102 protein-coding genes and 1 pseudogene (2 of these 103 running past the window's edge) are annotated in these 112,620 nt (G+C 74.4%); 39 read left to right on the plus strand and 64 right to left on the minus strand.

What is annotated here, in order from left to right:
• The 5 genes from IRY44_RS18995 to IRY44_RS19015 all read right to left on the minus strand — a co-directional run.
• Positions 1–483, minus strand: the 5' portion of a protein-coding gene (locus tag IRY44_RS18995) for a winged helix-turn-helix domain-containing protein (RefSeq protein ID WP_194801630.1). The gene continues 129 nt to the left of window position 1, outside the view; the window shows 483 of its 612 coding nt (coding positions 1–483); its start codon is at positions 481–483; its stop codon lies off the left edge, out of view.
• A 292-nt stretch (positions 484–775) separates the two neighbouring features.
• Positions 776–1,348, minus strand: coding sequence for a winged helix-turn-helix domain-containing protein (locus IRY44_RS19000; protein WP_194801631.1), 573 nt, complete (start codon positions 1,346–1,348; stop codon positions 776–778).
• Positions 1,349–1,400: 52 nt separating this feature from the next.
• Complete coding sequence (locus IRY44_RS19005; protein ID WP_194801632.1) at positions 1,401–1,892, minus strand: rhodanese-like domain-containing protein; 492 nt, start codon at positions 1,890–1,892, stop codon at positions 1,401–1,403.
• Between the two features lie 38 nt (positions 1,893–1,930).
• On the minus strand, positions 1,931–2,383 hold the full coding sequence (locus IRY44_RS19010; protein WP_194801633.1) for a cysteine dioxygenase family protein: 453 nt from the start codon (positions 2,381–2,383) through the stop codon (positions 1,931–1,933).
• 105 nt (positions 2,384–2,488) lie between these two features.
• Positions 2,489–2,866 (minus strand): signal peptidase I, encoded by a 378-nt coding sequence (locus IRY44_RS19015; RefSeq protein WP_194801634.1) that lies wholly within the window; start codon positions 2,864–2,866, stop codon positions 2,489–2,491.
• Between the two features lie 70 nt (positions 2,867–2,936).
• On the opposite strand from IRY44_RS19015, the gene IRY44_RS19020 reads away from it, so the two are divergent.
• Both IRY44_RS19020 and IRY44_RS19025 read left to right on the plus strand, forming a co-directional pair.
• The gene (locus IRY44_RS19020; RefSeq protein WP_194801635.1) at positions 2,937–3,329 is read left to right on the plus strand and encodes an ankyrin repeat domain-containing protein; all 393 of its coding nucleotides are present in this window, start codon (positions 2,937–2,939) and stop codon (positions 3,327–3,329) included.
• Between the two features lie 23 nt (positions 3,330–3,352).
• A complete protein-coding gene (locus IRY44_RS19025) occupies positions 3,353–4,333 on the plus strand; it encodes a DUF3500 domain-containing protein (protein WP_194801636.1) in 981 nt (326 codons plus the stop codon).
• Here IRY44_RS19025 and IRY44_RS19030 read toward each other — a convergent pair.
• From IRY44_RS19030 to IRY44_RS19055, 6 genes are all read right to left on the minus strand, one after another.
• A complete protein-coding gene (locus tag IRY44_RS19030; RefSeq protein WP_194801637.1) occupies positions 4,311–5,063 on the minus strand; it encodes a class I SAM-dependent methyltransferase in 753 nt (250 codons plus the stop codon). The two genes, IRY44_RS19025 and IRY44_RS19030, sit on opposite strands and share 23 nt — an antisense overlap.
• Before the next feature lie 52 nt (positions 5,064–5,115).
• Positions 5,116–5,619: a DUF2231 domain-containing protein gene (locus IRY44_RS19035; RefSeq protein WP_194801638.1), complete on the minus strand. Its 504-nt coding sequence runs from the start codon at positions 5,617–5,619 to the stop codon at positions 5,116–5,118.
• Positions 5,620–5,695: 76 nt separating this feature from the next.
• Entirely contained in the window at positions 5,696–6,412 is a 717-nt protein-coding gene (locus IRY44_RS19040) for a GAF and ANTAR domain-containing protein (RefSeq protein WP_228532436.1), read from the minus strand.
• Between the two features lie 203 nt (positions 6,413–6,615).
• Positions 6,616–8,910 (minus strand): accessory Sec system translocase SecA2, encoded by a 2,295-nt coding sequence (gene secA2 / locus IRY44_RS19045; RefSeq protein WP_194801640.1) that lies wholly within the window; start codon positions 8,908–8,910, stop codon positions 6,616–6,618.
• A 156-nt stretch (positions 8,911–9,066) separates the two neighbouring features.
• Entirely contained in the window at positions 9,067–10,155 is a 1,089-nt protein-coding gene (locus IRY44_RS19050; RefSeq protein ID WP_194801641.1) for a zinc-binding alcohol dehydrogenase, read from the minus strand.
• On the minus strand, positions 10,148–11,170 hold the full coding sequence (locus IRY44_RS19055) for a Gfo/Idh/MocA family protein (RefSeq protein WP_194801642.1): 1,023 nt from the start codon (positions 11,168–11,170) through the stop codon (positions 10,148–10,150). The genes IRY44_RS19050 and IRY44_RS19055 overlap by 8 nt, the downstream gene beginning before the upstream one ends.
• A 248-nt stretch (positions 11,171–11,418) precedes the next feature.
• On the opposite strand from IRY44_RS19055, the gene IRY44_RS19060 reads away from it, so the two are divergent.
• From IRY44_RS19060 to ctaD, 5 genes are all read left to right on the plus strand, one after another.
• Positions 11,419–12,402, plus strand: a complete 984-nt coding sequence (locus IRY44_RS19060; protein WP_269698087.1) for a glucosyl-3-phosphoglycerate synthase — start codon at positions 11,419–11,421, stop codon at positions 12,400–12,402.
• A gap of 28 nt (positions 12,403–12,430) precedes the next feature.
• Entirely contained in the window at positions 12,431–13,585 is a 1,155-nt protein-coding gene (locus IRY44_RS19065; RefSeq protein ID WP_194801644.1) for a glycosyltransferase, read from the plus strand.
• 120 nt (positions 13,586–13,705) lie between these two features.
• A complete protein-coding gene (locus tag IRY44_RS19070; protein ID WP_228532438.1) occupies positions 13,706–14,158 on the plus strand; it encodes a DUF4383 domain-containing protein in 453 nt (150 codons plus the stop codon).
• 153 nt (positions 14,159–14,311) lie between these two features.
• Positions 14,312–15,043, plus strand: a complete 732-nt coding sequence (locus IRY44_RS19075) for an ATP-binding protein (protein ID WP_194801646.1) — start codon at positions 14,312–14,314, stop codon at positions 15,041–15,043.
• 87 nt (positions 15,044–15,130) lie between these two features.
• Positions 15,131–17,134, plus strand: coding sequence for a cytochrome c oxidase subunit I (gene ctaD / locus IRY44_RS19080; RefSeq protein WP_194801647.1), 2,004 nt, complete (start codon positions 15,131–15,133; stop codon positions 17,132–17,134).
• A 100-nt stretch (positions 17,135–17,234) separates the two neighbouring features.
• Here the strand turns inward: ctaD and IRY44_RS19085 are convergent, their stop codons facing one another.
• Positions 17,235–18,368 (minus strand): SigB/SigF/SigG family RNA polymerase sigma factor, encoded by a 1,134-nt coding sequence (locus tag IRY44_RS19085; protein ID WP_194801648.1) that lies wholly within the window; start codon positions 18,366–18,368, stop codon positions 17,235–17,237.
• Between the two features lie 243 nt (positions 18,369–18,611).
• Positions 18,612–20,021, minus strand: a complete 1,410-nt coding sequence (locus IRY44_RS19090; RefSeq protein WP_194801649.1) for a hypothetical protein — start codon at positions 20,019–20,021, stop codon at positions 18,612–18,614.
• Positions 20,022–20,191: 170 nt separating this feature from the next.
• Between IRY44_RS19090 and IRY44_RS19095 the strand changes: the two genes are divergently transcribed.
• On the plus strand, positions 20,192–20,416 hold the full coding sequence (locus IRY44_RS19095; RefSeq protein WP_194801650.1) for a CDGSH iron-sulfur domain-containing protein: 225 nt from the start codon (positions 20,192–20,194) through the stop codon (positions 20,414–20,416).
• A gap of 110 nt (positions 20,417–20,526) precedes the next feature.
• On the opposite strand, the gene IRY44_RS19100 is transcribed toward IRY44_RS19095, so the two are convergent.
• The 3 genes from IRY44_RS19100 to IRY44_RS19110 are packed head-to-tail and all read right to left on the minus strand — an operon-like array spanning position 20,527 to position 24,491.
• The gene (locus tag IRY44_RS19100; RefSeq protein ID WP_194801651.1) at positions 20,527–21,573 is read right to left on the minus strand and encodes an iron-containing redox enzyme family protein; all 1,047 of its coding nucleotides are present in this window, start codon (positions 21,571–21,573) and stop codon (positions 20,527–20,529) included.
• A gap of 52 nt (positions 21,574–21,625) precedes the next feature.
• Positions 21,626–23,374: a thiamine pyrophosphate-binding protein gene (locus IRY44_RS19105; protein WP_194801652.1), complete on the minus strand. Its 1,749-nt coding sequence runs from the start codon at positions 23,372–23,374 to the stop codon at positions 21,626–21,628.
• The gene (locus tag IRY44_RS19110; RefSeq protein ID WP_135239893.1) at positions 23,367–24,491 is read right to left on the minus strand and encodes a Vms1/Ankzf1 family peptidyl-tRNA hydrolase; all 1,125 of its coding nucleotides are present in this window, start codon (positions 24,489–24,491) and stop codon (positions 23,367–23,369) included. The genes IRY44_RS19105 and IRY44_RS19110 overlap by 8 nt, the downstream gene beginning before the upstream one ends.
• A gap of 151 nt (positions 24,492–24,642) precedes the next feature.
• On the opposite strand from IRY44_RS19110, the gene IRY44_RS19115 reads away from it, so the two are divergent.
• Positions 24,643–25,182, plus strand: a complete 540-nt coding sequence (locus tag IRY44_RS19115) for a hypothetical protein (RefSeq protein WP_228532397.1) — start codon at positions 24,643–24,645, stop codon at positions 25,180–25,182.
• Positions 25,183–25,218: 36 nt separating this feature from the next.
• Complete coding sequence (locus tag IRY44_RS19120; RefSeq protein ID WP_194801654.1) at positions 25,219–26,109, plus strand: alpha/beta fold hydrolase; 891 nt, start codon at positions 25,219–25,221, stop codon at positions 26,107–26,109.
• Here IRY44_RS19120 and IRY44_RS19125 read toward each other — a convergent pair.
• On the minus strand, positions 26,090–26,431 hold the full coding sequence (locus IRY44_RS19125; RefSeq protein ID WP_194801655.1) for a DUF3817 domain-containing protein: 342 nt from the start codon (positions 26,429–26,431) through the stop codon (positions 26,090–26,092). The two genes, IRY44_RS19120 and IRY44_RS19125, sit on opposite strands and share 20 nt — an antisense overlap.
• A gap of 187 nt (positions 26,432–26,618) precedes the next feature.
• Here IRY44_RS19125 and IRY44_RS19130 point away from each other — a divergent pair, with 187 nt between their 5' ends.
• Complete coding sequence (locus IRY44_RS19130; RefSeq protein WP_194801656.1) at positions 26,619–28,097, plus strand: glutamate--cysteine ligase; 1,479 nt, start codon at positions 26,619–26,621, stop codon at positions 28,095–28,097.
• 13 nt (positions 28,098–28,110) lie between these two features.
• Here the strand turns inward: IRY44_RS19130 and bla are convergent, their stop codons facing one another.
• From bla to IRY44_RS19145, 3 genes are all read right to left on the minus strand, one after another.
• Positions 28,111–29,049: a class A beta-lactamase gene (gene bla / locus IRY44_RS19135; RefSeq protein WP_194801657.1), complete on the minus strand. Its 939-nt coding sequence runs from the start codon at positions 29,047–29,049 to the stop codon at positions 28,111–28,113.
• A 157-nt stretch (positions 29,050–29,206) separates the two neighbouring features.
• Positions 29,207–29,815, minus strand: coding sequence for a DUF6518 family protein (locus IRY44_RS19140; protein WP_194801658.1), 609 nt, complete (start codon positions 29,813–29,815; stop codon positions 29,207–29,209).
• 48 nt (positions 29,816–29,863) lie between these two features.
• A complete protein-coding gene (locus IRY44_RS19145) occupies positions 29,864–30,154 on the minus strand; it encodes a helix-turn-helix domain-containing protein (RefSeq protein WP_194801659.1) in 291 nt (96 codons plus the stop codon).
• A 66-nt stretch (positions 30,155–30,220) separates the two neighbouring features.
• Here IRY44_RS19145 and map point away from each other — a divergent pair, with 66 nt between their 5' ends.
• Entirely contained in the window at positions 30,221–30,994 is a 774-nt protein-coding gene (gene map, locus IRY44_RS19150; RefSeq protein ID WP_194801660.1) for a type I methionyl aminopeptidase, read from the plus strand.
• 30 nt (positions 30,995–31,024) lie between these two features.
• Here the strand turns inward: map and IRY44_RS19155 are convergent, their stop codons facing one another.
• Positions 31,025–31,672: a maleylpyruvate isomerase family mycothiol-dependent enzyme gene (locus IRY44_RS19155; protein WP_194801661.1), complete on the minus strand. Its 648-nt coding sequence runs from the start codon at positions 31,670–31,672 to the stop codon at positions 31,025–31,027.
• A 235-nt stretch (positions 31,673–31,907) separates the two neighbouring features.
• On the opposite strand from IRY44_RS19155, the gene IRY44_RS19160 reads away from it, so the two are divergent.
• Together IRY44_RS19160 and IRY44_RS19165 are read left to right on the plus strand one after the other, a co-directional pair.
• Positions 31,908–32,522, plus strand: a complete 615-nt coding sequence (locus tag IRY44_RS19160) for a calcium-binding protein (protein ID WP_194801662.1) — start codon at positions 31,908–31,910, stop codon at positions 32,520–32,522.
• 121 nt (positions 32,523–32,643) lie between these two features.
• On the plus strand, positions 32,644–35,472 hold the full coding sequence (locus tag IRY44_RS19165) for a BTAD domain-containing putative transcriptional regulator (RefSeq protein ID WP_194801663.1): 2,829 nt from the start codon (positions 32,644–32,646) through the stop codon (positions 35,470–35,472).
• A gap of 4 nt (positions 35,473–35,476) precedes the next feature.
• Here the strand turns inward: IRY44_RS19165 and treZ are convergent, their stop codons facing one another.
• From treZ to glgX, 3 genes are read right to left on the minus strand one after another with little or no spacing between them, the layout of a single operon-like run.
• Complete coding sequence (treZ, locus tag IRY44_RS19170; protein WP_194801664.1) at positions 35,477–37,210, minus strand: malto-oligosyltrehalose trehalohydrolase; 1,734 nt, start codon at positions 37,208–37,210, stop codon at positions 35,477–35,479.
• Positions 37,207–39,507, minus strand: coding sequence for a malto-oligosyltrehalose synthase (treY, locus tag IRY44_RS19175; protein WP_194801665.1), 2,301 nt, complete (start codon positions 39,505–39,507; stop codon positions 37,207–37,209). The genes treZ and treY overlap by 4 nt, the downstream gene beginning before the upstream one ends.
• A gap of 3 nt (positions 39,508–39,510) precedes the next feature.
• Positions 39,511–41,631 carry a glycogen debranching protein GlgX gene (gene glgX / locus IRY44_RS19180; RefSeq protein ID WP_194801666.1) on the minus strand — a complete coding sequence of 707 codons (2,121 nt, stop codon included), beginning with the start codon at positions 41,629–41,631 and terminating at the stop codon, positions 39,511–39,513.
• 320 nt (positions 41,632–41,951) lie between these two features.
• Between glgX and IRY44_RS19185 the strand changes: the two genes are divergently transcribed.
• Positions 41,952–43,349 (plus strand): glycosyltransferase family 4 protein, encoded by a 1,398-nt coding sequence (locus tag IRY44_RS19185; protein WP_194801667.1) that lies wholly within the window; start codon positions 41,952–41,954, stop codon positions 43,347–43,349.
• 178 nt (positions 43,350–43,527) lie between these two features.
• Here IRY44_RS19185 and IRY44_RS19190 read toward each other — a convergent pair whose 3' ends face one another.
• From IRY44_RS19190 to IRY44_RS19205, 4 genes are all read right to left on the minus strand, one after another.
• On the minus strand, positions 43,528–44,811 hold the full coding sequence (locus IRY44_RS19190; protein ID WP_194801668.1) for a citrate synthase: 1,284 nt from the start codon (positions 44,809–44,811) through the stop codon (positions 43,528–43,530).
• A gap of 176 nt (positions 44,812–44,987) precedes the next feature.
• On the minus strand, positions 44,988–47,033 hold the full coding sequence (locus IRY44_RS19195; RefSeq protein ID WP_194801669.1) for a sulfatase-like hydrolase/transferase: 2,046 nt from the start codon (positions 47,031–47,033) through the stop codon (positions 44,988–44,990).
• The gene (locus IRY44_RS19200; protein ID WP_194801670.1) at positions 47,026–48,441 is read right to left on the minus strand and encodes a methyltransferase domain-containing protein; all 1,416 of its coding nucleotides are present in this window, start codon (positions 48,439–48,441) and stop codon (positions 47,026–47,028) included. The genes IRY44_RS19195 and IRY44_RS19200 overlap by 8 nt, the downstream gene beginning before the upstream one ends.
• A complete protein-coding gene (locus IRY44_RS19205) occupies positions 48,438–48,596 on the minus strand; it encodes a hypothetical protein (protein ID WP_013286005.1) in 159 nt (52 codons plus the stop codon). Before IRY44_RS19205 ends, IRY44_RS19200 begins: the two co-directional genes overlap by 4 nt.
• Positions 48,597–48,777: 181 nt before the next feature.
• On the opposite strand from IRY44_RS19205, the gene IRY44_RS19210 reads away from it, so the two are divergent.
• Positions 48,778–49,179: a VOC family protein gene (locus tag IRY44_RS19210; protein WP_194801671.1), complete on the plus strand. Its 402-nt coding sequence runs from the start codon at positions 48,778–48,780 to the stop codon at positions 49,177–49,179.
• Between the two features lie 64 nt (positions 49,180–49,243).
• Here the strand turns inward: IRY44_RS19210 and IRY44_RS19215 are convergent, their stop codons facing one another.
• From IRY44_RS19215 to IRY44_RS19235, 5 genes are all read right to left on the minus strand, one after another.
• The gene (locus IRY44_RS19215) at positions 49,244–49,975 is read right to left on the minus strand and encodes a helix-turn-helix domain-containing protein (protein WP_194801672.1); all 732 of its coding nucleotides are present in this window, start codon (positions 49,973–49,975) and stop codon (positions 49,244–49,246) included.
• 107 nt (positions 49,976–50,082) lie between these two features.
• Positions 50,083–51,306 (minus strand): dolichyl-phosphate beta-glucosyltransferase, encoded by a 1,224-nt coding sequence (locus IRY44_RS19220; protein ID WP_194801673.1) that lies wholly within the window; start codon positions 51,304–51,306, stop codon positions 50,083–50,085.
• Between the two features lie 3 nt (positions 51,307–51,309).
• Complete coding sequence (locus tag IRY44_RS19225) at positions 51,310–53,622, minus strand: glycosyltransferase family 39 protein (RefSeq protein ID WP_194801674.1); 2,313 nt, start codon at positions 53,620–53,622, stop codon at positions 51,310–51,312.
• A 45-nt stretch (positions 53,623–53,667) separates the two neighbouring features.
• On the minus strand, positions 53,668–55,200 hold the full coding sequence (locus tag IRY44_RS19230; protein WP_194801675.1) for a cell wall metabolism sensor histidine kinase WalK: 1,533 nt from the start codon (positions 55,198–55,200) through the stop codon (positions 53,668–53,670).
• Complete coding sequence (locus IRY44_RS19235) at positions 55,178–55,924, minus strand: response regulator transcription factor (RefSeq protein WP_370584969.1); 747 nt, start codon at positions 55,922–55,924, stop codon at positions 55,178–55,180. Before IRY44_RS19235 ends, IRY44_RS19230 begins: the two co-directional genes overlap by 23 nt.
• Positions 55,925–56,060: 136 nt before the next feature.
• Between IRY44_RS19235 and IRY44_RS19240 the strand changes: the two genes are divergently transcribed.
• Complete coding sequence (locus IRY44_RS19240) at positions 56,061–56,954, plus strand: SDR family oxidoreductase (RefSeq protein ID WP_194801676.1); 894 nt, start codon at positions 56,061–56,063, stop codon at positions 56,952–56,954.
• Positions 56,951–57,748 carry an alpha/beta fold hydrolase gene (locus IRY44_RS19245; protein ID WP_194801677.1) on the plus strand — a complete coding sequence of 266 codons (798 nt, stop codon included), beginning with the start codon at positions 56,951–56,953 and terminating at the stop codon, positions 57,746–57,748. Before IRY44_RS19240 ends, IRY44_RS19245 begins: the two co-directional genes overlap by 4 nt.
• 27 nt (positions 57,749–57,775) lie before the next feature.
• Here IRY44_RS19245 and IRY44_RS19250 read toward each other — a convergent pair whose 3' ends face one another.
• A complete protein-coding gene (locus IRY44_RS19250; protein WP_370584970.1) occupies positions 57,776–57,991 on the minus strand; it encodes a hypothetical protein in 216 nt (71 codons plus the stop codon).
• A gap of 137 nt (positions 57,992–58,128) precedes the next feature.
• On the opposite strand from IRY44_RS19250, the gene IRY44_RS19255 reads away from it, so the two are divergent.
• Positions 58,129–59,076 (plus strand): serine/threonine-protein kinase, encoded by a 948-nt coding sequence (locus IRY44_RS19255; protein WP_194801679.1) that lies wholly within the window; start codon positions 58,129–58,131, stop codon positions 59,074–59,076.
• Between the two features lie 80 nt (positions 59,077–59,156).
• Positions 59,157–59,585: an OsmC family protein gene (locus tag IRY44_RS19260; RefSeq protein WP_013285994.1), complete on the plus strand. Its 429-nt coding sequence runs from the start codon at positions 59,157–59,159 to the stop codon at positions 59,583–59,585.
• 4 nt (positions 59,586–59,589) lie between these two features.
• Here the strand turns inward: IRY44_RS19260 and IRY44_RS19265 are convergent, their stop codons facing one another.
• The gene (locus IRY44_RS19265; protein ID WP_262015519.1) at positions 59,590–60,528 is read right to left on the minus strand and encodes an endonuclease/exonuclease/phosphatase family protein; all 939 of its coding nucleotides are present in this window, start codon (positions 60,526–60,528) and stop codon (positions 59,590–59,592) included.
• A 363-nt stretch (positions 60,529–60,891) separates the two neighbouring features.
• On the opposite strand from IRY44_RS19265, the gene IRY44_RS19270 reads away from it, so the two are divergent.
• Positions 60,892–61,725, plus strand: coding sequence for a hypothetical protein (locus IRY44_RS19270; protein ID WP_194801680.1), 834 nt, complete (start codon positions 60,892–60,894; stop codon positions 61,723–61,725).
• 10 nt (positions 61,726–61,735) lie between these two features.
• Here the strand turns inward: IRY44_RS19270 and IRY44_RS19275 are convergent, their stop codons facing one another.
• From IRY44_RS19275 to IRY44_RS19295, 5 genes are all read right to left on the minus strand, one after another.
• Positions 61,736–62,221, minus strand: coding sequence for an ATPase (locus IRY44_RS19275; RefSeq protein ID WP_194801681.1), 486 nt, complete (start codon positions 62,219–62,221; stop codon positions 61,736–61,738).
• Between the two features lie 118 nt (positions 62,222–62,339).
• Positions 62,340–62,786 carry a response regulator gene (locus tag IRY44_RS19280; protein WP_120570165.1) on the minus strand — a complete coding sequence of 149 codons (447 nt, stop codon included), beginning with the start codon at positions 62,784–62,786 and terminating at the stop codon, positions 62,340–62,342.
• A 71-nt stretch (positions 62,787–62,857) separates the two neighbouring features.
• Entirely contained in the window at positions 62,858–63,205 is a 348-nt protein-coding gene (locus IRY44_RS19285; RefSeq protein ID WP_194801682.1) for an STAS domain-containing protein, read from the minus strand.
• Between the two features lie 75 nt (positions 63,206–63,280).
• Positions 63,281–64,327, minus strand: coding sequence for a B12-binding domain-containing protein (locus tag IRY44_RS19290; RefSeq protein WP_194801683.1), 1,047 nt, complete (start codon positions 64,325–64,327; stop codon positions 63,281–63,283).
• A complete protein-coding gene (locus IRY44_RS19295) occupies positions 64,324–66,084 on the minus strand; it encodes a PP2C family protein-serine/threonine phosphatase (RefSeq protein ID WP_194801684.1) in 1,761 nt (586 codons plus the stop codon). Before IRY44_RS19295 ends, IRY44_RS19290 begins: the two co-directional genes overlap by 4 nt.
• A 255-nt stretch (positions 66,085–66,339) precedes the next feature.
• Between IRY44_RS19295 and IRY44_RS19300 the strand changes: the two genes are divergently transcribed.
• A complete protein-coding gene (locus IRY44_RS19300; protein ID WP_194801685.1) occupies positions 66,340–66,684 on the plus strand; it encodes an STAS domain-containing protein in 345 nt (114 codons plus the stop codon).
• A gap of 43 nt (positions 66,685–66,727) precedes the next feature.
• The gene (locus IRY44_RS19305) at positions 66,728–67,075 is read left to right on the plus strand and encodes an STAS domain-containing protein (RefSeq protein ID WP_269696850.1); all 348 of its coding nucleotides are present in this window, start codon (positions 66,728–66,730) and stop codon (positions 67,073–67,075) included.
• A 95-nt stretch (positions 67,076–67,170) separates the two neighbouring features.
• Here the strand turns inward: IRY44_RS19305 and IRY44_RS19310 are convergent, their stop codons facing one another.
• On the minus strand, positions 67,171–67,485 hold the full coding sequence (locus IRY44_RS19310; protein ID WP_194801686.1) for a hypothetical protein: 315 nt from the start codon (positions 67,483–67,485) through the stop codon (positions 67,171–67,173).
• Between the two features lie 184 nt (positions 67,486–67,669).
• Between IRY44_RS19310 and IRY44_RS19315 the strand changes: the two genes are divergently transcribed.
• The 3 genes from IRY44_RS19315 to IRY44_RS19325 all read left to right on the plus strand — a co-directional run bounded on the left by IRY44_RS19315 (position 67,670) and on the right by IRY44_RS19325 (position 70,679).
• Positions 67,670–68,641 (plus strand): DUF2267 domain-containing protein, encoded by a 972-nt coding sequence (locus IRY44_RS19315; RefSeq protein ID WP_194801687.1) that lies wholly within the window; start codon positions 67,670–67,672, stop codon positions 68,639–68,641.
• Between the two features lie 71 nt (positions 68,642–68,712).
• On the plus strand, positions 68,713–69,501 hold the full coding sequence (locus IRY44_RS19320) for a spermidine synthase (protein ID WP_194801688.1): 789 nt from the start codon (positions 68,713–68,715) through the stop codon (positions 69,499–69,501).
• 38 nt (positions 69,502–69,539) lie between these two features.
• Positions 69,540–70,679, plus strand: coding sequence for an AI-2E family transporter (locus tag IRY44_RS19325; protein ID WP_194801689.1), 1,140 nt, complete (start codon positions 69,540–69,542; stop codon positions 70,677–70,679).
• 27 nt (positions 70,680–70,706) lie between these two features.
• On the opposite strand, the gene IRY44_RS19330 is transcribed toward IRY44_RS19325, so the two are convergent.
• Positions 70,707–72,005 carry an NAD(P)/FAD-dependent oxidoreductase gene (locus IRY44_RS19330; RefSeq protein ID WP_194801690.1) on the minus strand — a complete coding sequence of 433 codons (1,299 nt, stop codon included), beginning with the start codon at positions 72,003–72,005 and terminating at the stop codon, positions 70,707–70,709.
• A 100-nt stretch (positions 72,006–72,105) separates the two neighbouring features.
• Between IRY44_RS19330 and IRY44_RS19335 the strand changes: the two genes are divergently transcribed.
• Complete coding sequence (locus tag IRY44_RS19335) at positions 72,106–73,551, plus strand: M28 family metallopeptidase (RefSeq protein ID WP_194801691.1); 1,446 nt, start codon at positions 72,106–72,108, stop codon at positions 73,549–73,551.
• A 10-nt stretch (positions 73,552–73,561) separates the two neighbouring features.
• On the opposite strand, the gene IRY44_RS19340 is transcribed toward IRY44_RS19335, so the two are convergent.
• Positions 73,562–74,107: a GNAT family N-acetyltransferase gene (locus IRY44_RS19340; protein ID WP_269696845.1), complete on the minus strand. Its 546-nt coding sequence runs from the start codon at positions 74,105–74,107 to the stop codon at positions 73,562–73,564.
• 724 nt (positions 74,108–74,831) lie between these two features.
• On the opposite strand from IRY44_RS19340, the gene IRY44_RS19345 reads away from it, so the two are divergent.
• Positions 74,832–75,479, plus strand: a complete 648-nt coding sequence (locus IRY44_RS19345) for a C39 family peptidase (RefSeq protein WP_194801693.1) — start codon at positions 74,832–74,834, stop codon at positions 75,477–75,479.
• 170 nt (positions 75,480–75,649) lie between these two features.
• On the plus strand, positions 75,650–77,434 hold the full coding sequence (locus IRY44_RS19350) for a glycosyltransferase family 2 protein (protein ID WP_194801694.1): 1,785 nt from the start codon (positions 75,650–75,652) through the stop codon (positions 77,432–77,434).
• On the opposite strand, the pseudogene IRY44_RS31315 reads toward IRY44_RS19350, so the two are convergent.
• The 4 genes and pseudogenes from IRY44_RS31315 to IRY44_RS19365 all read right to left on the minus strand — a co-directional run.
• A pseudogene (locus IRY44_RS31315) lies at positions 77,360–77,560 on the minus strand (DUF6510 family protein); the annotation flags it as partial. The gene IRY44_RS19350 and the pseudogene IRY44_RS31315 sit on opposite strands and share 75 nt — an antisense overlap.
• Positions 77,561–77,576: 16 nt before the next feature.
• On the minus strand, positions 77,577–78,296 hold the full coding sequence (locus tag IRY44_RS19355; RefSeq protein WP_194801793.1) for a ferredoxin reductase: 720 nt from the start codon (positions 78,294–78,296) through the stop codon (positions 77,577–77,579).
• A gap of 40 nt (positions 78,297–78,336) precedes the next feature.
• Positions 78,337–78,936 (minus strand): sulfite oxidase-like oxidoreductase, encoded by a 600-nt coding sequence (locus IRY44_RS19360; protein WP_194801695.1) that lies wholly within the window; start codon positions 78,934–78,936, stop codon positions 78,337–78,339.
• Between the two features lie 50 nt (positions 78,937–78,986).
• Positions 78,987–80,021, minus strand: coding sequence for a TerC/Alx family metal homeostasis membrane protein (locus IRY44_RS19365; protein WP_194801696.1), 1,035 nt, complete (start codon positions 80,019–80,021; stop codon positions 78,987–78,989).
• A 241-nt stretch (positions 80,022–80,262) separates the two neighbouring features.
• On the opposite strand from IRY44_RS19365, the gene IRY44_RS19370 reads away from it, so the two are divergent.
• Positions 80,263–81,435: a CaiB/BaiF CoA-transferase family protein gene (locus tag IRY44_RS19370; RefSeq protein WP_194801697.1), complete on the plus strand. Its 1,173-nt coding sequence runs from the start codon at positions 80,263–80,265 to the stop codon at positions 81,433–81,435.
• A gap of 12 nt (positions 81,436–81,447) precedes the next feature.
• Here the strand turns inward: IRY44_RS19370 and IRY44_RS19375 are convergent, their stop codons facing one another.
• Positions 81,448–81,852 (minus strand): DUF2267 domain-containing protein, encoded by a 405-nt coding sequence (locus IRY44_RS19375; protein ID WP_194801698.1) that lies wholly within the window; start codon positions 81,850–81,852, stop codon positions 81,448–81,450.
• A gap of 177 nt (positions 81,853–82,029) precedes the next feature.
• On the opposite strand from IRY44_RS19375, the gene IRY44_RS19380 reads away from it, so the two are divergent.
• A complete protein-coding gene (locus IRY44_RS19380) occupies positions 82,030–82,299 on the plus strand; it encodes a DUF2795 domain-containing protein (protein WP_194801699.1) in 270 nt (89 codons plus the stop codon).
• A 318-nt stretch (positions 82,300–82,617) separates the two neighbouring features.
• Here IRY44_RS19380 and IRY44_RS19385 read toward each other — a convergent pair whose 3' ends face one another.
• The 4 genes from IRY44_RS19385 to IRY44_RS19400 are packed head-to-tail and all read right to left on the minus strand — an operon-like array spanning position 82,618 to position 85,526.
• A complete protein-coding gene (locus tag IRY44_RS19385) occupies positions 82,618–83,286 on the minus strand; it encodes a hypothetical protein (protein WP_194801700.1) in 669 nt (222 codons plus the stop codon).
• Positions 83,287–83,332: 46 nt separating this feature from the next.
• The gene (locus IRY44_RS19390) at positions 83,333–84,304 is read right to left on the minus strand and encodes a pirin family protein (protein ID WP_030269116.1); all 972 of its coding nucleotides are present in this window, start codon (positions 84,302–84,304) and stop codon (positions 83,333–83,335) included.
• A gap of 16 nt (positions 84,305–84,320) precedes the next feature.
• Positions 84,321–85,154 carry a hypothetical protein gene (locus IRY44_RS19395; RefSeq protein ID WP_194801701.1) on the minus strand — a complete coding sequence of 278 codons (834 nt, stop codon included), beginning with the start codon at positions 85,152–85,154 and terminating at the stop codon, positions 84,321–84,323.
• Positions 85,155–85,184: 30 nt separating this feature from the next.
• On the minus strand, positions 85,185–85,526 hold the full coding sequence (locus IRY44_RS19400) for a MazG-like family protein (RefSeq protein WP_194801702.1): 342 nt from the start codon (positions 85,524–85,526) through the stop codon (positions 85,185–85,187).
• 92 nt (positions 85,527–85,618) lie between these two features.
• Here IRY44_RS19400 and gdhA point away from each other — a divergent pair, with 92 nt between their 5' ends.
• Together gdhA and IRY44_RS19410 are read left to right on the plus strand one after the other, a co-directional pair.
• Positions 85,619–86,950, plus strand: a complete 1,332-nt coding sequence (gene gdhA / locus IRY44_RS19405; protein ID WP_194801703.1) for an NADP-specific glutamate dehydrogenase — start codon at positions 85,619–85,621, stop codon at positions 86,948–86,950.
• Positions 86,951–87,102: 152 nt separating this feature from the next.
• Complete coding sequence (locus tag IRY44_RS19410) at positions 87,103–88,461, plus strand: S9 family peptidase (RefSeq protein ID WP_194801704.1); 1,359 nt, start codon at positions 87,103–87,105, stop codon at positions 88,459–88,461.
• Positions 88,462–88,468: 7 nt separating this feature from the next.
• On the opposite strand, the gene IRY44_RS19415 is transcribed toward IRY44_RS19410, so the two are convergent.
• Positions 88,469–89,242 (minus strand): DedA family protein, encoded by a 774-nt coding sequence (locus tag IRY44_RS19415; RefSeq protein ID WP_194801705.1) that lies wholly within the window; start codon positions 89,240–89,242, stop codon positions 88,469–88,471.
• 66 nt (positions 89,243–89,308) lie between these two features.
• On the opposite strand from IRY44_RS19415, the gene IRY44_RS19420 reads away from it, so the two are divergent.
• Both IRY44_RS19420 and IRY44_RS19425 read left to right on the plus strand, forming a co-directional pair.
• On the plus strand, positions 89,309–90,001 hold the full coding sequence (locus tag IRY44_RS19420) for a carbon-nitrogen hydrolase family protein (RefSeq protein ID WP_194801706.1): 693 nt from the start codon (positions 89,309–89,311) through the stop codon (positions 89,999–90,001).
• 25 nt (positions 90,002–90,026) lie between these two features.
• Entirely contained in the window at positions 90,027–90,770 is a 744-nt protein-coding gene (locus tag IRY44_RS19425) for a phosphotransferase (protein WP_194801707.1), read from the plus strand.
• On the opposite strand, the gene IRY44_RS19430 is transcribed toward IRY44_RS19425, so the two are convergent.
• The 4 genes from IRY44_RS19430 to IRY44_RS19445 form a co-directional block, all read right to left on the minus strand.
• The gene (locus IRY44_RS19430) at positions 90,734–92,176 is read right to left on the minus strand and encodes a serine/threonine-protein kinase (RefSeq protein ID WP_194801708.1); all 1,443 of its coding nucleotides are present in this window, start codon (positions 92,174–92,176) and stop codon (positions 90,734–90,736) included. The two genes, IRY44_RS19425 and IRY44_RS19430, sit on opposite strands and share 37 nt — an antisense overlap.
• A gap of 62 nt (positions 92,177–92,238) precedes the next feature.
• Positions 92,239–93,075 carry an SAM-dependent methyltransferase gene (locus IRY44_RS19435; RefSeq protein ID WP_135239838.1) on the minus strand — a complete coding sequence of 279 codons (837 nt, stop codon included), beginning with the start codon at positions 93,073–93,075 and terminating at the stop codon, positions 92,239–92,241.
• 76 nt (positions 93,076–93,151) lie between these two features.
• Complete coding sequence (locus IRY44_RS19440; protein ID WP_194801709.1) at positions 93,152–94,039, minus strand: helix-turn-helix transcriptional regulator; 888 nt, start codon at positions 94,037–94,039, stop codon at positions 93,152–93,154.
• 105 nt (positions 94,040–94,144) lie between these two features.
• The gene (locus IRY44_RS19445) at positions 94,145–94,402 is read right to left on the minus strand and encodes a DUF397 domain-containing protein (protein WP_194801710.1); all 258 of its coding nucleotides are present in this window, start codon (positions 94,400–94,402) and stop codon (positions 94,145–94,147) included.
• A gap of 225 nt (positions 94,403–94,627) precedes the next feature.
• Between IRY44_RS19445 and IRY44_RS19450 the strand changes: the two genes are divergently transcribed.
• Positions 94,628–95,263, plus strand: coding sequence for a GGDEF domain-containing protein (locus tag IRY44_RS19450; RefSeq protein WP_194801711.1), 636 nt, complete (start codon positions 94,628–94,630; stop codon positions 95,261–95,263).
• A gap of 54 nt (positions 95,264–95,317) precedes the next feature.
• Here the strand turns inward: IRY44_RS19450 and IRY44_RS19455 are convergent, their stop codons facing one another.
• Positions 95,318–95,812, minus strand: coding sequence for a type II toxin-antitoxin system PemK/MazF family toxin (locus IRY44_RS19455; protein WP_194801712.1), 495 nt, complete (start codon positions 95,810–95,812; stop codon positions 95,318–95,320).
• A gap of 77 nt (positions 95,813–95,889) precedes the next feature.
• Here IRY44_RS19455 and IRY44_RS19460 point away from each other — a divergent pair, with 77 nt between their 5' ends.
• The 3 genes from IRY44_RS19460 (at position 95,890) to IRY44_RS19470 (ending at position 98,191) form a co-directional block, all read left to right on the plus strand.
• The gene (locus tag IRY44_RS19460) at positions 95,890–96,333 is read left to right on the plus strand and encodes a DUF4291 domain-containing protein (RefSeq protein ID WP_194801713.1); all 444 of its coding nucleotides are present in this window, start codon (positions 95,890–95,892) and stop codon (positions 96,331–96,333) included.
• 99 nt (positions 96,334–96,432) lie between these two features.
• Positions 96,433–96,945, plus strand: a complete 513-nt coding sequence (locus tag IRY44_RS19465) for an NUDIX hydrolase (protein WP_194801714.1) — start codon at positions 96,433–96,435, stop codon at positions 96,943–96,945.
• 31 nt (positions 96,946–96,976) lie between these two features.
• On the plus strand, positions 96,977–98,191 hold the full coding sequence (locus IRY44_RS19470) for a hypothetical protein (protein ID WP_194801715.1): 1,215 nt from the start codon (positions 96,977–96,979) through the stop codon (positions 98,189–98,191).
• Here the strand turns inward: IRY44_RS19470 and IRY44_RS19475 are convergent.
• From IRY44_RS19475 to IRY44_RS19500, 6 genes are all read right to left on the minus strand, one after another.
• Positions 98,137–99,783: a DUF885 domain-containing protein gene (locus IRY44_RS19475; protein WP_194801716.1), complete on the minus strand. Its 1,647-nt coding sequence runs from the start codon at positions 99,781–99,783 to the stop codon at positions 98,137–98,139. The two genes, IRY44_RS19470 and IRY44_RS19475, sit on opposite strands and share 55 nt — an antisense overlap.
• Before the next feature lie 96 nt (positions 99,784–99,879).
• On the minus strand, positions 99,880–105,366 hold the full coding sequence (locus tag IRY44_RS19480; protein WP_194801717.1) for a non-ribosomal peptide synthetase/MFS transporter: 5,487 nt from the start codon (positions 105,364–105,366) through the stop codon (positions 99,880–99,882).
• Entirely contained in the window at positions 105,366–108,491 is a 3,126-nt protein-coding gene (locus IRY44_RS19485; protein ID WP_194801718.1) for a non-ribosomal peptide synthetase, read from the minus strand. Before IRY44_RS19485 ends, IRY44_RS19480 begins: the two co-directional genes overlap by 1 nt.
• Complete coding sequence (locus tag IRY44_RS19490) at positions 108,488–108,676, minus strand: MbtH family protein (RefSeq protein WP_135239827.1); 189 nt, start codon at positions 108,674–108,676, stop codon at positions 108,488–108,490. The genes IRY44_RS19485 and IRY44_RS19490 overlap by 4 nt, the downstream gene beginning before the upstream one ends.
• Position 108,677: 1 nt before the next feature.
• Positions 108,678–109,631, minus strand: coding sequence for a TauD/TfdA family dioxygenase (locus IRY44_RS19495; RefSeq protein ID WP_194801719.1), 954 nt, complete (start codon positions 109,629–109,631; stop codon positions 108,678–108,680).
• A gap of 33 nt (positions 109,632–109,664) precedes the next feature.
• A protein-coding gene (locus tag IRY44_RS19500) for a type I polyketide synthase (protein ID WP_194801720.1) crosses the window boundary here: on the minus strand, positions 109,665–112,620 show its 3' portion. 2,495 nt of this gene lie beyond the right edge of the window; only the last 2,956 of its 5,451 coding nucleotides appear in the window; its start codon lies off the right edge, out of view — the gene reads right to left on this strand; its stop codon occupies positions 109,665–109,667.

A 112,620-nucleotide genomic window follows, 5' to 3' on the forward strand; every position in this document is an offset into this window, starting at 1 on the left:
GCGGACGCCGGCGTGCTCGTACCCCCAGACCGCGTTGAGCAGTTGCAGCCGGGTGAACACCCGGCGCGGGTGGGCGACCAGGTGCAGCAGCAGGTCGAACTCCAGGCGGGTCAGCGGCAGCGGCTCGCCGTCGCGCAGCACCGACCGGGACGACGCGAGGATGTGCAGGATGGGGATGGTCGGAGCGAGCGGGCGGGCCGGAGCGCGGCCGCCCGGCACGGCGTCGGGCCGGCGCTCGGCCGGGACCGTGCCCGCGCTGACCACCGCGTCGCCGCGTTCGAGCATCTCGCGGGCGGCGTCGAGCAGCCGGCGGGCGGCCGGGGTCAGCGACTCCTCGCAGGCCAGGGGAATGGTGAGGGTGACGGTGAGCATGGGCGCGGCGGCCGTGTTCGCGGGACGACGCTGGCCGCCCGGGGGGCGACCGGGGACCGCGGGTTGGGACGTATGCCATCCGGCGCGCGACGAGGCGGGGCTGACCGACATGGTCCTCCTTGGGCTGGTCCGGGTATCTCCCCACGGCCCGGGACGCCGCTTCATCGATGCTTCCCGGCGTCTCTGCGAGGGTCAAGGGGCGGCCGCGTTGCATGAATGTGACATTTGACGAACACATCGCAGCCGTGCGCTCGCTCTGCGTGCGAGGCCCGTTGATTACAGCAGAGCACCGATTCGCGGTGGTACGGGGGGTCTCCCCGGGCGTTCACAATGGCGGATCAGCGGCGAACGTGAACGCGGCGCACCCGATCCCGGGGTGCGCCGCGTGCCGGCCGGGCCGGGGTCAGGCGTCGCGGTCCACGAGGATCGCGGCGTCGTCGGCGAGGCGGTAGCCCACGCCGTACACGGTGGTCACCAGCGGCGTGTCCGGCCCGAACTTGGCCCGCAGCCGGCGCACGTGCACGTCGACGGTGCGCGCCACGGCGTGCTCGTAGCCCCAGACGTTCGCGAGAAGTTGCAGGCGGGTGAACACGCGGCGGGGATGTTCGGCGAGGAACAGCAGCAGGTCGTACTCGATGCGGGTCAGCGGGATCTCGGCGCCGCCGTGCCGGACCCGCCGGGTGCCGGTGAGGATGCGCACGCCGCCGGGGACGGGCGCCGCCGGGGCGGCGGCGTCGCCGCGGCGCAGGTCGAGCACGGTACGGGCGGGTGGCCCCTCGCCGGAGGCGGCCAGTCCCTCGCCGGACGCGGCCAGTTCGTCGAGCAGGTCGACCAGGCGTGCGAGGCCCGGCGTCAGCGGCCCGGCGCCCAGGTCGAGCGTGATGGTGAGCGTCGGTGCGGTACGCGGCCGGGGCGGCACGGCCCGGTCGGGGCGGCCCGGGCGGGCCGGACGGGTGGTGAGGGCGACGACGGACATGGGAGCCTCCTGTGCGGGCTGTCGCCCCGCCCAGCCGGGTGCGGCGGGACGGTCAGCGGAGCGCCCCGGCGGCGGTGACCGGGGGCGCGGCGGACGAGGGTCGGGTCGGCGGGGTGGGACCGAGGGTGGGCAGGCCGGCGATCTGCCAGGCGGCGAAGCCGCCGACGACGTCGGTGGCCCGGTGCAGGCCGAGGTCCTGGAGCGCGGCGGCGGCCAGCGACGAGGTGTAGCCCTCCTGGCAGAGCACGATCACCGGGACGTCGTAGCCGGTCGCCTGCGGCAGCCGGGCCGCGCAGCGCGGGTCGAAGCGCCACTCCAGCACGTTGCGTTCGACCACGAGGGAGCCGGGCACTGTGCCCTGCGCGGCACGCTGGGCGGCCGGGCGGATGTCCACCAGCAGCGCGCCGCCCCGGCACGCCAGGTGGGCCTGCTCCGGGTCGAGCCGGCGCAGGCGGGCGCGGGCGGCCGCGAGGATCTCGTCGATGCCCCGCGAGCCGGGCGGCGGGACCGGACAGCGCTCGGTGCGGGTGGGGGTCTGCGCCATCGTGGCGTCCTTCCGTTCGTCGGGGTTGCGAGGGCGGCTCACCAGGCCACACCGGCTCGGGCCACCTCGGCGACCCGGAGCCGGCCGGCGACGAGGTGGTAGCGGGTCATCCGGGTCAGCGCCGGCCGGTACACGTGCACGCTGACGGCGGGCTCGTCGCCGTGGTTGGTGACCTGGTGCACGTGCCGGGCGCCGAAGCGCCGACCGGCTCCGGCGGCGAGCCGGTGCGGGCGCAGCCGCCCGCCGCTCACCGTCTCCTCGGTGAGCACGCCGGCCACGACCAGGAACGCACCGGCCGAGCCGCCGTGGTCGTGCAGGCCGGTGCCCTGTCCGGGCAGCCAGCTCAGCGCCCACACCTCGTGTGCGTCGCCGGCGTCCAGCCGGGCGTACCAGCGCTCGGGCGCCTCGAATCGCAGCGGCACCGGCCAGCCGTCCGGGTCGGCCCAGCGGGCGGCGACGGCGAGCAGGTCGGCGGGAACGGTGCTGGTCATCGGCGGTGCGTCCTCACGGTGCGGAGCGGATGTGCTCCCACAGCTTAGACGGTAAAGCCTATCGGTTTAGTAGGTAATACCGAATACTGGGACGCCGGGCGCGGCTCAGCGGAGGACCGGCGGGCCCACCTGGTAACCCGGCACCGACGGCCAGCGGACGGTGAGCACCGTGGACTCGCGCTCGGCGTACCAGGAGTGGTCCACACCCCGGCCCCACACCACGTAGTCACCGGGCGCGCGCAGCACCACCGTCCGGTCCGGCAGCTCGATCCGGAACGCGCCGCTGATCAGCACCAGCAGGGCGGTACGCCGCTCACCGGTGGCCCACCGGGACCGGGTCTCCCCCGCCGGGTGCACGCCCCACTTCACCTCCACGTCGGTGCTGTGCCGCACGTCCCCGGCCGGCTTGAAGTGGCCCAGCAGCCAGCCCGCGTCGGTCGCGCCGTCCACCGCCGCGTTGCCCACGTACACCCGATCGTCCATGTGCGCGCCTCCCGTGCCCGGCTGCGCAAGGTACCAGGCGCGTCCGGCCGCGACGCCATAGCCTGGGCGGATGCCCGACGAACTCGACGACGAGACCATCGCCTTCGCCCACCGGATGTTCGACCTGGCGCGGGCCGGCGCCACCGAGGAACTTGCCGCCAACGTGGACGCCGGGCTGCCGGTCAACCTCACCAACGCCAAGGGCGACACGCTGCTGATCCTCGCCGCGTACCACGCCCACCCGGAGACGGTGGCCGCGCTGCTGGCGCGGGGCGCCGACCCGGCCCGGGTGAACGACAGGGGGCAGACCGCGCTCGCCGCGGCGGTGTTCCGGCGCCAGGAGGCCGCCGTCCGCGCGCTGCTCGACGCCGGCGCCGACCCGGACCACGGCGGACCGTCCGCGGTGGAGACCGCCCGGTTCTTCGAGCTGCCCGACATGCTGACGCTGCTCGGCCGCGCGTGACCGGCGGGCGGTATACAGGGACGGTGGAGGATCCCGTACCCGAGCAGATGCGCACGGCCGCCGCGGCGTTCCTGGCCGCGCTGGACGAGCCGGCCCGCGGCGCCGCCCGGCACGCCTTCGATGACGAGCCGGCCCGGCGGTGGCTGGAGTACCGGCCGCGGCCCCGGCCCGGCGTCGCGCTCGCCGGCCTGGACGTCGACGCCCACAAGGCCGCCCACCGGCTGCTCGCCACCGCGCTCAGCCCGGCCGCGTACGCCCAGGCCATGACCGTGATGGCGCTGGAGGAGGTGCTGGACCGGGCCGAGGACTGGCGGCGCGGCCGGCACAGCGGCGACTACTGGGTGGCCGTCTTCGGCGACCCGGCCCGCGACGACGACTGGGCCTGGCGGTTCGAGGGACACCACCTGTCGGTGAGCATGACGGTCGCCGACGACCGGGTCTCACCCGCGCCGGTCTTCCTCGGCGCCAACCCGGCCACCGTCCGGCACGCCGGCCGCCCGGTCTCCCGGCCCCTGGGCCCCGAGGAGGACCTGGCCCGCGAGCTGCTCGACGCGCTCGGACCGGCCGGCCGCTCCGCCGCGATCATCGCCGACGAGGCGCCCGCCGACATCATCAGCGCCACCCGGGCCACCGCGCCGGGACGGCTCGACCCGCTCGGCGTACCCCGGGGGCGGCTGCGGCCCACCGGCCGGGCGCTGCTCGACCGGCTGGTCGCGCTCTACCTGGACCGGCTCCCGCCGGAGCTGGCGGCCCGGGAGGCCGACCGGCTCGACGGCGGCGAGCTGCACTTCGCCTGGGCCGGCCCGGTCGAGCCGGGCCGGCGGCACTACTACCGGGTGCAGGGCGACGACCTGCTGATCGAGTACGACAACACCACCGACGACGGCAACCACGCGCACACCGTGCTGCGCCGCCCGGCCGGTGACTTCGGCGCCGACGTGCTGGCCGCGCACCACGCCGCCGCCCACCGGCCCGGCCCGCTCAGTCCCGGCGCGCCTCGATGAGGAAACGGCGGGCGTACGCGACGAACGGTCCCTCGGCGCGGATCCGCTCGTCCAGGCGGCGCAGCTCGTCGGTGTAGCGGCCGACGGTGAAGCCGGGCACCGTCCAGACCACCTTGCGCAGGAACCAGACCACCGCGCCGATGTCATGGAAGACGGCACGCAGCGTGGCCTCACGCAGGTCGACCACCGTCAGCCCGGCGGCCCGCGCTTCGGCGACCGCCGCCTCCGGATGGCGGTGCTCCGGCGGCGGCAGCGGCCCGAGGACGGCCTCGCTGAGCTCCCGCATCGTGCCGGGGCCGATCTGCTGGGACAGGTAGGCGCCGCCGGGTCGCAGCACCCGGGCCACCTCGCCCCACCAGGTGTGCACCGGATGACGGCTCACGACCAGATCGAAGGCGGCGTCCCGGAACGGCAGCGGCGGGCGGTCGCCCACCCGCACCACGGACGCGCCGAGCGGGCGCAGGTGGCGCCGGGCCACCGGCACGTTCGGCGGCCACGCCTCGGTGGCGACCAGCAGCGGCGGCGGCGCGGGCACCTCGGCCAGCACCTCTCCCCCGCCGGTGTCGATGTCCAGCGCCGCGTTCACGGCGGCCATCCGTTCGCCGACCAGGCGCGCGTACCCCCAGGGCGGGCGCTCCTCGGTGGCGCGGCCGCGCAGCCAGTCGAAGCCCCAGCCCTCGACCGGCGCCGCCTCGGCTTCGGCTACCAGTTCCTCGAACGTGCCGACCATGCCCGTGAGCCTGCCGCCCGGCGGTGGCTGCGGCAACGCATTTCCGCAGGGGTCAGAACGGGCGCGGGCGGGCGATCTCGACTGTGGACCCGGCGGGCACGTCGCCGAACGTCTCGAAGCCGCTCGGCTCGGCGGCCCGGTCGAACTGCTGCATCAGCCGCGCGCCCAGGGCCACCCCGACCGCGCCGACGGCGAGCGCAACGAGTTCGGCGGCGAGCAGGGCGCCGTTCGCGCCCCGCTGCGGCGCGTTCGCCCGGATCAGGCAGGACAGCAGGAAGAGCGCCGCCATGACGGCGTTGACCAGGTTGAACGTCAGCACGGTCCGGCTGGTGCGCCCGGCGCGGACGTCCCACAGGTCGACCAGGCCGGCGACTGTGGTGAGCCCGGCGGCGACGAGCGCGGCCACGGCGGTCCAGTAGCCCACCTCGCCGAGGAACGCCGGGCCGCCGGCCACGTCGGCCAGGTCGAAGACCGCGGCGCAGACGAACAGGCCGAACGGGAACGTGACAAGCATCGGTTGAATGGGATGCCCCTGCACCCGCAGTCGGCTCTGCATCGCTTCCTCCCCAGGTCGGCGCAGCTCACCAGTCCAGAGTGCTACCCGAGGTGCCGCGGGGTGAAACGACTGTCGCTCAGTTGTCCCGGGGCCGGGAGACGGTCAGCACGAGCCTCTCGGCCACCTCGCGCAGCGGGATGTCCAGCGAGGACGCGGCGCTGCGCAGCACCCGCAGGGCCTCCGGGGCGGGACAGCCACGCTGCGTCATGATCACGCCGACGGCCTGCCCGACCACGCCCTCGGCCAGCAGCGAGTCGTCGATCTCACCGGCCCGGGAGGCGGCCCGCTCGCGGTCACGCGCGGCGGCCAGCAGCAGACCGGCGTGCTCGGCGAGCAGCATCGCGGTGAGCTGGTGCCGGGGGGTGAGCGCGTCGGGCGCCTCCGCGTACAGGTTGATCGCGCCGATCACCTGCTCGTCCACGTCGACCGGGGCGGAGATCACCCCGTGCACGCCCAGCGCGCGGGCCCGCTCGCTCCAGGCCGGCCAGCGCGTCTCGTCGGGCAACCCGCCCGCGATGATCATCTCCCGGCGGCGGATCGCCGTCATCGCCGGTGTGTCCGGGCCGTGCCGCAGGTCGTCCAGCTCGGCCCGGTCCGGGTCGGAGGCGGCCACCCCGGCGGGCTCACCGGCGCGCAGCGCGGTGAAGCCGCAGCAGTCCACGCCCGGCACGGCGTCGCGGGCGATCCGGACCAGGCGGTCAAGCGCCTCGTCGAACCCGGCCGCACCGATCAGGCCGGCGGTCAGCTCGCGCAGCAGCGCGGCCGTCTCCAGCACACCGAGGTTGTCGATCATGGGTTGGCGCGTGTCGAGGTTCACCGGGCCGGGGCCTCCACCGTCCCCGCGTGCGTCCGCGCGGTCTCCCCGTCCGGCACCGTTGCCTGTCCCATGTCCGTCCCTCCTGTGGCCGGGCCCCGGCCTACTACCCTCGCAGACCGCAGGCGAAACCGCGCAAAAAGGCCCCTCCCGGTCGCACCGGAAGGGGCCTTCGGCGCGGGTCAGCGCGACCCGGAGATGAGCCGCCGACCCACCGAGGCGATCAGCCGGTCCAGCTCCGAGCCGAACGGGTTGTCGTGCACGAGGTAGGTCCAGGTGGCGGTCGGGCGCACCAGCTTCGACGAGTCCGGCTCCCAGCCCTCGTCGAACTCGGTCTCCTCGAACGTGGCCACGGTCCGCGTCTCGATCTCGGGCACCAGCGCGTTGAACGCCGGCACCGCGCTGCGGTGGAACTCGTCGAGCGGGTCGAGCCGGCCCAGCGCCCGCAGGTGCACGCCCTCGCGTACCTCGGACAGCTCGGCCAGGTGGTCGGCCCAGAGCCGGTCCAGGTGGTAGAGGGCGATCTTGCGGGCCACGTCGGCGAGCAGGTCCTCGTCCATGTCGCCGGCCTTCTCCGGCACCCGCTCCAGCAGCATCAGCGCGGCGATGTCGCTGGTCAGCAGCCGCTCCCGGCGCTCGGCCAGCGCCTTGCGCTGCTGCTCGATCACCTGGCTGTAGCGCCACGTGTTGCGGTGGATCTCGTGGTTGACGCCCTCGGCGACCCGCTGGGCGTGCTCCACCGCGTAGTCGACCTGCGGGTCGGTGACCAGACCGTCGGCGTTCATCCGGGGCGAGGCCGGCACGGTGTCGCCGGCGTGCCGGACCACCAGGTCGTCCTCCAGGCTGACGAAGAACACCGACCCGCCCGGGTCGCCCTGCCGGCCGGCCCGGCCGCGGAGCTGGTCGTCGACCCGGCGGCTGTCGTGCCGGCCGCTGCCGATCACGTACAGGCCGCCCAGCTCCGCCACCCGGTCCCGGTCGGCCTGGTCGCTGCCGCCCAGCCGGATGTCGACGCCCCGGCCGGCCATCTGGGTGGAGACCGTCACCGCGCCGTACGCGCCGGCCTCCGCGATGATGCCGGCCTCCTCGTCGTCGTTCTTGGCGTTGAGCACCACGCACGACACGCCGGCGGCGTTGAGCGCGGCGGCCAGCCCCTCGGACTCCTTGACGTCGAGCGTGCCGACCAGCACCGGCCGCCCCGCCTCGTGGCAGCGCGTGATCTCGTCGACCAGCGCCTCCTCCTTCTCGGCGCGGGTGGCGTAGATCCGGTCCGGCTCGTCCTCGCGGACGCAGGGGGTGTTCGGCGGGATCACCGCGACCTCGAGGCCGAAGAACTCGCGGAGCTGGTCGCCGACGAGCACCGCGGTCGCGGTCATGCCGCAGACCGTCGGGTAGAGCGCGATGTACGCCTGCACGGTGATCGTGCCCAGCACCTCGCCCTCGGCGGTGGCGTCCAGGCCCTCCTTCGCCTCGACCGCGGCCTGCAGCCCGTCCGGCCAGCGGCGGCGCTGCGCGACCCGGCCGCGCATCTCGTCGATCAGCTCGACCGAGTCGTCCCGGACGATGTAGTCCACGTCGCGGTGCAGCAGGGCGTGCGCGTGCAGCGCCACGTTCACCGCGGAGAGCTGCCCGACGTGCTCCTCGTCGTACAGGTCGATGCCACCGAGCTTGGCCTCGACGGTGGCCAGGCCGACCGAGGTGAAGGCGACGCTGCGGCCGTCCTCGGCGATCGTGTAGTGCTTGCCCTTGCGCAGGCCGCGCACCAGCGCGGCGGCCGCGTGCACCGGATCCTGCTCGCCGCCGACCGCGCCGGCCAGCACCATCGGCACCCGGGCCTCGTCGATCAGGATCGAGTCGGCCTCGTCCACGATCGCGGTCTTCAGCGCCGGCTGCACCCGGTCGGCCAGGTCGGTGACGAGCTGGTCGCGCAGGAAGTCGAAGCCGGCCTCGCTGACCGAAACGTAGGTGACGTCGCAGCCGTACGCGGCACGCCGCTCGTCGGGCGTGGACGCCTCGTTGACCCAGCCGACGGTCAGGCCGAGCAGGTCGTAGACGGGCGTCATCCACTCGGCGTCGCGGCGGGCCAGGTAGTCGTTGACGGTGAGCACATGCACCGGGCCGTTGCCCAGCCGCACGTGGCCGTACGCGGCGACCGTGGCGGTGAGCGTCTTGCCCTCACCGGTGGCCATCTCGGCGACCTTGCCGGACAGCAGCGCCATCGCGCCGAGCAGCTGTACGTCGTAGGGGCGCTGGTCGAGCCCGCGCCGGGCCGCCTCGCGGCCGATCGCGCAGATCTCCTCGTACCCCGTGGCCCGGCCGGCGGCCTCGGTCAGCTCGGCGTCGGAGAGCTGCTCCAGGTCCGCCTCGCGCGCCTCGATCGCCGGCAGCAGCTTCTCCAGCGGCGCCAGGTCGACTGTCGTCCCCGGGCGCTGGAGGAACCGGCGGAACCTGGTCTTCAACCGTTGCGACACACCCATGAGCGGCAACGGTACGCGAACCGGAGCCGATTGTGACCCCCGCCCACCGCGCGTCTCCCGCCCACCGTCCGCCCGCTTCCGTCGATCATGAGGTTGACGGCATGTCGTGTCCGTTTTGTCGCCGTCAACCTCATGATCGACGCCCTGGGAGGGGGGTCAGGGGGTGAGGACCACCTGGAGTTCGGTGCGGCGGCGGTCGGCGAGGTCGGTCAGCAGGGTGGGGGCCTCGTCCAGGGGGACCACCGCCGAGATCAGGTGCTTGCGGATCACGTCGCCGTACTGGCGCAGCAGCTCCACCGTCTCCGCCGACAGCCGCTCCCGGTCCCAGGTGGGGGCCAGTCCGCGCGGCACCCGGCCGATCTGCGCGCAGCGCAGCGACAGCCCGTTGTGGTGGAACTCCTCGCCGAGCCGGACCGCGTCCGCACCGGCCTGGTAGAACGCCAGGTCGATCACCGTGCCCTGCGGGCGCAGCAGGCGCAGCGCGAGCTGCAACGCCCAGTCCTGCCCCCGGCACTGGAAGACCACGTCGGCACCCCGGTCCCCGGCCGCGTGGTTCCACCGCGTCTTGAGCACCACCGCCGGGTCGTCCGCGTCCGGGTCGAGCGTGTCCAGACCGAGCGCCTCGGCGACCTGCCGCCGGGCCGGTGTCGGGTCGACCACCACCACCGAGGCGGCGCCGTGCCGGCGGGCGAACAACGCGGTCAGCAGCGCCACCACGCCGCCGCCGACCACCGCCACCCGGCGTCCGCGTACGCCGTCACCGAGCGTGCGCACGTCGGTGCCGCACAGGTCGGCGGCGGCGTGCAGCAGCCCGTTGGCGCAGATCGGGCCCATGTGCGCGACGTACACGCCGAGCAGCGGATCCAGGTCGTCGGGCAGCGGCACGAACCGTTCGGTGAGCGGGTCGGCCACCCAGCCGCTGCGGTGCCCGTACGTCATGGCGCCGACCTCGCCCACCGCGACGGCCGGGGTACGGCTGGCCACCACGCGTCCGACCTGCATGTAGCCGAGCCGGGTCACCGGGTACGGCGTGCTCGCCTCCCCGGGGCGGAACAGCCCGAGCGCGGCGTCCCAGGTGACGTGCAGGTACGGGTTGGTGCCCTTGACGAAGCTCAGTTCGGTGCCGGCGGAGACACCGCTGTAGAGCGTCTCCACCCGGAACGTGCCCTCGCGCAGCTCCGGCGCGTCCAGTTCGGCCAGCTCCACCCGGCCGGGACCGCCGACCACCACCACCCGGTCACGCATCGACGCTCACCCCCGCGTCCGCGACCGCCGCGGTGAGCCGGGCCGCCGGGCCGGTCGGCAGCGCCACCGGCCGCCCGGCACGCGCCGACTCGGCCACCGCGAGGGCCAGCCGGTGGGTGCGCAGCGCCTCGGCGTACGGCACCCGCACGTCGTCGCCGAGGCCGCACACGGCATCGACGAACGCCCGGTCGACGGCGACCCGCGCGGCGTCCGGGTCGGCGGACACGTGCCGCTCGCCGTCGGCGTCACGCACGGTCAGGCCGTCCTCGGCCAGCCACATCGCCAGCCCGTCGGCGAGGATCTCCACGCCGGCCCGGTGCTTCCAGCCCAGCACGCAGGACGCGGCGAGCGTGCCGACCGCGCCGGAGCCGAACCGCAGCGTGGCCGCGGTCACCGAGTCGATGTCGGCGCCGTCGACCGGCGGCGGGGTGCCGTCGCCGTACGCGGTCACCTCGACCGCCTCACCGGCCAGCAGCCGGACCAGGTCCAGCACGTGCGCGGCCTGCTCGACGACCGGGCCGCCGGAGCGGTCCCGCCGCGCCCACCACGCCACCGGCGGCACCTTGTCCAGCCAGGCGCCGTTGACCATCCGCACCGGACGGCCGGCGAGCAGCCGCCGGGCCTCCTCCACCACGTGCAGGTAGCGCCAGTGGTGGCCGACGCCGGTGAGCAGCCCGCGCTGCTCCACGAGCGCGGCGACCCGCTCGGCGGTCTCCAGGTCGATCGCCACCGGCTTCTCCACGAACATCGGCACGCCGGCGGCGACCACCGCCTCCTCGACCGGGCCATGCGCGAACGGCGGCACGCACACGTACACCGCGTCCGGGCCGGCCGCGAGCAGCTCGTCCACGTCGCGGAACACCCGCCCGCCGTACGTGCCGGCGAGCGCCCCCGCCGCGTCCGGCGCGACGTCCGTCACACCGAGCAGCTCCACGTCCTCGAAGCCCGTGAGCACCCGGGCGTGGCGTTGCGCCACCCCACCGGCTCCGACTAGTCCCACCCGGCAGGTACGCATCCGACCAACCCTCTCGCCACGACTGGAAGACTTCGGTCACCACTCCCCCCGGCGGCCGCGCGCGAAACGCCGCCGGGGGGCGCAACGCAACGTTCATCTGCCCGGAACCGCCCGGTACGCACCTGGTGATCAGGTTGTTAGGCAAGATCCGGTTAGCGCAGATGCGGGATTGGGAAAACCATGGTTCGCGATTCCACCACTAATGGGGGGTGCCCGTGCGGGAATCAGATTCGACCGTCTCACCTGTGGTGGAGGCGTGGGCCACGTATCGCACCAGCACCGCCGCCGACTGGCCGGCGCGACGACTGGTCCGGGCCAAGGGCGCGAGCCGGGTCAGCGTGGTGCTGCCGGCCCGCAACGAGGAGGCGACAGTCGGCGCGATCGTGTCGACCGTCCGGGAACACCTGATGGACCGCGTGCCGCTCGTCGACGAGCTGATCGTGGTGGACTCCCGGTCCACGGACCGGACCGCGCAGGTGGCGCGCGCGGCCGGCGCCGAGGTGGTAAGCCAGGACGCGATGACGCGCGGGCTGCCCCGGCTGGCCGGCAAGGGCGACGCGCTCTGGGCCGGGCTGGCCGCCGCCGAGGGGGACGTGGTCGCGTTCGTGGACGCCGACCTGCGCGAGTTCCGGCCACACTTCGTGACCGGGCTGCTCGGGCCGCTGCTGACGGACCCGAGCGTGGAGTTCGTGAAGGGGTTCTACCACCGGCCGCTTGTCGGTGCGACAAGTGTGGAGCCCGACGGCGGCGGGCGGGTGACGGAGCTGATGGCCCGGCCGCTGCTGAACCTGTTCTGGCCGGAGCTGGCCGGTTTCGTGCAGCCGCTCGCGGGCGAGTACGCCGGCCGCCGCGAGGTGCTGGAGCGGGTGCCGTTCGTCACCGGGTACGGCGTCGAGACGGCCATGCTGATCGACCTGCTGGAGCTGGTCGGGCTGGACGCGCTGGCCCAGGTCGACCTGGGTGAGCGCAAGCACCGGCACCAGGACACCGCCGCGCTGGGCCGGATGTCCGCGCAGATCATGCTGACCGCCTGGTCGCGGCTGCAGCGGCGCGGGTGGGCGGCGCCGGGGGTGGCGCCGACCGCGCTGCTGACCCAGTTCCGCCGGGGCGGCTCCGAGGCGCTGCCCAATCTGGACCGCGAGATCGTCGTGAACGACGTGTCGGTGCAGGAACGCCCGCCGCTGGCGCAGATGCGCAACCGCCTTCCCCGCCGCCGGGTGGCGGCCGCATGAACAGCAAGAACACCGGAGAGGACAGCGCATGACGCTCACCGTGCTGATGAACGCCGGGCCGTGGCTGTCCGTGCCGCCGCCCGGCTACGGCGGGATCGAGAACGTGATCGCCACGCTGGTGCCGGAGCTGCGCCGGCTGGGCGTGCGGGTGGTGCTGGCCTCGGTGGAGAGCAGCACGCTGCCGGTGGACGAGCGGATCGCGGTCTTCCCGGACGGCCAGTTCCACGCCTTGCAGCGGCCGTACAACCAGGTCTGCGGCGTCTCCCAGGCGCACCTGTCCGAGGTGGTGCGGGCGCTGCACGCCCGCGACGACATCGACCTGGTGCACGACCACGTGGAGGCGGTCGGTCTGGCCACGCTCGCCGCGATGGGCCCGGACGCCCCGCCGGTGCTGCACACGCTGCACTGGGACCTCGCCAAGCACCCGGAGCTGTACGGCAACCTCGACGGCGGCGAACGGGTACGGGTCAACGGCGTGTCCGCCTCGCAGCTGGCCCGCGCGCCGGAGGCGCTGCGCGCGCACTCGGTGGGACACGTGCACCTGTCCACCCCGCTCGCCGTGGACGCGGACCGGCACGCGCCGGTGGCGAAGGGCGACCATGTGGTGATCCTCGGCCGGATCAACCCGGGCAAGGGGCAGGACCTGGGCGCCCGGCTGGCGCAGGAGACCGGCTTCCGGCTGGTCCTGGCCGGGCCGGTCGGCCCGTACCACCGCCCGGAGGATCTGGCCGCGGCCGGCGACGAGGCCCGGCAGAACCCGGACGTGCGTTTCTTCTACGACCACGTCGCGCCGCACGTGGACGGCGACCGGGTGCGCTGGGTCGGCACGGTCGCCGGCCGGGAGCGCGACGACCTGGTCGCCTCCGCGCGGGCGTCGCTGTTCCCACTGCGCTGGGAGGAGCCGGGTGGCACGGCGGTGGTCGAGTCGCTGTCACTCGGTACGCCGGTGGTGGCCACCTCCCGCGGCTGCCTGCCGGAGCTGATCGAGCACGGCCGCACCGGCCTGCTCACCGGCGACGAGCGGGAGCTGGGTGACCTGGTGCTCGCCTCCGACGGGCTGGAGCCGGCCGAGTGCCGGCGGGAGGCGGCCCGGCGGTTCACCCCGGCCCGGATGGCACAGCGGTACGTGGAGCTGTACGACCGGGTCCGGGCGGGCGCGACGAAGCCGCTGCAGCCCGCCTGATCCCTCGCGAGCACGTCCACCGGCCCGGCCGTCCCGCGCGGCCGGGCCGGCGTTTGCCCCCGCCGGCCGCGGGAAACCGGCGCTTCCCGCGGTGGCGAGGAGGCCGGCGTGACGAATTCGATGGCGCACTCCCGGGCGCGGCGCAACCCGGCCGACGGGCGGGCGCCGGTACGCCGGGTCGCCTCGGGGTTGGCCGTGCTCCTGCTGCTGCTCGGCGCGCTGGGTTTCGTGCCGGGCGTCACCAGCCACTTCGCGGATCTGCGCGTCGCCGGGCCGGGTTCCGGCGCCCGGCTGTTCGGTGTGTTCCAGGTCTCGGTGGTGCACAACCTGGTGCACCTGGTGCTGGGGGTGGCCGGGCTGGTGCTGGCCCGTACCGTCAGCGGCGCCCGCGCGTTCCTGGTCGGCGCCGGCGCGGTCTACCTGGCGCTGTGGCTCTACGGGCTGGCGGTCGACCGGCGCGACACGGCGAACGCGCTCGCGGTCAACCGGGCCGACTCGTGGCTGCACCTGCTGCTGGGCGCCGCCATGCTGGCGCTGGGGCTGCTCGCGTCGCGGCGCGGGGAGCGCCGCTGACCTGCGCCCCGGCGGCCCCGATGCCCGGTTTCGCCGGTCCGGGGCGCGGGTACGTCCGTAGTCCTCCGGCTGTGGACGGCGGCGACCGCCCCGGCCGGGCGGCCCTCCCCCGACGAGGGCGACCCTCCCCGACGAGAAGGAAACGAGGCGGCGATGGTGACCCGGATCAGGTGCGAGGTCCGCGACGAGTCGCCGGTCACTGTCGTACGGCTGGCCGGAGCGCTCGACCTGGGCACGATGCGCGCGGTGCACGAGGTGCTCGACAGCTGCCTCGCCGCGCAGCCGGACGCCCTGGTGGTCGACCTGGAGGAGATCGAGGTCGGCGAGCCGCTGGCGCTGTCCGTCTTCGCCGCCGCCGCCCGCCGGGCCGCCGACTGGCCGGCGGTGCCGATGGTGCTCGCCGCTCCCTGCGCCGAGACGGCAGCGTGGCTGAACGAGACCACCGCCTGCCGGGTGGTGCCGGTGCGCCGGGACTGCGCCGAGGCCACCGCGCTGGCCGGCGCGGATGCGGCACCCCGGCTGCGGGCCCGGCTGGAGCCGGTCGCCGGCGCCTGCCGGCGGGCCCGGGAGCTGGTCACCGAGGCGTGCGGCAGGTGGAACGTGCCGGAGCTGGCCGGCCCGGCATCGCTGGTGCTCAGCGAGCTGGTCGGCAACGTGGTGCGGCACGCCGGCACCCCGATGCAGGTGACGCTGACGCTGCGCCGGCCGTACCTGCGGGTGGCGGTGATGGACGGCAGCCCGGCCGACGCGCGCGCCGCGAGCAGCCGTGACCCGCGTGCGGAGGGCGGCCGCGGGCTGATGCTGGTCCGCGAGCTGACCCAGCGCTGGGGCAGCACGCCGGTCGGCGCCGGCAAGGTCGTCTGGGCCATGCTCCCGGCTAATTGACCGAATTCTCCGCTCTCGCCTGGTTACATGGGCAGAGGGCCGGGTACGCCCGCCCGTCCTGTCTGTCGTCACACGGGGTGAGAAGCCATGCCCAAGCGGGTAGTCACGGAACCGGCACGAGACCGGGGGCCCGCGATCCTCGCGCCGGCCCGGTTCGGGGGATTCCCCGGGCCCGTACGGGAGGCGGTGAAGGGCAACGCGCTGTGGCGGTTGCTGCGCACCACCGACGCCAAGCAGATCGGCCTGTTGTACCTGGTCACGTCGTTCGGATACTTCATCGTCGGCGGGATCCTGGCGTTGATCATCCGGGCGGAGCTGGCCCGGCCGGGGATGCAGATCGTCTCCCCGGAGCAGTACAACCAGATGTTCACCATGCACGGCACGGTGATGCTGCTGCTGTTCGCCACCCCGCTGTTCTTCGGGTTCGCCAACTACCTGGTGCCGCTGCAGATCGGCGCCGCCGACGTGGCGTTCCCCAGGCTGAACGCGTTCGCGTACTGGCTCTACTTCCTGGGCGCGCTGATGGTCGTGGGCGGGTTCGCCACCCCGGCCGGCGCGGCGGACTTCGGCTGGACCGCGTACACGCCGCTGAGCACCTCGCAGCACTCCCCCGGCGTCGGCGGAAACCTGTGGGTGGTCGGCCTGGCCGTGTCCGGCCTGGGCACGATCCTCGGCGCGGTCAACCTGATCACCACGATCGTGACGCTGCGCGCCCCGGGCATGACCATGTTCCGGATGCCGATCTTCACCTGGAACGCGCTGCTCACCAGCGTCCTGGTGATCTTCGTGTTCCCGCTGCTGGCGGCCGCGCTGATGGCGCTGGCCTCGGACCGGCTGCTGCACTCGCACGTGTACGACTCGACGACCGGCGGGCCGATGCTCTGGCAGCACCTGTTCTGGTTCTTCGGTCACCCCGAGGTGTACATCATCGCGCTGCCGTTCTTCGGCATCATCACCGAGATCATCCCGGTGTTCTCCCGCAAGCCGATCTTCGGCTACACCGGCCTGGTGCTCGCCACCATCGCCATCACGGTGCTGTCGATGACGGTCTGGGCGCACCACATGTTCGCCACCGGTCAGGTGCTGCTGCCGTTCTTCAGCATCCTGAGCTTCCTGATCGCGGTGCCGACCGGGGTGAAGTTCTTCAACTGGATCGGCACCATGTGGAAGGGACAGATCACGTTCGAGACGCCGATGCTGTTCGCCGTCGGCTTCCTGGTGACGTTCCTGCTCGGTGGCCTGACCGGGGTGCTGCTGGCCAGCCCGCCGGTGGACTGGCACGTCACCGACACCTACTTCGTGGTGGCGCACTTCCACTACGTTATGTTCGGGACGATCGTGTTCGCCGCGTTCGGCGGGCTCTACTTCTGGTTCCCGAAGATGACCGGGCGGCTGCTCGACGAGCGGCTCGGCAAGATGCACTTCTGGACCATGTTCATCGGCTTCCACGCCACCTTCCTGGTGCAGCACTGGCTGGGCAACGAGGGCATGCCCCGCCGGTACGCCGACTACCTGCCCGGCGACGGCTTCACCACGCTGAACACGATCTCCAGCATCGGCTCGTTCGTCCTCGGCGCGTCCACCCTGTTCGTGATCTGGAACATCTGGAAGTCGTGGCGGTACGGCGCGATGGTCACCGTGGACGATCCCTGGGGCTTCGGCAACTCGCTGGAGTGGGCCACCACCTGCCCGCCGCCGCTGCGCAACTTCGACCGGATGCCGCGCATCCGCTCCGAGCGGCCCGCGTTCGACCTCAAGTACGGCCCGCTCGTGTCCGACCTGGGCCGGGACCTGCCGCAGCGCACCACGAAACCGCCGCAGAGCTTCAGCGAGGAGTTGCACCACGAGCGGCACGTGCCGGAGTCGCCATCGGCCGGCGGCGCGTACGGCGCGCGCGAGGCGGTGGACTACCAGCCCGCGCCGCAGTCCGGCGCCCGTCCGGTGGAGGTGCCGGAGCCGGAGGAGGTGCGCCGGCCCAGCTTCGAGGAGACCGACGAGCCCGAGGGCAGCGCGCTCAACGCCGAGCGCGACGAGCAGCCGAACGACAGGTGGCGGCACCCGCGCGGGCACGGGGACACCCCGGAGAACTGAGACATCGCAGGAGGGCCGGCGCCGTCGGGCGCCGGCCCGCTCGTCGTACGCCTCGCGCCGGCTCCCGTGGTGGGGGGCCGGCGCGGTACGTGCGGTGGGGTCAGTCGGCGGCCGGCAGTCCGGCCGCGGCCAGCGATCGGCGCACCGCCGGCTGCACCCGGGTCAGCCGCAGTGGCACGCCGGTACGCGCGGCGGCCTCCCGGCCGGCCATCAGCGCGGCGATCCCGCCGGCGTCGAAGCCACCGGCACCCACCAGGTCGACCACCACCTCGCGGGGTTGCCCGGTGACCGCCTGGAGCACGGCCCGGCGCAACTGGTCCGCGCCGGCCCGGTCCACCTCGCCGCCGACCTCGACGACCACCCGGTCGCCGTTCTGCTTCACCGAGATCCGCGCCTTGCCCGGTTCGGCCTCGGCCGCGCCGTTCTGCCAGGGCGGCGGCGCCTCGGCCAGCATCGCCTGACGCAGCCAGGTCAGCGCCCGCGACAGCAGCCGGGACACGTGCATCTGCGAGATGCCGAACCGGGCGGCGATCTCCGCCTGGGTCTGGTTGCCGTAGAAGCGCATCGCCAGGATGCGGCGCTCCCGCCAGGGCAGCCGGTGCAGCAGGCCGCTGACGGTGACCCGGTCGTCGACGGACTCCAACGCGTGGTCGGACTCACCGACCAGATCGCCGAACTCGGCCGAGCTCTCCCCGCCCACCGGCGCGTTCAGCGACGCCGGGCTGTAGCCGGCGGCCGACTCCAGCGCGGCGAGGATCTCCTCCTCCGGCGTCTCCAGCCGGGCGGACAGCTCGGCCACCGTGGGCGCGCGGGACAGCTCGCTGGTCAGCGTCGCCGTCGCCTGTCCCACCTCGAGGATCAGGTCCCGCAACCGGCGCGGCACGTGCACGCCCCAGGTGCGGTCGCGGAAGTGCCGTTTGATCTCGCCGACGATGGTGATGGCCGCGTACGCGGTGAACGAACCGCGTTCCGGGTCGTACCTGTCGACGGCGTTCACCAGGCCGAGACGGGCCACCTGTTCCAGGTCCTCCAGCGGCTCACCGCGCCCGCGGTAGCGGCGGGCGAGCCGGCCGGCGAACGGCAGGGCGAACCGGACCAGGTCGTCCCGCGCCTCCTGCCGCCGCTCCGGTGGCAGGCCCTCGATCCGGGCCGCGTACGCGAGCGCCGCCGCGTCCAGGTCCTCCAGACCCCGGTCGGTGGTCGGTGGTGTGGGTGTGGTGGTCTGTCCGAACATCCGCGCCCCCTCGCCGAAGAGCCCCCGCCCGGTCGGAACCGGTCGTGCGCGTGGTCGGACCACGCACCGGGTGAGGAAGTTGGGTTACGTGACGGATACGTCGAAAGCGGTGGCTGCCCGCCGCACGGCGTCGTGGGCCGTTTCGCGGCGAGCGGTCTTCCCGCTCCGTAGGTACTCAATCACGGACCGCAGGATCGCGAGGAAGTTTCGCCAGGTTGGCCAGCAGCCGGTCCCGGCGGCGGTTCAGGAGACCAGCAGGCCCTGGTGTGCGCCCGCGTCCCGCAGCGCGGTGAGGGCCTCGGCCATCCGCAGCGGCGGTGGTGCGGGCAGGTCGCAGGGCTGGTTGCGCAACACCTCCGTGGCACGTCGGGTGGGTACCGAGGCGACCGGGTAGCCGCGCGCGGCGCCCCGGTCCAGGGCCCGCCGCTTGCGCCCGAAGCCGGCCACCGCCAGCCACTGGGGCAGCCCCGCGGACGCGGGCGAGCGCAGGCCGGGCGGCTCGGGCAGCACATCCACCGAGGTGAACGGCTCGCTGCCGGCCAGCCACCACTCGACGCCGGCGACCCGCCGCGCGGTGGCGTTCTCGCACCAGTACGGCACCAGGCCGGCCCGCAGCACCTGCGCCGGGTCGAGCAGCCGGCCGCACTCCACCACCAGCCGGTTGCCGGTCTTGCCGGCCCGTCGCAGCCAGCGCCGGTACAGGTCGGCGGTCACCGCGCTCAGCGCGTCCGGCTGCGGCACGACCACCCGGTGCAGCGGATGCCCGTACCGGTCGCCGAGACAGCGGGCGTCGTGCTCGAAACCGGACTCCACGCCGTGTTCGGCGAACGCGCCCGCCACCGTGACCTCCGGCGCCGCCCAGCGCGTCTCGTCGCCGCCGGCGGCGCGCAGCACCTGGCCGAGCGCGCGGGCGTCCGGGTGGAAGTCGACCGGGTCGAGGCCGCCGGCCGGGCAGCCGGCCTGGAAGCTGTGCCCGTCGCCGCCGTCGCGGACCGGCCAGGTGCGGGCGTCGTGCAGCAGCAGCACCGGCGCGGCCGGTTCCAGCCGGTCGGCCAGGAAGCGCGCGTACGCCTCCGGCAGGGTGCGCCAGCGCACCGCGAACGTCACCGCCGCGCCGGCCACCGCGCCCCGGCTGGCCGGGCAGTGCACCTGGCGGACGTGCACGCGCGGGTTGCCGTCGAGCAGCCGGGCGGCCAGCGTGGCGCCGTGCGCGTACGCGGCGTCGGGGCGGTCCACCGCCCCCCGGGCCCATTGCCCGGCCAGTTCGAACCCGGCCGGGAGCCAGGGCACGCCGAGCGCCGCCGCGAGGTGGACGGCGGCGCCGTGCGGCGACCCGAGCACCACGCCGGGGAAGCGCCGCTCCGGGTACTGATCGGCGAACCATCCGGCGACCCGCTCGGCGTCCACGGCGGCGATCTGGCCGGCGGTGAGCGCCGCCCGCCCGGCGGCCCGGAGGGTGGCGGCGCGGCGGACCGGCTCGGGCGCGCCGGTGAGGCGGGACAGCGCGCCCGGGTGGCCGAGGTCGCCGCAGTCGTCGCCGCGCAGCGCCCGGGCGGTCGCGGCGACCAGGATCCGGGCTGCACTGCCGGCCGCCACCACCCGCTCCACGGGCAGGCCCGCACCGCCGGCCCGTTCGACTCGTTCGCTCACCACGCGGCCCGGCTTCCCGTCCCTCTGGGGTCTAAACGGGGCATCTCCCCACGGGTCAGGACCAAGGCCCGCCCGGTACCGGCACCGCCCGCCACACCCAGGTACGCCGTCGCGCCGCGTGCCCGCCGTCGCGGGCGGGTTTGGGCCGGACCGGGACGGGCACTGCACGGCGCATGCCCGACGACGAGAGCACCCCGGCGGCGACCATCACCCCGTACCGGGACGGACCACTGCTGGTACGCGGCGACTTCGCGCTCGTCACGCCCGAGGGCAAGCCGATCGAGACGCGCCGGGGCACGGTGGCGCTGTGCCGGTGCGGTAAGAGCGCGATCAAGCCGTTCTGCGACGGCACGCACAAGGTGGCCGGTTTCCGGGCCGGCAGCGACCGCTCACCCTGACCCCCACGCCCCTTCCCCCGCGATCTTGCACTTTGCGACCCTTCAAACGTAGCGAAACGGGCATCCTGAGGGCCCGAACTGCAAGATCGCGAGGGGCGGGGCGGGGCGGGTCAGGCTGCGGCCAGGGCCTCGGCTCGCGGGCGCAGGGACGACTCGCCGGCGGACCAGGCGGTGAGCAGGTGCGCGGCGAACAGGGCGTCCAGCGCCAGCGCGGCGGCGGCCCCGAACAGGACGTCGGACGCGAGCGCCGGCTCCGCCCGTACCAGCCCGCCGCACATGTCGTACGCGGCGATCTGCTCGTGCACGGCGTCGGCCTCGACGTGCTCGTCGTAGAAGCGCGTGGCGACCGCGTCGAAGCCGAGCCGGCGCAGTCCGTTGCCGTAGCGGCGGTTCGGCAGCGACGAGGTCATCTCGTACGCGGCCAGGTGCCCCAGCAGCGCGCCGCGCAGCCGTCGGTGCAGGCCGAACAGCGACATCAGGTTGTTCGTCGCCAGCGTCACCGCCGGCACCCGGTCCAGGTGGGCGGCGTAGCCGGTGTCCAGGCCGAGCCGGTCCATCGTGGTGCGGAACAGCTCGGCGTGCATCAGGTCCAGCCGGCCGTTGCCGTACTCGTCGGTCTGGATCTCCACCAGCGCCGCCTTCGCCGGGCCGCCGAGCCGGGGCAGCGCCCAGCTGTGCGGGTCGGCCTCGCGCAGGTGGTAGATCGAACGGTGGACGACGAACTCGCGGAACCGGTCGAGATCCGCGCGGCGTTGCAGCGTGGCGGCCAGCGGCGGGCCGTCGTCGGCCGCCACCAAATCGGCCAGTGCACCAGGCACGCCGGCCGGCAGCACCGCCGGCGGCGGGCCGGCCAGCTCCCGCAGCGCCGCCTCGAACGGCCGCTCGGCGCGGACGCGCAGCGCCAGCAGCGACGGCTCCCACTCCCACGCCTCGTCCACGCCGGCCCAGCCCCGGTAGTGCAGCTCGTAGCAGAGGAACAGAGTGAGCTGGAGGTCGTCGTCGGTCAGCGGCGCGGCCAGCGCGCCGAACCCCGCGCCCAGCCCGCCCGGCAGCTCGCGCGGAGCGCCGCGCAGCGCGGCCAGCAGCGCGGCGGAGACCGGCCCGCGCGCCGCGGGCAGCGGAGCGGGGCCGTAACGGCTGTCGGCGGCGACGGACATGGTGACCTCCCGGGACGGTTGCGCCCGGTCGCAGTGCCCCGCCCCGATGCCGCTAAACGACTTCGTCGGCCGCGATGGCCTCGGTCTGGATCACCCGCTCCCGCACCCGGCGGGCCGCGTCCCCGTCGGCCACCAGGCCGCGCAGGTCGGCCAGCGCCGGTTCGGGCGCGTCCAGCGGCACGGCCGGGTCCACCACCGCCTCCAGGACGGCGGGCCGGTCGGCCGCCAGCACCTCGTCCCAGGCGGGTCCGACCAGGTCCGGCCGGTCCACCCGGACGCCGTGCAGCCCGAGCAGGCGGGCCCACCCGGCGTACGGCACCTCGGGCCCCCGCTCCCCCGGTGACCGGCCGCCGCCGACGCCGGACTGGTCCCTGTTGTTCAGCACCAGCACGATCAGCCGCGGATCGCGCCACCGCGTCCAGTGGTGCGCCACAGTGATCAGCTCGGCCAGGCCGTTGAGCTGCATCGCGCCGTCACCGAGCAGCGCGAGCACCGGCTCGTCCGGGCGGGCCAGCTTGGCCGCCACCGCGTACGGCAGGGCGCAGCCCATCGAGCCGAGCGTGCCGCACAGCCGGGCCTGCACCCCCGGCGGCAGTTCCAGGTGCCGGGCGTACCAGTAGACGACCGAACCGACGTCGACGGCGACGCCGGCGTGCCGGGGCAGCCGGGTGGACAGCTCACGCAGCACGAGCCGCGGGTCGACCGGATCGGCGGGCGTGGCGGCGCGTTCGGCGGCGGCCTCACGCCACCGGTCCACCATCTTCTCCACCATGCCGCGCCACTCGCGGTGGGGATTCTCCGACACCCGGGCCAGCAGCGCCCGCAGCGTCTCGGCGGCGTCGCCGACCAGCGGCACGTCCACCGGGTAGCGGGTGCCGATGCGCCGGCCGTCGATGTCGATCTGGATGGTGCGTACCTGGCCCGGCATCGGGAACCAGTCGGTCCACGGATCGTTGGTGCCGATCATCAGCAGCGTGTCGCAGGAGCCCATGAGCTGCGCGGCGGCGGTGGTGCCGACCTCGCCGAGCACGCCGGTGTGGAACGGCAGCCGCTCGTCGAGCACCGGCTTGCCCAGCAGCGACGTGGCCACGCCCGCGCCGAGCCGGTCGGCGAGCGCGACGATCTCCTCGGCCGCGCCGTGCGCGCCCTGGCCGACGAGCATCGCCACCCGCCGCCCGTTGCCGAGCAGCGAGGCGGCGGCGTCCAGGTCGGCGTCGTGCGGCAGCACACGGGCCAGCGGCTCGCCGGGCGTCGCGGTGACCACCCCGGCGGTCTGCGGCAGCAGGTCCGGTACGGCGGTGACCTGCAACGCGCGCGGCAGCACCACGCAGGTCGGGCTGCGGGTCGCCGCAGCGGTACGGAACGCCTGGTCGAGCAGCGCGGGCACCTGTTCCGGGCTGCGGCCGTAGCGGACGAACTGGTTGCACACGTCGCCGAAGAGGCGGCTCAACCCGATCTCCTCGTGCGCGCCGCCGAGCGGGCCGGTGACGTCCTCGCCGATGATCGCGACCACCGGCTTGCTGTCGAGCTTGGCGTCGTAGAGCCCGTTGAGCAGGTGCACCGCGCTCGGACCCTGGGTCGCCAGGCACACCCCGACGCCGCCGGTGAACTTCGCGTGCCCGGTGGCCATGTACGAGGCGGTCTCCTCGTGCCGGGCGGGGACGAAGACCGGATCCCCGCCCGCGTCGTCGAGCGCGCCCACCAGCGGGGCGATCGCCGCGCCCGGACAGCCGAACACCCGCGGCACCCGCCAGGCCCGCAGGCGTTCGACCACCAGGTCGGCGACGATGCGCTCAGCCATTACCCCGCCCCGGCGTGCTCGCGTCGACGTAGCGCAGCACCGCGCCGACCCCGTCGGTCAGCTCCGGCGCCTCCTCGGGCGCGAGCACCGTCAGGTCCGCGTCGGTACCGATCAGCGCGCGCAACAGTGCCGCGTCGGCGCGTACCCGCTGGGGGTCGGCCACCGACATGCCGGCCAGCTGCCCCGGGTCGGTGGCGATCTCGGTCGGCTCGGGGCCCACCCACAGCTCGCCGTCGGCCGACGGGTCGTCCACGATGAGCATGGTGTCGACCTGGTTGCGTTGCAGCGCGGAGACCACGGCGTCGAGCCCGGCGCCGACGTCCTCCTGGACGCCGAAGCGGTCCAGCGCGGCGGCGATCCGCCGGTCGGCGACCTCGGCGACGGTCTGCACGGTGATGTCGTCCATCAGCGTGTCGTCGGCGCCCACGTCGCGGGCACCCGCGTCGGTGCGCACCAGCACGTCCTGCCAGCGGGCGGGGAGCTGGGCGGCGATCATGCCGGTGGCCCGGACGTCCCCGGCCACCACGACGACGTCCGCGCCGACGCGCTCGGCCAGGTCGGCGGTGGCCGCGGCGGCGTCACCGGCGTTCTGGTGCCACGCCTCCATCGCGGCGCGCTGGTAGCGGGACTGCGACCAGCCGCCCGGCTGCACCCGGCGCAGCTGGCGGCTCTGCCCGCCCTGCACCTGGGCCCGCCGGGGCACCCCGCCGGCGCTGACCGCCATCGCGTCCGCGCCGGTACGGTCGGCCAGCACCCGCACCCAGGCCACCTGCTCGCCCCGCTGGGCCACGAGCGGCATGGTGTGCGGCAGCGCCGACCAGCTCGCCAGGTCACGCAGCGGCGGTGCGGACAGGTACTCGGTGAGCACCACGCGGCCCCGGCTGGCGAACACGGCGATGCCGTAGTCGCCGGGCATCGGCTGGTGCCGGCGGACGACCTCCTCCACCGCCTCGACGGTGACCGGGTCGGCGCCCTGCCCCAGCAGGTCGCCCTTGAGGGCCCGCCAGCGCAGGTCGACCTGCGCTCGCGCGTCCTGGGTGTCGCGGGAGGCGTCCATGTACACCGAGCACCACGGCCCGGGACGGTCGTAGAGCGGGCGCAGGAAGGACAGCTGCATGCTCGACCCCTTTCCGGCTCGGCCGCACGCATACCCGCGCCCCGGCGGAGTTCACCTGCCGGCCGCCCGGGCGTGACCACCGTTCATTCACGTCGTTCAACCCGAAGGGCCGATACCATCTGTGCACGGCACGGGACTCTCGGTGGTGAACATGGATACGGAGTTGTACACCCGACGCGTCGTCCACCCGACGGAACGCGTCGTCACCGGGCGTCTGGTCCGGTTGATGGAGGGTTACGCCCGGGAGGTCCGGGTCGGGCAGCCCGCGCTGGTCGCGGTGCTCACCGCCGCGGGGGTGGTGGGGCTGCTGCTGAAGGTGGTGCGCGCGTTGCTCAGCAGTGGCGGCGGCGGGGCCCGGCGCAGCTTCAAGGAGCTGAAGAAGGGGCCGGAGTTCCTGGTCACCCCGGTCCGGGTCCGCGACGCCACCGGCCGGCTGGTCGAGGTCGAGTTGCACGGCCACCTGCCGCAGAGCGCGCTGCACCCCGGCGACCACGTCCAGCTCGCGCTGCGGGCGCAACGCGACGAGGACCTGCCGCCGCGGATCGAGCGGATCGTCAACCTGACCACCGGGCAGCTGCTCACCCCGCGTACGGCCACGCTCTGGTCGCACCTGGGTCCGGCGCTGCTGCTCCAGGCGATGCTGGGCGCCGTGCTGCTGTTCGGCGTGGCCGCCTGCTCGGCGCTCACCTAGGTTTCCCGGCCGCCGGTGGCGGGCACCGCTGCGGCCATGTTCCCCGGTTTCACACTCACCGAGATCGACGTCGGCGCGGTCCGCCTGCGCGTACGCCACGGCGGCTCCGGGCCACCGGTGGTGCTGCTGCACGGGCACCCGCGTACCCATGCGACCTGGCACCGGGTGGCGCCGCGGCTGGCCGCGCGACACACGGTGATCTGCCCGGACCTGCGCGGTTACGGCGGCTCGTCGAAGCCGCCGAGCGACCCGGAGCACACCGTCTACTCCAAGCGGGCGATGGCCGCCGACGTGGTCGGGCTGCTCGACGCGCTCGGCCACCGCCGGGCCGCAGTGATCGGTCATGACCGCGGCGCGTACGTGGCGATGCGGACCGCCCTGGACCACCCGGACCGGGTGAGCCGCCTCGGTGTGCTGGACGGGGTGCCGATCGGTGAGGCGCTGGCCCGCTGCGACGCCCGGTTCGCCGCCCGCTGGTGGCACTGGTTCTTCCTCGGCCAGCTCGCCAAGCCGGCCGAGCGGGTCATAAACGCCGACCCGGACGCCTGGTACGGCGGGTCACCGGAGGAGATGGGCGAGCAGGCGTACGCCGACTACCGGCGGGCCATCGGTGACCCGGCGACTGTGCACGCCATGTGCGAGGACTACCGGGCCGGGCTCGGGCCGGACCGGGCGGCGGACGACGCCGACCGGGCCGCCGGGCGCCGGATCGGCTGCCCGGTGCTGTTCGCCTGGTCCGAGCGCGACGACATGGTCGACCTCTACGGCGACCCGGCCGCGATCTGGCGCGACTGGGCCGACGACGTGCGGACCGCGTCGATCCCGTCCGGGCACCACATGGCCGAGGAGGCGCCGCGGGAGCTGACCGACGTGCTGGCCGGCTTCCTCGCGGAGGACGTCGCCGCGGTCAGCGACCGGCGGGGGTGAGCGGCTTTCCCACCGGCGCCGGCGCGTCGAGCAGGCCCCGGCGGCTCGCCCAGCGCTCGAACAGCACTGTGGCGAACGGGGGCACCGCGCTGACCAGGGCCAGCCCGGTCTGCACGAGCGTCCAGCGGCGCCGCCGGGCCACCACGAGCGCCAGCAGGCCGTAGATCACGAACAACGCGCCGTGGATGGGGCCGAAGATCTTCACGCCGATCTCGTTGCCCGGCGGGCCGTACTTGACCGCCATGCCGGCCAGCAGCGCCGCCCACGAGCATCCCTCGGCGAACGCCGCCACCACGAACGCCCGGATCCACCCGTCGCGCATTCCGCCACTCCCCTTCGCCGTCGGCGGCCATGCTAGCCGTCCGGGCCGGGCCGCCCGGACGGAACCCGCAGCCCCGCGACGGGGATCACCGGGGCCACCACGGGGTACAGAAAAGGGCCTCCGGGCCTTTCCTGACCCGCCACTCCGTGCGAGGTTGGGGAGAACCAACGGTGACAGGGTGGTGACCATGGGCGAGGACGTCGGCGTGCGTACCTTCAGCCGGGAGGACCGGGCCCGCTATCGCGAGAAGGTCCGGCGGTGCCTGGACGTGTTCGCCGAGATGCTGCGCGAGTCCCGGTTCGACGTGGAGCGGCCGATGACCGGCCTGGAGATCGAGCTGAACCTGGTCGACGACGGCTTCGACCCGGCCATGCGCAACGCCGACGTGCTGGAGGCGATCGCCGACCCGGCGTTCCAGACCGAGCTGGGCCAGTTCAACGTGGAGATCAACGTCGAGCCGCGGCGGCTCGCCGGCACCGGCACCGCGGCGTTCGAGGAGCACGTCCGGGCCAGCCTGAACGCCGCGGAGGAGAAGGCCCGCACGGTGGGCGCGCACATGGTGATGGTCGGGATCCTGCCGACGCTGCGCCCGGAGCACCTGACCGCCGAGACGCTGTCGGCCAATCCCCGGTACGCGCTGCTCAACGAGCAGATCTTCGCCGCCCGCGGCGAGGACCTGCCGATCGCGATCAGCGGGGTGGAGCGGCTGGCCACCACCGCCGACACGATCACCCCCGAGGCGGCGTGCACCAGCACCCAGTTCCACCTCCAGGTCAGCCCGGCGCAGTTCGCCGACTACTGGAACGCCGCGCAGGCGATCGCCGGCATCCAGGTGGCGCTCGGCGCGAACTCCCCGCTGTTCTTCGGCCGGGAGTTGTGGCGCGAGACCCGGGTGCCGCTGTTCCAGCAGGCCACCGACACCCGGGCGGAGGAGATCAAGGCCCAGGGCGTACGCCCCCGGGTGTGGTTCGGCGAACGCTGGATCACCTCGGTGTTCGACCTGTTCGAGGAGAACGTCCGCTACTTCCCGGCGCTGCTGCCGGTGTGCGACCCGGAGGACCCGGCGGCCACACTGCACAGCGGCGGCGTGCCGAAGCTGGCCGAGCTGCGGCTGCACAACGGCACCATCTACCGGTGGAACCGGCCGGTCTACGACGTGCTCAAGGGCCGGCCGCACCTGCGGGTGGAGAACCGGGTGCTGCCGGCCGGGCCGACGGTGCTGGACACGGTCGCGAACGGCGCGTTCTACTTCGGCCTGGTGCGGGCGCTCGCCGAGTCGGACCGTCCGCTGTGGTCGCAGATGTCGTTCAGCGCGGCCGAGGAGAACTTCAACGCCTGCGCCCGGCACGGCATCGATGCCCAGGTGTACTGGCCGGGGCTGGGCTATCTGCCGGTGACCGAGCTGGTGCTGCGCCGGCTGCTGCCGATGGCCCACCACGGGCTGGACCGGTGGGGCCTGGACCCGGCCGAGCGGGACCGGCTGCTCGGCATCGTCGAGCAGCGCTGCCTGACCGGCCGCAACGGCGCGACGTGGCAGGTGGAGACGCTGCACCGGCTGGAGTCGGCCGACCACCTGGACCGGCCGGCGGCGCTGCGCGAGGTGGTCCGCCACTACGTCGACCTGATGCACAGCAACCGGCCCGTGCACGAGTGGCCGATCCCCTGAGCCGGGCCTCCGGTCAGCGCAACGCGGTCACCGCCGCCCGCGCGGCCGCGGCGACCAGGGTGTCGTCGGGCTTCGCGTCGCGGCTGTCGTGACTGGTCATGACCGCCAGCACGATCGGCGCCCGGTCCGGCGGCCACACCACGGCGATGTCGTTGCGGGTGCCGTACCCGCCGGTGCCGGACTTGTCCGCCACCTGCCAGCCGGCCGGCACGCCGGCCCGGACCAGCCCGCTGCCGGTGGTGCTGGCCCGCATCCAGCCCAGCAGCAGGTCGCGGTCCGCGGGCGGCAGGGTCTCCCCCAGCGTGTACGCCCGCAGCGAGCCGGCCAGCGCGCGGGGCGTGCTGGTGTCGCGCTCGTCGCCGGGCGTGGCCGCGTTGAGTTCCGGCTCGGTGCGGGCGGGCCGGGTGACCTGGTCGCCCACGTCCCGGAGTGCCCGTGCGAAGCCGGCCGGGCCGCCGAGCGCGTCGAACAGCAGGTTGCCGGCGGTGTTGTCGCTGTACCGCACCGCTGCCTCGGCCGCGTCCCGCAGCGTCATGCCGGTCTCCACGTGCCGTTCGGTCACCGGGGAGTGCGCCACCAGGTCGGCGCGCCGGTAGCGGACGACCCGGTCCCGGTCGGCGTCGGACGTGGCGGCCAGCATCGCGCCGGCGGCGAGGGCCTTGCAGGTCGAGGCGTACGCGAACCGCTCGTCGGCCCGGTGCGCGAGGGTACGGCCGGTGCCGGTGTCGAGGGCGAAGACGCCGATCCGGGCGCCGAAGCGCCGCTCCAGTGCCGCCAGCTCGGCCGGCGCGGGCACCGGCTCGGCGCTCGGTGTGGCACTCGGCGTGGCCGTGGCGGTGGATGCGGCCGGGGCGCTGGTGGGCGGTGCGGCTTCGGGCCGGTCCTTCGTGCAGCCGGCCACCAGAGCCGTCGCCGTGAGCATCGCCGCCGCGAGCACCTGTCGTCGGATCATCCGTTTCCTCCCCCGTCGTCCGGACCACGCCTTACTCGGGTCATTGTCGCCGACCCCGGTCGGGCCGGCCGCTCGCCGCCTCGGCCGGCGCGGTGGCCCGCTGCCCTGGTCGGCCCGTGTCCTCGGCCGGCGATGGCCCGCCGGCCGACGGGACAGGTCAGCCCGCGACGGCGGCGAACGTGACCGCGCCCGCCGCGGCCAGCGGCAGCGCCACCGCGGCGGCCAGCAGCCGCACCCGGGCGGGCCGGCCGATCAGCACCACGAGCAGCGCGGCGAGTGCGAGGTCGATCGCCACGTTCCACCACGCTCCGGGATAACCGGACCGTGACTTCAGCGCGAACCGCAGCGCCTCCTCGACGAACACGGCCACCGGCAGCGCGACCCCGACGACGCGCCGCCATCCCTGCGTCCGCGCCCAGATTCCGGCGACGCCGAACACCACGCCCGCCACCACGCCGAACGCCATCCAGACGAACGAGGTGAGCGCCCAGATCACGGCGATGTCGTCGCCCTGGAGCAGCGTCGCCGCCAGGTAGTAGCTGGGCACCGCGACGATCAGCAGGACGCCGGCGGCCACGGCGGCGCGCACCGCGCCCGCCCGGATCCACCAGCCGAGCGCGAACGCGGCCACCGCCCAGGTGGCGGTGGAGTTGCCGAGTTCGGCGAAGGGGAACGGCACCCACTTGATCCAGACGAAGTCCAGGAAACCGAGCAGGAAACCGGCGACGGGTACGACAAGCGCGACGGCGCGACGCGAGGGCGGCATGCGACGGAGCTTACATACTCGGTATGTTCTCCTCGCCGACAGGGCGCGCTACGAGGCCAGGCGCTGCTCCGACGGCGCGAGACGCACCGCGGTGTCGGAGCGGTTGATCTCGGCCCACACCTCGTCGAGGGAGAGGCCGAGGACGTCGGCGATGGCGGCGATGGTGGGGAACGCCGGCGTGGCGACGCGGCCGGACTCGATCTTCCGGAGGGTCTCCGGGGAGACTCCGGCGTCGAGCGCGGTGAGCAGCATCGAACGCTCACCCCGGGCGCGGCGCAGAAGCGCGCCGAGGCGTTGCCCGCGCTCGACCTCGGCGGGGGTGAGGGGCAACCGGACCATGCCAGGATTCTAATACCGGGATAACATGGCCGGGATACTTATTGGTTCTGCGAGGAAGGCGCCTGCATGATCGAGATCCTGAGCCGCACCGACGTCCGGCGGGCGCGGGACACCGGCGCCCTGGTCGCCCACATCCTGCAGACGTTGCGCGGCAGCACCACCGTCGGCACCAACCTGCTCGACATCGACAGGCAGGCCCAGCGCATGATCGCCGAGGCCGGGGCGCAGTCCTGCTACGTCGACTACGAGCCGTCGTTCGGGCGCGGCCCGTTCGGCCACTACATCTGCACCTCGGTCAACGACGCGGTGCTGCACGGGCTGCCGCACGACTACACGCTCGCCGACGGCGACCTGCTGAGCCTCGACCTGGCCGTCTCCCTGGGCGGGGTGGTGGCCGACTCCGCGATCAGTTTCGTCGTCGGTGACACCCGGCCCGCGGAGAGCGTCGCGCTCATCGAAGCGACCGAACGGGCGTTGCAGGCCGGGATCGCCGCGGCCCGCCCCGGCGCCCGCGTCGGCGACCTCTCGTACGCCATCGGCTCGGTCCTCGCCGGAGCCGGTTACACGGTCAACACCGAGTTCGGCGGCCACGGCGTCGGGTCGACGATGCACCAGGACCCGCACGTGTCGAACACCGGGCGGCCCGGTCGCGGCTACACACTGCGGCCCGGGCTGCTGCTGGCGCTGGAGCCGTGGATCATGGCGGACACCGCCACGCTGGTCACCGACGCCGACGGGTGGACGCTGCGCAGCGCGACCGGCTGCCGTACCGCGCACAGCGAGCACACCATCGCCATCACCGACGACGGCGCGGAGATCCTGACGCTGCCGCGGTCGTGACCGGGCCCGCCCCCGGGTCATCGGCCTCGGTCAGGCGGGCGCGCACCGCTCCCGCAGCGTCTGCACGCCGGGGCCGGTGAGGTCGTCGCAGTACGCGGCCCGCCCGGCCATCGCCATCATCAGCGCGACAGTGGTGCCGCTGACCAGCGGGCCGGCGCCGGCGGTGAACGGCCCGTCGGTGGCCTCCACCCGCAGGCCCTCGATCGCGCTGCGCCCGGCCACCGTGAAGTCCCGCCCGGCGTAGAACCGGGCGACCGGCGTGACGGCCTCGACCGACGGCGTCCGCGTCAGGCCGAGCGGACGCCGGATGTCCTGGGCGTGCACGACCACCTCACCGAGCCACGCCTCGGTCGGCCCGAACGTCGACGTGGTGCTGCCGATGATCCGGCGGAACCGGTCCAGCGTCTCCCCCGGGCCGGCGCCGCGGTGCTCGGCCAGCCGGCGGTCGTTGTGCAGGTCGAAGTCGAACCGGGCGCCGAGCACGCTGGCGAGCCACCGGACGCGGCCGACGCTCGCCGCCGCCGTCATGTGCGCGAGCGTCTCCTGCACCGTCCACCTGCCGCACAGCGAGGGCCGGGCCCAGTGCGCCGGGTCGAGATCGGCGAGGTCGTCGGCCAGGGCGGCGCGCTCGGCGTGCGCGAGCGCCCACAGCTCGCGGCGGGTCAGCGTGTCGGACATGAAACCTCCAGAGTCGGGCCGTCAGAGGTAGGACCGCGCCCCCTCGGCGAACTCACCGCTCCCCGCTCCGCCGATCTTGGAGTTGTGGTGGTTCGCGAACCGGACATGTGCGACCTTCGAGGCGCCACAACTCCAAGATCGACGCTGAGGCGGGCGGGCTGCACGTTTGCTGCACGTCCGCTGAACGCTCGCCGGTGACGCTTCTCGTACACATCAACCGCAAGGGAGAAGCGTCATGTCACACCGGTACCTCTCCACCGCCCGTACCGCCGCCTCGGTGGCCGGGGCGCTCGTCCTGGCCGCCGCGGGCCTGGCCGGCGGCGCCACCCCGGCGTCGGCGGCCTACATCGTCCCCCCCGACTGCGGCCCCTACTCCGGGTTTCCGGTGCCGGCCGGATACACCAGGATGGACGCCGTCGGGGTCTACGTCAGCACCAGCAGCAACAACCGGGAGTTCATCATCGGCACGCCCGCTCGCGAGGTCATCGTCGGAAGCGTCTACGACGACATCATCTGCGGCCTCGCCGGCAACGACGACATCAAGGCCAACACCGGCGACGACATCGTCTACGGCGGCTTTCACGGCGACGACATCTGGGGCGACCTGGGCAACGACAACCTCCACGGCGACGGTGGCGCCGACACCATCCACGGGGACCGCTTCATCGGGCCCAGCGCGCTGGACGGCAACGACCGCGTGGACGGCGGCAGCAACGACGACTACCTCTTCGGCGACAAGGGCGTGGACACCCTGGTCGGCGGCCCCGGCTGGGACGAGGGTGACTGCGGCCCCGACGCGGTGATCGACGATCCCCGGCCCACACTGGATCTCCCGCTCAACTGCCCGTGATCCCGCCGGCACGGCGGTCCGCGCACCGGGAGACCGGGAGCGCGGACCGTCGCGCCGCCACCTGTCGGATCGTCGTCACGCCCGGTCCGGCCAGCACCACCCGGGGCTAGCGTGACAGTCCGTGGCGGTGGAGTTCCGGGTGCTCGGCGACCTGGACGTCCGGGTCGACGGCCGGGCGGTCCGGGTCGGTCACGCCCGTCAGCAGTGCGTCCTCGCCGCCCTGCTGGTCGAGCCCAACCGGGTCGTCGCGACCGGACAGCTCATCAGCCGGGTCTGGGGCGACGAGGTGCCGGACGGGGCCACCGCAACCCTGCGTGGCTACCTGTCGCGGCTGCGGCACGCGCTGGCCGGCACGGACGACGTCCGCATCGTCCGGCGTCATCCCGGCTACCTGCTCGCCGTCGACCCGGACCGCGTCGACCTGCACCGCTTCCGCGCGCTGACCGAGCAGGCCCGGCGCGCCGAGGACGACGCGACGGCGATCAGCGCTCTGGAGCGGGCGCTCGGACTCTGGCGCGGCGAGGCGTTCGACGGGCTGGCCACGCCGTGGCTGGCGGCCTACCGGCAGACCCTCGACCGGCAGCGACTCGCGGCCGCACTGGACCGCAACGACATCGCGCTGCGCCGGGGCACACATGCCCGTCTCCTCCCCGACGTCCTGGATCTGAGCGGCCGGTACCCGTGGGACGAGCGCCTGGCGGCGCAGGCGATGCTCGCGCTCTACCGGTGCGGGCGGCAGGCCGACGCGCTGGAGCACTTCCACCGGCTGCGCCGGAGGCTGGCCGCCGAGATCGGCGCCGACCCCAGCCCGCCGCTGGCACAGCTCTATCAGCAGATCCTCACCGCCGACGCGGCGATCGCGCCGCCGGACCTCCCGGCAGACGGGGAACCGGGCACGCCGGCCACCGACCGGTCGCCCGGCACGGCACGGGATGCGGGCACCGCGCCCCGGCAGCTACCCGCGTCACCAGGGGTCTTCGCCGGCCGTACCGCCCAGCTCGCGCGCCTCGACGAACAACTCGCCGACGCGGACCACCCGGACGGCGCCGGATCGCCGGTGGTGATCTCGTCCATCGGCGGCGGCGGGGGCGTCGGCAAGACCTGGCTGGCGCTGCGCTGGGCGCACGCCAACGCCGGCCGCTTCCCCGACGGGCAGCTCTACGTCAACCTGCGCGGCTTCGACCCGACCGGGGAGCCGGTCGGTTGGCCGGTGGCGGTGCGCGGCTTCCTCGAGGCGCTCGGCGTCGAACCGGCACGCGTCCCGGCCGATCCGGAGGCCCAGGCGTCGCTGTACCGGACGCTCGTCGCCGGCCGCCGGCTGCTGATCGTCCTCGACGACGCCCGCGACGCCGCCACCGTTGTCCCGCTGCTGCCCGGCACGCCCACGAGCGCCGTCCTGGTGACCAGCCGCCGGCAGCTGGCCGGCCTCGTCACCACCCACGGCGCGCGACCGCTGCCGCTGGACGTGCTGCCCGACGACGAGGCCCACGAGCTGATCGTCCGGCAGGTGGGTGCCGCACGGGTGGCGGGACACCCGGACGCCGTCGCGGACATCCTGCGCTTCTGCGGGGGTCTGCCGCTGGCGCTCGGGATCGTGGCGGCCCGTGCGGCGCTTCACCCCGACCTCCCGCTGTCGTCGGTCGCGGCGGAGCTGACCACGGCGGTCCACCCGCTGGACGCGCTGGCCGGCGACGAGCCGACGACGAACCTGCGCGTGGTGCTGTCCCGCTCGCTCGCGGCACTCACGCCGGCCGCGGCGGACGTGTTCACGCTGCTCGGCCTCGCCCCCGGCCCGGACATCAGCCGGGACGCGGTGGCAAGCCTGACCGCCCGTACGCCGGACGAGCTGCGGCCGTCGCTGCGCGAGCTGGTCGACGCGCATCTCGTGCAGGAGCACGTCGCGGGCCGGTACCGCATGCACGACCTGGTCCGGAGTTTCGCGGTCGAGCGGGCGACAGGTGACCACGCCGGTCCCCAGCCCGCGCTGTGCCGGCTGGTCGACCACCACCTGCACACGGCACACGCGGCCGCGCTGCTGCTGTCACCGCAGCGCGACCCGCTGACCCTGGCCCCCGCCGCGCCGGGGGTGACCGTCGAACGGCTCGACGACCTGGCGGCGGCGCTGGCCTGGTTCACCCGCGAGCACCATGTGCTCATGGCGACCATCGAGTACGCGGCCGGCAACGGCCTCGACGCCGCGGCCGGGCAGCTCTCGTGGACCCTGGCCACGTACTTCGACAGGCAGGGCCACTGGCACGACTGGGCCACTGTGGCCCGCCGGGCGGTCGAGGCGACCGGACGCTCGGGTAACCGCCCGGCGCAGGCGCAGGCGCACCGGCTCCTCGCCGGGGCCTGCTCCAACCTGGGCCGGTACGCCGAGGCGCAGCGCAACCTGCTCGCCGCGCTGGACCTGTTCGCCGCCCTGGGCGACGACGAGGGACGGGCGCACACCCACTTCGACCTCAGCATGCTGCACGACCGGCAACGGCAGCCCCGGGAGGCCCTGCCGCACGCCCGGCGGAGCCTCGCCCTCTACGAACGGGTCGGGAGCCCGCTCAAGCAGGCGGTCGCGCTCAACGCGATCGGCTGGTACCACTCGCAGCTCGGCGAGCACCACGACGCGATCACGTTCTGCCGCCGCGCGCTCGCCCTGTCCGAGCAGGCCGGGAGCGCGTACGGGCAGGCGAACACGTGGGACAGCATCGGCTTCGCCCACCACCACCTCGGCGAGTACGACCAGGCGGTCGACTGTTTCCACCAGGCCCTCGCCCTGTTCGCCGAGATCGGCGACCGGCATGCCGAGGGCATCGTGCTGGACCACCTCGGCGACACGTGGGCCGCGGCCGGGCGGCCGGACGCGGCCCGGGACGCCTGGCGGCGGTCACTCGCGTTGTACGAGGAACTCGGTCACGCCGACGCCGAGGCGGTACGGCGCAAACTTCACCGGTGAGCGCTCAGAGCGCCACGATCGCCGCGCTCTCCGGCGGCAGCTCGATGCCGTCGCGCATCACGGTGACGCCCTCGGAGGTGGCGAGCAGCACCCGGCGTACCACGCCGGGCAGGTTGATCCGCTGCGCCCGGCCGGCCAGGTTCGCCACCACGAGCGTGTCGCCGCGCCGCATCACCAGGAACCGGTCGCCGTGGCGGACGTCGACCCGGTCCAGCCGGGGGTCGGACAGGTCGGCCCGGGAACGGCGCAGCGCGATCAGCCGCCGGTAGAGGTCGTACGTCTCGCGGTGTTCCGGCTTGTCCAGCTCGGCCCAGTCCAGCCGGGACCGCAGGAACGTCTGCGGGTCCTGCGGGTCGGGCACGTCCTCGGTGGCCCAGCCGTGGTCGGCGAACTCGCGTCTGCGGCCGGTGGCGACCGCCACGGCGAGTTCCGGCTCGGGGTGGCTGGTGAAGAACTGCCACGGCGTGGAGGCCGCCCACTCCTCCCCCATGAACAGCATCGGCGTGAACGGCGCGGTCATCAGCAGCGTCGCGCCGACGCGCAGCAGGCCGGGCGACAGGGTGGCGGAGATCCGGTCGCCGGTGGCCCGGTTGCCGATCTGGTCGTGGTTCTGCAGGTACGCCACGAAGCGGTGGCCGGGTGTGCGCTGCCTGTCGACCGGGCGGCCGTGGCTGCGGCCCCGGAAGCTGGACCAGGTGCCGGCGTGGAAGAACCCGCCGGTCAGCACGTCGGTGAGGCACTCCAGGGAGCCGAAGTCGCCGTAGTAGCCCTGCCGTTCGCCGGTGAGCAGCGTGTGCAGCGCGTGGTGGGCGTCGTCGTTCCACTGGGCGTGCAGGCCGTAGCCGCCCGCCTCGCGGGGCGTGATCAGGCGCGGGTCGTTGAGGTCGCTCTCGGCGACCAGTGACAGCGGCCGCCCGAGGTGCGTGGACAGCGCCTCGACCTCGGCGGCGACCTCCTCCAGCCAGTGCACGGCCCGGCCGTCGGGCATGGCGTGCACGGCGTCGAGCCGCAGCCCGTCGACGTGGTAGTCGCGCAGCCAGCCCAGCACGCTGTCGGCGATGTAGCGGCGTACCCCGTCGGAGTGCGGGCCGTCCAGGTTGACGGTGCGGCCCCAGGTGTTGCTCTGCTCGGTGAGGTACGGCGCGAACCGCGGCGCGTAGGCCCCGGAGGGCCCGAAATGGTTGTAGACGACGTCGAGGATCACCCCCAGGCCCTTGGCGTGGGCGGCGTCGACGAACCGTTTCAGGCCGTCCGGGCCGCCGTACGGCTCGTGCGGGGCGTACCAGCAGACACCGTCGTAGCCCCAGTTGTACTCGCCGTTGAACGAGTTGACGGGCAGCAGCTCGACCATGTCCACGCCGAGGTCGACGAGGTGGTCGAGCTTGGCGATCGCACCGTCGAACGTGCCCTCGGGTGTGAACGTGCCGATGTGCAGCTCGTACAGCACGCTGCCGGGCAGTTGCCGGCCGGTCCAGGCGGAGTCGGTCCAGCCGAACGCGGCGTGGTCGTAGAGCCGGCTGGGCCCGTGCACCCCGGCCGGCTGCCAGGCCGAGCGGGGGTCGGGCAGGGCCTGCTCGTCGTCGTCGAGCAGGAACGCGTAGTCGGTGCCGGGCCCGGCGTCGGGCACCTCGACCCGCCACCAGCCGTCCGGCCCCTGGCGCATCGCGTGGTCGGCCGCACCGGAAAGGCGCAGCCGCACCCGGGCGGCCTCGGGCGCCCACACCGTGAACTCGGTCATGCGGCGGCCTCCACAGAGTCGGTGGGTGCGAGGAGGGCGACGGGATAGGTGCTCAGCAGATCATGAAGGAGCAGCTCAGAACCACTGTAGACCCGCCCGGTGAACAAGTCGGTGCACTCGTGAACGGGAAGTGACACTGTCGTGGCCCGCCAGCCGCCGGAACGGGCCAGCCGCAGCGGCAGCCGGGTCGCCACCGCGACCGCGCCGCCCCTGTCGAAGGCCACCGCGTGCGCGGCGGCCGGGCCGCGCGCCGGCACCGGCCGGTAGCCGCCGAACAGGTCCGGGCGGTCGCGGCGCAGCCGCAGCGTCCGGGACACCACCAGCAGCTTGGCCGCGCCGTCACCGGCCACCGCGGGCCGCCAGCCGGCGTCGAGCCGGGCCAGCAGGTCCCGGCGTACGGCGAAGTCGACAGGCCGCCTGTTGTCCGGGTCGACGAGCGAGTTCTCCCACAGCTCGGTGCCCTGGTAGACGTCGGGCACGCCGGGCATGGCGAGCTGCACCAGCTTCTGCCCGAGCGCGTTGGACCAGCCGGGCGGAGTGATCTCGGCGGCGAACGCGGTGATCTGGGCGTGCAGTTCCGGGTCGTCGTACATCCGGTCGACCAGGGCGTGCATCTCGTGCTCGAAGGCCGGGTCCGGATCGGCCCAGCTCGTGGTGACCGACGCCTCCCGGGCGGCCTTCCCGGCGTACCCGTGCAGTCTCTCCCGTTCGATCGGCCACGCCCCGACGGCGGTCTGCCAGAGCAGGTGGGCCAGCGCGGGGTCGGCCAGCGGCGCGCGCGACATCCAGTCGGCGACCCGCTCGGCCCAGCGGCCGGGCAGCTCGGACAGCACCGCGAGGCGGGCGCGGACGTCCTCGCCGCGCTTGGTGTCGTGGGTGGACAGCGCGGTCATGCTCGCCGGCCAGCGCACGTGCCGGCTGGCGGCGAACCGGTGCAGCTCGGCCGGGGGCACACCGAAGTGGGCCGGGCTGCCGCCGACCTCATTGAGGGCGACGAACCGGCTCCACCTGTAGTACGCGGTGTCCTCCACGCCCTTGGCCATCACCGCACCGGTCAGCTGCGGGAACCGGGCGGCCAGCTCGTGGCCGGGGTCGCGCAGCCGGGCGGTGACCTGGTCGAGTACGCCGGTCAGGTCGGGGCGGCGGCGACCCGCCTCGCTGCGGGCGGCGGCCAGGTGCCGGGCGCCGGAGGGCGGATAGCCACGGTAGACCGGGAAGCAGGCGGCCAACTCGGCCAGGGCCGCGCGGACCTGCTCGCCCGGCAGCTCCGGCACGAGCGCGGTCAGCCGGGTCAGCTCGGCGGCGAGCAGCCGGGTGGCGGCCTCCAGCTTGGTGGCGTGCGTCAGGTCCGGCCAGGAGGTGTGCCGCCCGGTCAGCCGGCCGTCGAGCGTGGTGAACTCCGGTTCGGCGTCCGGGTCGACGAACAGCCCGGACACGGCGGCCAGCGCGTCGTAGCCGGTGGTGCCGTCGACCGGCCAGTCCGGCAGGTCCTCGCCGTACTCCAGGATCTTCTCCACCACCAGCCAGCTCGCCGGTGCGGCGGCGCGCAACCGGGCCAGGTAGCCGGCCGGGTCGCGCAGCCCGTCCGGGTGGTCGACGCGGATGCCGTCGACCTCCCCGGCGTCGACCCAGCGCAGGATCTCCGCGTGGGTGGCGTCGAAGACCTCCGGGTCCTCCACCCGCAGGCCGGCCAGGTCGGACACGGCGAAGAACCGGCGGTACGTCAGCTCGGCGTCGCCGCGCCGCCAGTTCACCAGCTCGTAGTGCTGCCGGTCGTGCACCTGGCGGGGCGTGCCGTCGCCGGTGCCGTCGGCGACCGGGAAGCGGTGCTCGTGGTAGCGGAGTTCCCCGTCGACGAGCTTCAGGTCGTCGAGCGCGTCGGCGGTGTCGGCGAGCACCGGCAGCAGCAGCCGCCCGCGGTCCCAGTCGATGTCGAACCAGCGCGCGTACACCGATTCGCGTCCCCGCCGCAGCACGTCCCACCAGGCCGGGTTGGCCTCCGGCCGGGCCACCCCGGCGTGGTTGGGCACGATGTCCACGACCAAACCCAGCCCGGCCGCGCGCAACGCCCGGACCAGCCGCGCCCGGGCGGCCTCGCCGCCGAGCTGCGGGTTGACTTCGCGGTGGTCGACGACGTCGTAGCCGTGCGTGGAGCCGGGGGTGGCGGTGAGCAGGGGCGCGGTGTAGAGGTGGGTGACGCCGAGCGCGGCGAGGTAGCCCGCCAGCTCGGCCGTGGCGTCCAGGTCGAAGCCGGGACGCACCTGGACCCGGTACGTCGAGCGGGGGGTGGCGGGCATCGGTCAGGCCGTCCTCTCCAGGACCAGCAGCGAGCGGTCCGGCACGCAGACCGTGCCGCCCGCCTCGACGAGCATCGTCTTCTCCGGATCGGGTTCCGCGGTGCTGATCACCAGCTCCCACCGGGTGCCGAACTCCTCGCCGGGCAGCGTGAAGTCCAGCGGCGCGTCGTGCGCGTTGAACAGCAGCAGGAACGAGTCGTCCCGGTGGCGCTGGCCGTACTGGCCGCGCTCGCCGATGCCGTCGCCGTTGACGAACAGGGCCACCGAGCGGCCGAAGTCGTTGCCCCAGTCCTCGCCGGTCATCTCCCGGCCGTCCGGGGTGTACCAGGCCAGGTCGGGCAGCCCGGAACCGGCGGCCCGGCCGCCCACCGGCAGGCCGGTGAAGAACCGGCGGCGGCGGAACACCTGATGCCGGTTGCGGAACTCGGTGAGCCGGCGGACGAAGTCCAGCAGCTCGTCGTCGGCCCGGTCCCAGTCCACCCAGGCGATCTCGCTGTCCTGGCAGTAGGCGTTGTTGTTGCCGCGCTGGGTGCGGCCCAGCTCGTCGCCGTGGCCGAGCATCGGCACGCCCTGGGACAGCATCAGCGTGGCCAGGAAGTTGCGCCGCTGCCGGGCGCGCAGCGCGCGTACACCGGGATCGTCGGTTTCGCCCTCGACGCCGCAGTTCCAGGACCGGTTGTGGCTCTCCCCGTCCCGGTTGTCCTCGCCGTTCGCCTCGTTGTGCTTGTCGTTGTAGGAGACCAGGTCGGTGAGCGTGAACCCGTCGTGGCAGGTGACGAAGTTGATGCTGTGGAACGGGCGGCGGCCGTCGTCCTGGTAGAGGTCGGCGGAGCCGGAGATGCGGGAGGCGAACTCGGCGAGCGTGGCCGGCTCGCCGCGCCAGAAGTCGCGGACGGTGTCGCGGTACTTGCCGTTCCACTCGGTCCACTGCGGCGGGAAGTTGCCGACCTGGTAGCCGCCGGGGCCGACGTCCCACGGTTCGGCGATGAGCTTGACCCGGCCGACCACCGGGTCCTGCTGCACCACCTCGAAGAACGTGGACAGCCGGTCCACCTCGTAGAACTCGCGGGCCAGCGTGGCGGCCAGGTCGAACCGGAAGCCGTCGACGTGCATCTCGGTCACCCAGTAGCGCAACGAATCCATGATCAGTTGCAGGGAGTGCGGGCTGCGCACGTTGAGGCTGTTGCCGGTGCCGGTGTAGTCGACGAAGTAGCGCCTGTCGTCCTCGGAGAGCCGGTAGTAGCTCGGGGTGTCGATGCCCTTGAAGCTCAGCGACGGGCCGAGGTGGTTGCCCTCGGCGGTGTGGTTGTAGACCACGTCGAGGATGACCTCGATGCCGGCGGCGTGCAGCGCCTTGACCATGCCCCGGAACTCCTGCACCTGCTGGCCCAGGCGGCCCAGCGCAGAGTAGCCGTGGTGCGGGGCGAAGAACCCGATGGTGTTGTAGCCCCAGTAGTTGCGCAGCCCCAGGTCGGCCAGGCGGTGGTCGTGCACGAACTCGTGCACCGGCATCAGCTCCACCGCCGTCACGCCGAGGCGCTTGAAGTGCTCGATCATCACCGGTGAGGCGATCGCCGCGTACGTGCCGCGCAGTTCCTCCGGGATGCCCGGGTGGCGCATGGTCAGGCCCCGCACGTGCGCCTCGTAGATCACCGAATGGTGGTACGGGGTGCGCGGCGGCCGGTCGTTGCCCCAGTCGAAGTACGGGTTCACCACCACCGACTTCGGCATGTACGGCGCCGAGTCCTCGGTGTTCATCCGGTCCGGGTCGCCGCCGACCTCGTAGTCGTAGACCGACGGGTGCCAGGTGACCTCCCCGTCGACCGCCTTCGCGTACGGGTCGAGCAGCAGCTTGTGCGGGTTGCAGCGCAGCCCCTCGGCCGGGTTCCACGGCCCGTGCACCCGGTAGCCGTAGCGCTGGCCGGGCTCGACGCCGGGGATGTAGGCGTGCCAGACGTACGCGTCGACCTCGCGCAGCTCCACCCGGCGCTCGGTGCCGATGTCCCACTCGTCGAACAGGCACAGCTCGATCTTCTCCGCCACCTCGGAGAAGATCGCGAAGTTGGTGCCCATCCCGTCGTACGTGGCGCCGAGGGGGTAGCTCTCGCCCGGCCAGACCTGCATGTCGCTCCTTCGGCCCATGATCGTGAGCGCACCGGACAGGGGGAACCGCCGATGCGCACGCCGGTGATGCCCAGTCGTACCCGCCGTCAATCCACCCGTTCGGACCGTAACCGAATCCGCCCTCGTGCGAACGGATAGACGTTCGGGTGTCATCCGTCACGATCGCCCTTTTCGAGATGCGGACCGGCGGCGGATGGACTTTCCTGGATCCGGGCCCACGCGCGCGCGGGCCCGCCCGGCCGTTCGGCCACCCCTCACCACCACCGCTCGTCGCCGCCACCGATGCCGGCGTGCCTCACCATGCATGGACGGAGATCCACGTGACCACTCTGCGGGTCGGCGCTCAGCCCGCCACCGCGACGGACCGGCTCCACCGGCCCACCCTCACCTCCCGCCCGGCGCCCCCGTCGCCGGCCGGGTCCGCGCCCCGGACCCGGCGCATCCTGATGCTGTCGTGGGAGTACCCGCCGGTGCTCGTCGGCGGGCTCGGCCGCCACGTGCACGCGCTGTCCGTCGCCCTGGCCGCCGCCGGGCACGAGGTCACAGTCGTCACCCGCCACGCCGAGGGCGCTCCCCTGGAGGAGTACGCCGACGGCGTGCGCGTCGTCCGCGCCGCCGAGGACCCGGTCACCTTTCCCCTCGCCACCGGCTCGCTGCTGGCCTGGACGATGGCGTTCAACCACACACTGACCCGGGCCGCGCTGCGCGCCACCTCGTCCGGCTCGTACGACGTCATCCACGCCCACGACTGGCTCGTCGCGCACACCGCGATGACGCTGCGCGAGCACCTGGACGTGCCGCTGGTCAGCACCATCCACGCCACCGAGGCGGGCCGGCACCAGGGCTGGCTGCCCGAGGAGATGAACCGCACCATCCACGGCGTCGAACACTGGCTCGCCGGCGAGTCCGGCCGGGTGATCGTCTGCTCCGGCTACATGCGCGACGAGGTGGGCGCGCTGTTCGGTGTGGACGCCTCCCGGGTCGACGTGGTGCCCAACGGCGTCGAGCCGCACCGCTGGCGGGTGCCCGCGTCGGCGGTCGCCGCCGCCCGGGCCCGGTTCGCCGCCGACGGCCCGCTGGTCACGTTCGCCGGCCGCCTGGTGTACGAGAAGGGCGTGCAGCACCTGCTGGCCGGGCTGCCCCGGCTGCGCGACCGGCACCCCGGGCTGCGCGCGGTGATCGTCGGCGACGGGCCGTACAAGGCGGACCTGGAGGCCGAGGTGCACCGCCTCGGGCTCGGCGCCACGGTGAGCATGCCCGGGTTCCTCGGCGGCACCGACCTGCCGGCCGTGATGGCCGCCTCGGACTGCTTCGCGGTGCCGAGCATCTATGAGCCGTTCGGCATGGTGGCGCTGGAGGGGGCCGCCGCGGGCGCGCCGCTCGCCGTGGCCCGTACCGGCGGGCTGGCCGAGATCGTCGAACCGGGCGTCACGGGGATGACGTTCGCCCCGCACGACCCGGACGGCCTCGCCGAGGCGGTGCACACGCTGCTGTCCGACCGGGACCGGGCGCGTGCGCTCGCCCGGCGGGCCCGCGCGATGGTGCACGAGCAGTACGGCTGGGCGGCGATCGCGTCCCGTACGGCCGCCGCGTACGCCGCCGCCATCGCCGGCGACCCGGCCTTCACGGCCGCCCGCGCCCAGCACCGCATGGCACACGGCCACACCACCCCGCGCGTCCCCGAGGGCAACCTCCTCACCGCCGCCGGCCTCCGCTAGCCCCTCTCCCCCGCCCCTCTCCCCCGCGATCTTGCATTTGGTGCCCGCAGGAGGTCCGGAGTGCCCGGAATACCCGGGCATCGAGTGCAAGATCGGCGGGAGCGAGGGCGGCGCGCCGGGACAGGGGAAAGGCCGCCGGCCCCCGGGTGGGGGGCGGCGGCCTTTCGCCGGGGTTGCGTCAGCGCTGGGCGGCGGGGACGTAGTCCCGCTCGGTGGCGCCGGTGTAGATCTGCCGCGGCCGACCGATCTTGGTCTCCGGGTCGTTGATCATCTCGCGCCACTGCGCGATCCAGCCGGGCAGCCGGCCGAGCGCGAACAGCACAGTGAACATCTTCGTCGGGAAGCCCATGGCCTTGTAGATCAGGCCGGTGTAGAAGTCCACGTTCGGGTAGAGCCGCCGGGACACGAAGAAGTCGTCGGCGAGCGCGATCTCCTCGAGCTGCACCGCGAGGTCCAGCAGCGGGTCCGGCTTGGCCATCCGGCCGAGCACGTCCTGGGCGGCCTTCTTCACGATGGCGGCGCGCGGGTCGTAGTTCTTGTAGACCCGGTGCCCGAAGCCCATCAGCTTCACGCCGTCCTGCTTGTCCTTCACCTTCTGCACGAAGGAGCGGACGTCGCCGCCGTCGGCCTGGATCTTCTGGAGCATCTCCAGCACGGCCTGGTTGGCGCCGCCGTGCAGCGGGCCGAACAGCGCGTTCACGCCGGCCGAGACCGAGGCGAACAGGTTGGCGTTGCTGGAGCCGACCAGCCGCACGGTCGAGGTGGAGCAGTTCTGCTCGTGGTCGGCGTGCAGGATGAACAGCATGTCCAGCACCCGGGCGACGACCGGGTCGACCTCGTACGGCTCGGCCGGTACGCCGAACGTCATCCGCAGAAAGTTCTCGACGTAGCCCAGCGAGTTGTCCGGGTACAGCAGCGGCTGCCCGATCGACTTCTTGTACGCGTACGAGGCGATGGTGGGGACCTTCGCCATCAGCCGCACCGTGGACATCTCCACGTGCTCGGAGTCGAACGGGTCCAGGCTGTCCTGGTAGAAGGTCGAGATGGCGCTGACGGCCGAGGAGAGCACGGCCATCGGGTGCGCTTCGCGGGGGAAGCCGTCGAAGAAGCGGCGCATCTCCTCGTGCAGCAGCGAGTGCCGCCGGATCCGCTCGCTGAACTCGGTGAGCTGCGTCTGGGTCGGCAGCTCGCCGTAGATCAGCAGGTAGGAGACCTCCAGGAAGGAGGACTTCTCGGCCAGCTGGTCGATCGGGTAACCCCGGTACCGCAGGATGCCGGCATCACCGTCGATGTAGGTGATGGCGGACGAGCAGGACGCGGTGTTCACGAAACCGGGGTCGTACGTGGTCATCCCGGTTTCCTTGAGCAGCTTGCTCACCCCGATCCCGGCGGGGCCCTCAACCGCGGACTGCACCGGCATCGACAGCTGCCCACCGGGGTGGTCGAGCTTGACTTCCGTCATCTGTTCCTCGCTTCGCCGGCAAGATCTTCGTTGAATTGCCTTCGCTTCTACCGTAATCACGGCGCGGAGAACACCGCTCGTCATGGTTTGAGGGTGAGGTGTGCGTCACCTGTTTCCCGGCCAGCCGGTCCGGAAACCGGATGGGAGCGCGGCCACGGGCATGTTCGGGAGGTCCGTCACGACAGCGTGAGCCGCCGCAGCGTCCCGTCGTCGCCCACCCGGTAGAGGCCGAGGCGATTGGCGCCGGCGGCGAACAGACGGTCGTCGGCGAGCAGCGCGGCGAACCGCCGCCCACCGGCGTCCGGCGGCACCACGGGCACCACCGCGCCGACGGTGCCGTTGACCGCCACGGCGAGCCGGGTACCGTCGGGTACGCCGTCCGGCACGGTGCCCCAGACCATCGCGGGCAGCCCGCCGCCGGCCGGGTCGACCGCGTCGAACGCGTCCCGGTTCGACACCGTGGCGGTCCCGCCGACCGGCACGTCACCGACGCGGGTGCCGACGAGCCGGTCGACCGGGAGCGGTGGGAGCGGGGCGGGCACGCCGCCGGTGACGGTGACCGGCTGGCCGGGGCGGTCGTAGAAGCGTTTGTCGGCCCGCTCGCGCGGCGCGGCCTTCGCCGACCGGCCGTCCATCGGCCAGGGCACCCGCATGTGCGTCTCGTCGGCGATCGTGGGCAGCAGGTCGACGTGCTCCCAGTTGCGGTCGTCCACACGTCCGGCGCGCTGGCCGGGTTCCTTGACGAACATCGGCACCCAGGCCACCTCGTTCGCGGCGTGGTCGATGGCGTCCATCCCCCGGCCCTGCCAGTCGCGGCGGAAGCTGACGCCGTGGTCGGCGGTGACCACCACCAGCGCCTTGTCGTAGAGGCCGGTGGCGCGCAGCGTCCGCAGCGTCTCGCCGATCAGCCGGTCGGTGTAGCCGAGCTGCGCCAGGTGCCGGGCGCGGGCCAGGTCGACCCAGCCGGCGCCGTCGTTCGGCAGGTCCTCCGGGGCCGCGTAGTGCGCCCCGGACGGCAGGTACGCCCACGGCGAGTGGGGCATCAGCAGGTGCAGGAAGTGCAGCGTGGGCCGGGTGTCGGGGCGCAGCCCGGCCAGGAACGAGGTGAACCGGGCCGGCTGGTTGTCGTCGAGGGTGTCCCAGCGGAACTTCGGGTCGTCCGGCACCGGCTCGGCGGCGTCCAGCCCGGCCTCGGCGGCGGTCCGCTCGCGGTAGGAGTCCTCCGGGTCGATCCGGCTGTCCATCGGCGCGGCGATCCGGCCGAGCAGCTTGCCGCTCTCCCGGACCAGCACGCCGAGCCCCTGTTCCGGGGTGGTGGCCTGTTCGCAGCGGCTCGGCGGGCAGAGCCGGGTGATGCTCTCCTCGGCCTTGATGCGGTAGAGGCCGCCGAGTGCGGTGAACAGGTTGTCCGGGTACTGCGAGTAGTGCGGTGCCACCCCCCGCTCCGGGTAGCGCCCGGTGAGCATCGCGGGAAGCGCGTAGGGCGTCCAGCCGCTGACGCCGGTGGCGTTGCGGTACCACGTCGACCCGCCGGCCAGCGCCGCGAAGTTCGGGTAGCGCTCGGCGTCGATGCGGCCGTCCGGCCCGAGCAGGGAGACCAGCGGCAGCTCGTCCAGCACGATCATGACCACCGGCGGGTGCGCGCCCGCGCCGGCCACACCGGCCGCGCCGCCCTCGCCGCGCGGCAGCACCACCGCCGAGGCGGGCGAGGCGAACAGGAACAGCCCGACGAACACCAGCGGCCCGGCGGCGGCGACCCGCAGCACCCGCCGGGGCGCCCGCCACCGCCGGTGGGCGGCCGTGCCGGCGACTCCGGCCACACCGGCGACGACGAGCAGGGGTACGCCCCGAAGCGGTGTCAGGTGCCGGCCGACCTGGACCGCCAGCGCGGCGAGCAGCAGGCCCACGAACGCGGTGTGCACGGCGGCCCGGGTGAGGCGTCCGGCGGGCAGCGTGAGCGCGCCCAGCAGTGCGAACGGCACTGTCGGGGTGAGCGCGATCAGGGCGACAAGCAGCAGCACGTCGGCCCGGGAGGCGCGGTGGAACAGGAAGAAGTCGGGGCTGCGGCCGAGCACGTCGAGCAGCGGCTGGGTGACCACCAGCCCGACCAGCGCCACCACCTCGGCCAGCCGGGCCGCCTCGGCCCGCCACCACTGCCGGCGTTCCCGCCGGACCGGGACGGCGGCGTGGTCCCGGGGTGGCGCGAGGGTCTCCTCAGCCACCCACCACCACCTGGTAGAGCGTGCGGGTGCCGGACGGCAGCTCGGTGCGGGCGACCACCCGGCCCCGGCGGGCGAGCAACGCCTCGAAGGCGTCGCGCCGGTAGTCCGGGAACAGGCCGTCGGGCTTGTTCGCCAGGAGCCGGCGGGCCATCGGGTCGTCCGGGTGGACGAACTCCACCACCAGGCTGCCGCCGGTGGCGGTGAGCGCGGTGAGCTGGTCGAGCACCTCGGGCAGCGGCACGTTGCGCCCGATCGCGAGGTGGTGCACCACGGCCAGGGCCAGGACGATGTCCGCTCGGGCCCGGTCGGCGAACGCGGCCCGCTCGACGCCGCGCCAGCCGCCACCCGGGGACGGGTCGGCCAGGTCCATCACCAGCGGCAGGATCCGTGTCTCGCTCTCGTCGCGCAGCGCGCGGTAGAGCGTGTCGACCACCGCCGGGTCCTGCTCGACGGCGACGACGTGCGCGGCGTGCCGGGCGGCGATGCGGGCGTACCGGCCGTCGTTGGCGCCCAGGTCCAGCGCCGAGCCGCCACCGACGGCGGCCACCGCCCGGTCGACGAACTCCTCCTTGGCCTGCCGGTCCGGCACCGAGTACGCGCAGGTGCGCTGGTAGTCCGACCAGTGGCTGTCGCCGGGCCGGTGGTCGAGGCGGCGGACCAGCTTCGCCAGCCCGCGTACCGTGGCCAGCGCCAGCTCGCGGGAGAATCCGGCGGCGCGCAACTGGGCGCGGACGTCGGTGGTGCTCGCGGCGGAGTTGCGGGCCTGCATGGCGCCGTGCAGGTGCACGTGGGTGGGCACGCCGGCCCGCCAGCGCCGGGTGCCGCCGAACAGCCGGCGCATCTGGTCCGGCTCGACGCCGTCGACGCGGGCGCGCAGGAACGGCTGGAAGTCCAGCCCGAGGTGGGCCTGGATGAGCAGCGGATAGAGCAGCGTCTGGCAGAACTGCCGGTAGCCGGCCCAGGGTTCGCCGTCGCGCAGCGCCTCGAACGAGCCGACGTCGATGAAGACCGGCCGGGCGCCGCGCCACTGCACGTTGTACGCCGAGCCGTCCTTGGTGGTGAAGCCGGCTTCCAGCGCGGCGCGCAGCACGTCCAGGTGCAGCAGCGCCGCGTCGCGCAGCATGGCGTACGACCACTCGTAGGGGTGCGAGACGAACGGGATCCGCTCGTGCCGCAGCACCGTGGTCCAGGGCGCGTCGACGGGGGTCGGGGTCAGCTCCTCGGTGCCGACGATCTGCCCGGCCCTGGTGGCCTGCCGGAAGAAGTCGGTGACGGACAGCGCCCGCCAGTCGCGGGCGGAGCGCTCGTCGAGTCCGCGCAGCACCTCCTCGCCCCGGTGGAACACCCGGTTGCCGGGGTCGCGGAAGGAGCCGGGCTCGACGCGTACGCCGGTGTCGGGGATCGTCACGCCGCCGGACCCTGGTCGGAGGGCTGACGCCGGAACCGGGACACCAGACGGCGCCAGTAGAGCTTGGCGGCCACCGCCACCCCGGCCACCCCGCCGACCACCGCCTGCACGATGAGACTGCCGGATCCCGCGTCCAGGTAGGCCAGATGCGTCACGGCTGCTTTCCTTCCCTCGCCGGTCATCGGAGCACGCCCGGAATGCGAGCTTTATTGCTCCACGCCGGACTTGTCCCCCACCGTAACGTCTCGACGTCCGGGTGCGCGGCCACACCGGCCACTCGTCCCCCGTCCGATCCGTTCAAGACGGGCCGGGCCGGTCGCGCCTACCGTGGCCGGCATGACACCGCAGTTCGATCTGGTCGGGGCCGTGGTCACCGACATGGCCCGCACGCTCGACTTCTACCGGCGGCTGGGGCTGCCGATCCCGCCCGGCGCCGAGACGGAAGGGCACGTCGAGGTCACCCTGCCGAACGGGGTACGGCTGGCCTGGGACACGGTCGAGGTGATCCGCAGTTTCCATCCCGGGTTCGACCCGTCCGGCGGCAACAACCGGATGAGCCTGGCCTTCCGGTGCGCCGACCCGGCCGAGGTGGACCGCTGGTACGCCGAGCTGACCGGCGCCGGGCACCACGGCGAGATGCCGCCGTGGGACGCCTTCTGGGGCCAGCGGTACGCGGTCCTGCACGATCCCGACGGCAACGGCGTGGATCTGTTCGCCCCGCTGCCCGCGGCCGAGTAGGCGCGGGCCGGCTCGCGCGCGGCTTCCGGACCGGTCAGCTCGCCTGCGGGCGGCTCCGGACCGGTCAGAGCAGCCGGGTCGGCGGCACCCCGGCCAGATCCCGTACCTCGCGGGTCAGGTGGGCCTGGTCGGCGTACCCGCTGCGCACCGCCACCTCGGCGAGCGGCGCACCGGCGCGGGCCAGGTCCAGCGCGCGGCGCATCCGCAGGATGCGGGCCAGCGTCTTCGGGCCGTACCCGAAGAGGACCCGGCTGCGGCGGTGCAGGGCGCGCGGGCCGAGGCCGACCTCGGCGGCGGTCGCGGCGACGGTGGCCCCGGCGGCCAGGCGGGCGGCGACCCGCGCGCCGACCGGGTCGGGGCCGCCGGCCGCGCGCAGCCGGTCCCGGGCGACCCGGGTGAGCACCGAGGCGGCGTGGGCATCGGCGGCGCTGACGGCGTCGGGTGCGTCGCCGCGGATCGGCGCGGCCAGCGCCGCCTCGACCCGCTCGGTCACCTCGGCGGCGGCGCGGCCCCACAGGTCGGCCAGCGGTACGCGGCAGTCCCGCAGTTCCTCGGCCGGTACCCCGAACACGGCCGGGCCGGTCCCCGGCGGCAGGCGCAGCCCGATCCACCGGTCCCCCGGCGCGGACCGCGACAGGTACGCCGTGCGGTCCGGACCCGCCACCAGCAGCCCGGACCGGCTGGACCAGAGCAGGTCGAGGGACCCGTCCGGCAGCACCCGCGTCTCGCCCTCACCGGAGACGCTGCTCCACAGAACCGCGCCCGGAACCCCCGCTGCCTCCCACTCCCGGTACACACCACAACCCTGCCACCCTCCCCGTCGATCATGAAGTTGACGGCACCGGCGTCCGGCGTGTCGCACCGCCAACCTCATGATCGACGGGATGTTTCTGGGGGTGGGGGTCAGGGGCGGTGGTGCATGGCGAGGCGGAGCAGGAGGAAGCGCAGGGCGGTCGCGGCCAGGTTGGCCGTCACCAGCACTGCCAGCTCCAACGGGCGGCTCGGGGGTGTGGTGGCGTGCAGCACGGCCAGGGAGCCGCTGGTCAGGGCCAGGCCGAGCGCGAACGCCAGCAGCCCCTGGAGGTGGTGGCGACCGGCGTGCCGGCGTCCGGTCACCCCGAACGTGAGCCGCCGGTTGGCCGCCGTGTTGGCCACCGCGGTGAGTAGCAGCGCCAGCAGGTTCGCCGGTTGCGCCCCGAGCGGGCCGCGGGCCAGCAGGAACAACAGCAGGTACGCGAGCGTGCTCGCCACGCCCACCGCGGCGAACCGGGCGAGCTGGCGCGGCAACCCGATCGGCACCTGCGCCGGCGGTGCCGGCAACGGCCCCCGGCCGAGCTGGGCGCGCAACTGCGCCAGCGGCAGCGCCCCGGTCACCAGCGCCCGGCCCAGCCGCCCGATACCGCGCAGGTCGGCCAGCGCGGTGGCGACGATGTCGACCCGGCTGTCCGGGTCGTCCACCCAGTCCACCGGCACCTCGTGGATGCGCAGCCCGGCCCGCTGCGCCAGCACCAGCAGCTCGGTGTCGAAGAACCAGCCGGTGTCGCGCACCAGCGGCAGCAGTTCGGCGGCCACGTCGGCGCGGATCGCCTTGAACCCGCACTGGGCGTCGGAGAAACGCGCCGCCAGCGCACCGCGCAGCAGCAGGTTGTAGCCGCGCGAGATGACCTCCCGCTTGGTGCCCCGGACCACCCGGCTGGTGCGGGCCAGCCGGGTGCCGATGGCCAGGTCCGAGTGCCCGGAGATGAGCGGCGCGACAAGCGGCAGCAGCGCGGCCAGGTCGGTGGACAGGTCCACGTCCATGTACGCGAGCACCGGCGCCGGCGACGCCGACCACGCCGCCCGCAACGCCCGCCCGCGGCCCTTCTCGTCCAGGCGCAGCACCCCCACCTCGGGCAACTCGTCGGCGAGTGCCCGGGCCACCGCCGGGGTGCCGTCCACGCTGGCGTTGTCGGCCACCGTGATCCGGAACGGGTACGGGAAGTGCGCGGTCAGGTGCGCGTGCAGCCGCCGGACGCAGGGCCCGAGGTCGGCCTCCTCGTTGTAGACCGGCACCACCACGTCGAGCACCGCGCTGTCTGCGGCGGGCCGGGCCTGCACGGCGGCCCGGGGCGCGTACGTGTCAGTCATCGCTCAGCCCTGCTTTCCGCTGCTCAGGTCGTACACGGTCACGCCGTCGACGGTGGTCGCGGTGAAGTTCTCCGCGACCCAGGCGGCGATCTCGGCCGAGGCGTTGCTGCCGCCGTTGGCCCGGAACCCGCCGCCGCCGAGGAAGTAGTGGATCCGCCCGTCCGCGACGTACCGCTGGAACTGGGCGAGCGTCGGCGACGGGTCACTGCCGTTGAACCCGCCGATCGGCATGACCGGCCGGCCGGTCGCCAGCTGGTAACCGGAGGCGTTGTTCGAGCCGACAGTCGCGGCGACCCAGGTGTAGTCGTCGGCGTCGGCGGTGAGCAGCGCGGTCATCTCGGCGCTCGGCTCGCGGGCGTCGAGCAGCCCGCCCATGCCACCGCCGCGCTGCCCCCGCCCCTCCTGCCCGGTCCCGCCGTCCTGTCCGGGGAAGCCACCCTGACCGGGGATGCCACCCGGCGTGGTGCCGTCCTGCCCGGTGCCGCCGGGTGCGCCCGGAGCCTGGCCGCCCCCCGGGAAGCCGGGGAATCCGCCGGCGTTCGCCCCGCCGTCCCGGCCGGTGCCGTTCGGTCCGCCCGGGAAGCCGGGGAACTGCCCGGTCCCGCCCGGGGGGCCACCCGGGAACTGCCCGTTCCCGGGCATCCGCCCGCCTGGCCCGCCGGGGCCGCCGAAGCCACCCGCTCCGGCCGGCCCGGCGCTCGGAATGGCGCCGCTGTGCGGGGTGGCAGCGGTCTGCATCGCGTACGCGGCCGGCCCGGCCAGCGCCACCGCGATCCCGGCGACGGACACCACCGGCACGACCCACCGCACGACCCGCCCGGCGAACCCGGCCCGGTGCCCCGCCCCCGCCTCGGAGTTGACCAAGGAGTTCGCGTCACCCTGAAAGCCGTTCCCGGACACGAACTCCTTGATCACCGCCGAGACGGCCAGGAGGACGGCGGTGGTCAGGCCGACGGCCAGGACTGTGGGGCGCAGCCAGGGGTGCCAGTCGGGGGTGCGGCCGAGCAGGTGCCAGGACCACCAGGCGGTGACCGCCAAAGTGCCGGCCAGGGCCAGCGTGGCGGCCAGCCGGCGCCACCGGACCGCCGCGGAGCGGGCGCGCCACAGCAGGGTGGTCCCGATGCCGACCAGCGCGCCGACCGCCGGGGCCAGGGCGACCGTGTAGTACGCGTGGAAGATCCCGGACATGAAGCTGAAGATCAGTCCGGTGACCAGCAGCCAGCCGCCCCAGAGCAGCAGACCGGCCCGGGTGCGGTCGGTACGCGGCGCCCGCCCGGCCAGCCACAGCCCCGCGACCAGCAGGATCAGCGCGGCCGGCAGCAGCCAGGAGATCTGCCCGCCGACCTCGGTGTCGAACATCCGCAGCAGCCCGGTCTGGCCGGAGAACGGTCCGCCGCCTCCCCCGCCGGGCCGCCCGCCGCCGCCGACGCTGCCCACCTCGTCGCCGGTGATGCGGCCCAGGCCGTTGTAGCCGAGCGTCAGCTCCAGGATGCTGTTGTTCTGCGAACCGCCGATGTACGGGCGGGCACTCGCCGGCACCAGCTCGACGATCGCCACCCACCAGCCGGCGGAGACGACCACTGCGAGCCCGGCGAGCAGGAGCCGGCGGATCCGCCGTCCGAGGCCGGTCGGGGCGGCCAGCAGGTAGACGCCGGCGAAGACCGGGATCACCAGGAACGCCTGGAGCATCTTGGTGAGGAAACCGAAGCCGACGAGCACGCCGGTCAGCGCGATCCACCGGGTGCTCGCCGTCTCGACCGCACGCACCGTGGCGTACGCGCCGGCGACGAGCAGGAACACCAGCAGCGCGTCCGGGTTGTTGAACCGGAACATCAGCGTCGCCACCGGGGTGAGCGCGAGCACCGCACCGGCGAGCAGTCCGGCGGCCGGGCCGTACCAGCGGCGGACCGTCGCGTACAGCACGCCGACGGAGGCGACGCCGAGCAGCGCCTGCGGCACGAGGATCGACCAGCCGCTCAGGCCGAAGATGCGCACCGAGAGCGCCATCAGCCACAGCGAGGCGGGGGTCTTGTCCACCGTGATCGAGTTGGCCGCGTCGGACGAGCCGTAGAAGAACGCCGTCCAGCTCTGCGACCCGGCCTGCACGGCGGCCGAGTAGAACGCGTTGGCCCAGCCGGAGGCGCCCAGACCCCACAGGTAGAGCAGCGCGGTCACGGCCAGCAGGCCGAGCAGGGCGGGCCGGGCCCAGCGCGGATCGCGGCCGGTGCGGATCTCCAGAGGTACGGACGCGGGGGCCGGCTCGGTGCCGGGTGACGCGGCCGTGGGCACGGTCGGCAGGCTGTCGGTTCGGTTCATGCCGGCAAGACTCGGCGGGCCCGCTGGCCCGCTCCCGTGAACGGCCTATGCGTCGGCTGTGGATCCGGGCAGCCAGACCGTGAACGCGGTACGGCCGGGCCGGCTGATCACGTCGACCCGGCCGTGGTGTGCCTCCACCACGGCGGCGACGATGGCCAGTCCCAGGCCGGTGCTGCCCTGGGCGCGGGAGCGGGAGGTGTCGCCGCGCGCGAACCGCTCGAAGACCTCCGGCTGCAACTGCTCCGGGATGCCCGGCCCGTCGTCGGTGACGCGCAGTTCGACGCCGTCGGGCGCCGGTGCGAGCCGGACCGTGACTGTGGTGCCGGCCGGGGTGTGCACCCGTGCGTTCGCCAGCAGGTTCGCCAGCACCTGGTGCAGCCGGTGGGCGTCACCGGTGACGGTGAGCGGCTCGTCGGGCAGGTCGAGTTGCCAGCGGTGGTCCGGACCGGCGACGTGCGCGTCGCTGACCGCGTTCACCGACATGGCGGTCAGATCGACCGGCTCGGCGGTGAGCGGGCGGCCGGAGTCCAGCCGGGCCAGCAGCAGCAGGTCGTCGACGAGGCTGGTCATCCGGGTGCTCTCCGACTCGACGCGGCGCAGCGCGTGCGCCACGTCGGGCGGCACCTCCTGGCGGCCCCGGCGGGCCACCTCGGCGTACCCGCGGATGGCCGCGAGGGGGGTGCGCAGCTCGTGGCTGGCGTCGGCGACGAACTGGCGTACCCGGGTCTCGCTGGCCTGCCGGGCGGCGAGCGCGGCGGCGACGTGGCCGAGCATCCGGTTGAGCGCGCCGCCGACCTGCCCGACCTCGGTGCGGGGGTCGGTGTCGGCGGCCGGTACCCGCACGGACAGGGCGACCTCGCCACGGTCGAGCGGCAGTTCGGTGACCCGGGCGGCGGTGGCCGCGACGCGGTTGAGCGGGCGCAGCGTGACCCGGACGATGAGCAGACCGAGGGCGCCGGCGATGACCAGGCCGGCGCCGATCACCCCGGCCTGCGCGACGATCATCCACATGACGGTGTCGTCCACCTGGGCCAGCGGGATCGCGAGGACCAGCACGTCGCCGTCGCCGCGCGGCGAGGGCAGCGCGATCGCGCGGTAGTCCCCCCGGTCCCCGACGACGACGGTGCGCGGGCGGTCGCCGACGGGTACGCGGGCCAGCGCGGTCAGGTCGGCGGCGGGCACCTCTTCGCTGCCGCCGCTCTCGGACCGGACCCGGCCGACGGGTTCGGCGGCGGCGGGCACCCGGACCGCGATGGAGCCGGGCGGGAAGCCGCCCGGGGGGTCCGGCGCGACCTCGTCGGAGTCCGGCGGGGTGGGCCGCTGATCCGGGCGCGGCGGGTCGATGCCGCGCCGGGCCCAGCGTTCGAAGTCGGCGGGCCGCCGGTCGCCGAAGGTGAGCTGGTTGTCGATCTGGTCGATCAGGAAGTGCCGCAGCGCCACTGTGGTCAGGCCGCCGATGCCGAGGCTGACCAGCGCGAGCAGCGCCACCACGGAGAGCACGAGCCGGCGGCGCAGCGACCAGCCGGCCAGGCGGCGGCGCAGCCGGCCACGGCTGTCACTCGGCGGGCTTGAGGACATAACCCGCCCCGCGCAATGTGTGGATCATGGGCGCGCGGCCCGCGTCGATCTTCTTGCGCAGGTACGAGATGTACAGCTCGACCACATTGGCCTGGCCGCCGAAGTCGTAGTTCCACACCCGGTCGAGGATCTGCGCCTTGCTGAGCACGCGGCGCGGGTTGCGCATGAGGTAGCGCAGCAGCTCGAACTCGGTGGCGGTGAGCGTGATCAGGTCGTTGCCGCGGCGTACCTCGTGACTGTCCTCGTCGAGGGTGAGGTCGCCGACGGTGAGCACCGCCTCCTGGCGGGCGGCGACCGCGAAGCCGGAGCGGCGCAGCAGCGCGCGCAGCCGGGCGATCACCTCCTCCAGGCTGAACGGCTTGGTGACGTAGTCGTCGCCGCCGACGGTGAGCCCGGCGACGCGTTCCTCCACGGCGTCGCGGGCGGTGAGGAACAGCACCGGCACGCTCGGGGACTCCTCGCGCAGGCGGCGCAGCACCTGGAAGCCGTCCAGGTCGGGCAGCATCACGTCGAGCACCACGGCGTCCGGGCGGAACTGGCGGGCGGTGGTGACCGCCGCCATGCCGCTGCCGGCGGTGGCGACCTGCCAGCCCTCGTACCGCAGGGCCATCGAGAGCAGGTCGGTGAGCGTCGGCTCGTCGTCGACGACGAGCACCCGCACCGGTTCGCCGTCCGGGCGGCGCAGCTCGATGCGGCCCTGCGCGGACTGCGCGTTCATGACCATGCCCCCATCGTGGGCGGGCCCGCTGTCGCCGGGCTGTCCCGATCCTGTGTACCAGCTGTGCGCGCCGTACGGTGCCGTTCCGGGCAGGTCCGGCGAGGTCTTCCGCACCCGGGCTACCCGGTGGTAACTTCCCGGCATGTCCATCGACGGTCGTTTTTCCGGCCGGCTGGCCGGCAAGGTGGTGCTGGTGACCGGCGCGGCCCGGGGCATCGGCGAGCACACCGCCCGCCTCGCCGCCGCACGCGGCGCCCGGTTGTCCCTCGTCGGGCTGGAACCCGACCGGCTCGCCGCGCTCGCCGCCGAGCTGGGCCCGGGGCACGCCTGGTTCGCCGCCGACGTCACCGACCAGCAGGCGCTGGCCGAGGCGGTCGACGGCACCGTGGCGGCGCTGGGCGGGATCGACGCGGTGGTCGCGAACGCCGGGGTCGCCAACCGCGGCACGATCGCCGTCGGCGACGTCGAGGCGCTGGTGCGTACCGTCGAGGTCAACCTGATCGGGGTCATGCGCACGGCGGCGGCGACCGTGCCGGCGCTCGTGGACCGGGGCGGCTACCTGCTGATCGTCTCCTCGGCCGCGGCGTTCGCCGCGCTGCCCGGCATGGCCGCCTACTGCGCGTCGAAGGCGGGCGTCGAGCAGTTCGGCAACGCGATCCGCCTCGAACTGGCGCACCGGGGCGTGGCGGTGGGCACCGCACATCCGTCGTGGGTGGACACCGACCTGGTTCGCGAGGCGCGCGCCGACCTGCCGGCTTTCTCCACGGCGCTGGCGAAGCTGCCCTGGCCGCTGCGGCGCACCACCACGGTGGCCGAGTGCGCCGAGGCGTTCGTCCGGGCGATCGAGCGCCGCAGCCGCCGGGTGTACGTGCCGCGCGCCGTGGCCGGCGTGCAAGCGATGCGATCGGTGCTGGTCAGCCCGCTGGCCGACCGGCTGGTGGGGCGCACCGCACGGGCCACCGTCCCGCTGATCGAGGAGCAGTCCCGGGCGCTGGGCCGGGGCTTCGGCGCCAGCACGCCGCAGGGGCGACCGTGACCGCGCCGGTGGACGTCGTCTACGAGCGGCGGGGCGCCGGGCCCACGCTGGTGCTGCTGCACGGCATCGGCCACCACGGCGGCGCCTGGCGGCCGGTGCTGGACCGCCTCGCCGAGGCGCACGACGTGATAGCCGTCGACCTGCCCGGCTTCGGCCGCTCCCCGGTGCCCGCCGCCGGGCTGCCCGCCGACATGCCCGGCCTGGCCGTGGCCATGGTCGAGCTGTTCGCCGCGTTCGGGCTGGAACGCCCGCACGTCGCGGGCAACAGCCTGGGCGGGGCGATCGCGCTGGAGCTGGCCGCGCTCGGCGCGGTCTCGTCGGCCACCGCGCTGTCGCCGGCCGGGTTCTGCACCGCGCGTGAGCTGCGCTGGGCGCTGACCGTGCTGTCCCTGCACCGCAACGCGGCCCGGCTGCCCGAACCGGTGCTGCGCCGCCTGTTCGCCGCGCCCGCGCTGCGGATGCTGGCGATGGGCATGATCCTGGCCCGGCCCAACCGGATGGCCCTCGACGACGCGCTCGCCGACGCCCGCGCGCTGCGCCAGGCGCGGGCGTTCCGCGCCGTCGCCCGCGCCGGACGGGGGTACGCCTACGCGGGCGCGCCGACGGTGCCGGTCACAGTGGCCTGGGGTACGCGGGACCGGATCCTGCCCTACCGGCAGGCGGCGCTGGCGCGTACCCGGCTGCCCGCCGCACGGCACCTGGACCTGCCCGGCTGCGGGCACGTGCCGATGCACGACGACCCGGAGCTGGTCGCCTCGGTCATCCTCGGCACCACCGGCGTCCGGCCGGCCTGACGCGGCGCGCCCGGCCGCTCCCGGGCCTCACTCGGTCGCGCCGAACGGGAACGTGTGCACGTACCGCATCGTCCAGCCACCGGGCGACGCGTGGTCGTCGCGCTCGTAGAGGTGGTCGGCGATGCCCTCGGCCGGTTCCTCCGGATGACGCAGCACCCACCGGAGCGGCGGCGCGCCGTCCGGCCCGGCCGGCAGCTCCCGGGTCAGCTCGTCGGCCGGTCCGCCGACGAACCGTACGCGCACCACGGTCACCACTGCCCCCGTTCCTCGACGCCCCCGCCGCGAAGCTACCCCGCCGCGGCGCCGCCCCTCGGCGGTTTGCACAGCTCCGGGGCCGGGTAGCGGGACCGGAGGGCACCGGACGAGGCGAGGAGTGGGTGATGCGGACGCTGGGCGGGCGGTACGAGCTCGAACAGCGAGCCGGCCTGGGCGGCATGTCGGAGGTGTGGCGCGCGCACGACCGCGTGCTGGACCGGACCGTCGCGGTGAAGCTCATCTCCCCCGCGCTCGACGGCGACGCCGGCTCGGTGGACCGGATCCGGGCCGAGGCGCGCTCGGCGGCGCGGCTGGTGCACCCGAACGTCGCCAGCGTGCACGACTTCGGCACCGCGACGCTGCCGGACGGGCGGCCGGTGCCGTACATCGTGATGGAGCTGGCCGAGGGCGAGACGCTCGCCGCGCACCTGCGCAGCGGGCCGCTGGACTGGCGGATCGCGGTCCGGGTCTGCGCCGAGGTGTGCGCCGCGCTCGCCGCCGCGCACGCGCACGGCATCGTGCACCGGGACGTGAAGCCCGCGAACGTGATCCTCACCCCGTGCGGGGTGAAGGTGCTCGACTTCGGCATCGCCACCCCGGCCGGGGCACCGGACCACACTCCGGACGGCGTGGTGGTGGGCACCCCGGCGTACCTGGCGCCGGAGCAGCTCGACCGGCGGCCGGTCACGCCGGCCGCCGACATGTACGCGCTCGGCGTGCTGCTGTTCTACTGCCTCACCGGCGAGCTGCCGTACGAGGCCGGCAGCACCACCCAGCTGCTCGGGTCGCGCCGCCGCCGGCCGCCCCGCCCCCTGCCCGAGGTGCCCGGGCTGCCCGCCGAGGTGGCCGAGCTGTGCCGGCGCTGCCTCGACGCCGACCCGTCCGCCCGGCCGACCAGCCCGATGGCCGCGCTGCTGCTGGCCGAGGCGGTGGACGCCCGGGTCTACGTACCGATGACCGCGACGCTGCCCCGGCAGCGCGAACCGCAGGTGTCGCCGTGGACCAGCCGGGCCGCCGCCGAGGCCACCGAGGCGATGGCCGTCGACGCCGCGACCAGCGGCCGGGTCTGCTGAGCGCTCCTACTGCCCGCCCGGGCACGGTTTCGCCGCTGCGGGTCCGGGAACGCGGTCCGGTGAGTGACGGGAGGAACGCGATGCCGGATCCGAGTTCCTGGCTGGCCGAGACGGCCACGGCGACCGCGGCGGGCGGTCACGTACGCACCGACGACGGCGGGCTCTCCTCCGCCCTGGCGTCCCCGCTGGCGCCGCACTGCACCGGCCTGACGCCGGAGCAGCTCCTGGCCGCGGCGTTCGCCTCCTGCCTGCACCACGCGGCGGTGGAGGCGGCCGGGGAGATCACCGACGAGGCGCACACCGTGCAGGTGACCGCCGAGGCGAAACTGGGCCGCGACGACGACGGCCGCTACCGGGCCGACGTGCACGCCGAGATCTCCTCGGCGGGACTGACCCGGGATCAGCTGGCCGACCTGGTCGCGTACGCCGACCGGTTGTGGCCGTTCTCCAGCGGCGACCCGAGCCGGCACCGGCTCACCGTGACCCCGGCGGAGAACGGCCGGCACTGAGCGTTCACCAGCGGAAGCCGGCCGTCACCGCGCGGTGGTCGCTGTCCGGGGTGCGCAGCACCCCGGCGGTGGTCGGCGTGAGTCCCCGGTAGAGGACGTGGTCCGGGCGGGTGACCGGTAGCTCCGCCGGCCAGGTGAAGCCGAATCCCTGCCCGGCCTCGGCCTGTGCGTCGCCGAGCAGCCGGGTCAGCGGGTCGAAGACGCGGTCGGTGGTGGCGGTGTTCAGGTCGCCGAGCACCACCAGCCGGTCGGCCGGGTCGGCGCGCACGGCGTCGGCCAGCGCGGCCACGGTCTGGTCCCGGGTGGCGGTGTGGCCGGCCCGGGCGGAGCCGAGGTGGACCACGTACACGGTCAGGTCGCCCCGGGGCGCGGCCACCACGGCCCGCAGCGCGCGGTCCCAGCCCAGCCCGGTGTCCACGCCGTGCGCCTCGCGGATCGGCCACCGGCTCCACAGCGCGACTGTCGACACGACCGCCCGGTGCGGGTAGCGCTCGGCCAGCACCGGCGCCACCCGGCCGCCGTCGGCGACCTCCTGAAGGCCGATCAGGTCCGGGGCGTCGCCGGTCAGCGCGCCGACGGTGGCGGCCGGGTCGGGGTTGCTCACGCGCAGGTTCTGGCTGACCACCCGGACCGTGGCGCCGTCCGCGCCGGCGGCCGGGGGCAGCCAGGCGCGTCCGTACAGTCCGGCCCAGATCAGGGCCGGTAGCAGCACCGCCAGCAGCGCGGGCCGGGAGCGGCGCAGCAGCGCCGCCAGCGCGAGCAGCGGTACGGCGATCCCGAGCAGCGGGGTGACGCTGTCCACCAGGCTGCCCAGGCCGTGGACGTTGGGCACCAGCCGGTGCCCGGCGAGCAGCAGCGCGAGCAGCACGGCGCAGACGACGACGAGCGTGCCGCGCCGGCTGCGGGGGCCGCTCGGGCGCTCGTCGACCATCCGCTCCGTCACCGTGGGAATCGTATCGAGCGCCCGGGCCGCCGCGCGGCGGCCTCGCCATGATCCACAGGGCGCAGGCGCGGAGTGTCCGATAGCGAGGCGTCGATCCCGGCGGGTCGGTGGACCGCCGCCCCGCGCAGGCTTTCCGACCAGGGCACCCTCCGCCGAACGGAGGATCCCGGAGTACGCCTCCACCGGCTCGGCCTGACGTCCGTTTCGCACCCCCGAAACCGACATAGGCATTCTTCCGGGTAGGCGAGGTTGGTGGTTTTCATGATCCAACACCCCTAATGCGGCCCGCGAATCCGGCAGATTGTGGCGCATGCCACCAATCACCCCGATGGCAAAGGCCCGGAAGCTTTCTAGCCTCGGCGGGTGCATCCCGACGACTCCGATCATCAGCCGCTGCCCGCCAACCGCCCGGTTCGCCGAACGATTGACCCGGCATCAGCCGAACGGAGAGTGGGGCGTCACCGCGCCCCGGAACCGCCGCGACGCGGCCCGGCCCGGACCGTACCCGGCCGGATCGCTGTCGCCACCGGCGTCACCTGCTGCCTCGGCCTGATCGGCGTGGCAGGCGTCGGCGAGACCGGCCCGGCGCACCTGGAGGTACGCGAGGCGGTCGCCGACCGGGCCGCCGCCGACCAGCGCGCCTCCCGCGACTTCACCCGGATCGCGCCGCCCGCCGCCGCGGCCCTGCCGCCGCCGGTTCCCACGCCCAGCGCCACCCCGGCGACGAAGAAGCCGCCGCGCAAGCCCGCGCCGCCCAAGCGCCCCCGGCCGGTCGCCGGCCTGGACCAGCGGCAGATGGACAACGCCAAGGCCATCGTCGACGTGGGGCGGGAGATGAAGATGCCCCGCCGGGCCCTGGTCGTCGCCGTCGCCACCGCCATGCAGGAGAGCGACCTCTACAACCTGGCCAGCGACGTACTGCCGGAGTCCTTCGACTACCCGCACCAGGGCAGCGGCTCCGACCACGACTCGGTCGGGCTGTTCCAGCAGCGGCCCAGCAGCGGCTGGGGCACCGTCGCCCAGCTCATGCGGCCGGCGTACGCGGCCCGGGCCTTCTACGCCGCGCTGCGCGAGGTGCCCGGCTGGGCGGACATGAGCGTCACCGCCGCGGCCCAGGCGGTGCAGGTGTCCGCCTACCCCGACGCGTACGCCCGGCACGAGAAGCGCGCCACGACCGTGGTGGCGACGCTGGTCTGACCGACGCGGGTCACGCGGCGCTGCGCCCGTCGCCACCGGGGCGCACGCCCGCCGCGGCGGTGGGGGTGTCCACCGCCACCCGATCGCCCCGCGCACCGGCCAGGATCTCGTCGACCCGGGACTCCCGGCGGCGGCGGGCCAGCAGGGCCGCCTCGAACTCGCGGCGGGCCCGCACGGCCTCGGCGTACGCCTCCTCCCGCAACCGGCGGGCCTCCTCGCGGGCGGCCTCCAGCTCGGCGCGGGCCTGCGCGAGCAGCACGGCCGCCTCCCGTTCGGCGGCCGGCGGGCGGGACGTGCCGCCCTCGACCGGAGCGGTACGGCGATGCAGGAAATCGCACAGGTGCAGGGCGTCCGACCGGATCTGGTCCCACTCCCGGCCGGCCCCGGCGGCACCCTCCGCACGCGCCGCCAGCCGTCCCAGCCGCAGGCTCAGCTCGTCCAGGCAGGCGTCCACCTGCCGCCTGTCGTAGCCGGTCTCCACCACCGAGAACCTCATGCGTCGCCCCCCAGGCAGCCGGTGTGCGTCCCCACCAGCCGATCCTGCGGTCCGGGCGCTCCCGGGCGCGGCCGTTCCCACAAAATGTGCAGGATGCGGGGGCCCGGACTTCCCGCCCCTACTGGTGCTTCGGGAGCACGACCACCCGTCCGAAGAACTCGTCGATCCGGCGCACCACGTCGTTGAAGTCGTCCAGGTCGATCGGCTTCGTCACGTACGCGTTGGCCTGCAGCGTGTAGCTGCTGACCACGTCGGTGTCGGCGTTGGAGGTGGTGAGCACGACGATCGGGATGGTCCGCAGGCTCTCGTCACCCTTGACCTCGCCGAGCACCTGCCGCCCGTCCATCCGGGGCATGTTCAGGTCGAGCAGGATCACGTCCGGGCGCTGCGCCTCGGTGTGCCGGCCCTCGCGGCGGAGGAACTCCATCGCCTCCTGGCCGTCGGCGACCACGTCGATGACCTTGTCGACGTCGGAGTCGGCGAGCGCCTCCTCGATCATCAGGACGTCGCCCGGGTCGTCGTCCACCACCAGGATGCGAACGGGGCTGGGACTGGTCTGACCCATGGGGTTACCTGTTTCTCGGTGAGGAGGGCGTCCGGCCGCACGGCCGGCTGCTGGCGGGGAAATGTATCGGATCAGGAGGCGGCCGGCGCGGTCGGGTCGACGGTGTCGCGGTCGTGGTGGAGCACCTCGGCCAGCCCGGTCACCTGGAGCACCCGGGCGACCCGCCCGGTCGCCCCGGTGAGCCGCAGCCAGCCGCCGTCGGCGGCGGCGACGTTGTCCCCCCGGACGAACGCCGCGATGCCGGTGGAGTCGCAGAACGTCAGGTCGGTGAGATCGAGCAGCAGCTTACGGTGCCCCTCGGCGATCAGCCGGTCGATCGCCGAGTTCAGCTCTCCGGCCGTGCCGAGGTCGAGCTCGCCGGCCAGCCGGAGGCGGGCGCCGCCCCCGTCCCGCTGGGCGTACGTGACGGTGAACGTCACAGTGGCCCCCCTCGCTCCCACCACAGGAAACACTTGCAGTGGTGCAAGTATATGCGACGGTCGCCCCGGTGCCCGTCAGCGGCCCGCCGCCGACAGCCCGCCCACCAGAGCGCGGCCCCGGTCGAGGAAGGCGGCCGCGCGCGGGAAGTCCCGCAGCTGCTGTCCATAGTGCTCCAGCGTCAGCCCGACCGCGCCCGCCGGCACCCCGCGGCTGACCAGGATCTCCACCAGCCACTCGACGAACCCGGTGAACAGCGTCGCGTCGTCCACGTAGAGCGCGGCGGCCAGGAAGTCCACGATGTAGCCGAGGTCGCTGATCGTGGAGTCGAGTTGCGCGGGCGTGTAGTCCGCGGTCGACGGCACCCGCTCCCGCAGATCGGCCAGGGCGCTGTCGATCAGCTCGCCACGCCGCTTCACCAGGCTGGCGTACTCGTCGTCGGCCAGGTGGTCCAGCCGCGCTGGCGGCGCCTCGCGCAGCGCTCGCTCGTCGGCCACCAGGTCCGCCGCGGCCGGCGCGTCGGGCGCCCACGGCACGCCGAGCACACGCGCCCAGCGGCCGTCGTCGCCGAAGCCCCGGCCACCGACCACCACCGGCACGTCGGAGCGGCGGCACGCCTCCACCATCCGGTGCGCGTGCGGCAGCCGCATCGGCAGCGCGCAGGCCAGCGCCACCGCCTCCGCGTCGTAGCGGTGCAGGTAGGACACCAGGTGCGCGGCCGGGACACTGGCGCCGAGGAAGACCACCTGCCAGCCGCGCAGCCGCAGCACCTCGGCCACCAGCCGGGCCGGCAGCGCGTGCCACTCGCCGTCCATGCAGGCCATCACGATCCGCCCGCGGGTCGGGCGGGGATCGGCGTACCCGGCCACCGCCGCCACCACCCGCTCGCTGATGTGGGTGGCGGCGTGCTCCTGGGCGACGCTCCACTCGTTGCGGGCCCAGCGTTCTCCCACCTCGGCCTGGGCCGGTGCGACCAGGTCCAGCAGCACCCGCTCGGCCGGCACACCCGCTTCCAGCAGCCCCCGGGCCACCGCCACGGCGGCGGACTCGTCGGCGTCGGCCAGGCACTCCAGGTAGCGGGGGAAGGCCTTGCCCGGATCGGCCTCGACGGTCGGCACGGTCACGCGGACAACTCCCTCGTCGGTTCGGTCACGGCCGGGTCCGGCACCGCGTGCAGGTGCCGCGGCGCCCGCCCGGCCGGTCCGGTGGCGCGCAGCGCCAGCACCGCGATGTCGTCGTGGTCACCGTGCGCGAGCCAGTCGCAGGTCACCTGCTCGACCCGCTCGGCGAGCGCCGGCGCGGGCATCCGGTGGCAGCCGGTCACCGCGTGGAGCAGCCGCTCGGGGCCGAACTGCTCGTCGCCGCGCCGGCCGCCGCGCGCCTCGGTCACCCCGTCGCTGTAGAACAGGCAGGTCTCCCCCGGCGCCAGGTGCACTGTCACCTCGCCGATGCGGGGATCGGGCACCACGCCGATCAGCATGCCGCGCAGCGGCACCACCTCGACCTCGCCGGACTCCCGCAGCACCAGCGGCGGCAGGTGCCCGCCGCCGGCCAGGCTCAGCGTCAGGCCGCCGTCGCGGTGCGGCCGGGCCACGCCGAGCACCAGGGTGGCGAACCGACCCTGCCCGTGCGCCTGCGTGGTCTCCAGCAACGCGTCGTTGAGCAGCTTCAGCAGCCGCCCCGGCTGCGTCTCGACCCGGTGCAGCGCCTGCAGGCACTGGCGCAGCTGGCCGGTGAACACGGCCGCCTCCACGCCCTTGCCGGACACGTCACCGAGGAAGAAGACCGAGCCGCCGTCGGCGAGCCGGTGCGAGCCGTAGAAGTCACCGCCGATGCGCAGCCCGGCCTGCGCCGGCCGGTACGCGGTGCCCCACTGCACGCCCGTCGCGGCGGCCGGCTCGACCGGCAGCAGGCTGGCCTGCAACGTGTCGGCGACCTCAGCCTGGTCGCGGTAGAGCATGGCGGTGGTCAGCGCCGCACCGGCCCGGGCTGCGAACGCGCGGACCAGGTCCATGTCGGCCTCGTCGTACCAGCGGTCGGCGCGCCGCGCCACCAGCAGCGCACCGGCAGGCGCCTCCCGGCCGGGCAGCGGCACCACCCGCGCGGTGGCGCCGGAGGCACCCAGGCCGGGCAGCCAGCCGGCATCGGCGGCCTGCTCGACCAGCCAGTCCAGCTCGTGCGGCTCGGTGCCGGCCAGGCCGGCCTCGATCGCCGCGGGAAGCGCCGTGGCCGGCAGCACCCCGCTGTCCACCACCGGCGGCCGGTCGTCGGCGCGTACCGCCCGCCACCAGCGGGCCCGGCCGGAGCGGGGGGCGAGGACCAGGACCGCCACGTCGGCCGCCGTGGGCACGGCCAGGCGCACCACCGCGGCGGCGGCCCGGTCCGGGTGCAGCGGGTTGCCGAGCTTCTCGCCCACCACGGCGAGGAACGCCGAGCGGGCCCGCTCGGCCAGCAGCGCGTCGGCCCGGCTGACGATCTCGGTGACGTCGTCGACGTACCAGCAGCGCCGGCGGCGGGACAGTGCGACCGGGCGTACGCGCAGCCGCCGCCCGTGGTGGGTGAACTCGGCCGGCCCGTCGCCGCGCAGCGGGGCCGGACCGGCGGCGGCCAGCAGCTCGCCGGGCGTCACCTCGGGGATCAGGCGCTCCGCGACCGGGCTCACGTGCTGGACGACACCGTCGGCGTCGCAGACGACCAGGCCCTCACGGAAGTGCTCGACCACCTCGGACCAGTTCGGGACGGTGAGGTCGCGGTCGGCGGCCAGCGGCGGCAGGGCGGACGGCGCGGGCGCGCCGGCGGACCACGCCGGAGCCCGTGCGACGCTCGGCGTGGAGATCCGTCCGTCGCCCGGGTCGGCACCCCTGACGTCGGCAGCAGTCACCAGCTGAGCCCCACTCTCCTCGTCGACACCCGGGGGCGCCGGACCCGGCGCCTGTGGTCACGTCTCCCCGCCCACCCTACGCCGGTATGCCGGGACCGCCACCCCACGGCGCTGCCAGGCCCGCTCGCGCGTCCAGCGAGGTGATGCCGCTGTTGTTACGATCCTGTCATCCCGGTCCCGGCCGGCAGCCCCGCGGAAAGGCGTGACGTGGTTCCTCAACGGAGAAGGCCCGAGGCGAGCCCGCTGAGCATCTCCGTGGATCGTTCCGACCCGGCCGTTCCGGTGGTGGTCGTCGGCGGCGACCTGGCGTACGCCACGGCGACCCCGCTGCGCGCCGAGATCGACCGGCTGCTCGCCGCGCGTCCGGTGACGCTCGTGTTCGACTTCGGCGACCTGCAGTTCATGGACAGCACCGGCCTGTCCGTGATCGTGCACGCCTGGCGGGAGGGCCAGCACGCGGGCACCACCATCGAGCTGCGGTCGGTCCCCCGGTTCCTGGAGACCATCCTCGACCTGACCGGCGTCACCGGTCTGCTCGACCGCTCGCCGGTCGACGACGCGCCGGGCCTCGCCGCGCCGGGTTCGGCCGCGTCCGCGTGACCCCGGGGGTTTCCCGGCCGGGCACGGCTGGGAACATGGGAACGTGCCCTCCCAGATGTTGACCATCGAGGTGGACCGGCTCGACGCCGGTTCCGCCCGGGTGCGGCTGACCGGAGAGCTGGACTTCGACACCGCGCCGGAACTCGTCGACGCCGTGGCCGACCTGCGCCGCGACGGTCACCAGGAGCTGGAACTCGACTTCGCCGGGGTGGACCTCTGCGACTCCTCCGGCCTGAGCGCGCTCGTGGTGATCCACCGGGCCGGCACCGGGGCGATCCGCCTGGTCAACCTGAACCCGCAGATCAGGCACCTGCTGGACCGCACCGGCCTGGCCGAACTGCTGGCCGCCCCGCCGCGCGACCTGACCGGCGGCGTCCGCGAGGTCGGCTGACCCTGCCCAGTTCGACCCGTCAAGCGGGCTGAGCGACGGGCGGACAGGGGTGGCCCCCGACCCTGGGACCAGGGGCCGGGGGCCGGGAGGATGGCTCAGGCGGCAGGCTCGGCCTGCCGGTGCCGCGTCTCGTCGCGCGACTGCCCCGCGAGCGGAGGCTCGACGTCCTCCGGCGCGCCGGAATCAGGCGTCTGGAACAGATAACGGACGAAGTCCCCACTCATGTCGTCGTCGTCCGCGCCGGGCCACTGCCCGACACAGTCGACACCGACCACCTCGCGTCCGCTGCCGTCGTGGTGTTCCAGCAGCGCCCACAGGGTCACCGGGTAGGAGCGGGTGTCGTCCGGGCCGATGCGCCAACGGGCGTACCAGCCGGGACGGGCGGGGACGATCTCCACGATCCGTTTCATGTCGACCTGCCCTTCCGCGTGCGTCGGAAGTTGTCCGGTCCGTCCGAGCCTGCCGCCCGCCGGGGTGAGCGCTCCTCACCCGCAGCGAATGAAGCGTCCGCCCCGGCGGTCCGCCGTTACCTTCCCGGCAGCGCCGGGAACGCGGTGGGCGCAAGCGCAACCGACCCAGGAACGAGGTGCGACGATGCGCAAGCAGATGGAGGGCGACAACCAGCGCCGCCGGGCCCTGGCCCGCGAGGCCCGCGAACGAGGGCTGCGGCCGAGCCAGACCGGCGCCAGCCTGAGCGCGTCCAAGCAGGTCACCTCGCTGGACCAGCACGACCGGTCCGGCCCGCCGCCGGCCGGACGGCACAAGCCGGACACCACCCGGGGTGGTCCCGCGCCGCCGCCGGTCGCCGTCGCGGAGCAGCAGCGCCCGCTGCCGGAACCGACGCCGTCACCCGGGGTCTCGATGGCTTACCGGGATCTCGTCGACGACGTGAGCCGGCGCGCCGGGGTGGACTTCACCACGGCCAAGGTCGCGGCCGAGGGCACCGTGCTGGCCCTGGCCCAGGCGCTGGACGAGGCGGAACGGGAGCGGCTGCTGGAGGCGGTGCCGCTGACCCTGCACGACGTGGTGCCGGTGTACGGCCTGGAGCCCCGCCGCGACCTGCCCGGCTTCCTGGCCGAGGTCGGCCGGTACAGCCGCCTCACCCCGGAGCAGGCCCGCTACCAGGCCGAGGCGACGCTCGCCGCGCTCGCCGAGGCCGACGCGGAACTGGTCGAGTCGCTGCACGTACCCGACGAGTTGCGCGACCTGCTCGGGCCGACCGACTTCGGCGGCGGCCTGGTGGGCGCGTCCTCGGCCACCGCGCCGCTGACCGAGGCCGAGCTGCGCGACGCGCTCGCGACGCTGCCCTACTGGTCCAGCGACCGGCGCTCACTCGTGCGCACGATCGAGCTGCCCGGCGGCAACCTGGACCGGGTGCTCGACCGGCTGGACCGGCTCAAGTCCGACGTCGGGCGGTCGCCGCAGATCGGGCGGCCGGACCCGGACAACGCCGTGCTGACGGTCCGGACCCAGCAGGTCGACGGCGTGACGGCGGCGGACGTGGACCTCGCGCACCGGGTGGACGCGGCGGTCGACGAGGCCGGCGCCGGGATGGCGGCCGGCTGACCCGGCGGCGGAACGGCCCCGGTCCCACGCGGGCCGGGGCCGCCCGTGGCCGCGCGGTACCGTGTCCCGCCGTGGATCACGACGACACCGAGACGCTGGAGATCGTGGTGGACCCGGCCCGCCCGTCCGGGCGCACGCTGCTGGCCGACGGGGTCGAGCAGTCGTACGTGGACGTGGCCGACGCCCGGTACCTGCACTTCGAGTACGTGCGGCGGATCGCCGCCGCGATCGACCTGGCCGCCCCGCGCGGCGTGGCGCTGACCGCCCTGCACCTGGGCGGCGGCGCGCTCACGCTGCCGCGCTGGCTCGCGAGCACCCGGCCCGGTTCGGTGCAGCGGGTGATCGAGCGCGATCCGGGCGTGGTCGAGCTGGTCCGGCGGAGGCTGCCGCGGCTGCCGCCGGAGGTGGTGGTGGCGCTCGGCGACGCCCGGGAGGCCGTCACCGGGGAGCCGTCCGGAACGTACGACGTGGTGGTGGCCGACGTGTACCGGGCGGCCCGGATGCCGCCGCAGGTGGCGGCGGTCGAGTTCGCGGCGCAGGTGGCCCGGGTGCTGCGCCCGGACGGCCTCTACCTGATCAACCTCACCGATCTGCCGCCGCTGGCGCACACCCGGGCCCAGGTGGCCACGCTGCGTGCCGTGTTCGCCGACGTCTGCCTGGTCGCCGACCGGCGGATGCTGCGCGGACGCCGCTACGGCAACGTGGTGCTCGCCGCCACGCCCACGGCGGGCCGGATCCCGGTGATCCGGCTCGCCACCCGCGTCGCCGCCGACCCGGTGCCCGGAACGGTGCTGCACGGCACGACGCTCGACGCGTTCGCCGCGGGCGCCCACCCGGTCACCGACGCCGACCTGGGCTGAGCCGGTTTTCGTACCCCCAGCGCGGGTAGCCGCGCCGGATGAGCGCCGCCGACGATCGGTCCATCGCGCGCCGGACGCTGATCGTGATCGGTCTGGTCCTCGCCACCGGGGTCGGGCTGGCGCTGGTCTGGGCGACCCGGCGGGTGCTGGTGTGGGGGCTGGTGGCGGTGTTCTTCGCGGTCGCCCTCAAACCGCTCGTGGACCGTCTCGAACGCCGGGTACGCCGCCGTGCGCTCGCCACGCTCCTGGTGTTCCTGGCCGCGTTCGCGCTGTTCGCCGCCGTGGGCGCGCTGATCGTGGTGCCGCTGGTGGACGAGGTCGGCCGCTTCGCCGACCGGGCACCGGAGCTGGTACGCGAGGCGCAGGCCGGGCAGGGGCCGCTCGGGCGGCTGCTGGACCGCTTCCACCTGCTCCGGTACGCCGAACCCGGCCAGCTGCGCCGGTACGGCGCCCGGCTCGGCGACCCGACCGTAGGGGTGGTCCGCAGCGTGGCCCAGGCGGTCGCCGCGCTGGTCACAGTGGTGGTGCTGGCGTACCTGATGGTCCTGGAGGCGCCGAAGATCGTGGCCGCCACGCTGCGGCTCACCGGCGACGGCGCGGCGGCGCGGTTGCGGCGCATCGGGCGTGGCTCGTCCCGGATCGTCACCGGCTACCTGAGCGGCAACCTGCTGATCAGCGTGATCTGCGGCGGTCTGACCTTCGTCGTGCTGTTCCTGCTCGGTGTGCCGTTCGCCGCGGTGATCGCGCTGACGGTCGCCGTGTTCGACCTGATCCCGCTCGTCGGCGCCACGCTCGGCGCGCTCGCCGCGGCCGGCGCGGCGTTCCTGCACTCCCCCACCGCCGGCCTCGTGGTGCTCGTCTTCTTCGTGGTCTACCAGCAGGTGGAGAACCACCTGTTGCAACCGGTCATCATGGGCCGCGCGGTGCGGTTGAACCCGTTGACCGTGCTGGTCAGCGTGCTGCTGTCGGTCGAGCTGGCCGGGCTGGTGGGGGCGCTGCTGGCGATCCCGGCCGCCGGCATCGTGCAGGTGCTGCTGCGCGAGTTCGCGCCGGCCGGGCGGCAGGCGCTGCCGCCCGCCGACGGTGGTCCGGCGGGTCCGCCCGACACGGGCTCGGCCGACGGCGCGACTGTCCCGCAGCTGCTGGAGACGCCGGAACGGCCGCCGGCCGGCGGGTGAGGGCCGGCCGGCGGGTGCGTGTGCGGTTCAGCGGCGGCGGGCCAGCTCCGGTGACTCGCTCTCCAGCGGCACCGCGTTCGCCGGGACCAGCCCGAGCTGCACGGCGGGCCGGGGCAGCGTCGCGTCCAGCGCCCAGTCCGCCGCGACCCGGGGCCGGTTACCGGGCATGGCGAGCAGGTGGTAACCGCGGGTGACGGCCTTGGCGGGCAGCCCGGCGAGCGGCACCTTCAACGGGTTCGCCGCCGCGTCCTTGCCGCCCAGGTCCACCACCCAGCCCAGGTCGTGGTGCTTGTACGACTTGCGCACGCCCTGCCCGTACGAGGCGGCGATGTTGTGCGCGGCCAGCTTGCCCTGCCGCTGGGCGTGCTGCGCGGTCATCGCGCACACCTGCCCGGGGCGGGTCGGGTCGGGCACGGCGGCGGCGTCGCCGCAGGCGAACACCTCCGGGTAGCCGGGGACGTTGAGGAACTCGTCGACCACCAGCCGGCCCTTCTCGGTGCGCAGCCCCAGTTCGGCCACGAACGGGTCGGGACGTACGCCGACGCACCAGATCAGGCTGCACGTCGGGACGTACTCGCCGTCGGTGAGCATCACCCCGTCCGGCGTGGCCTCGGCGACCGAGGTGCCCATCCGCACGTCCACGCCGCGTCTGCGCAGCACCCGGTCGGCGGTGACCGACATCCGCCGGTCCAGTTCGGGCAGCACCCGGGGCGCCACGTCCAGCAGCATCCAGCGCGGCCGGACGTTCAGGTGCGGGCGCTGGGCCATCAGCCGGTCGGTGAACAGCTGCCCGTGCGCGGCCACCTCGGTGCCGGTGTAGCCGGCGCCTACCACCACGAACGTGGCGCGGGCCCGCTGCTCGGCCGGGTCGTCGGTCAGCTCGGCCAGCTCCACCTGCCGGACCACGTGGTCGTGCAGGAACAGGGCCTCGGGCAGGCCGCGGAAGCCGTGGGCGTACTCGGTCACGCCGGGGATCGGCAGCAGCTTGTTGACGCTGCCGACGCTGAGCACGAGGCGGTCGTACGCGAGCTGTCCGTGCTCGCCCTCGATCGAGCGGTAGCCGACCCACCGGTTCTGCAGGTCGACCCGGTCCGCCTCGCCGACCACCACGCGGACGCCGTCGAGCGTGCCGGCGAGCGGCACGGCGATCCGGGTCGGCTCCACCACGCCGGCCGCCACCTCGGGCAGCAGCGGCAGGTAGAGGAAGTAGTCGGTCGTGTTCAGCAGGACGATCTCGGCCCGGTCGCGGGCCAGTCGGCGCAACGTCTTGGCCGCGTGGTACCCGGCGAACCCGGCCCCCACGATCACCACACGTGGTTTCGTCATGCCTGCTGCCGTTCCCGGGCAGACCTGCGACAAACGTGCCCATGATCCATCCATCAGCGGCTATATGGACATTCCTCGTGATCGGCGCGAGGATGCCGGGATGGGAAACCACGAGACCGCCGAGGGTCGGCCCACGAGGTCCAGCCGGCGTACCTTCCTCACCGCCTCCGCGGCGGCCACCGCCGCCGCCGTCGCCACCCCGCTCACCGCCGCCCCGGCCGCCGCCGCGACCGGCGCTCCCCCGGGCCCGGGCCGTCCGGCCCGGCCGCAGCGGCCCGGCCGCGAGCTGACCGCGCTGCTGCGCGAGATCGACAGCCGCCGGATCGAGGCCGTCGTGCGCCGGCTCGCCGCGTTCGGCACCCGCCACACCCTGTCCAGCCAGACCGATCCGGTACGCGGCATCGGCGCCGCCCGCGACTGGATCCACGCCCAGCTCTCCGGGTACGCGGGCGCGTCCGGCGGGCGGATGAGCGTCGAACTGCAGTCGTACGTGCAGCAGCCCGCCTCCCGCATCCCCGTCCCCACCACCATCACCAACGTGGTGGCGACAGTGCGCGGCGACGTCACACCCGAGCGGGTGTACGTCATCACCGGCCACTACGACTCCCGGGCCACCGACGTGATGGACGCGGTCAGCGACGCGCCGGGCGCCGACGACGACGCCTCCGGCGTGGCGGTGGTGATGGAGCTGGCCCGGGTGCTGTCCACCCGCCGCACCGAGGCCACCATCGTGCTCGCCGCCGTCGCCGCCGAGGAGCAGGGACTGTACGGCTCGGCGTACCTGGCGTCGCAGCTGAAGGCGGCCGGCGCCGACGTGCAGGCCATGTTCAGCAACGACATCGTCGGGTCCAGCACCGCCGACGACGGCACCCGCGACCCGCGTACCGTGCGGTTGTTCGCCGAGGGCGTGCCGACCGCCGAGACCCCGGCCGAGGCGAGCGTGCGTCAGTCCGTCGGCGGCGAGAACGACTCGCCGTCGCGGCAGCTCGCCCGCTTCGTCACCGACGTGGCCGAGAACTCCGCCACCGGCATGGACGTACGCGTCATCTACCGGCGGGACCGCTACCTGCGCGGCAGCGACCACATCTCGTTCCTGCGCGAGGGCTGGCCGGCGGGCCGGTTCACCGAGCCCAACGAGGACTTCGCCCACCAGCACCAGGACGTGCGCGTCGTCGACGGGGTGCAGTACGGCGACCTGCCCGAGTTCTGCGACTTCGGCTACATCACCCGGGTGGCGCGGGTGAACGCCGCGACGCTGTGGTCGCTGGCCCAGGCGCCCGGCACGCCCAAGGGCGTCACAGTGGTGACCACGAACCTGGCGAACGACACCACCCTGCGGTGGCAGCGCGGCCCCGAGCCGGACCTGGCCGGGTACGAGGTGGTGTGGCGGGAGACCACCGCCGACCAGTGGCAGAAGGTGCTGCCGGTCGGCGACGTCACCGAGGTGACCATCGACCTGTCCAAGGACAACGTGTTCTTCGGCGTACGGGCGGTGGACCGGGACGGGCACCGCAGCCCGGTCGCCTTCCCGAAGCCCGGCAGCTGAGGCCGGCCGGTCACCGCCCCGGCGCCGGGTCCACCCGATCCGGGGCGGTGACCGCCCAGCGCTCGTGATCCCGCCACGCACCGTCGACGAACAGGTAGTCCGGGGAGAACCCCTCGAGCCGGAAGCCGAGCCGCCGCGCCAGCCGCTTCGACGGCTCGTTGCCGGGCTGGATGTTCGCCTCCAGCCGATGCAGACCGAGCGGCCCGAACGCGTACTCGATCACCAGCCGCACCCCGGCCGAGGCGTGCCCGGTGCCCGCGTACGGGCGGAACGCCGCGTATCCGAGGTAACCGCCGCGCAGCGCGCCCAGCACGATGCCGCTGATGTTCGCGTATCCGGCGATGTCCCCGGTGGCCCGGTCGCAGAGCAGGAACCCGGAGCTGTCCCGCCCCCGGATCTTGCGCAGGTAGGCCGCGTAGCGCTGCGCGTCGTCGGGCGCGGAGAGCCACGGATGGTGCAGGTCGCGGCTGCGCCGGGCGGCGGCGACGAACTCCGCCTCGTCAGCCGGTCGGGGACGGCGGATGGCGACGCGTCCGTCACTGCGCAGATATCGCACAGCGCCACTCTCCGCCACCGCGTCCACCCCACCCCACCCGGGGTGCACTCTCCCACCGCCACACGGGCCGCCGCAGGAGTTCGTGTTCCCCACCAGCGCCCCTTCCGGCACGACCTTCCCGCCCCCTTGTCCCAGCCCCGACGTGAGGCCACCCGTCCCGGACGTGCCGCCCGCCCGGCCGGTCCACCGGCCCAGTAGATCTTGGATCGGCGCTTCGCGCGATCTTGCACCTGGTGCCCCGAGGATGCCCGCTTTGCGAGGTTCGCTGGGGACCAAATTGCAAGATCGCGTGGGCGGGCGGGTGGATTGTGACGGCGGCTCGCACCGCCGCTGGGTGTTCGGTGGGCGATGTCCGGTTCGCTGTGCTGGCCTGGCGTGGCTGTGGTCGGTGCCATCGTGCGGGTGGAATCGGTGGCGGGCGCGGGGCGTTGTACATGGCTGACCGCCCAGGCAGCAGGGTCGAGCGCCGGACACCGGCCCGCCTGGCACCCACGGCAGGTCAGGGAATCGACCCGGCCCGGTCGTCGTTACATCCCCGAGCGACGGGCACCCCGCCGTCTCCGGGAATGACCCCGGCCCGCGCGTCGTTAAACCCCCGAGCCGCGGAGCAGGCCCCCCGGGTCGCCCGCGCGCCAGCCCGGTTTCGACGGGCACCCCAGACTTTCCCCCTTTCGCGCGGCACCCCCATCGCCGCGTGATCCCCCACTTCAGGGAGGCAACCATCATGGCTACCACTCTGCTGCGCAAGACCGTTCTGACCGCTGCTGGTGTCGTCGCCACCGCTGGTGGCATCGCCGGCCCCGCCATCGCCGCCCAGGCCACTCCGGCCGAGCGTGCCGCCGCCCAGGTCACCACCGACCGCAAGCACGGTGAGCGGGAGCTGGACGTGCGCTACGAGGCGCAGCCCAACTTCTACTTCTGTGGCCCGGCCGCGGCCCGGAACGCGCTGAGCGTGCAGGGCAAGAACATCGACGTGCACGCGATGGCCGAGGAGATGGGCACCACCGAGGACGGCACCAACTCCATCAACGACATCACGCCGGTGCTGAACAAGGAGACCGGTAAGGACGTCTACAAGTCGACCGAGATCCCGGTGGACAAGGCCGGTGACAAGGTGGAGAAGCTGCGTGCCGACGTGGTGCGCACGGTCGACGACGGCCGGGCCGTGGTGGCGAACATCGCCGGCACCGCGACCGACACCGACGGCAACGCCCACTCGTTCGAGGGTGGCCACTACATCAGCGTGGTCGGCTACCGCGACGGCGGGAAGGTCGTGACGATCGCCGACTCGGCCAACCCGAACCAGGCCTCGTACCGCATGGACGTGGACGCCCTGGCCCACTGGATCGCCAGCCGCGGCTACAGCTCCTGACCGAGTGACAATGCCGAAGGGCCCGACCCCAGAACACGGGTCGGGCCCTTCCGCGTGTCCAACGGCTGCCTTCCGGTCACCTCGCCGTCACGCCGGTGTCGTCACCCGGACGGCTCGCTCCACCACGCTGGGTCGCGCCGGATCGTCCGGGCGACCGTGAAGGAGCAGCCGTGGCAGCCGAGGAGGCGACGCACCACCCACCGACCACGAGCCGCCCCGACGTGAGTGTCGTCGTGCCTGTCTACAACACGCTGCGCTACCTGCGGTCCTGCCTCGACTCGGTGCTGCGGCAGACGATCGGGCCGGACCGGATGGAGATCGTGGCGGTGGACGACGGGTCCACCGACGGCAGCGGCCGCCTGCTCGACCGGTACGCCGCCAAGCACCCCGGCACGGTGCGGGTCGTGCACCAACCCAACTCCGGTGGCCCGGCGTCGCCCTGCAACCGGGGGCTGGACCTGGCCACCGGCCGGTACGTCTTCTTCCTCGGTTCGGACGACCGGCTCGGCCCGGAGGCCCTGGAGCGTCTGGTCGCCGCCGCCGACCGGTACGGCTCGGACGTGGTGCTCGGGAAGGTGGTCGGGGTCAACGGCCGGCACGTCTTCTCGGACGTGTTCGCCGACGGCAACGCGGTCGACGTGAGCCTGTTCGACTCGGCCCTGCCGTGGTCGCTGGCGAACACGAAGCTGTTCCGGCGCGACCTCGTGGACCGGCTCGGGCTGCGGTTCCCGGAGGACATGCCGGTGCTCAGCGACCAGCCGTTCACGCTCGCCGCCTGCTACCACGCCCGGCGGATCTCGGTGCTCGCCGACTACGACTACTACCACGCGGTACGCCGGCTGGACGCCCGCAACATCACCTACCACAGCCGGATCGAGCAGCGCCTGGTCAGCGTGGAGCGGCTGGTCGCGTACGTGGCCGAGCTGATCCCCGCCGGGGAGCGCCGGGACGCGGTGCTGCGCCGCCACGCCGGGCTGGAACTGGCGAACCTGGTCGGCGACGACTTCCGGCACCTGGACCGGGCCGCGCAGGAGCGGGTGCACGCCACGGTGGCGCGGCTGGTACGGCGGCACGTCACCGACCGCCTGCGGGACCGGCTCGACATCGAGGCCCGGCTGCGCCTGGGCGCGGTCACCGTGGGCGGGGTGGACGACCTGCTGGCGGTGATCGAGCAGGACAGCGGCCGGGGCGTGCCGGCGACGGTGTTCGCCGGTGACCGCTGGCACGCGGGCTACCCGGGCGCTCCGGCCCGGTGGACCGACGTCACCGACGTGCGCGCCGACTGGCTGGCGCGGCTGGACACCGTCGACGTGAGCTGGGTCGACGGGCACACGCTGACGGTGACCACGCGCAGCCCGTACCCCCGGTTCGCCACCGAGGCCGGGCCGGTGCGGATGCTGGCCGGTCCGGTCGTGGGCGCCACCCGGATGGACGCCGGCGATCCGGCCGGCCGCACCCTGCGCACGGACTTCGCGCTGGACCGGCTCCTGGCCGCCAGCGCCGCCAGCGGGCAGCGCCATCCGGTACGCGCCGAGGTGGACGGCGGTCACGGGCGCGGCGGGGCCGCGGTGCGCGCACCTCGGCTCGCCGCCGGGCGGCCCCGGCTGCTGCGGCACGGCGCCCGGCTGTACGGGGTGACGGCGACCGTCGACCCGCGCAACGGTCAGCTCGTGCTCTCCGTGGTGCCGGTCACTGTGGGTCAGCTCGTCGGGCGGCTGCGCCGGCGCGGCAGGCGCAGACCGGTAACGGCGCAGACGTCCGGACGCGGCCCAGCCACGGCGCAGGCGTCAGGGCGCGGCGCGGAAGCCCTGCTCGGCCGGCATGGGCACCTGGAGGTACGTGGTGCCGCGCAGGTCCAGCCAGGCCCGCTGCGGCGCCCGGACCAGCCGCACCATCACCCCGGCGCAGGCGGGGCAGCGCCCGACCAGGCCCGGGGCGTGCGAGTAGACGTGTAGCCCGGCCATCGGGCCGGTCATGCCGCAGGTGTCGCAGCGCCCGGTGGTGGCGCTCAGGTCGACCGCGAACAACTCGCGCAGCGGCCCGTCGAGCATGTTGCCATCCACGTAGGACAGGTCGGTCATACGCCCTCCTCGGGTCTCAGCCGGTCGGGCCGAACCGTTCGGTCCGCACGCGCCGGGTCGGGTGACCCAGCCCCACCAGCAGGTCGGCCACGGTCTCCACGAATCCGGTGGGGCCGCACACGTAGCACAGCGGCTCCAGGTCGGGCGGCCAGCCGTGGCTGTTCACGTCGGCCAGGCCGATGCGGTGCGGCTCGCCGCGCCAGCCCTCGGGCGCGGACCGGGTGTAGACGTACGCGACGTCCAGGCCCTGGTCGTCGCGGGCGCGGCGGCGCAGCTCGTCGGCGTAGATGACGTCGTCCGGGGTGCGCACCGAGTAGACGAGCCGGAACGGTGTGCGGCTGCCCGCGGCCCGGCGCGCGCGAATCATCGCCATCAGCGGCACCACGCCGGATCCACCGCCGACGAGCAGCACCGGCGCGGTGTCGTCGGTACGCCAGACGAACCAGCCGCCGACCGGTCCGCGTACCTCCACCGGGTCGCCCTCGGCGTAGGTGTCGGCCAGGTACGGCGACACCTCACCGTCGGGCACCCGCTGCACCGTCACCTCGATCCGCTCGCCGTCGGCGGGGCCGGCCAGCGAGTACGACCGGGCGGCCTGGTAGCCGTCCTCGGCGGTGAGGCGCAGGTCGACGTGCTGCCCGGGCAGGTGTCCGGGCCAGCCGGGCACGTCCAGCACCAGCGTCTGCGCGGTGGGCGTCTCGATCCGCCGCTCGACCAGCCGGGCGACCCGCCACATCAGCGGCGCGACGCGGCGGCCCTGCGCCTGCGCGGTCACCTCAGTCGCCCTGGTAGCGCTGCTCGCGCCACGGGTCGCCGTAGTCGTGGTAGCCGGCGGTCTCCCAGAAGCCGGGCCGGTCGTCGGCGAGCAGCCGGATGCCGTGCACCCACTTCGCCGACTTCCACAGGTACAGGTGCGGTACGAGCAGCCGCGCCGGTCCGCCGTGCTCGGCCGGCAGCGGCCCCCCGTCGTACGTGTGCACCACCCACGCCCGCCCGCCGCGCAGGTCGTCCAGCGGCAGGTTGGTGGTGTAGCCGCCGTAGGAGTGCGCGAGCGCGTACCGGGCCTCGGTGTCGACGCCGTCGAGCAGCGTGTCCAGGGAGACGCCCTGCCAGGTGGTGCCGAGCTTTGACCAGCGGGTGACGCAGTGCAGGTCCACCGTCGGGGTGTCCTGCGGCAGGCCCATCAGCTCGTCCCAGGACCAGCGGTACTCCGCACCGGTCTCGCTGGTCAGCACGAACTCCCAGGTGTCCAGCGGCACGCGTGGCGTCGGACCGGCGGAGAGCACCGGGAAGTCCTCGGTGAGGTACTGCCCCGGCGGCAGGTCGGGCGCGGACGTACGGGGCCGGCCCTGGAAGCCGGGCGAGACGATTCCCACCCGTCAGTCGTACCACCGCCGGTACCGCCGGGGCAGGGGTTCCCGCCGAGTCAGGCGGAACCCCCGCCCTGCACCTCGTGCACGACGGTGCGCTTGCCGTCGCCGCTGTTGCGGGTGGCCCGCAGGCTGGTGATGGTGACGATGACCAGGACGCCGATGATCACGCCGAGCGAGGCGAGCGTGGGGATCTCCGGCACGCCCTTCCAGATGCCGTGCGCCCAGTGCAGGCCGAGCTTGACGCCGATGAACGCCAGGATGGCGGCCAGGCCGTAGCTGAGGTGCACGAGGCGGCTGAGCGCGGCGTGCAGCACGAAGTACAGCGCGCGCAGGCCCAGCAGCGCGAAGGCGTTGGTGGCGAAGACCAGGTACGGGTCCTCGGTGATGCCGTAGACGGCGGGCACCGAGTCGACGGCGAACACGATGTCCGTGGCCAGCACGGCGACCACGACCAGCGCGAACGGGGTGAGCGCCCGCCGGCCGGCCTGCCGGATGGTCATCCGGGTGCCGTGGTAGTCGTCGACCACCGGCATGATCTTGCGGAGCAGCCGGACCGACCGCATCTTGTTGATGTCGACCTCCTGCTCGTGCCCGGAGAGGGCGTCGCGCAGCAGCTTGACCGCGGTGGCGATCAGGATGAGCGCGAACAGCAGGAAGGCGAAGTCGAGCGTCTGGAGCGCGGCGGCGCCGAGCGCGATGAACACGCCGCGCAGCACCAGGGCGCCGGCGATGCCGTAGAGCAGCACCCGCTGGGCGAGCACGGCGGGCACCGCGAACGCGGCCAGCAGCAGCATGAAGACGAACAGGTTGTCGACCGAGAGGGACTTCTCGACCAGGTAACCGGTGAGGTACTCGACGCCCTGCTGGCTGCCGTACCGGGACCAGATCCAGGCGCCGAAGGCCAGCGGCAGGGCGATGTAGAAGGCGGACCAGCCCAGCGCCTCACGGATGGAGACCTCGTGCGGCTTCCTGGTGACCAGGAAGTCGAGCACCAGCAGGACGAGCACACCGACGATCGTCACGGCCCACAGCGTGGGCGTGCCGACAGACGACAACCCGGCCGCAGCCAGGGGCGACAATTCGGGCATGGAGCCTCCTCGAACACCGTGTCATGTTCGAGGTCTCCTTCACCCACGTTTCGTGGGCAACCACCCGGGGCTCGCCTCGGCGGCTCGCCGTACTGACCGGAATGATTCGTGGGAAGTACTCCCCTCGCCTGCCCAAGGCTAGGTCACCGCCGGACCGGACGCCAAGTCGGGACACGCATGATTGCCCTGGTCAACCACTGGGCGCCGGCGGAGGGCGTGGCGCCGGGCCACACCTGCCCCTATGGTGACGCGGGTGACCAACCAGGGACCACTGACCGGCGTACGGGTGATCGAGCTGGCCGGCATCGGCCCCGGTCCGTTCGCGGCGATGATGCTGGCCGACCTCGGCGCCGACGTGGTGCGCGTCGACCGGGCCGGCGGGGGCGGGTTCGGCGCCTTCCCCGGCGACCTGCTGAACCGCAACCGCCGCTCGATCGCCGTCGACCTGAAGCAGCCCGCGGGGCGTGACCTGGTGCTCGACCTGGTCGCTGGCGCGGACGCGCTGCTGGAGGGCTTCCGGCCCGGCGTGGCCGAACGGCTCGGCCTCGGCCCGGACGACTGCCTCGCCGCCAACCCCGGCCTGGTGTACGGGCGGATGACCGGCTGGGGGCAGGACGGGCCGCTGGCGCAGCGCGCCGGGCACGACATCGACTACCTGGCGCTGACCGGTGCGCTGCACGGCGTGGGCCGGGCCGGGGAACGCCCGGTGCCGCCGATGAACCTGCTCGGCGACTACGGCGGCGGGGGCATGATGCTGGCGCTCGGCGTGGTCGCGGCGCTGTACGCGGTGCGCGGCGGCGCGCCCGGCCAGGTGGTCGACGCGGCCATCGTGGACGGCGTGTCGGTGCTGGCGACGCAGATCCACGCGCTGCGCGGCATCGGGCTGTGGCAGGACCCGCGCGGGGTGAACCTGCTCGACGGCGGCGCGCCGTTCTACGACACGTACGAGTGCGCCGACGGGCGGTACGTCGCGGTGGGCGCGCTGGAGCCGCAGTTCTACGCCGAACTGGTCCGGCTCACCGGCTTCCCGCTGGACGGCGAGGACGTGCCGGAGGACGCGCTGGACCGGGACGACCCGGCGAACTGGCCGGCGCTGCGGGCGGCCTGGGCGCGGCTGTTCCGCACCCGTACCCGCGACGAGTGGACGGCGCTGCTGGCCGGCACGGACGCCTGCGTGGCGCCGGTGCTCGACTGGGCCGAGGCGCCCGAGCACCCGCACCTGCGCGCCCGGGACGTGTTCGTCGCGCCGGACGGGGTCACCCAGCCCGCCCCCGCGCCGCGCTTCTCGGCCACCCCGACGTCGGTGCGGCGCCCACCGCCCTCGCCGGGCGAGCACACCGACGAGGTGCTCGCCGACGCCGGGGTCGACGCCGGCCGGATCGCCGCGCTGCGCGACGCCGGCGTGATCGGCTGACCGGCCGCCGGTTCAGCGGCGCGCGGCGGCCGGGGCGAGGGCCGGTTCCACCATGTCCCGGTAGTCGCGGGGGAACTGCACCACGACGTCCTGGAACTCCCCGCCCCGGATCGCCTCGCGCAGCGTGACGAAGACCGCACGTACGGCGTCCCGGGCGGTGTTCTCGTCGCAGTCCGCCCGGCGGGCGACCCGGGCGGCGAACTCGGCCGCACCGAACCGTTCGGCCGCCTCGTCGCGCGGATAGGGCCGGAGCAGCCCCTGGAGCTGCTTGGGCAGCTGCGCGGCGAGGTCCATCACCTCGCCGCCGGTCAGCCGCTCGGCGAGCGTCTCCAGCGTGGCCCCGGTGAGTGCGGCGGCCCGGTCCTCGCTCGTGCCGGTGAGCCGGGCGACCCGGCTCACGAAGGTCAGGTAGTGCATCCGTGGTACCCCCTTCGGTGCGCCCACCGCGGCTACCCGCGACGGCGCGCCGGAAACGGCGCCGGCCACCGGCGCGCGGCGACTGCGGGTTTTCCGCGCTTGCGGGCGTGAGGGGCGGCGCGACGGGTAACCGCCGCCCGGTCATGACCCCGACTACTGCCACGAGGAGCCCGACCCATGTCGAGTTACACGGATGTCCTTGAGTACCTGTCCGCGCTGGACTACCCGGCCGGCAAGGACGACGTCATCCGCGAGGCGGAACGGGAGGGCGCACCGCCGGACGTGTTGCGGGCGCTGCGCGCGCTGCCCCCGGTGGACTACGCCAACGGCACCGAGGTGGCCCGCTCGGCCGGCATCGACGCGGCGCCCGAGGTGAGCCCGTCGCAGCGCGCGGCGCAGGCCCGGGTCGACCACCCGCGCGTGTCGCAGCACCTGCGCGGCATCTGAGCACCGCGGCGGGCCGGCGGGCGACACGGCCGCCGGCCTCCGCGCGTGCGGAGAAGGGCCGGTGTACGACTGTCGCGCGTGGGCACTCCCCTGTGGCGGGTCGGCGTGCCCGGACAGGCGAGCGCCCCGGGTCACGAACCGCGACCTGGGGCGCCACGCAGCACCTGTCCTGCGCGGTTCACGCCCGAACCGGGTCGCGACCGCGCAGCGGTGAGATGTTCGCCCGAACCGGGCGGGCATCGCTGCCACGATCATCATACGACGCGACATCAGCCGAACGGGTGAGAATCGCGGAATTGTGGCCGGGCGCACGTGCGCTCAGGCGGTCACCTCCGCGTAGCGCCGCTCCAGGTCCACTCGCGCCAGCGCTCCGACCAGCCACGACAGTTGCTCCGACTCCCCGCTGCCGGTGAGTCCGGCGAGGTCGCGGGCGGTGCGGCCCAGCCCGAGCCGCCGGGCCGCCGCGAGCGCCCGCCGGTCGGCCACCGGCGCCGCCTCGCGCCACAGCGCCTGCGCCTCGCGCAGGAACAGGTCGCACACCTCGTCGTCCACTCCGGGCAGCGCGGTCAGCAGCCGCCGTTCCTCGCCCGGGTCCTGGTGCGCGGCGGTCCGCAGCCGCCGAAGGTCACCCCGGTACGTCTCGACGACCGTGCGGGCCAGGTCGCCGATGGTGTCGGCGATCCCGGCCAGATCACCGCGCAGTCCGGCGGCGCGCAGCACACGTACCCGGTCCTCGTGGCGGGAGCGGGCCATCCGGGCCGCGGTGTCCCAGCCGGCGTCGCGCAGCGCGCCGGCCGCGTCGACGGCGCGGTGGAAGTCGCCCCTGCGGGCCAGCAGGACGGCCAGGTACAGCACCTGGAACAACTGGGCCGGGTTGTTGGTCACCCGGAACCCGAAGCACTCGGCGAACCCGCGGCCGTCTCCGGCGAGCCGCCGGGCGAGCCGCTTCTTCTCCGCGACGTCGCGCGGGGCGGTGGTTGTCGGCATGCCGCCGACTACCCCGGCGACGGCGCGGCATTCGGGGGTACGACGGTCAGCCCCGTACGTCGCCGCCGCGGTCGCGCGCCTTGAGCCGGGTGGTGGGCAGCGCGGGCGCGGGCAGCGGCGGCGCCGCGTCGTCGGCGACCACGCCGAAGCGGCGGCCGGCCATCCAGTCCTCCCGGGCGGCCACCACCTCCTCGTGCGAGCGGCCGACGAAGTTCCACCACATCACCAGCGGCTCCTCGAACGGGGTACCGCCGAGCAGCAGCAGCCGGGTGCCCGGTTCGGCGCGCAGCGTCAGCGCGTTCCGCCCGAGGCCGAGGTAGAGCAGCGCGCCGGGGGCCAGCGCCGTGCCGTCGCACTCGGCGGCGCCGGACATGGCGAGCAGCCCGTACTCGAAGTCCGGGCGCAGCGGCAGCGTGGCCGGCGCCGGCCCGCGGACCTCGATCTGCGCGCCGACCAGCGGGGTGTGCACGACGGCGGGCGAGCGCTCCCCGCCGAGGTCGCCGACGAGCAGCGTGACGTCCAGGTCGCCGTCGCGGAACCGGGGCAGGTCGGCGTGGTGGGCGAAGTCCGGGTCACCGGCGCGGGCCGGGTCGGGCAGCGCCACCCACAGCTGCACGCCGTGCATCAGGGGCGGGTGCACCAGCGGGGAGCGCTCGGAGTGGGCGATGCCGCGCCCGGAGGTCATCACGTTGAGCTGGCCCGGGCGGATGGGCTGCACGTTGCCGAGGCTGTCGCGGTGCAGGATCTCCCCGTCGAGCAGCCAGGTGACGGTCTGCAGCCCGGTGTGCGGGTGCGGCGGCACCTCCATGCCGGGCCGGTCGGCGACGTCGTCGGGCCCGAAGTGGTCGACGAAGCACCAGGCGCCGACCATCCGGCGCTGCCGCTGCGGCAGCAGCCGGCGCACAGTGGTGTAGCGGCCGAGCGGGACGTCGTGGCCGGGCAGCAGCACGCTGCCCGGGTCGGTCGGGCCGACGCCCGGTGGGAGCGTCTGCGCGGGCAGGGATTCGGTGCGGTCCACCGCCCCGACTGTACGCTCACTCCGCGGTGACGCTCACCGCGTTGGCGCCCCCGACCAGGTCGAGGTAGAGCCGGTCGGCGGCCCGGTCCCAGCCCGGCGAGCTGACCAGGTCACCGGCGGCGATCCCGCCGCGACGCTCGTCGTACAGGGTCAGGGAGCCGGCGCCGGACGCCACCCGCACCCGGGCCGGCGGCCCGCCGGGCACGGTGACTGTCAGTTCGCTGACCCCGCCGGTCATCCGGACGATGAGCGAGCCGTCGAGCCGGGGCAGCAGCAGCCGGGTACGCGACGCGCCGCCGACCAGGTCGATCCCGGCGAGGCGGGCCTCACCCAGGTCGAGCCGCTGCTCGCTGACGCCGCCGATCAGCCGCAGCCGCCAGGTGACCCGGGAGTTGAGCACCACCTCCACGGCGGCCGGGCCGGGGCGGCCGTTCTCCTCGATCCTCAGCCGGACCCGGTCGCCCACGAGCTGCGGGCGCGGGGTCACACCCGAGCCGTCCGGCGCGCCGATCCGGTACAGGTCGTCGCCGAGGTCGGCGGCCCGCAGCGTGAACCGGGTCAGCCCGTCGACCAGCTCGAACTGGGCGCGCTGCCGGTCGCCGCGGGGCGCGGCGAGCGTCTCGGCGCCGGCCACCTCGGCGGCGCCGGCCCCGCCGGAGCCGCCACCGGGAGCGGACGACGGCGGGGCGCCGCCGGAGAAGACCACGCCGAGCCGAGCCGGGTTGGACAGCGTCACCGCCACCGCCACCGCGCCGAGCACCACCACGAGCACCGCCGCCGCCGCGAGCAGCCGGGCTCCGCCGGACCAGCGGGGCCGGGCCCGGCCGGGGTCGTCCTCGGATACGGTCATGGTCGTCCCCTCTCGCCGGTCCCCCTGGGGTCATACGTCCGTGTCGGCGTCCCGGTTCATTCCCACTCCGGTCCGTTCCCGCACCTTGCCGGCGCAGGCGGCCAGCACGGCCTGCGCGTCCAGGCCGAGGCTCTCGATCGCGACGAGCGCGGTGAACGCCACGTCGGCGAGTTCGGCGGCGACCTCCTCGCGGGTGTGCGTCACCCCCTTGCGCGGGTTCTGCCCGAGCAGCCCGATCCAGGCCGCGGCGACCTCGCCGGCCTCCTCGCCGATCTTGAGGATGCGACAGGTCAGTTCGGTGTCGCCGCGGCCGTTCGCGGCGTCGAGCCAGGCGCGCGCGTCCCGCGCCGTCGTCCAGATGGTGGCGTCCACGCCGACCAGTGAACCCCACCCCGCGCACCGTTCGTATCCTGGGGCGACGCAGGCCAGGGGGCCCGCGTCCCAGGCGAGAGGAGGTGCCCGTGATGCCAGAGACCGTCGAGTCGGTGTTCGCCGGCGTGGTCGCCCGGAACCCGGGAGAGCCCGAGTTCCACCAGGCGGTCCGCGAGGTGCTGGAGAGCATCGGTCCGGCCCTGGCCCGGCATCCGGAGTACGCCGAGGTGGTCGAACGCGTCTGCGAGCCGGAACGGCAGGTCATCTTCCGCGTGCCGTGGGAGGACGACCAGGGCCGGGTACGGGTGAACCGCGGATTCCGGGTGGAGTTCAACAGCGCGCTCGGCCCGTTCAAGGGCGGTCTGCGCTTCCACCCGTCGGTCTACCTGGGCATCGTGAAGTTCCTCGGGTTCGAGCAGATCTTCAAGAACGCGCTGACCGGGCTGTCCATCGGCGGCGGCAAGGGCGGCGCGGACTTCGACCCGAAGGGCCGCTCCGACCGCGAGGTGATGCGGTTCTGTCAGAGCTTCATGACCGAGCTGTACCGGCACATCGGCCCGCAGACCGACGTGCCGGCCGGTGACATCGGGGTGGGCGGCCGGGAGATCGGCTACCTGTTCGGGCAGTACAAGCGGATCACCAACCGGTACGACGCGGGCGTGCTCACCGGCAAGGGCCTGGCGTACGGGGGCGCGCAGGTGCGCCGGGAGGCGACCGGGTACGGGGCGGTGTTCTTCGCCGACGAGATGCTCCGCCAGGCCGGGGACAGCCTGGAGGGCAAGCGGGTCGTGGTGTCCGGCTCCGGCAACGTGGCCATCTACGCGATCGAGAAGGTGCATCAGCTCGGCGGCACGGTGGTGGCGTGCTCGGACTCCGGCGGCTACGTGGTCGACGAGAAGGGCATCGACCTCGCGTTGCTGCGCGAGCTGAAGGAGCAGCGCCGGGGCCGGCTGGCCGAGTACGCGGAGCACGCGCGCAACGCCGTGGCGGTCGCTGACCGCAACGTGTGGGAGGTGCCCTGCGACCTGGCGCTGCCCTGCGCCACGCAGAACGAGATCGGCGGCGCGGAGGCGGCCGCGCTGGTCGCCGGTGGCTGCGTCGCGGTGGTGGAGGGGGCGAACATGCCCACCACGCCGGAGGCGGTGCGGATCCTCGGCCGGGCCGGGGTGCGGTTCGCCCCGGGCAAGGCGGCGAACGCCGGCGGTGTGGCGGTGAGCGGGCTGGAGATGCAGCAGAACGCCAGCCGCGACACGTGGACGTTCGGCGAGTCGGAGCAGCGGCTGCGCGAGATCATGCGGGACGTGCACGACAGGTGCTGGGCGACCGCCGAGGAGTTCGGCCTGCCCGGCGACTACGTGGCCGGGGCGAACATCCAGGGGTTCCGGCGGGTGGCCGAGGCGATGCTGGCGCACGGCCTGGTGTGAGCGGGCGACGGGACGGACGCTGACGGCGTGGTCAGTCAGTGATTGACAGCCCTCGACGCCCGGCCTAGGTTCAGGTCGCTACCGGCTGGTAGGCATCCGTCCCGCGTCGTCACCCCCGTCCCGGGGTGGCACCCGTCCCCCGGGGAGCAGCGATGCAGCCCTCACCCGTCCGCCGCCGGGTGCTCGCCGTCGGCGCTGCCCTCGCGCTGACGCTCGGCCTCGCCGGCGCGGCCCCCGCCGCCGCCACCGGCCGCGACGACGGCAGCGGCCCGCTGCCCGGCTACACCATCGTCAACCCGCCGCTGCCGCCGCTCGTCGTCGGCGGGGCCGCCACCACCGTGCGGCAGGGCGTGCACGCGAACGCCGGGTACGTCATCGAGATCCCGGCGCGCTGGAACGGCGAGCTGGTGATGTGGTCGCACGGCTACCGTGGCCAGGGCACCGAGCTGTCGCCCGAGCCGCCCGCCTACGACCTGCGGCAGCGCCTGGTGGCGCAGGGGTACGCGTGGGCGTCGTCGTCGTACGACCGCAACGGCTACGACGTGCGCTCCGGGGTGCGCAGCACCCGCGCCCTGGCCGACCTGTTCAGCCGTACCGTCCGGCGCCCGCACCGGGTGCTGATCGCCGGGGTGTCGATGGGCGGTCACGTCATCGGCCGGTCGCTGGAGCAGTACCCGGGCTTCTACGCCGGGGCGCTGCCGATGTGCGGGGTGCTCGGCGACCAGGAGCTGTTCGACTTCTTCCTGGACTACAACCTGGTGGCGCAGGCCCTCGCGGGGGTGCGCGCATACCCGACGCCGCCCGACTACCTGACCTCGGCGGTGCCCCGGATCCAGGTCACGCTCGGCCTGGCCGGGCTGACCCCGGGCGGCCCGGACACCACCAACGACCTCGGCAAGCAGCTGCGCGCGGTCACCGCGGAGCGCTCCGGCGGGCCGCGGCCGGGCGCCGACGCCGCGTTCGCGGTCTGGAAGGACTTCCTGTTCGGCATCGCTGTCGGCGAGGCGGACGGCTCCCCCGCCCGGCGGCCCGGCCAGCTCGCCACGAACCTGTTCACCAGGTACGCGCCGAACCAGCCGGTCAACCTGAACGCGACGGTGCAGCGGGTCGCGCCGGAGAACCTGCGCCAGCGGCTCTCGCCGAGTCTGACGGAGGTGCCCCGGATCGCCGGGCGGCCCACCGTGCCGGTGCTGAGCCTGCACGGGCTCGGCGACCTGTTCGTGCCGTTCGGCATGGAGCAGGCGTACGCCCGGGACGTGGCCCGGCACGGCCGGTCCCGGCTGCTGGTGCAGCGGGCGGTGCGCACCGCGCAGCACTGCGAGTTCAGCCCGGCCGAGGCCGGTGCCGCCTGGGACGACCTGGTCCGCTGGGTGCGTACCGGGAAGCGGCCGGCCGGTGACGCGGTCACCGACCGGCGCGCGGTGGCGGCGCCGGACTTCGGCTGCCGGTTCAGCGACCGGGCGGCCCGGGCCGCCGGCACCGGCACCCGCCCGCTCTACCCGCCGTGCTGAGCCCGCCTCAGTCCTCGGCGCGGGAGTACCAGCCGCCGCGGTAGACGGTGCCCTGCGGGGTCGGCTGCGGCTCCGGCGGCGCCTCCGCCTCCTGCGGCGCGGCCCCGGCGGTGCGGCGGGAGCGGCGGACCCGGCTGACCACGAACCAGCAGGCACCGGCCAGCACGGCCACGATGACCAGCTTCTGGAACGTGCCCGCGTACGCCTCGACCACGTGCCACTGCTCGCCGAGGAAGTACCCGGCGAGCACGAACGTGGTGTTCCAGATCAGGCTGCCGAGCGCGGTGTAGAGCAGGAAGACCGGCACCGGCATCCGTTCCACCCCGGCCGGGATGGAGATGAGACTGCGGAAGATCGGAATCATCCGGCCGAAGAACACCGCCTTGACGCCGTGGCGCAGGAACCACGCCTCGGTGCGGTCCACGTCCTCCAGTTTGATCAGCGGCAGCCGCGCGGCGAGGGCGCGCATCCGGTCCCGCCCGAGGGCCGCGCCGATGTAGTACAGCGCCAGCGCGCCCACGATCGACCCGATCGTGGTCCAGACGATCGCGCCGACCAGGCTCATCCTGCCCTGGCTCGCGGTGAAGCCGGCCAGCGGCAGGATCACCTCGCTGGGGATGGGCGGGAACAGGTTCTCCAGCGCCACCGCGAGGCCGGCGCCCGGGCCACCGAGCCGTTCCATCAGGCCGGTGACCCATCCGGTCACCCCGTCGCCGGACGGTTCCGCGGCCCGCGCGGTGCTCACCCGGGGGACGGCGAGCAGCTGTGCGTTTCCGATCATCGGACCAACGTTACGGGGCGAAGCCGCGGACGACCACGCGTCATGGAAACCATTATCGTGTACGCCATGCGTACGCCGCTGCGGATCGCCGTCGCCCAGCCGCTCACCCGCTCCCACGACGTCGAGGGCAACGCCGCCCGCCACGCCGACGCGGTGCGCGCCGCCGCGGCCCGCGTGGTGGTCTTCCCGGAGATGTCCCTGACCGGGTACGAGCTGACCGCCGCGCCGCTGGACCCGGCCGACCCGAGGCTCGCGCCGCTGCGGGCGGCCTGCGCCGAGACCGGCACGCTGGCGCTGGCCGGGGCGCCGGTGCCCGGCCCGCACATCGGGGTGCTCGCGGTCGACGCCGGGGGCGTACGGGTCGCGTACCGGAAGATGTGCCTGGGTGGCGCGGAGCCGCGGCACATGCGACCGGGCCGGGAGCCGACGGTGCTCGATGTGGACGGCTGGCGGCTGGGGCTTGCGGTGTGCAAGGACACCGGCACGCCGGAGCACGCGGCGGCGACGGTGGCGCTGGGCGCGGACGCCTACCTGGCCGGCGTGCTGGAGTCGGCGGACGACGCGGCGGTGCCGGACGAACGCGCCCGCCGGGTCGCCGCCGCGCACGGCGTGTGGGTGGTCACGGCGAGTTTCGCCGGCTCGACCGGGGGCGGGTACGCGCGGGCCGCGGGTGGCTCGGGGATCTGGTCGCCGGACGGCGAGCCGGTGGCCCGGGCCGGTACGGGCACCGGCGAGGTGCTCGCGGCGACGCTTCACTGAGGACGGATCACCTACGCTGGTAACGATGGCATCGTCAGAGGGCGCCGCCCCGGAACCGGCTGCGGCGGGCGGCCCGCCGCCGGCCCCGCTCGCCACCGGCCGCACCGCCGACGTGTGGCTGTTGCCCGGCGGCCGGGTGCTGCGCCGCTACCGCGCCGGTGGCGACGTGCGGGCCGAGGCCGAGGTGATGCGGCACCTGCGCCGGGCTGGCTATCCGGTGCCCCGGGTGCATCACGCCGACGGCGCCGACCTGGTGCTCGACCGGATCACCGGCCCGACGCTGGTGGAGGCGTTCCGCGCGGGCACCGTCACCGCGCCGGCGGGCGCCCGCATGCTGGCCGACCTGCACGCCCGCCTGCACGCGCTGCCGGCCCTTCGGTCGGCCGATCCGGCGGTCCGCATCCTGCATCTCGATCTGCACCCGGACAACGTGCTGCTGACGGCCACCGGTCCGGTGGTCATCGACTGGACCGACAGCGCCGAGGGTCCGCCCGCACTGGACCGGACGACGACAGCGCTGATCCTCGCGGAGGTCGCCGTCACTCCGGGGCACCCGTTGCGGGTGGCGGCGGGCGAGTTGCTGTCCGCGTACGTCGCCGTGTCCGGGCCGCTCGACCGGCTGATGGAGGCGGTCCGGCACCGGGCCGCCGGTCGCGCGCCCGATCCGGAGCTGCTGCCCGAGGCGGCCGTCCTCGTCACAGAGATGATCAGAACTGTCGGGCCGGCGGCGGCTCAGCCCTCGTCGGTGCCGCCGCGCAGCCGCTCGTAACCGTCGAGCAGCTTGCGCAGCGCGGTGGCGGTGACCGGGTCGATCTTCTCGTCCTCGGCCGCGTCGTCGATCTTCTCGCGCAGGTCCTCGACCCGCTTGCCCCGGTCCTTCGGCTTGCCCCGGTCCAGCTCGGCGGCCTTCTTGCGCAGGTCGTCGGCGGTCTTGCGGTCGACCAGCCCGATCGACTCGGCCCGGTCGATCAGCTCACCGAACCGATCGCCGAGCTGACGCAGCGTCACCGGCTCGGGCACAGTCGACGGCGGCGCGGCACTGCTGGGCTCCGGGGCGGGCGGCTCGGCGGCGCCGGTCGACGGGCCGGCGGTGGGCGCGGCGGCCGGCGGCGTGCCGGAGCCGTCACCCCACACCAGCGAGCCCACCACCGCGAGCAGCAGCACCAGGGCACCGGCGACGAGCAGTCCGAGCAGCCGGTTCGACGAGACCGCCGGGCGCGGCGGCGCGACGGGACGTGCCGGCGGGACCGAGCGGGACGCGGCGGCCGGGGACCGCTCGACCAGGGTGGGCGGGTGCGCCGCCGGCGCCACTGTGGGCAGGATCGCGGTCGGCGGGTCGACCGGGCGGCCCGCGCCGAGCCGGTCGGCGAGCCGGGCCGCTGTGGGCCGCCGCTCCGGGTCCACGTCCAGGCAGGCCAGGACCAGGTCGGCGATCTCCGGCGGCAGACCGGGCACCCGCGGCGGCGGCACCGGCGGCCGGTTGCGCCGCACGTCCAGCACGTCGTCCCAGCTGCGTACCGGCAGCGGCGCCAGGCCGGTGAGGCTGCGATACAGCAGCACGCCGAGCGCGTACACGTCGCCGGCCGGGTTCGCCGGACCCGGGTCGAGACGTTCCGGGGCGAAGTAGGCGGGGGTGCCCATCAGCAGCGCGCCGGTCTGCCCGGTGACCGGGTGCGGGCCGGCCGGCGCGGCGATGCCGAAGTCGAGCACCTTCGCGCCGGTCTCGGTGAGCATCACGTTCGCCGGCTTGACGTCGCGGTGCACCACGCCGATCCGGTGCGCCGCGGCCAGCGCCCCGGCGACCTGCCCGGCCGTACGGACCGCGTCCGGCCAGGCCAGCGGCCCGCCGTTCAGCCGGTCGGCGAGCGTCTGACCCTCCACCAGCTCCATCACCAGGTACGGGACGACGACGCCGCGGTCCAGCGTCGCCTCGCCGTAGTCGTACACCTGGGTCACGTGCGGGTGGGTGAGCCGCGCCGCCGCGCGGGCCTCGCGCTGGATGACCGCGCGCAGTTGCGGGTCGGCGGCGAGTTGCCCGGCGAGGGCCTTGACCGCGACGGGCCGGTGCAGCACCTCGTCGTCGGCGCGCCACACCTCGGACATCCCGCCGAGGCCGATGCGTTCGCGCAGGACGTACCGGTCGTGCAAGCGCAGGGCGGGCGTGAACGGCGACATGATGCCTCCAGTGTGCCCGTCCGGTCCCCGTGCCCGTCAACCGCCCGGCCCGGAGCCCGGCGTCAGGGCTTGCGGGCGACCCCACCGTACATGCTGACGTCGATCACCGACGGGCGCGGTTCGGGCTCGCCGTCGGCGCGCCACTCGGCGACCGAGCAGATGCCCGGCTCGACCAGTTCCAGGCCGTCGAAGAAGCGCACGACCTCCTCCCGGCTGCGCAGGTTGATCACACCGTGCGGGCCGCCGCCGCGGGCCGCCGCCTTCGCCTCGGCGGCCACCTCGGCCGGCAGGTAGTCGTGGGTGGCGTGCGAGGCGGCCAGGTAGCTGCCGGCGGGCAGGGCGTCCAGCAGGCGGCCGACGATCGCGTACGGGTCCTCGCCGTCGGGCACGAAGTGCAGCACCGCCAGCAGCATCAACGCGACCGGCTGGGAGAAGTCCAGCGTGCGGCGCAGGTCGGGGTGGGCGAGGATGCGCTCCGGGTCGCGCAGGTCCGCGTCGAGGTAGGCGGTGGCGCCCTCGGCGGAGCTGGTGAGCAGCGCGCGGGCGTGGGCCAGCACGATCGGGTCGTTGTCGACGTAGACCACCCGGGCGCGCGGGTCGGTCGCCTGCGCCACCTCGTGCGTGTTGTCGGCGGTGGGGATGCCGGTGCCGATGTCCAGGAACTGCCGGATGCCCGCCTCACCGGCCAGGTGGCGCACCGCGCGGCGCAGGAACCGCCGATTCTCCAGCGCGCTGATCCGGATGGTCGGGAACCGCGCGGCCATCGCGTCGCCGGAGTCACGGTCGGCCTGGAAATTGTCCTTTCCGCCGAGCCAGTAGTTGTACCGGCGGGCGGGATGCGCCACAGTGGTGTCGATCCGGCCCGACTCGGGTGCCGTACCTGGTGCGTCGCTGGTCAAGGCCGCCTCCACGACTCGGGTGCCACCGTCCACTGTCTCCGGTCGGCGGTCATGCTACTGCCCGCCACCGCGCCGGTCAGGCCGGGTAGAGCTCGTCGCGCAGGCGGGCCAGCAGTTCCGGGGTCCGCTCCGGCGGCGCCGCCTCCACGCACAACCGTTCCATCGCCTCGGCGTAGAAGTCGAGGTCGTCGCGCTTGTCCAGGTAGATGGCGCTGGTGAGCTGCTCGATGTAGACGATGTCGGGCAGGTCGGCGTCACCGAAGCGCAGGATGCTGAACGCGCCGCTGGCCGCGGCGTGCCCGCCGGCGGCGAACGGGACGATCTGCAACCGTACGTGCGGGCCCGAGGTCGCCTCGATCAGCGCGTCCATCTGCTCGCGCATCACCGCGGCGCCGCCGATCGGGCGGCGCAGCACCGCCTCGTCGAGCACCGCCCACAGCTGCGGCGGGTTGGGCCGCCGCAGCAGCTCCTTGCGCTGCATCCGCAGCTCCACCCGCCGGTCCAGTTCCGCCGCCGACGCGCCGCGGTGGCCGAGCAGGATCACCTGCCGGGCGTACGCGGCGGTCTGCAACAGGCCGGGTACGAACTGCACCTCGTACGTGCGGATCAGCGCGGCGGCCGCCTCCAGGCCCAGGTACGACTGGAACCAGGCGGGGAGCACGTCGCCGTAGCGGTGCCACCAGCCCGGGCTGTTCGCGTCGCGGGCCAGCTTGAGCAGCGCGTCGCGGTCCTCCGGCGCGGTGACGCCGTAGAGCGTGAGCAGGTCGGCCACGTCGCGCTCCTTGAAGCCGACCCGGCCCAGCTCCATCCGGCTGATCTTCGACTCCGACGAGCGGATCTCCCAGCCTGCGGTCTCCCGGCTGACGCCGGCACTCTCCCGCAGCCGGCGCAGCTGCCCGCCGAGCAGCATGCGCAGCACTGTCGGACCGCTTGTCGGACCACCCTCGACGGGCACCGTCGCCACCTGACCGCCCTCGCATCCCGACCGACCCGGCCGGGCACCCTCCCGGACCGACGAGTAAGCATGCCATGAACCGACAGTGAGGTGAACTCCTCCGGACGGACGGAGTCAGTCCCGTGTACGGGACGGCGGGATCAGGTGGTCGAAGTCGCCGTCCCGCGCGCCGAGCACGAAGGCCGCGATCTCGTCCACTGTGTAGATGAGCGCCGGGCCCTCCGGGTGCCGCGAGTTGCGGACCGCGATGCCGCCGCCGTCGGGCAGCTCGGCCAGTTCGACGCAGTTGCCGCTGGGGTTGCTGCGGCGGCTCTTCAGCCAGCGCATCGGTGGCAACTCGGTCACGGGCACGCCGTTCGGGGGATGCTGCATGGGCGTCCTTCGGGATGAGCCAGCCGAGGCCGCGGGGAGGAGCGGTGGGTGGCGACGTCTGTCGACTGAGGAGTGAGATGCACGTGCATCTGCTATTGCATCTGCAATGGACGGAGAGGATGATACTCGAAATACGGTGTGCCGGTTCGCTCACGTACGGTGACCTGAACCCGGCCCCGGGGACGCCGCTCCGCGCGGCTTCGGGACTGCGGTGAGGAGGACGCGTTGGCGGATCCGATGACCATCGCCTCCGGCATCTCCGCGGCTGGCGCACTCGTCTCCGCCTGGCAGTTACGCCGCCGCGCGCTGCGCGCCGAAGCCGAGATCGAGCTGCTCCAGGCCGAGCTGGCCGCCGAACGGCACGCCGCCAGCCACGACCCGCTCACCGGGCTGCCCAACCGCCGCGCGTTCTTCCGGCTGGCCGCCGCCCTGCTCACCGACCCTGCCGGCCAGCCGCTCGTCGCGGTCGTGCTCGACCTGGACAACTTCAAGCAGGTGAACGACCGCTACGGGCACGCCGCCGGGGACCAGGTGCTGGTCTGCGTCGCGCAGCGGCTCGCCGCGTTCGCCGGCCCCAACCTGGTTGCCCGGCTCGGCGGCGACGAGTTCGCCGGACTGCTCGCCAGCCCCACGCCGGACCGCCGGTGGATCGAGCACGCCACCCGGCGGCTCTGCGAGGCGCTCGCCGCGCCGATCCCGCTCGGCGCGCGCAGCATCCAGGTCACCGCCTCGGTCGGGCTGGCGCCGGTGCACTGTCCCACGCAGCTCGCCGACGCGCTCTGCCGCGCCGACGCGGCCATGTATGAGGCGAAGACGCTCGGCGCGTCCCGCCCGACCCGCCAGCTCGTCGCGGAGTGCTGAGCGGCTCGTCCGCCAGCTCGTCGCGGGGTCGCCGGGGCGGCTCTGTCCGGTGGGTCAGCGCCAGCCGTAGCCGGCGCGCAACGCCTGCCCGACCCGGTCGAACCGGGGCCGGTCCAGCACCGCGCCCTCGCGGCGGATGCTGTCCTCGCGCATGGTGAGCACCCGGTCCAGGCGAACCCAGCTCGGCCGCTCGTCCCGATCCCACTCCCCCGGGCCGAGCGCCAGCCAGTGCCGCTGGCCGTCCCGGTCGCTCTGGCTGGACAGCATCAGCCCGAACAGCGTGCGGCTGTGCCGGCCCACCACCAGCACCGGGCGGTCCTTGCCCTGGCGCGGGTCGTCCTCGTACGGCACCCAGGTCCAGACGATCTCGCCCGGGTCGGCCTGCCCGTCCGGCTCCGGGGCGTACGACAGCTCGCGACGCTGCAACGCGCTGACCTGGCGGCGGCGCGCGACCTGCGCCGGGATCGGTCCGCCGGGGCGGGCGGGGGCGGGCACGCCCCGGGTGATCCGGCCGAGCTTCGACGCCACGTTCCTCAACAGACCTGCCACGGCGGGCAGCCTATCGGCCGGGGCGCCGGGCCCGGAATCGGGTCGCCGGAGCGGGTACGCGGTGCCATCGTGCCCCGGTGACAGTGCCCCGCCACCAGATCCGCGCCGCGTACACCGACACGTCGGTCACCGTCTACCAGGCGTACCCGCCGGAGATCGCCGACGCGGCGCTGCGGGCGGGGCGGTTCGTGCCGCCGTTCAAGCGGGAGCGGATGACCTGGATCAAGCCGTCGTTCCGCTGGATGATGTACCGCTGCGGCTGGGCGCTCAAGCCGGGCCAGGAACGGGTGCTGGCGGTCGACATCAGCCGGTCCGGCTTCGAGTGGGCCCTGCGGCACGCCTGCCTCAGCAGCTACGACCCACGCCTGCACCCGGACCGGGACGCCTGGCGGCACAGCCTGCGGGTCAGCCCGGTGCGGGTGCAGTGGGACCCGGAACGCTCGCTGCGGCTGGCGCCGCTGCCGGTGGAGCGGCCGTACCCGCTGCCGGTCGAGGTGGCCCGGATCGTCGACGCCGGCTGAGCGACCCCGGCACCGGGCGGGCGCCGCGAGGCGCGCTGTCAATAGGGGCTTTTCTACTACCGGAGGCGTTAACAGGAGGCCCTTCCTTACAGTGGGGGCGTGGAGTTGCCGGACGATCTGCCGCTGTTCGAGCGCAGCGCGGTGCGGCTGGTGGTGCTCGACGCCGCCGACCACCTGCTGCTGTTCCACACCCGCGACCCGGACCACCCGGACCTCGGCGTGTGGTGGGAGCTACCCGGCGGCGGCCTGGACCCGGGCGAGACGTACCGGGAGGCGGCGGTACGCGAACTGCGCGAGGAGACCGGCATCGTCATCGGCCCGGACGAGGTGGGCGCGCCGACGTGGCGGCGGCGGGCCAGCTTCCGGCACCGGCAACGCCGCCACCTCCAGGACGAGGTCGTCGTGACGGTACGGCTGCCCGGCCCCGGACCGGACGTGGACGAGGCGCTGCGGCTGGACTACGAGGTGGAGGACTACTTCGGGTTCCGCTGGTGGCCGCTGGCCGAGGTGCTCGCCGAACGGCCGCGCTGCTATCCCGGGCGACTGCCGGACCTGCTGCCCGCGTTCCTGGCCGGGACGGAGATCGACGAGCCGTTCGAGCTGTGGTCCTGACACGGGGCGCGCCGGCGGGCAGAGTGGAGCCGTGACTCCCCTGCGCGCACCCCTGGCCCGTTACGCCGAGCGGCTGCACCGCGCCGCCGGTGACACCCACCACGTCGCCTCGCCGCTCGGTGCCTGGCTGCTGCTGGCGCTGACCGGCCCGGCCGCCACCGGTGAGACCCGGGCGGCGCTGGCCGAGGCACTCGACGCCGACCCGGACGACGCCGCCGCCGAGGCCCGGGCGCTGCTCGCCGCCCCGCATTCGATGGTCGCCGCCGCCACCGCGCTGTGGGAACGCGCCCCGGCGGCGGAACTGGCCGCCTGGCGGGCCGCCCTGCCGGCGAGCACCGAACGCGGTCCGCTGCCGGACCAGGCGGCGCTGGACGCCTGGGCCCGGGAGCGTACCGGCGGGCTGATCGACAGCTTCCCGGTCGACCTCGCCCCGGACACCCTGCTGGTCCTGGCCAGCGCGCTCGCGACCCGGGTGTCGTGGGCCGACCCGTTCGACACCGCCCCGGGCGCGGAGCTGGGCGCGGGCAGCGCCTGGTCCGGGCGGCTGAGCCGGGTGCTGCGTACGCCGCCGTCCGGGCACCGCTGCTGGGTGGCGGCCACCGACCGCGCCGGTGACGTGGCGGTGCACGCGGTGCCGGCGCAAACCGGTGACGACGGCGCGGGGATGCTCGTGGTCTCGGTGGCCGCCGCACCCGAGGTGCCCGCCGCCGACGTGCTGGCCGCCGCGCAGGAACTGGCGAGCGCCGCCGCGCTCATCCCGGACTCCACGCCGGACCGCCGTTCGCTGTACGACCTTCCGCTGGACGAGACGCCGCTGTGGACGGTGCGGGAGGAGCCGATCCAAACGTACGCGGCGGACGCCCGGGTGGAACGCGCCACCGCGGTGCTGCCCTGCTGGTCGGCGCGTAGCCGGCACGACCTGACCGCGCCCGGGTTCGGCTTCGACGCGGCGGCCCGGGCGCTCGGCGAGTTGCTGGGCATGACCGGGCCGGGGTTCGACGCCGCGCAGTCCGCGGTGGCCCGGTTCGGCCGCTACGGCTTCGAGGCGGCCGCGGTGACCGGGTTCTTCACGGTGACCAGCGCGCCGCCGGAGCGGGTCGCCCGCATCGCGGAGCTGCGCTTCGGTCACCCGTACGCGGTGGTCGCGGTGACCACCGACCCGGCCGGTGGGCCGTGGCACGCGCTGCCTGTCTACTCCGCCTGGGTGGCCGACCCGGAGGAGCTGCCCGCCGGCGACGCCGGGTAGGCCGCGAGCGCGCTGGTGAGCTGGTCCAGTCCCAAGGAGCCGAGCTCCAGCGCCCGGTTGTGGAACGCGCGCCGATCGCCGGGGAACGCCGCGCGGCCGTCCCGCCACACCCGCTCCCCCACCTTGTAGGTGAGCGCCTGCCCCGGCCGGCCCAGATAGCGGGCCAGTTCCAGTGGTGCGTACGGGCCCTGGTGGCAGCGGTCGCGCAACAGGTCCAGCGCGGCGTCCGGCGTCCACGGCGCGCCGCCGGAGGGCATCGGCAGCTTCAGGTGCAGGCCGATGTCGAGCACCACCCGGGCCGCCCGCAGCAGTTGCATGAACAGGTGCCCCAGCCGGGCGCCCGGCTGCTCGTAGAGTCCGAGTTCGTCCATGAACCGCTCGGCGTACAGGGCCCAGCCCTCCTGCGCGCCGGAGAGCCCGCCGAGCAGGTTCAGCCGCTGCCCGGGGCCGCCCCGGCACGCCTCAGAGCCGAGGTGCAGGTGGTGGCCGGGGACGCCCTCGTGGTACGCGGTGCTGTACGCCCACCAGGTGGAGAAGTGCTCCCGCCCCTCGGGCAGCAGCCACGAGACCCGGCCCGGCCGGGTCAGGTCCCGCGACGGCCCGATGTAGGCGGTGCCGCCCGACGTGGTGACCCGTGACTCGATGCGGCACAGCGGCGCGGGAATGTCGAAGTGCGTGCCGTGCATCCGCTCGGTGGTGGCCTCCAGCAGTTCCTGGAGCCAGGCGGCGAACTCGTCCCGGCTGCGCAGCATGCCCGGCGCGTCGGGACGGTCGAGCCGTTCCCGCACCTCGGGCACGGTGCCGCCCAGGGCCTTCGCCTCGGCGACCAGGTCCGCCTCGATCGCGGCGAACTCGTCCCAGCCCCACTCGTACAACTCGCGCAGGTCCGGTTCCGCGCCGAGGAAGGCCCGCACCCAGAGGGCGTACCGCTGTGGGCCGAACGCCTCGTCGTCGTGCGCGAGCGGCGCCAGGTCCGCGGTGAGCGTCGCGGCGAACCGCCGGTACGCCTCCCGCGCGCCCTGCGCCGCCGCCTGCAACGAGGCGCGCTGCGGGCCGTCGCCGTACCGCTGCACCAGGGCGAGGTCGTCGTCGAGCCAGGTGCGGCAGCGCCGCGTCACCAGGTCCACCTGACGCCGGGCCGGCAGGTGACCGAGCGCGGCGGCGAGCAGCAGGCTCCGGGCGTACCCGTCGAGTGCGGCCGGGATGGCGGCCTGGCGCGCGCCGACGCGGGCCCAGCCGTCCTCGGAGGCCGCGCGCCCGGCGTCGCGGCCCGGCACCGCTGATTCGACGCACTGGCGGATGAGCTGGAGCGGGCCGGTGGCCGCGACGTGCAGTTCCCGCAGGTCCTCCCCGGCGTCGTGGAAGGCGATCCGGGCGCGCAGCCGTTCGGCGAGGTGAGCGTGCAGCGGGGTCGCGGGCAGCGTCTCGATCCGGCGCAGGGCGCGGGCGGCGAGGTCGGCGCGGGCCTGGTGACCGTCCGGGCTGTAGTCGGTGAGGCCGTCGACGTCCTGCTCACCGGCCTCGACCACGGCGGCGCACGGATCGAGGCGCCCTATCTCCCGCAACAGCGCGTCGGTGACGTCCTCGCTCATCGCACCGATGCTAGCCCCGGTGATCAAGGAGTTCGTGCCGGCCGGGGAGGCCCGGACCGGACACGAACTCCTTGATCAACCGGATGGGAGGCGGGGTCAGACCGAGACGAGTTCCTTCTTCTCGGCCTTGGCGGCCAGGCGCTTCTCACGCTCCTGGGCACCGATGAGGTCGTCCGGCAGGGAGTCCTCCACCTCCAGGTCGAACCGGCGGAGCAGCCGGATCGCGAAACCGCCCAGCGTGATGAGGATCAGCGCCGCGCCGAAGCAGATGTACGCGAAACCGATACCCCGGCCCGGGCCGGTGCCGATCACCGCGCCCACCGAGCCGGCGAGCGCCCCACCGGGTGCGAGCATCGGCTCGAACAGCGCGGTGGCGCCCGGCGCGAGCAGCGCGAACCCGATCGGCAGCGTCGACCAGGAGATGGTCTGGTTGAGGCTGAACACCCGGCCGTGGAAGCGCTGCGGCACCTTCACCTGGACGATCGTCGCGTAGATCGACTGCGCGGTGGTCATCGACATGGCCAGCCAGCAGAAGCCGACGCAGATCATCGCCACCGACGCGTCCAGGCCGATCAGCACGCAGCCGATCGCGGTGCCCAGGTTGCCGATCAGCACGCCGATCATGCGGCGCTTGCGCGGACCGCCCCACAGCGACATGAGCACGCCGCCGAGCACCGCGCCGACCGCCTCGGCCAGCGCCACCTGCGCCACCTGGGTCGGGCTGCCGAACGACAGCACCAGCGGCGTGATGAGCACCAGTGCGGGCGCCAGGAAGATGTTGCCCAGCGCGAAGTAGCCGAGCATCAGCCGGAACCCGCGGTGCCGCCACGAGTAGCGCATGCCGTTGGCGATGGCCACCAGCAGTCGTTCCCGGGGCCGCCAGCCCAGCGCGTCCGGGAAACGGACCACGGCGAGGGTGAGCACCGCGAACACGTAGCTGGCCACGTCGACCAGCAGGATGCCCTTCAGCTCGATGGTGGCGAGCAGGCCGGCCGCGAACGCCGGCATGAGCAGCGTGGCCACACCGGTGGAGAGCTGGGTGATGCCCATGGCGTGCCCCAGGTAGCGCTTGGGCACCAGCTGCGGCACCGCCGACTGGAACGCGATCCGCTGGAACGAACCGGCCACCGAACTGAGCGCCACCAGCATGTAGATGTGCCAGAGCACCAGGTTGTCGGTCCACAACAGGGCCGCCAGCACGAGCTGGACGGACCCGGCGAAGCAGCTCGCCGTCATCATGATCCGGCGCCGGCTGACCCGGTCGACCAGGGCGCCGGCCACCGGCAGCATGAGCACGCCGCAGATCAGCGCGAGCGCCCAGAGCAGACCGAGGTTCGCCACCGAGCCGGTGCGGTTGAACAGCCAGATCGGCAGCGCGAACGCGGTCAGCGCGGAACCGGTGCTGGAGATGAGCTGACCGGTCGTGATGGCCATGAACCGGCCCATGCTCGGCTTGACCGCCTTGGTGGGCTTGCGGTCCTCCGCCACCCGCAGCGTGTCGGCCACCACCCAGCCGGCGTCCTCGCCCCGGGCCTCCGGCGTCAGCGCGCCGACGTCACCGGCGACCACCGCCGGGTGCACCTGCGTGACGATCTCGGCCAGTTCCTCGGCGCGGTACTTGAGGAAGAAGTGCCCGGCCTGGTCGAGGACCACGAGGCCGAGCGTGTCGCTGAGGAACTGCCACTCGGCGTACCGCTCGCGGTAGTAGTCGGTCACCGGATCCTCGGAGCCGACCACCGAGATGATCGGCGTCCGGAGCTTCGCCGCCTGCTGGTCCAGCAGCCGGGTGAAGTACTCCTCCGAGGCGCGGGAGTCGGCCCGCATGTTGCTGATGATCCGGTCGGCCTGCTCCGGGTCCAGCTCGTCGGTGTCCACACCCATCGACTTGAGCCAGCTCGCCGAGTGCCTGTTGCTGCTGAGCCGCTCGAGGCGGTCGCGGAGCGCCGCGATCACGCCCTTCGGACGGGCGAACGGGAACATGGCGCCGATGTAGACGGCCTCCAGGTCCCGGCCGGCCGCCTCGACCTTGCGGGCCACGTCGGCGAGGATGGCGCTGCCCACGCCGCAGTGGCCGTACAGGGCGATCGGTCCCTCGACCCGCTCCAGGATCTCGTCGGCGACCCGGCTGGTCAGCTCGTCGAACGGCAGCGCGTCCTCGCTGAGACCCACGTCGTGGCCGGGGATCGCCAGCGACCACAGCCCGTACCCGGCCGGCAGCGCGTCGGCAAGCGGCTGGTAGACGATGGCGCTGCCGCCGCCGTACGGGACGCAGACGTACGTCAGCACCCGCTTGCCCGCCGGGATCGGCTTGGTCAGCTCGTAGAGCAGCCGGCGCGGCCCCTCCTGCGCGGCGTCACCGGAGATGAACGCGGCGAGGTCCCGGATGGTGCGCTGCTGGAACAGGTCCATCACGCCGACCGCCCGGCCGCCCAGCTCCGCCTTGCGGATCTTCGCGACCACCTGGGTGGCGAGCATCGAGTGCCCGCCCAGGTCGAAGAAGTCGTCGTCGATGCCGAGCGTGTCCACGCCCAGCACCTCGGACCAGATCGCGGCGAGCGCCCGCTCGGTGTCGTCGCGCGGCTCGACGAGCGCCACCGACGCCTCGCGGGTGACCACCGGCGCGGGCAGCGCCTTGCGGTCCAGTTTGCCGTTCGGGGTCAGCGGCAGCGCGTCGAGCGTGACGAACGCGGCCGGCACCATGTATTCGGGCAGCGTGTCCTTCAGCGCCGCCTTCAGCGCGGCGTGCTCGGCCTCCCCCACCAGGTACGCGGTGAGCCGCTTGTCACCCGGGCTGTCCTCGCGGACGATCACCGTGGCCTCGGTGACGCCCGGCTGGTCGCGCAGCGCGCTCTCGATCTCGCCCAGCTCGATGCGCAGACCACGCAGCTTGACCTGGTGGTCGATGCGGCCGAGGAACTCGATCACCCCGGCGCCGTCCGGGCCGACCACCCAGCGGGCCAGGTCACCGGTGCGGTAGAGGCGGGCACCCGGCTCGACGGAGAACGGGTCGGGGACGAACTTCTCCGCGGTCAGCGCCGGCCGGCGGTGGTAGCCGCGGGCCAGCCCGACACCGCCGATGTGCAGCTCCCCGGCCACCCCGACCGGGCACTGCGCGCCGGACGGGTCGAGCACGTGCAGCCGCAGGTTGGCGATCGGCGCGCCGATCGGCACGGTGGTCACCTCGGCGAGCCGGTCCGGCTCGCACGCCCAGGCGGTCACGTCGATGGCCGCCTCGGTCGGGCCGTACAGGTTGTGCAGGCCGCACCAGGGCAGCCGGGCGGTGAAGTCGGCCGCCGAGGCCGGCGGCAGCTCCTCACCGGAGCAGATCACCCGGCGCAGCGCGGTGGCCGCTTCCACGCCGTCCTCGGCGAGGAAGACGGTCAGCATCGACGGGACGAAGTGGGCGGTGGTGATCCGCTCGGACACCAGCAGGTCGCGCAGGTAGCCGGCGTCCTTGTGACCGCCGGGCTTCGCCAGCACCAGGCGGGCGCCGGTGCGCAGCGGCCAGAAGAACTCCCACACCGACACGTCGAAGCTCGCCGGGGTCTTCTGGAGCACCGCGTCGTCGGCGCCGAGGCCGTACGTCTTCTGCATCCAGTCGAGCCGGTTGACGATGCCCCGGTGCGTGTTCGGCACGCCCTTCGGGCGGCCGGTGGAGCCGGAGGTGTAGATGACGTACGCCAGGTTCTCCGGCCCGGCGGCCGGCGTGGGGTCGGTCTCGGGCTGACCGCTCCACACGGTGGCGTCGTCCAGTTCGAGCACCGTGGCGCCGGTGTCGGGCAGCACGTCACGCAGGTGCGACTGGACCAGCACCACCGGCGCGTCCGCGTCGCCGACCATGAACGCGAGCCGGTCGGCCGGGTACTCCGGGTCCAGCGGCAGGTACGCGCCGCCGGCCTTGAGCACGCCGAGCAGGCCGGCGACCAGTTCCACCGACCGTTCCGCGCACACCCCGACCAGGGTCTCCGGGCCGACGCCCGCCACGCGCAGCCGGTGCGCGACGCGGTTGGCCTGCGCGTTCAGCTCGGCGTACGTGCGCCTGTGCCCGTCGATGGTGACCGCCACCGCGTCCGGGGTGGCCGCGGCGCGCTCCTCGATCGGGCCGTGCAGCGTCTCGGCGCGCGGGAAGTCGGCGGTGGTGTCGTTCCAGGCGGCCAGCAGGTCCCGCTCGGCGGCGGGCAGCAGCGGCAGCCGGGACACCGGGGTGTCCGGCGCGGCGACGACCGCGTCCAGCAGCGCGGTCCACCGCTGCGCCATCCGCTCCACCGTGGCACGGTCGAACAGGTCGGTGTTGAAGACCAGCTTGCCCCAGAGACCGTCGACGGTCTCCACCGCGTGCAGCTCGAAGTCGAACCGGGTGGCCTGCAACTCCATCGGGGTCCAGGAGAACGTGACCTCGTCGGTGCGGGACACGCCGCGGAAGCGGCCCATCTCGTAGTTCTGCAGCACGAACATGGTCTGGAACACCGGGGAGCGGCTGACGTCGCGCGGCAGGCCCAGCTCGTGGACCACCTTGGCGAACGGCACCTCGGCGTGCTCGAACCCGTCGAGCACCGTACGGCGGGTGCGTTCCAGCAGCTCGGCGAACGTCGGGTCGCCGGCCAGGTCGGCGCGCAGCGGCAGCATGTTGATGAACATGCCGACGACGTTCTCCAGCTCCGGCGCGGACCGGCCGGCCACCGACGCGCCGATGGCGAAGTCGTCCTGGCCGGCGTGCCGGGCCAGCAGCACCTGGTACGCGGCGAGCAGCGTCATGAACAGCGTGCCGCCGCTGTCGCGGGTGAGCGCGTTGAGCGCCTCCGTGGCGGCCGGGTCGAGCTGGAACTCGACGAAGTCACCCCGGTAGGTCTGGGTGGCCGGGCGGGGCCGGTCCAGCGGCAGTTCCAGCGGCGTGATGCCGGCCAGCCGCTGCTTCCAGTAGTCGACGTGCGCCCGCGCCTGCGGCCCGTCCAGCTCCTGGGCCTCCCAGACGGCGAAGTCGCCGTACTGGATCGGCAGGGCCGGCGGCTCGCCGCCCCGGTAGAGCGTGATCAGGTCGCGCAGCAGCACGTCCACCGACCAGCCGTCACCGACGATGTGGTGTTGGGCGAGGAACAGCACGTGGTCGTCGGCGGCGAGCCGGATCAGCAGGGCCCGCAGCAGCGGCCCGTTCGCCAGGTCGAACGGCTCGGCCGCCGCCGCGTCGACGAGCGCCTGCGCGGCTGCCTCGTCGGGCGCGTCCACCACAGTGAGCGGCACGTCGGCGGTGTCCGCGACGACCACTGTGGGGCGGCCGTCGGCGTCGGCCGGGAAGCGGGTGCGCTGCGACTCGTGCCGGTCCGCGAGGGCGGTCAGCGCGACGCGCAACGCGTCCACGTCGAGTGGTCCGCGCACCCGCAGCGGCACCGCGATGTGGTACGCCGCCTCGCCCGGGGCGAGCTGGTCCATGAACCAGACCCGCTCCTGGGCGTAGGACAGCGGCACCTCGGCGCCGGACGGGCGGGGGGTGATCCGGGCCGCGGGGGCGGCCTGGCGGGCGCGTAGCCGTTTGGCGATCAGCGCCTGCCGGGCCGCCTCGCGGGCCGGATCCTTCAGGTCCGTCATCAGTTGGTTCCCTCTTCCGCCGCGAGCAGCGCGGCGACCTCGGTGTCGGAGAGCCCGTCGAGTTCGGCGGCGATCCGCTGTTCGATCTGGGCGGCCAGGTCGGCCACCACGGGGCTGCTGAACAGCGCCCGCATGGGCAGGTCGACGTCCACCTCGGCGCGGATCCGGGCCATCGCCCGCATGCCGCGCAGCGAGTTGCCGCCGAGGGCGAAGAAGTCGTCGTGGGCGCCGACCTTCTCCACCTGGAGGATCTCGGCGTACACCTCGGCCACCAGCTCCTCGGCGTCGGTGCGGGGCGCGACGTAGCTGTCCTGCGCCGCCTCGGTCGTCGCCGGGGCGGGCAGCGCGGCACGGTCCAGCTTGCCGTTCGGCGTCAGCGGCAGCGCGTCCAGCCGGACCAGGGCGGCCGGCACCAGGTGCGCGGGCAGCTCGCGGGCCAGTTCGGCGCGGACCGAGTCCTCGTGGGCCGGGCCCACCAGGTAGCCGACGAGCATCGGCTCGCCGCCGTCGGTGCGTACCGCCGCGGCGGCGGCGCGCACGTCCGGGTGGGCCAGCAGCGCGGCCTCCACCTCGCCCAGTTCGATGCGCATGCCGCGCACCTTGACCTGGTCGTCGCGGCGGCCCAGGTAGTCCAGCGTGCCGTCGGCACGCCAGCGGGCCAGGTCGCCGGTGGCGTACATCCGCGCGCCGGGCGGGCCGTACGGGCAGGGCAGGAACCGCTCGGCGGTCAGGGCGGGCCGGTCGTGGTAGCCGCGCGCGAGCTGGGTGCCGGTGACGTACAGCTCCCCCACCACGCCCGGCGGCACCGGCCGCAGCGCGGCGTCGAGCAGCAGCGCCCGGGTGTTCCAGGTGGGCGTGCCGATCGGCACCGGACCGGCCGGGACCGGCTCGCCGGGGGCGATCCGGGCCGCGACACAGCCCACAGTGACCTCCGTCGGACCGTACTCGTTGACGACGGCCACGTCGGGGTGCGCGGCCCGCCACGCGGCGAGCTGCTCCCCGGTCAGCGCCTCGCCGCCGATCACCAGGTCGGCCGTCGGCGACAGCTCGCCGTCGAGCAGCGGCAGGTGACTCGGCGTGACCTTGAGGAACGCGGGCCGGCCACCGGCGCGGGCGGCGGGCTCGTCGATCGCGGCGAGCCGTACCGTGCCGCCGGCGGTGAGCGTGCCGAGCAGGCCGGTCACGGTCAGGTCGAACGACACCGGCGAGTGCAGCAGCGCCACCCCGGCCAGCCCCGGGTAGGTGGCGCGGGCCCAGGCCAGGTACGCGGTCACCGCCCGGTGCTCGACCACCACGCCCTTCGGGCGGCCGGTGGAGCCGGACGTGTAGAGCACGTACGCCGGGTGCTCCGGGCGCAGCGGCGCGACCCGGTCGGCGTCGGTGAGGTCGTCGCCGGACTGGTCGGAGCCGACCTCGCCGTCGAGCACCAGCGCGTCACCGGGCACCAGGGCGGCGGTGTCCGGCGCGGTCACCACCAGCGCGGGCGCGGCGTCGGCCAGGAGGTAGGCGATCCGGCCGGCCGGGTACGCGGTGTCCACCGGCACGTACGCGGCACCGGCCTTGAGCACCGCCAGCATCGCCACGACCAGGTCGCAGGAGCGGGGCAGCGCCAGCGCGACCCGGGTCTCCGGGCCTGCTCCGCGCGCCACCAGCAGCCGGGCCAGCCGGTTCGCGGCGGTGTTCAGCTCGCCGTAGCCGAGCGTCACACCGTCACAGACCAGCGCCGCCGCGTCCGGGGTGGCGGCGGCCTGCCGCTGCACCTCGTCGACCACGGTGGCCGCCGGCACGTCGTGGGCGGTGTCGTTCCAGGTGCCGAGCACCCGCTCCCGCTCGGTGTCGGTGAGCAGCGGCAGCGCGCCGACCGTACGCTCCGGCTCGGCGACCGCGGCGGCGAGCAGCCGTACGTAGCGGTCGACCACCGTCTCGGCCGTGGCCCGGTCGAACAGCTCGGTGCGGTAGACCAGGCGGCAGTCGCCGGTGGTGATGTCGAATGCCAGGTCGTCCTTCGTGGTGCCCAGCTCCACCGGGTCGAGGCCGGAGTCCGGGATCCAGTTCAGCGCGGTCTGGAAGATCGGCTGCACCGACGGGTCACGCTGCGGGTCGACCGCCTCGACGATCTTCTGGAACGGCGTCTGCCCGTGCTCCATCGCGTCGATCAGGCCGTTGCGGACCCGGCCGAGCAGCGCCGCGAACGTCGGGTCGCCGGAGACGTCGCAGCGCAGCGCCACCGGGTTGACGAACATGCCGATCAGCGGCGTCAGCTCCGGATTGTCCCGGCCCGCGGTGGAGACGCCGACCACCACGTCGGCGTCGCCGGAGATCCGCGACAGCAGCGCCGCGAAACCGGCCAGCAGCACCATGTACGGGGTGGCCTGCGCGCCGGTGGCCAGCGCGCCGACGCGGTCCAGCAGCCCGTCGGGCAGCGTGAAGCGCACCTCGTCACCGGCGAAGCCGAGCTGGGCCGGGCGGGGCCGGTCCAGCGGCAGCCCGGTGACCGGCGGCGCTCCGGCCAGGTGACCGGTCCAGAACGCGAGCTGCCGGTCCAGTTCCTCGCCGGTGAGTTGCTGGCGCTGCCAGACCGCGAAGTCGGCGTACTGGATGGGCAGCTCGGGCACGGCGGGCTCGGCGCCGGTGCGCGCGGCCTCGCAGAGCGCGACCAGCTCGGCGTGGAACAGCACCGCCGAGTGGCTGTCGAAGACGGCGTGGTGCACCACGAACGCCAACGCCAGCCCCTCCTCCATGCGGATCAGCCGGGCCCGCCACAGCGGCGCCGCGTCCAGCGGGATCGGCGTGCGGGCCATCTCGCCGCGAAGGCGCTCGAACTCGGCCCGCTGCTCACCGGCCGGCAGGTGGGTGATGTCGGTGACGGGCAGCGACGCCGGCTCGTGGGCGCGCACGACCTGCACCAGCGCGCCGTCGTCGGTCCGCAGGTGGGTACGCAGCGCCTCGTGCCGGGCGATCACCCGGTTGACCACGTCACCGGCCGTGTCGGCGTCCACGCCGGCCGGGAACAGCCACGGGAAGGACACGTTGAACACCGGCGACCCGGCGTCGAGCTGGTTGGCCATCCACACCCGCTCCTGGGCGTAGGAGGCCGGGAAGGTCCAATCCTGGATCGTGCTCATGAGAGGGCCTCGCGCACCGAGCGGGGACGCATGTCGGTCCAGACCTCGTCGACGTGGGCCAGGCACTCCTCGCGCGTGCCGGCGAAGCCGGTGTCGTGCCAGCCGGCGGGCAGGTCCCGGTCGGCCGACCAGATCGAGTACTGCTCCTCGTCGTTGCGGACGACCAGGAATCGGGGTTCGGCCATGTCAGTTCGCTCCTGCGGTCTCGGGGGTGTACGGCTCGGCCATCGCCACGGCGATCTTGCGAGGACCGGTGAACGGTTCCCGGCCGTGCGCGGCGGTCATGTTGTCCACCACCAGCACGTCGTCGCGCTGGTAGTCGAAGCGGACGGTGGCGGCCCGGTAGGCGGCGCGCAGGTGGTCCATGACGTCGGCGGGGATCTCGCCGCCGTCGCCGTAGTAGGTGTTCGACGGCAGCCCGGCGGCGCCGAACATGGCCAGCAGCCCCTCCTGGTAGTCCTTGGGCAGGGTGCTGAGGTGGAAGAACGTGGCGTGGTTGAACCAGCGCGGGGTGTCCGAGCCGGGCCGGTGGTGCACCACGTCGCGGACCGCGCGGGTACGCAGGCCGTCCTTACCGACCCACTCCACGGTGATGCCGTTGTCCGCCGCGTACGCCTCGACCTCGGCGCGGCTCTCGGTGTTGAACACCTCCTGCCAGCGGGTGCCGAAGTCGCCGTGGAAGTTGCGCACCAGCATCCAGCGGCGGCGGATGAACTCCTCGCGGACCGCCGGGTCGATCAGCTCGTACACCCGGCGCACGTCGGCCAGCGGCGTGGCGCCCTGGGTGTCCGGCGGCGTGACGCAGTAGAAGAACAGCGTCAGCGGCCAGCGCGCCTGGTACGAGTTCTCGTTGTGCAGAAAGATCTCCTCGTCCGGCGGGTAGTCGGTCGAGGTGTAGACCCGGCCCTTGATGGAGTGCCGGGGCGAGGAGCGCTCGGTATAGGTCAGCGGCTCGCCGGCGAGTGCGCGGACGGCCTGGTCGAAGCCGTCCACGCCGCCCACGTCGAAGCCGCGGAACAGCAGCCCGCCGCTGGTGACGAGGGTGTCCCGCAGCTCGGCGCGCCGGGCCGCGATCAGGTCGGTCAGCGCCCGGCCGTCGCTCTCGACGACCACCGGCAGCGTCGTGGTTGTCTCGCTCATGGTGCGGTGTCTCCTGGTTCTGGATCGGGGGTGTCAGCCGCGGGGCAGCCGCGGGATGGCCGGGATCGCCGCCGGGGCGGCCGGTGCGTCGGCGGGCGCCTCGGCGCGCAGCTCCTCGATCCGGGCGGCCAGGCCGGCCACCGTGGGGGTCTCGAAGAGGCTGCGCATCGGCAGCCGTACGCCTGTCGCCTTGCGCATGGCCGCGATGAGCTGCACGGCCACCAGCGAGTTGCCGCCGAGGGCGAAGAAGTCGTCGTCCACGCCGACGTCGGTGACGCCGAGGCCGTCGCGCCACACCTGGGCGATCGTCTTCTCCAGCTCGGTGCCGGGCGCCGCCGAGCCGCCTCCGGTGGCCGCCGTCGTGCCGGCCGGCGCGTCGGTCTCCTCGGCGAGGCTGTCGGTGGTGACCCGCGCCGCGCGGCGCCGGATGTCGGCGACGGTGCGGGTGGTGATCACCACCTGGGCGCCGAGACCGGCGGCGAGGCTGCGGCGGAACGCCTCCGCGCCGTCGACCGGGCGGATGTCCTCGGTGACCGGCGCCGCGGCGTCCGCGTCCGCCGCCGGGGACTCGCCCAGGTTGCCGGTGACCGCGTCCTGGTCGACCCGGCGCAGCACGAAGTCGCTGATCGAGACCAGCTCCCGCCCGTCGGGGTCGCGCAGCGACAGGTCGGCGGCGACCACCTCGTCGGTGGCGGCGGGCCGGTGCCGCAGGTGACTGTGGAACGTCGCCGGCAGCGCGCCGCGCACCACGATCCGGCCGTACGACAGCGGTAGGTAGGTGCCGGAGCCCTGCCCACGGCCGAACGCGGTGGCCACGTCCAGCAGCGCCGGGTGCATGCCCCAGGAGGGCAGGTCACCGACCGCGGCGGCGGGTGCCTGCACCCGGGCCAGCTCCTCGCCGTCGGCGAGGTGGTGCTCGGCCAGCGCCGCCCAGCGCGGGCCGAACGTGAGCATGCTGGTGCGTCCCCGGCCGAACGAGGCGTCGTCGTCGACCCGCCGCCCGGCGACGGCGGGCACGGCGGCCGGCGGGGCCGCGTCGGTGGTCCACCCGGCGGTGCCGCGGACGTGGGTGCGCGCCTGCCCGGCGGCGAGGCTGGCGACGGTGAAGTCGGTGCCGTCCTCGGCCGGGGTCAGCTCGACCCGGTACTGGGCCACGGTGCCGTCCGGCACCGAGAACGGCTCCAGGAACACCACGTCCCGCAGTTCCACCGCGGCGTCGGGCCCCGGCGCGGGCAGCGCGGCGACCACCGCGGCGCGCACCGACTCCAGGTGGGCGGTGCCCGGCACCACCGGCACCCCGGCGATCCGGTGCTCGTCGAGCAGCCAGTGGGTGTCCGCCGAGACCAGTCCGTGCAGCACCGTGCCGTCCGGCCCGGCCACCATCGTGGTGAGCACCGGGTGGGCGACCGCCGTGGTCACGGTGTCCCGCCCGGCGGCCCGGAACGCGGCCGGGGCGGCGGTCTCCACCGCCATGCCGACCTCGGCCCAGCCGCCCCAGTTCTGCGACACCACCGGCGCGCGGAACCCGGTGCCGGAGCGCGCGAACGCGTCCAGGAAGTTGTTCGCGGCGCAGTAGTCGACCTGGCCGAACCCGCCGATCACCGCGGTGATCGAGGAGCAGAGCACGACGAAGTCCAGCGGCAGGTCGCCGAAGACCCGGGCCAGCGCCAGGGTGCCGGCCAGCTTCGGGGCCAGCACGCGCTGCGCCTCGTCGCGGTCCTTCACCTCGGCCATGCCGCCGCCGGGCAGACCCGCGGCGTGCACGATGCCGTCCAGCCCGCCGAACCGGCGCTCCGCCTCGTCGCGGACCCGGCGCAGGTCGTCGGTGTCGGTGACGTCGGCGGCGAGCACCAGCACCTCGGCGCCCGCGGCCTCCATCCGGCGGATCGCCGCGATGGCCCGTCCGGCCCGGTCGGCGCCGCCGTGCACCGCCAGGTGCGCGTCCCACTCGTCCCGTTCGGGCAGCCCGGAGCGGGCCAGCAGCACCAGCTTGGCGCGGGCCCGGCGGGCGAAGTCCTCGGCGAGGGTGACGCCGATGCCGCCGAGGCCGCCGGTGATCAGGTAGCGGCCCTCCTCGCGCAGCACGCCCGGCTCGTCCTCGGCGGCCACTGTGACCTGCTCGTAGCCGGCCAGCCAGCGGCGGTCGCCGCGCAGCGCCACCTCCGGGTGCTCGGCGTCGACCGGGCTGCGCAGCTCGGCCACCAGGGCGGCGACGCCGCGCGCGGCCGGGTCGGTGTCGAGCAGCCGCACGGTCAGGCCGGGCAGCTCGGCCGGGAGCACCCGGGCCAGGCCGGCCAGCGTGGCGTGCTCCGGGCGGGTCAGGTCGTCGCCGCGGACGTCGCCGATGCCGGCGGTGACCAGGTCCAGGCGGACGCCCGCCTCGTCGGCCGTCACACCGGCGCCGGCCAGGGCCTGCACCAGGTGCAGCGCGCCGAGGAAGCCGCGCTCCTGCGCCGCCCAGGCGGCCGCCGGGTCGGTGCCGGCCGGGTCACCGTCGAGCGCGAACGCGTGCACGATCCGCCGGGGCAGGTCGGCGCCGAGCGCGGCGACCAGTTCCTCGGCGTCGGCGCGTACGCCGGGGCGCAGCCGGAAGCCGTTGGCGGTGGCGGTGAACGTCTCGCCGGCGCGTACCTCGACCGGGTCGTCGCCGGCGGCGCGCAACGCGGCCACGAGCGCGTCGCCGCGCGGACCGTCGGCCAGCACCAGGCAGCGGCCCAGCGGCTCGGCCATGCGGGCCGGCGCGGCCTGCCGCCACACCGGTACCGCGAACCACTCCGGCAGCGGGCGCGGGCCGGTCTCGACGGGCGCCGCCGCCAGCTCCTGCTCCGGGTCCGGGTCGATCCAGTAGCGGCGCCGCTCGAACGGGTACGTGGGCAGCGGCACCCGCCGCGCGTGCGGGTCGGCCGGGACGCTCACCGGCACCCCGGCGCACCACAGCGCGCCGGCCGTGCCGAGCAGCGCGGCCAGGTCACCGGTCGGCTCGCCCGGG

It is taken from the genome of Micromonospora sp. ANENR4 (assembly GCF_015354395.1).
GTDB lineage: Bacteria > Actinomycetota > Actinomycetes > Mycobacteriales > Micromonosporaceae > Micromonospora > Micromonospora aurantiaca.

Excerpts from the sequence above, each read along its gene's own strand:
- IRY44_RS19000 (WP_194801631.1), bottom strand. The coding sequence starts at position 1,348 with ATGTCCGTCGTCGCCCTCACCACCCGTCCGGCCCGCCCGGGCCGCCCC.
- IRY44_RS19005 (WP_194801632.1), bottom strand. The coding sequence starts at position 1,892 with ATGGCGCAGACCCCCACCCGCACCGAGCGCTGTCCGGTCCCGCCGCCC.
- IRY44_RS19010 (WP_194801633.1), bottom strand. The coding sequence starts at position 2,383 with ATGACCAGCACCGTTCCCGCCGACCTGCTCGCCGTCGCCGCCCGCTGG.
- IRY44_RS19015 (WP_194801634.1), bottom strand. The coding sequence starts at position 2,866 with ATGGACGATCGGGTGTACGTGGGCAACGCGGCGGTGGACGGCGCGACC.
- IRY44_RS19020 (WP_194801635.1), top strand. The coding sequence starts at position 2,937 with ATGCCCGACGAACTCGACGACGAGACCATCGCCTTCGCCCACCGGATG.
- IRY44_RS19030 (WP_194801637.1), bottom strand. The coding sequence starts at position 5,063 with ATGGTCGGCACGTTCGAGGAACTGGTAGCCGAAGCCGAGGCGGCGCCG.
- IRY44_RS19035 (WP_194801638.1), bottom strand. The coding sequence starts at position 5,619 with ATGCAGAGCCGACTGCGGGTGCAGGGGCATCCCATTCAACCGATGCTT.
- IRY44_RS19040 (WP_228532436.1), bottom strand. The coding sequence starts at position 6,412 with ATGATCGACAACCTCGGTGTGCTGGAGACGGCCGCGCTGCTGCGCGAG.
- secA2 (WP_194801640.1), bottom strand. The coding sequence starts at position 8,910 with ATGGGTGTGTCGCAACGGTTGAAGACCAGGTTCCGCCGGTTCCTCCAG.
- IRY44_RS19050 (WP_194801641.1), bottom strand. The coding sequence starts at position 10,155 with ATGCGTGACCGGGTGGTGGTGGTCGGCGGTCCCGGCCGGGTGGAGCTG.
- IRY44_RS19055 (WP_194801642.1), bottom strand. The coding sequence starts at position 11,170 with ATGCGTACCTGCCGGGTGGGACTAGTCGGAGCCGGTGGGGTGGCGCAA.
- IRY44_RS19065 (WP_194801644.1), top strand. The coding sequence starts at position 12,431 with ATGACGCTCACCGTGCTGATGAACGCCGGGCCGTGGCTGTCCGTGCCG.
- IRY44_RS19070 (WP_228532438.1), top strand. The coding sequence starts at position 13,706 with ATGGCGCACTCCCGGGCGCGGCGCAACCCGGCCGACGGGCGGGCGCCG.
- IRY44_RS19075 (WP_194801646.1), top strand. The coding sequence starts at position 14,312 with ATGGTGACCCGGATCAGGTGCGAGGTCCGCGACGAGTCGCCGGTCACT.
- ctaD (WP_194801647.1), top strand. The coding sequence starts at position 15,131 with ATGCCCAAGCGGGTAGTCACGGAACCGGCACGAGACCGGGGGCCCGCG.
- IRY44_RS19085 (WP_194801648.1), bottom strand. The coding sequence starts at position 18,368 with ATGTTCGGACAGACCACCACACCCACACCACCGACCACCGACCGGGGT.
- IRY44_RS19095 (WP_194801650.1), top strand. The coding sequence starts at position 20,192 with ATGCCCGACGACGAGAGCACCCCGGCGGCGACCATCACCCCGTACCGG.
- IRY44_RS19100 (WP_194801651.1), bottom strand. The coding sequence starts at position 21,573 with ATGTCCGTCGCCGCCGACAGCCGTTACGGCCCCGCTCCGCTGCCCGCG.
- IRY44_RS19105 (WP_194801652.1), bottom strand. The coding sequence starts at position 23,374 with ATGGCTGAGCGCATCGTCGCCGACCTGGTGGTCGAACGCCTGCGGGCC.
- IRY44_RS19110 (WP_135239893.1), bottom strand. The coding sequence starts at position 24,491 with ATGCAGCTGTCCTTCCTGCGCCCGCTCTACGACCGTCCCGGGCCGTGG.
- IRY44_RS19115 (WP_228532397.1), top strand. The coding sequence starts at position 24,643 with ATGGATACGGAGTTGTACACCCGACGCGTCGTCCACCCGACGGAACGC.
- IRY44_RS19120 (WP_194801654.1), top strand. The coding sequence starts at position 25,219 with ATGTTCCCCGGTTTCACACTCACCGAGATCGACGTCGGCGCGGTCCGC.
- IRY44_RS19125 (WP_194801655.1), bottom strand. The coding sequence starts at position 26,431 with ATGCGCGACGGGTGGATCCGGGCGTTCGTGGTGGCGGCGTTCGCCGAG.
- IRY44_RS19130 (WP_194801656.1), top strand. The coding sequence starts at position 26,619 with ATGGGCGAGGACGTCGGCGTGCGTACCTTCAGCCGGGAGGACCGGGCC.
- bla (WP_194801657.1), bottom strand. The coding sequence starts at position 29,049 with ATGATCCGACGACAGGTGCTCGCGGCGGCGATGCTCACGGCGACGGCT.
- IRY44_RS19140 (WP_194801658.1), bottom strand. The coding sequence starts at position 29,815 with ATGCCGCCCTCGCGTCGCGCCGTCGCGCTTGTCGTACCCGTCGCCGGT.
- IRY44_RS19145 (WP_194801659.1), bottom strand. The coding sequence starts at position 30,154 with ATGGTCCGGTTGCCCCTCACCCCCGCCGAGGTCGAGCGCGGGCAACGC.
- map (WP_194801660.1), top strand. The coding sequence starts at position 30,221 with ATGATCGAGATCCTGAGCCGCACCGACGTCCGGCGGGCGCGGGACACC.
- IRY44_RS19155 (WP_194801661.1), bottom strand. The coding sequence starts at position 31,672 with ATGTCCGACACGCTGACCCGCCGCGAGCTGTGGGCGCTCGCGCACGCC.
- IRY44_RS19160 (WP_194801662.1), top strand. The coding sequence starts at position 31,908 with ATGTCACACCGGTACCTCTCCACCGCCCGTACCGCCGCCTCGGTGGCC.
- treZ (WP_194801664.1), bottom strand. The coding sequence starts at position 37,210 with ATGACCGAGTTCACGGTGTGGGCGCCCGAGGCCGCCCGGGTGCGGCTG.
- treY (WP_194801665.1), bottom strand. The coding sequence starts at position 39,507 with ATGCCCGCCACCCCCCGCTCGACGTACCGGGTCCAGGTGCGTCCCGGC.
- glgX (WP_194801666.1), bottom strand. The coding sequence starts at position 41,631 with ATGCAGGTCTGGCCGGGCGAGAGCTACCCCCTCGGCGCCACGTACGAC.
- IRY44_RS19190 (WP_194801668.1), bottom strand. The coding sequence starts at position 44,811 with ATGACGGAAGTCAAGCTCGACCACCCCGGTGGGCAGCTGTCGATGCCG.
- IRY44_RS19210 (WP_194801671.1), top strand. The coding sequence starts at position 48,778 with ATGACACCGCAGTTCGATCTGGTCGGGGCCGTGGTCACCGACATGGCC.
- IRY44_RS19220 (WP_194801673.1), bottom strand. The coding sequence starts at position 51,306 with ATGACTGACACGTACGCGCCCCGGGCCGCCGTGCAGGCCCGGCCCGCC.
- IRY44_RS19225 (WP_194801674.1), bottom strand. The coding sequence starts at position 53,622 with ATGAACCGAACCGACAGCCTGCCGACCGTGCCCACGGCCGCGTCACCC.
- IRY44_RS19230 (WP_194801675.1), bottom strand. The coding sequence starts at position 55,200 with ATGTCCTCAAGCCCGCCGAGTGACAGCCGTGGCCGGCTGCGCCGCCGC.
- IRY44_RS19235 (WP_370584969.1), bottom strand. The coding sequence starts at position 55,924 with ATGGTCATGAACGCGCAGTCCGCGCAGGGCCGCATCGAGCTGCGCCGC.
- IRY44_RS19240 (WP_194801676.1), top strand. The coding sequence starts at position 56,061 with ATGTCCATCGACGGTCGTTTTTCCGGCCGGCTGGCCGGCAAGGTGGTG.
- IRY44_RS19255 (WP_194801679.1), top strand. The coding sequence starts at position 58,129 with ATGCGGACGCTGGGCGGGCGGTACGAGCTCGAACAGCGAGCCGGCCTG.
- IRY44_RS19260 (WP_013285994.1), top strand. The coding sequence starts at position 59,157 with ATGCCGGATCCGAGTTCCTGGCTGGCCGAGACGGCCACGGCGACCGCG.
- IRY44_RS19275 (WP_194801681.1), bottom strand. The coding sequence starts at position 62,221 with ATGAGGTTCTCGGTGGTGGAGACCGGCTACGACAGGCGGCAGGTGGAC.
- IRY44_RS19280 (WP_120570165.1), bottom strand. The coding sequence starts at position 62,786 with ATGGGTCAGACCAGTCCCAGCCCCGTTCGCATCCTGGTGGTGGACGAC.
- IRY44_RS19310 (WP_194801686.1), bottom strand. The coding sequence starts at position 67,485 with ATGAAACGGATCGTGGAGATCGTCCCCGCCCGTCCCGGCTGGTACGCC.
- IRY44_RS19315 (WP_194801687.1), top strand. The coding sequence starts at position 67,670 with ATGCGCAAGCAGATGGAGGGCGACAACCAGCGCCGCCGGGCCCTGGCC.
- IRY44_RS19325 (WP_194801689.1), top strand. The coding sequence starts at position 69,540 with ATGAGCGCCGCCGACGATCGGTCCATCGCGCGCCGGACGCTGATCGTG.
- IRY44_RS19330 (WP_194801690.1), bottom strand. The coding sequence starts at position 72,005 with ATGACGAAACCACGTGTGGTGATCGTGGGGGCCGGGTTCGCCGGGTAC.
- IRY44_RS19335 (WP_194801691.1), top strand. The coding sequence starts at position 72,106 with ATGGGAAACCACGAGACCGCCGAGGGTCGGCCCACGAGGTCCAGCCGG.
- IRY44_RS19345 (WP_194801693.1), top strand. The coding sequence starts at position 74,832 with ATGGCTACCACTCTGCTGCGCAAGACCGTTCTGACCGCTGCTGGTGTC.
- IRY44_RS19355 (WP_194801793.1), bottom strand. The coding sequence starts at position 78,296 with ATGTGGCGGGTCGCCCGGCTGGTCGAGCGGCGGATCGAGACGCCCACC.
- IRY44_RS19365 (WP_194801696.1), bottom strand. The coding sequence starts at position 80,021 with ATGCCCGAATTGTCGCCCCTGGCTGCGGCCGGGTTGTCGTCTGTCGGC.
- IRY44_RS19370 (WP_194801697.1), top strand. The coding sequence starts at position 80,263 with ATGGTGACGCGGGTGACCAACCAGGGACCACTGACCGGCGTACGGGTG.
- IRY44_RS19375 (WP_194801698.1), bottom strand. The coding sequence starts at position 81,852 with ATGCACTACCTGACCTTCGTGAGCCGGGTCGCCCGGCTCACCGGCACG.
- IRY44_RS19380 (WP_194801699.1), top strand. The coding sequence starts at position 82,030 with ATGTCGAGTTACACGGATGTCCTTGAGTACCTGTCCGCGCTGGACTAC.
- IRY44_RS19385 (WP_194801700.1), bottom strand. The coding sequence starts at position 83,286 with ATGCCGACAACCACCGCCCCGCGCGACGTCGCGGAGAAGAAGCGGCTC.
- IRY44_RS19395 (WP_194801701.1), bottom strand. The coding sequence starts at position 85,154 with ATGACCGTATCCGAGGACGACCCCGGCCGGGCCCGGCCCCGCTGGTCC.
- gdhA (WP_194801703.1), top strand. The coding sequence starts at position 85,619 with ATGCCAGAGACCGTCGAGTCGGTGTTCGCCGGCGTGGTCGCCCGGAAC.
- IRY44_RS19410 (WP_194801704.1), top strand. The coding sequence starts at position 87,103 with ATGCAGCCCTCACCCGTCCGCCGCCGGGTGCTCGCCGTCGGCGCTGCC.
- IRY44_RS19415 (WP_194801705.1), bottom strand. The coding sequence starts at position 89,242 with ATGATCGGAAACGCACAGCTGCTCGCCGTCCCCCGGGTGAGCACCGCG.
- IRY44_RS19420 (WP_194801706.1), top strand. The coding sequence starts at position 89,309 with ATGCGTACGCCGCTGCGGATCGCCGTCGCCCAGCCGCTCACCCGCTCC.
- IRY44_RS19425 (WP_194801707.1), top strand. The coding sequence starts at position 90,027 with ATGGCATCGTCAGAGGGCGCCGCCCCGGAACCGGCTGCGGCGGGCGGC.
- IRY44_RS19430 (WP_194801708.1), bottom strand. The coding sequence starts at position 92,176 with ATGTCGCCGTTCACGCCCGCCCTGCGCTTGCACGACCGGTACGTCCTG.
- IRY44_RS19445 (WP_194801710.1), bottom strand. The coding sequence starts at position 94,402 with ATGCAGCATCCCCCGAACGGCGTGCCCGTGACCGAGTTGCCACCGATG.
- IRY44_RS19475 (WP_194801716.1), bottom strand. The coding sequence starts at position 99,783 with ATGAGCGAGGACGTCACCGACGCGCTGTTGCGGGAGATAGGGCGCCTC.
- IRY44_RS19480 (WP_194801717.1), bottom strand. The coding sequence starts at position 105,366 with ATGACGGACCTGAAGGATCCGGCCCGCGAGGCGGCCCGGCAGGCGCTG.
- IRY44_RS19485 (WP_194801718.1), bottom strand. The coding sequence starts at position 108,491 with ATGAGCACGATCCAGGATTGGACCTTCCCGGCCTCCTACGCCCAGGAG.
- IRY44_RS19490 (WP_135239827.1), bottom strand. The coding sequence starts at position 108,676 with ATGGCCGAACCCCGATTCCTGGTCGTCCGCAACGACGAGGAGCAGTAC.
- IRY44_RS19495 (WP_194801719.1), bottom strand. The coding sequence starts at position 109,631 with ATGAGCGAGACAACCACGACGCTGCCGGTGGTCGTCGAGAGCGACGGC.